The sequence below is a fragment of the Microtetraspora sp. AC03309 genome (assembly GCF_020826795.1).
Classification (GTDB): Bacteria; Actinomycetota; Actinomycetes; order Streptosporangiales; family Streptosporangiaceae; genus Microtetraspora; species Microtetraspora glauca.
On record NZ_JADDIL010000038.1, the window covers coordinates 1 to 84,784 of the forward strand.

80 protein-coding genes and 1 pseudogene are annotated in these 84,784 nt (G+C 71.5%); 57 read left to right on the top strand and 24 right to left on the bottom strand.

Annotated features, from left to right (window positions below; genetic code table 11):
* Positions 1 to 773 precede the first annotated feature (773 nt).
* Positions 774 to 1,718, top strand: a complete 945-nt coding sequence (locus IMZ11_RS22505) for an HNH endonuclease signature motif containing protein (protein WP_228644399.1) — start codon at positions 774 to 776, stop codon at positions 1,716 to 1,718.
* Positions 1,719 to 2,139: 421 nt separating this feature from the next.
* Here IMZ11_RS22505 and IMZ11_RS22510 read toward each other — a convergent pair whose 3' ends face one another.
* On the bottom strand, positions 2,140 to 2,925 hold the full coding sequence (locus IMZ11_RS22510; protein WP_228644327.1) for an IclR family transcriptional regulator: 786 nt from the start codon (positions 2,923 to 2,925) through the stop codon (positions 2,140 to 2,142).
* Between the two features lie 138 nt (positions 2,926 to 3,063).
* On the opposite strand from IMZ11_RS22510, the gene IMZ11_RS22515 reads away from it, so the two are divergent.
* The 10 genes from IMZ11_RS22515 to IMZ11_RS22565 all read left to right on the top strand — a co-directional run bounded on the left by IMZ11_RS22515 (position 3,064) and on the right by IMZ11_RS22565 (position 14,101).
* A complete protein-coding gene (locus IMZ11_RS22515) occupies positions 3,064 to 3,573 on the top strand; it encodes a flavin reductase family protein (protein ID WP_061258852.1) in 510 nt (169 codons plus the stop codon).
* Positions 3,570 to 4,841, top strand: coding sequence for an acyl-CoA dehydrogenase family protein (locus IMZ11_RS22520; RefSeq protein ID WP_228644328.1), 1,272 nt, complete (start codon positions 3,570 to 3,572; stop codon positions 4,839 to 4,841). Before IMZ11_RS22515 ends, IMZ11_RS22520 begins: the two co-directional genes overlap by 4 nt.
* Positions 4,842 to 4,873: 32 nt before the next feature.
* Positions 4,874 to 6,310, top strand: a complete 1,437-nt coding sequence (locus IMZ11_RS22525; protein ID WP_228644329.1) for an aldehyde dehydrogenase — start codon at positions 4,874 to 4,876, stop codon at positions 6,308 to 6,310.
* The gene (locus IMZ11_RS22530) at positions 6,307 to 7,443 is read left to right on the top strand and encodes an NAD(P)/FAD-dependent oxidoreductase (protein WP_228644330.1); all 1,137 of its coding nucleotides are present in this window, start codon (positions 6,307 to 6,309) and stop codon (positions 7,441 to 7,443) included. The genes IMZ11_RS22525 and IMZ11_RS22530 overlap by 4 nt, the downstream gene beginning before the upstream one ends.
* Before the next feature lie 26 nt (positions 7,444 to 7,469).
* Positions 7,470 to 8,882 carry an aldehyde dehydrogenase family protein gene (locus IMZ11_RS22535; RefSeq protein WP_228644331.1) on the top strand — a complete coding sequence of 471 codons (1,413 nt, stop codon included), beginning with the start codon at positions 7,470 to 7,472 and terminating at the stop codon, positions 8,880 to 8,882.
* Positions 8,883 to 9,160: 278 nt separating this feature from the next.
* Positions 9,161 to 10,690 (top strand): ABC transporter substrate-binding protein, encoded by a 1,530-nt coding sequence (locus IMZ11_RS22540; RefSeq protein ID WP_228644332.1) that lies wholly within the window; start codon positions 9,161 to 9,163, stop codon positions 10,688 to 10,690.
* Positions 10,687 to 11,640 carry an ABC transporter permease gene (locus tag IMZ11_RS22545; RefSeq protein ID WP_228644333.1) on the top strand — a complete coding sequence of 318 codons (954 nt, stop codon included), beginning with the start codon at positions 10,687 to 10,689 and terminating at the stop codon, positions 11,638 to 11,640. Before IMZ11_RS22540 ends, IMZ11_RS22545 begins: the two co-directional genes overlap by 4 nt.
* Positions 11,637 to 12,464, top strand: a complete 828-nt coding sequence (locus tag IMZ11_RS22550) for an ABC transporter permease (RefSeq protein ID WP_228644334.1) — start codon at positions 11,637 to 11,639, stop codon at positions 12,462 to 12,464. The genes IMZ11_RS22545 and IMZ11_RS22550 overlap by 4 nt, the downstream gene beginning before the upstream one ends.
* Position 12,465: 1 nt before the next feature.
* A complete protein-coding gene (locus IMZ11_RS22555) occupies positions 12,466 to 13,371 on the top strand; it encodes an ABC transporter ATP-binding protein (protein WP_228644335.1) in 906 nt (301 codons plus the stop codon).
* On the top strand, positions 13,364 to 14,101 hold the full coding sequence (locus IMZ11_RS22565) for an ATP-binding cassette domain-containing protein (RefSeq protein WP_255706896.1): 738 nt from the start codon (positions 13,364 to 13,366) through the stop codon (positions 14,099 to 14,101). The genes IMZ11_RS22555 and IMZ11_RS22565 overlap by 8 nt, the downstream gene beginning before the upstream one ends.
* A gap of 29 nt (positions 14,102 to 14,130) precedes the next feature.
* Here the strand turns inward: IMZ11_RS22565 and IMZ11_RS22570 are convergent, their stop codons facing one another.
* Both IMZ11_RS22570 and IMZ11_RS22575 read right to left on the bottom strand, forming a co-directional pair.
* Positions 14,131 to 15,432 (bottom strand): LLM class flavin-dependent oxidoreductase, encoded by a 1,302-nt coding sequence (locus IMZ11_RS22570; protein ID WP_228644336.1) that lies wholly within the window; start codon positions 15,430 to 15,432, stop codon positions 14,131 to 14,133.
* A 76-nt stretch (positions 15,433 to 15,508) separates the two neighbouring features.
* Positions 15,509 to 15,790 carry a Dabb family protein gene (locus IMZ11_RS22575; RefSeq protein ID WP_061258862.1) on the bottom strand — a complete coding sequence of 94 codons (282 nt, stop codon included), beginning with the start codon at positions 15,788 to 15,790 and terminating at the stop codon, positions 15,509 to 15,511.
* Between the two features lie 89 nt (positions 15,791 to 15,879).
* On the opposite strand from IMZ11_RS22575, the gene IMZ11_RS22580 reads away from it, so the two are divergent.
* The 8 genes from IMZ11_RS22580 to IMZ11_RS22615 are packed head-to-tail and all read left to right on the top strand — an operon-like array spanning position 15,880 to position 23,724.
* A complete protein-coding gene (locus IMZ11_RS22580) occupies positions 15,880 to 17,511 on the top strand; it encodes a carbon-nitrogen hydrolase family protein (RefSeq protein ID WP_228644337.1) in 1,632 nt (543 codons plus the stop codon).
* 57 nt (positions 17,512 to 17,568) lie between these two features.
* The gene (locus tag IMZ11_RS22585) at positions 17,569 to 18,387 is read left to right on the top strand and encodes an oxidoreductase (RefSeq protein WP_228644338.1); all 819 of its coding nucleotides are present in this window, start codon (positions 17,569 to 17,571) and stop codon (positions 18,385 to 18,387) included.
* A gap of 4 nt (positions 18,388 to 18,391) precedes the next feature.
* On the top strand, positions 18,392 to 19,351 hold the full coding sequence (locus IMZ11_RS22590; RefSeq protein WP_228644339.1) for an alpha/beta hydrolase: 960 nt from the start codon (positions 18,392 to 18,394) through the stop codon (positions 19,349 to 19,351).
* A gap of 10 nt (positions 19,352 to 19,361) precedes the next feature.
* On the top strand, positions 19,362 to 20,528 hold the full coding sequence (locus IMZ11_RS22595) for an aromatic ring-hydroxylating dioxygenase subunit alpha (protein WP_228644340.1): 1,167 nt from the start codon (positions 19,362 to 19,364) through the stop codon (positions 20,526 to 20,528).
* The gene (locus IMZ11_RS22600; RefSeq protein ID WP_228644341.1) at positions 20,528 to 21,253 is read left to right on the top strand and encodes a hypothetical protein; all 726 of its coding nucleotides are present in this window, start codon (positions 20,528 to 20,530) and stop codon (positions 21,251 to 21,253) included. The genes IMZ11_RS22595 and IMZ11_RS22600 overlap by 1 nt, the downstream gene beginning before the upstream one ends.
* Positions 21,250 to 22,182, top strand: coding sequence for a hypothetical protein (locus IMZ11_RS22605; RefSeq protein WP_228644342.1), 933 nt, complete (start codon positions 21,250 to 21,252; stop codon positions 22,180 to 22,182). The genes IMZ11_RS22600 and IMZ11_RS22605 overlap by 4 nt, the downstream gene beginning before the upstream one ends.
* Entirely contained in the window at positions 22,179 to 22,943 is a 765-nt protein-coding gene (locus IMZ11_RS22610; protein ID WP_228644343.1) for an SDR family oxidoreductase, read from the top strand. The genes IMZ11_RS22605 and IMZ11_RS22610 overlap by 4 nt, the downstream gene beginning before the upstream one ends.
* 37 nt (positions 22,944 to 22,980) lie before the next feature.
* Entirely contained in the window at positions 22,981 to 23,724 is a 744-nt protein-coding gene (locus IMZ11_RS22615; RefSeq protein ID WP_228644344.1) for an arylmalonate decarboxylase, read from the top strand.
* A gap of 10 nt (positions 23,725 to 23,734) precedes the next feature.
* On the opposite strand, the gene IMZ11_RS22620 is transcribed toward IMZ11_RS22615, so the two are convergent.
* The 3 genes from IMZ11_RS22620 to IMZ11_RS22630 are packed head-to-tail and all read right to left on the bottom strand — an operon-like array spanning position 23,735 to position 26,252.
* Complete coding sequence (locus IMZ11_RS22620; RefSeq protein ID WP_228644345.1) at positions 23,735 to 24,364, bottom strand: isochorismatase family protein; 630 nt, start codon at positions 24,362 to 24,364, stop codon at positions 23,735 to 23,737.
* Between the two features lie 29 nt (positions 24,365 to 24,393).
* A complete protein-coding gene (locus IMZ11_RS22625) occupies positions 24,394 to 25,590 on the bottom strand; it encodes a CaiB/BaiF CoA-transferase family protein (RefSeq protein WP_228644346.1) in 1,197 nt (398 codons plus the stop codon).
* Complete coding sequence (locus IMZ11_RS22630) at positions 25,587 to 26,252, bottom strand: GntR family transcriptional regulator (RefSeq protein ID WP_228644347.1); 666 nt, start codon at positions 26,250 to 26,252, stop codon at positions 25,587 to 25,589. Before IMZ11_RS22630 ends, IMZ11_RS22625 begins: the two co-directional genes overlap by 4 nt.
* A 75-nt stretch (positions 26,253 to 26,327) precedes the next feature.
* Between IMZ11_RS22630 and IMZ11_RS22635 the strand changes: the two genes are divergently transcribed.
* From IMZ11_RS22635 to IMZ11_RS22655, 5 genes are all read left to right on the top strand, one after another.
* Positions 26,328 to 27,212 (top strand): hydroxymethylglutaryl-CoA lyase, encoded by an 885-nt coding sequence (locus IMZ11_RS22635; protein ID WP_228644348.1) that lies wholly within the window; start codon positions 26,328 to 26,330, stop codon positions 27,210 to 27,212.
* Between the two features lie 103 nt (positions 27,213 to 27,315).
* Positions 27,316 to 28,299 (top strand): hypothetical protein, encoded by a 984-nt coding sequence (locus tag IMZ11_RS22640; protein WP_228644349.1) that lies wholly within the window; start codon positions 27,316 to 27,318, stop codon positions 28,297 to 28,299.
* Positions 28,300 to 28,351: 52 nt separating this feature from the next.
* Positions 28,352 to 28,801, top strand: a complete 450-nt coding sequence (locus tag IMZ11_RS22645; protein ID WP_228644350.1) for a protein-tyrosine phosphatase family protein — start codon at positions 28,352 to 28,354, stop codon at positions 28,799 to 28,801.
* Between the two features lie 126 nt (positions 28,802 to 28,927).
* Positions 28,928 to 29,092, top strand: a complete 165-nt coding sequence (locus IMZ11_RS22650) for a hypothetical protein (protein WP_228644351.1) — start codon at positions 28,928 to 28,930, stop codon at positions 29,090 to 29,092.
* Positions 29,089 to 29,868, top strand: coding sequence for a GNAT family N-acetyltransferase (locus tag IMZ11_RS22655; protein ID WP_228644352.1), 780 nt, complete (start codon positions 29,089 to 29,091; stop codon positions 29,866 to 29,868). Before IMZ11_RS22650 ends, IMZ11_RS22655 begins: the two co-directional genes overlap by 4 nt.
* Here IMZ11_RS22655 and IMZ11_RS22660 read toward each other — a convergent pair whose 3' ends face one another.
* A complete protein-coding gene (locus tag IMZ11_RS22660; RefSeq protein WP_228644402.1) occupies positions 29,869 to 30,099 on the bottom strand; it encodes a hypothetical protein in 231 nt (76 codons plus the stop codon).
* Here IMZ11_RS22660 and menC point away from each other — a divergent pair.
* A pseudogene (gene menC, locus IMZ11_RS45965) lies at positions 29,987 to 31,088 on the top strand (o-succinylbenzoate synthase). The gene IMZ11_RS22660 and the pseudogene menC sit on opposite strands and share 113 nt — an antisense overlap.
* Positions 31,089 to 31,215: 127 nt before the next feature.
* Here menC and IMZ11_RS22670 read toward each other — a convergent pair.
* The 4 genes from IMZ11_RS22670 to IMZ11_RS22690 form a co-directional block, all read right to left on the bottom strand.
* Entirely contained in the window at positions 31,216 to 32,829 is a 1,614-nt protein-coding gene (locus IMZ11_RS22670; protein ID WP_228644353.1) for a CdaR family transcriptional regulator, read from the bottom strand.
* Between the two features lie 257 nt (positions 32,830 to 33,086).
* Positions 33,087 to 34,412, bottom strand: a complete 1,326-nt coding sequence (locus tag IMZ11_RS22680) for a serine hydrolase (protein ID WP_228644355.1) — start codon at positions 34,410 to 34,412, stop codon at positions 33,087 to 33,089.
* Positions 34,361 to 36,253, bottom strand: a complete 1,893-nt coding sequence (locus tag IMZ11_RS22685; RefSeq protein WP_228644356.1) for a S9 family peptidase — start codon at positions 36,251 to 36,253, stop codon at positions 34,361 to 34,363. Before IMZ11_RS22685 ends, IMZ11_RS22680 begins: the two co-directional genes overlap by 52 nt.
* A gap of 135 nt (positions 36,254 to 36,388) precedes the next feature.
* The gene (locus IMZ11_RS22690; protein WP_228644357.1) at positions 36,389 to 37,474 is read right to left on the bottom strand and encodes a TetR/AcrR family transcriptional regulator; all 1,086 of its coding nucleotides are present in this window, start codon (positions 37,472 to 37,474) and stop codon (positions 36,389 to 36,391) included.
* 117 nt (positions 37,475 to 37,591) lie between these two features.
* Here IMZ11_RS22690 and clpX point away from each other — a divergent pair, with 117 nt between their 5' ends.
* Positions 37,592 to 38,866, top strand: coding sequence for an ATP-dependent Clp protease ATP-binding subunit ClpX (gene clpX / locus IMZ11_RS22695; protein ID WP_308066834.1), 1,275 nt, complete (start codon positions 37,592 to 37,594; stop codon positions 38,864 to 38,866).
* Between the two features lie 54 nt (positions 38,867 to 38,920).
* On the opposite strand, the gene IMZ11_RS22700 is transcribed toward clpX, so the two are convergent.
* Together IMZ11_RS22700 and IMZ11_RS22705 are read right to left on the bottom strand one after the other, a co-directional pair.
* On the bottom strand, positions 38,921 to 39,937 hold the full coding sequence (locus tag IMZ11_RS22700) for an iron chelate uptake ABC transporter family permease subunit (protein WP_228644359.1): 1,017 nt from the start codon (positions 39,935 to 39,937) through the stop codon (positions 38,921 to 38,923).
* On the bottom strand, positions 39,934 to 40,929 hold the full coding sequence (locus IMZ11_RS22705) for an iron chelate uptake ABC transporter family permease subunit (protein ID WP_228644360.1): 996 nt from the start codon (positions 40,927 to 40,929) through the stop codon (positions 39,934 to 39,936). Before IMZ11_RS22705 ends, IMZ11_RS22700 begins: the two co-directional genes overlap by 4 nt.
* Before the next feature lie 81 nt (positions 40,930 to 41,010).
* Here IMZ11_RS22705 and fepB point away from each other — a divergent pair, with 81 nt between their 5' ends.
* The 7 genes from fepB to IMZ11_RS22740 all read left to right on the top strand — a co-directional run bounded on the left by fepB (position 41,011) and on the right by IMZ11_RS22740 (position 47,498).
* On the top strand, positions 41,011 to 42,021 hold the full coding sequence (gene fepB, locus IMZ11_RS22710) for a Fe2+-enterobactin ABC transporter substrate-binding protein (protein ID WP_228644361.1): 1,011 nt from the start codon (positions 41,011 to 41,013) through the stop codon (positions 42,019 to 42,021).
* A complete protein-coding gene (gene fes / locus IMZ11_RS22715) occupies positions 42,021 to 43,301 on the top strand; it encodes an enterochelin esterase (RefSeq protein WP_228644362.1) in 1,281 nt (426 codons plus the stop codon). Before fepB ends, fes begins: the two co-directional genes overlap by 1 nt.
* Entirely contained in the window at positions 43,298 to 44,110 is an 813-nt protein-coding gene (locus IMZ11_RS22720) for a siderophore-interacting protein (RefSeq protein WP_228644363.1), read from the top strand. The genes fes and IMZ11_RS22720 overlap by 4 nt, the downstream gene beginning before the upstream one ends.
* A gap of 211 nt (positions 44,111 to 44,321) precedes the next feature.
* Positions 44,322 to 44,735, top strand: a complete 414-nt coding sequence (locus tag IMZ11_RS22725; protein ID WP_228644364.1) for a molybdopterin-binding protein — start codon at positions 44,322 to 44,324, stop codon at positions 44,733 to 44,735.
* Positions 44,736 to 44,754: 19 nt separating this feature from the next.
* A complete protein-coding gene (modA, locus tag IMZ11_RS22730) occupies positions 44,755 to 45,552 on the top strand; it encodes a molybdate ABC transporter substrate-binding protein (protein WP_228644365.1) in 798 nt (265 codons plus the stop codon).
* 6 nt (positions 45,553 to 45,558) lie between these two features.
* Entirely contained in the window at positions 45,559 to 46,401 is an 843-nt protein-coding gene (locus IMZ11_RS22735; RefSeq protein WP_061258892.1) for an ABC transporter permease, read from the top strand.
* On the top strand, positions 46,398 to 47,498 hold the full coding sequence (locus tag IMZ11_RS22740; RefSeq protein WP_228644366.1) for an ABC transporter ATP-binding protein: 1,101 nt from the start codon (positions 46,398 to 46,400) through the stop codon (positions 47,496 to 47,498). Before IMZ11_RS22735 ends, IMZ11_RS22740 begins: the two co-directional genes overlap by 4 nt.
* Before the next feature lie 101 nt (positions 47,499 to 47,599).
* Here IMZ11_RS22740 and IMZ11_RS22745 read toward each other — a convergent pair whose 3' ends face one another.
* From IMZ11_RS22745 to IMZ11_RS45970, 3 genes are all read right to left on the bottom strand, one after another.
* Positions 47,600 to 48,082: a molybdopterin-dependent oxidoreductase gene (locus IMZ11_RS22745; RefSeq protein ID WP_228644367.1), complete on the bottom strand. Its 483-nt coding sequence runs from the start codon at positions 48,080 to 48,082 to the stop codon at positions 47,600 to 47,602.
* 261 nt (positions 48,083 to 48,343) lie between these two features.
* Complete coding sequence (locus tag IMZ11_RS22750) at positions 48,344 to 48,916, bottom strand: hypothetical protein (RefSeq protein ID WP_228644368.1); 573 nt, start codon at positions 48,914 to 48,916, stop codon at positions 48,344 to 48,346.
* 91 nt (positions 48,917 to 49,007) lie between these two features.
* Positions 49,008 to 49,988, bottom strand: a complete 981-nt coding sequence (locus IMZ11_RS45970; protein ID WP_228644369.1) for an AraC family transcriptional regulator — start codon at positions 49,986 to 49,988, stop codon at positions 49,008 to 49,010.
* A 310-nt stretch (positions 49,989 to 50,298) separates the two neighbouring features.
* Here IMZ11_RS45970 and IMZ11_RS22760 point away from each other — a divergent pair, with 310 nt between their 5' ends.
* Positions 50,299 to 51,522, top strand: a complete 1,224-nt coding sequence (locus tag IMZ11_RS22760; RefSeq protein WP_228644370.1) for a styrene monooxygenase/indole monooxygenase family protein — start codon at positions 50,299 to 50,301, stop codon at positions 51,520 to 51,522.
* A gap of 9 nt (positions 51,523 to 51,531) precedes the next feature.
* Positions 51,532 to 52,002: a flavin reductase family protein gene (locus IMZ11_RS22765; protein ID WP_061258897.1), complete on the top strand. Its 471-nt coding sequence runs from the start codon at positions 51,532 to 51,534 to the stop codon at positions 52,000 to 52,002.
* 8 nt (positions 52,003 to 52,010) lie between these two features.
* On the opposite strand, the gene IMZ11_RS22770 is transcribed toward IMZ11_RS22765, so the two are convergent.
* The gene (locus tag IMZ11_RS22770) at positions 52,011 to 53,159 is read right to left on the bottom strand and encodes an acyl-CoA dehydrogenase family protein (RefSeq protein ID WP_228644371.1); all 1,149 of its coding nucleotides are present in this window, start codon (positions 53,157 to 53,159) and stop codon (positions 52,011 to 52,013) included.
* Positions 53,160 to 53,338: 179 nt separating this feature from the next.
* On the opposite strand from IMZ11_RS22770, the gene IMZ11_RS22775 reads away from it, so the two are divergent.
* The 7 genes from IMZ11_RS22775 to IMZ11_RS22805 all read left to right on the top strand — a co-directional run bounded on the left by IMZ11_RS22775 (position 53,339) and on the right by IMZ11_RS22805 (position 61,023).
* Positions 53,339 to 54,016, top strand: coding sequence for a TetR/AcrR family transcriptional regulator (locus IMZ11_RS22775; RefSeq protein WP_228644372.1), 678 nt, complete (start codon positions 53,339 to 53,341; stop codon positions 54,014 to 54,016).
* A complete protein-coding gene (locus tag IMZ11_RS22780; protein WP_228644373.1) occupies positions 54,006 to 55,709 on the top strand; it encodes an acyl-CoA dehydrogenase family protein in 1,704 nt (567 codons plus the stop codon). The genes IMZ11_RS22775 and IMZ11_RS22780 overlap by 11 nt, the downstream gene beginning before the upstream one ends.
* Before the next feature lie 28 nt (positions 55,710 to 55,737).
* Entirely contained in the window at positions 55,738 to 57,438 is a 1,701-nt protein-coding gene (locus IMZ11_RS22785; RefSeq protein WP_228644374.1) for an acyl-CoA dehydrogenase family protein, read from the top strand.
* Positions 57,431 to 57,910 carry a thioesterase family protein gene (locus tag IMZ11_RS22790; protein ID WP_228644375.1) on the top strand — a complete coding sequence of 160 codons (480 nt, stop codon included), beginning with the start codon at positions 57,431 to 57,433 and terminating at the stop codon, positions 57,908 to 57,910. Before IMZ11_RS22785 ends, IMZ11_RS22790 begins: the two co-directional genes overlap by 8 nt.
* Entirely contained in the window at positions 57,907 to 58,692 is a 786-nt protein-coding gene (locus IMZ11_RS22795) for a ferritin-like domain-containing protein (protein WP_228644376.1), read from the top strand. Before IMZ11_RS22790 ends, IMZ11_RS22795 begins: the two co-directional genes overlap by 4 nt.
* Complete coding sequence (locus IMZ11_RS22800) at positions 58,689 to 59,534, top strand: acyl-ACP desaturase (RefSeq protein ID WP_228644377.1); 846 nt, start codon at positions 58,689 to 58,691, stop codon at positions 59,532 to 59,534. The genes IMZ11_RS22795 and IMZ11_RS22800 overlap by 4 nt, the downstream gene beginning before the upstream one ends.
* A gap of 121 nt (positions 59,535 to 59,655) precedes the next feature.
* Positions 59,656 to 61,023 (top strand): acyltransferase, encoded by a 1,368-nt coding sequence (locus tag IMZ11_RS22805; protein ID WP_228644378.1) that lies wholly within the window; start codon positions 59,656 to 59,658, stop codon positions 61,021 to 61,023.
* Here IMZ11_RS22805 and IMZ11_RS22810 read toward each other — a convergent pair.
* Both IMZ11_RS22810 and IMZ11_RS22815 read right to left on the bottom strand, forming a co-directional pair.
* A complete protein-coding gene (locus tag IMZ11_RS22810; RefSeq protein WP_228644379.1) occupies positions 61,011 to 61,646 on the bottom strand; it encodes a protein-L-isoaspartate O-methyltransferase in 636 nt (211 codons plus the stop codon). The two genes, IMZ11_RS22805 and IMZ11_RS22810, sit on opposite strands and share 13 nt — an antisense overlap.
* Positions 61,647 to 61,648: 2 nt before the next feature.
* Entirely contained in the window at positions 61,649 to 62,761 is a 1,113-nt protein-coding gene (locus IMZ11_RS22815; RefSeq protein WP_228644380.1) for a CapA family protein, read from the bottom strand.
* Positions 62,762 to 62,952: 191 nt separating this feature from the next.
* On the opposite strand from IMZ11_RS22815, the gene IMZ11_RS22820 reads away from it, so the two are divergent.
* From IMZ11_RS22820 to IMZ11_RS22855, 8 genes are all read left to right on the top strand, one after another.
* A complete protein-coding gene (locus tag IMZ11_RS22820) occupies positions 62,953 to 63,738 on the top strand; it encodes an IclR family transcriptional regulator (RefSeq protein WP_228644381.1) in 786 nt (261 codons plus the stop codon).
* 179 nt (positions 63,739 to 63,917) lie between these two features.
* Positions 63,918 to 65,003, top strand: a complete 1,086-nt coding sequence (locus IMZ11_RS22825; protein ID WP_228644382.1) for an ABC transporter substrate-binding protein — start codon at positions 63,918 to 63,920, stop codon at positions 65,001 to 65,003.
* 26 nt (positions 65,004 to 65,029) lie between these two features.
* Positions 65,030 to 65,878 (top strand): ABC transporter ATP-binding protein, encoded by an 849-nt coding sequence (locus IMZ11_RS22830; protein WP_228644383.1) that lies wholly within the window; start codon positions 65,030 to 65,032, stop codon positions 65,876 to 65,878.
* Between the two features lie 3 nt (positions 65,879 to 65,881).
* Entirely contained in the window at positions 65,882 to 66,673 is a 792-nt protein-coding gene (locus IMZ11_RS22835) for an ABC transporter permease (protein WP_061258906.1), read from the top strand.
* Between the two features lie 6 nt (positions 66,674 to 66,679).
* The gene (locus IMZ11_RS22840; RefSeq protein WP_228644384.1) at positions 66,680 to 68,362 is read left to right on the top strand and encodes a dihydroxy-acid dehydratase; all 1,683 of its coding nucleotides are present in this window, start codon (positions 66,680 to 66,682) and stop codon (positions 68,360 to 68,362) included.
* Positions 68,363 to 68,386: 24 nt separating this feature from the next.
* Positions 68,387 to 69,676, top strand: coding sequence for an FAD-dependent oxidoreductase (locus IMZ11_RS22845; protein ID WP_228644385.1), 1,290 nt, complete (start codon positions 68,387 to 68,389; stop codon positions 69,674 to 69,676).
* 15 nt (positions 69,677 to 69,691) lie between these two features.
* A complete protein-coding gene (locus IMZ11_RS22850; RefSeq protein WP_228644386.1) occupies positions 69,692 to 70,990 on the top strand; it encodes an aconitase X catalytic domain-containing protein in 1,299 nt (432 codons plus the stop codon).
* The gene (locus IMZ11_RS22855) at positions 70,987 to 71,400 is read left to right on the top strand and encodes an aconitase X swivel domain-containing protein (RefSeq protein ID WP_228644387.1); all 414 of its coding nucleotides are present in this window, start codon (positions 70,987 to 70,989) and stop codon (positions 71,398 to 71,400) included. Before IMZ11_RS22850 ends, IMZ11_RS22855 begins: the two co-directional genes overlap by 4 nt.
* A 56-nt stretch (positions 71,401 to 71,456) precedes the next feature.
* Here IMZ11_RS22855 and IMZ11_RS22860 read toward each other — a convergent pair whose 3' ends face one another.
* Positions 71,457 to 71,819 (bottom strand): hypothetical protein, encoded by a 363-nt coding sequence (locus IMZ11_RS22860; protein ID WP_228644388.1) that lies wholly within the window; start codon positions 71,817 to 71,819, stop codon positions 71,457 to 71,459.
* 140 nt (positions 71,820 to 71,959) lie between these two features.
* Between IMZ11_RS22860 and IMZ11_RS22865 the strand changes: the two genes are divergently transcribed.
* From IMZ11_RS22865 to IMZ11_RS22875, 3 genes are all read left to right on the top strand, one after another.
* The gene (locus IMZ11_RS22865) at positions 71,960 to 73,942 is read left to right on the top strand and encodes a histidine kinase (protein ID WP_228644389.1); all 1,983 of its coding nucleotides are present in this window, start codon (positions 71,960 to 71,962) and stop codon (positions 73,940 to 73,942) included.
* Positions 73,930 to 74,571 carry a response regulator transcription factor gene (locus tag IMZ11_RS22870; protein WP_228644390.1) on the top strand — a complete coding sequence of 214 codons (642 nt, stop codon included), beginning with the start codon at positions 73,930 to 73,932 and terminating at the stop codon, positions 74,569 to 74,571. The genes IMZ11_RS22865 and IMZ11_RS22870 overlap by 13 nt, the downstream gene beginning before the upstream one ends.
* A gap of 103 nt (positions 74,572 to 74,674) precedes the next feature.
* Positions 74,675 to 75,667, top strand: coding sequence for a sporulation protein (locus IMZ11_RS22875; protein ID WP_228644391.1), 993 nt, complete (start codon positions 74,675 to 74,677; stop codon positions 75,665 to 75,667).
* Positions 75,668 to 75,699: 32 nt separating this feature from the next.
* Here IMZ11_RS22875 and IMZ11_RS22880 read toward each other — a convergent pair whose 3' ends face one another.
* Positions 75,700 to 76,497 carry an SDR family NAD(P)-dependent oxidoreductase gene (locus IMZ11_RS22880; protein WP_228644392.1) on the bottom strand — a complete coding sequence of 266 codons (798 nt, stop codon included), beginning with the start codon at positions 76,495 to 76,497 and terminating at the stop codon, positions 75,700 to 75,702.
* 275 nt (positions 76,498 to 76,772) lie between these two features.
* Here IMZ11_RS22880 and IMZ11_RS22885 point away from each other — a divergent pair, with 275 nt between their 5' ends.
* Positions 76,773 to 77,255, top strand: a complete 483-nt coding sequence (locus IMZ11_RS22885; protein WP_228644393.1) for a nuclear transport factor 2 family protein — start codon at positions 76,773 to 76,775, stop codon at positions 77,253 to 77,255.
* Here the strand turns inward: IMZ11_RS22885 and IMZ11_RS22890 are convergent.
* Positions 77,212 to 78,141 (bottom strand): IclR family transcriptional regulator, encoded by a 930-nt coding sequence (locus IMZ11_RS22890; protein WP_228644394.1) that lies wholly within the window; start codon positions 78,139 to 78,141, stop codon positions 77,212 to 77,214. The genes IMZ11_RS22885 and IMZ11_RS22890 overlap by 44 nt on opposite strands.
* A gap of 88 nt (positions 78,142 to 78,229) precedes the next feature.
* On the opposite strand from IMZ11_RS22890, the gene IMZ11_RS22895 reads away from it, so the two are divergent.
* The 3 genes from IMZ11_RS22895 to IMZ11_RS22905 are packed head-to-tail and all read left to right on the top strand — an operon-like array spanning position 78,230 to position 81,365.
* On the top strand, positions 78,230 to 79,408 hold the full coding sequence (locus IMZ11_RS22895) for a hypothetical protein (protein ID WP_228644395.1): 1,179 nt from the start codon (positions 78,230 to 78,232) through the stop codon (positions 79,406 to 79,408).
* On the top strand, positions 79,408 to 80,184 hold the full coding sequence (locus tag IMZ11_RS22900) for an SDR family oxidoreductase (RefSeq protein WP_228644396.1): 777 nt from the start codon (positions 79,408 to 79,410) through the stop codon (positions 80,182 to 80,184). The genes IMZ11_RS22895 and IMZ11_RS22900 overlap by 1 nt, the downstream gene beginning before the upstream one ends.
* A 20-nt stretch (positions 80,185 to 80,204) precedes the next feature.
* The gene (locus IMZ11_RS22905; protein WP_228644397.1) at positions 80,205 to 81,365 is read left to right on the top strand and encodes a sulfotransferase; all 1,161 of its coding nucleotides are present in this window, start codon (positions 80,205 to 80,207) and stop codon (positions 81,363 to 81,365) included.
* A 129-nt stretch (positions 81,366 to 81,494) separates the two neighbouring features.
* Here IMZ11_RS22905 and IMZ11_RS22910 read toward each other — a convergent pair whose 3' ends face one another.
* Both IMZ11_RS22910 and rraA read right to left on the bottom strand, forming a co-directional pair.
* Positions 81,495 to 83,669: a M4 family metallopeptidase gene (locus tag IMZ11_RS22910; RefSeq protein ID WP_228644398.1), complete on the bottom strand. Its 2,175-nt coding sequence runs from the start codon at positions 83,667 to 83,669 to the stop codon at positions 81,495 to 81,497.
* A gap of 548 nt (positions 83,670 to 84,217) precedes the next feature.
* Positions 84,218 to 84,688: a ribonuclease E activity regulator RraA gene (gene rraA / locus IMZ11_RS22915; RefSeq protein ID WP_228644401.1), complete on the bottom strand. Its 471-nt coding sequence runs from the start codon at positions 84,686 to 84,688 to the stop codon at positions 84,218 to 84,220.
* Positions 84,689 to 84,784: the final 96 nt, after the last annotated feature.

Genomic DNA, 84,784 nt, shown 5'->3' on the forward strand with positions numbered 1-84,784 from the left:
CCGGCCTCGACCCAGACCCCGACCCAGACCCCGGTCCTGGTCCCGGTCCCGGTCCCGGTCCTGGTCCTGCTGGTCCCGCCCCGGGTTCCGGTTCCGATGCTGGTCCCGGCTCTGGGGTCGAGTCCAACGCAGCCCCCACCTCTGGGAGAGGTAACAGCAACCTGCAGATGGGCCTGGCAGGCGCGGGCACCATGACGGGAAGCACGAAGAACGAGAACGACACCGCAGCCGCCCGTACGGTCGGGACGGTGGGGGTGGTCGGGTTCGCGGCCGGTGAGCTACGGGTCCAGGTCTCCACCCTGATGCACCTGGACGACCTGCCCGCCGAACTCGCCGGATGGGGACCCATCCACGCCCAACTCGCACGCCGACTCGCCAAGCGTCAGATCGGTGGGGAGTGGCGGTTCGCCATCTGCGACGAACAGGGACAACTCCTCCACGCCGGGATTACCCGGCGTCGCCCTGTGGGATGGCCCCGCCACCCGGCACCAGATCCTCCGCCCCGCCCGGCCGAACCAGCGTCCCCACATCCATTCCGTCCGGCCGAACCAGGCACCTCTCCTGCATCCGATCCGACCGACCCGGACGCCTTTCCCGCATCTCGCCTTGCCGACCCGACACCCGCTCCAGGGGCCGGCTCCGCGAGCGGTCCGGGTGGTGGTTCGGTTCGCCGTCGCGGGATCGTCGAACTCCAGCTCCCGCTATCCCTGTTGCGAGAGCTGCACGCCGACATCTACGCCCAGGGCGGCTGGGCCGGTGTCATCGCCGACATCATGCGCCAATACAACCAAGCCACCGGGCAGGCCTCCCCACCCAGCGCTCGAAACGGCCACGGCAGCGAAAGCGTCCACGGGGATGAGAACGGTGACGGCAACGGAAGCGTCCACGATGGTGGTGATGATGATGGCGGTGGGGGCGAGGGCGGCGGTGAGAGCGCGAGTGTCGTCACCCCGGCCGCCGAAGGCGGCGGCACCAGTGGCCTCGGCACTGCCCAGTCCGCCGACACCCAGACCCCTGATCCTGGAGCTCGCGGTGCTACGGCTCGCGGTGCTACGGCTCGCGGTGCTACGGCTCGCGGTGCTACGGCTCGCGGGGTTACAGCCCATCCTCCGCGGGACACGGCCACCGGCGGCGAGACGGCTGCCGGGGATGAGCGGCGGCGGTTCCCCACAGCCGGACTGCGGCGGCAGATCGAGATCCGCGACAGAGTCTGCTCCCATCCCGGATGCCGAGCACCTGCGACCCGGTCGGAGATGGACCACACCCGCCAATACGCCCACGGCGGCCCCACCACCGAACACAACCTCGCCGCCGCGTGCGCGCACGACCACGACCTGCGTGACAACGGCTGGCAGGTCATCCAGACCAGCCCCGGGCACCTGACCTGGATCAGCCGGACCGGCCACCGCTACCCGGCCGAACCGCCACCGATCATCGAACCCATGCCCGAACCCTTCGCCCCCAACGGCTGGACCCCCGCCAGTACCGCATGTGGGCTCGCGTCCAGCGGGTACGGCGCGGGCAGCATTGCCGCAGCCGCCCGGGAAGAGCTCCCCTTCCTGCCGACCTGGAACCATGAACCCGCCTGGTGGGAAGAACCCCGCCCCCGAACCAGATCCCGCGCCACAGGATGCGGCGCCATCCGGCCGATCGCTCGACCCCGACGAGGAGGACATTCCACCCTTCTGAGCCGGTGGAATACCGAGCGGTCCCGATGACGGTGGGGGCACCAGGGTGGAAGTACCAGCGGCCCTGTGGCGGGGTGGGTTGCGATGCGAGCGCCTCAACGGATGCCCTGGGTGCTGGACCCGAGACCGGGCCTCAGGCGCGGCGGCGACGTCACCATCCCGGCCGGATCTGGCGAGGAGGGGGGCACCCAGCACGGCGTCCGCGCGCACGAAGGAGGTCTCCGTGTGGGCGATCAGCACGCGGCTGAAGCGGCCGAACCCGATGCGGGCCGACACACCCCGAACGGCCGTGGCATGGAGCCGCATACGGAGCAGCCGCGCGCGGAGCCACCGGAACCACCAAAGCAACCGGGAACGTCGGGGGCGCGAAGGGACCACGCAGACTCACGATGAGCGGGAACGGCGTGGGCAGCATGACCGATCCGGCAGGGCTTGACCTGTCAGAAAGGACCTAATCGGAGTGGCCGAGTTGTGCGGAGATCCGGGCCGCGGAGTCGAGCAGCAGCCGGACGCAGTCGGCCATGTGCGGCTCGAACCGGGTGACCGGGCCTGAGACGCTGATCGCCGCCACCACGTGACCGTCGTGGTCGAAGACCGGGGCGGCGACGGAGGCGGCGCCCACCTGGCGCTCGCCCAGCGAGGTGGCGTATCCCCTGGCGCGCGTCTCGGCCAGTTCGGCTCTGAGCTTCTCGGGGTCGGTGATCGTGGCGTCGGTGACCCGCTCCAGGCGGTGCCTGGCCAGGTAGCCGTCGATCTCCTCGTCGGGCAGAAAGGCCAGGATCGCCTTGGACGAGCTGCCGGCGTGCAGTGCGTAGGGGATGCCGAGGGAGACCTCCATCCGCAACTCCTGCTCGGGCACGACCTGCTCGGCGTAGAGCCGGGTGTCGCCGCGACGGATCGACAGGGTGGCGGTCTCGCCGGTCTGGGCGGACAGGCGGCGCAGCTCGCCGGCGGCCAGGAGCCGCAGGTCGGTGCGCGCGAGGTAGGCGCGCCCCAGGGCGATCGCCGCGTGACCGAGTGCGTAACGCCTGCTGGCCGGATCCACGGTGATGAGCTCGCGGTTACGCAGCGCGGTGAGGATGCGATGCACCGCCGCCTTCGTCAGGCCGAGCTCAGTGGCGATCTCGGTCACCCCAAGGTCGGGACGGGGGCTACGCCCGAACAGCAGAAGGACATCCATCGCACGCTCGACCGCCGCGATGGACCTGCTCTGGCTCTCCGGCTCCTCGGAAGACATGGCAACAAGTGTATCCCGGTGCGAAACGGTTATCGGATCCTCGTCGCGACAGCGGCTCCCCAGCGCATTGACACCCAGAACCCCCCTCGTTACCGTCAGCGTTACAACGTTTCCTACAGCGGAACGGCGGTAGTCTCGGTGGACACGAACCTCCTGCGCGAGGTGCTGGCCCGATGGGCGAGTGGCGTGGTGGTGGTCGCCACCATGACCGACTCGGGCAGGCGGCACGGCATGACGGCCAGCTCGTTCAGCGCTGTCGCGCTCGACCCACCCTTGATCTCGATCTGTCTCACGACGACGAGCACCACCCAGCGGTTGATCGAGCAGAGCGACATCTTCACGGTGAGCATCCTGGGTCATGACCACGAGCCCATCGGGCGGCGGTTCGCGGGCATGGACAAGTCGGGAACCACGGATCGCTTCGGTCAGGAGCGGTGGGACACCGCCCAGACCGGCGCCCCGGTCCTCGCGGACGCGGTCGGCTGGCTGGACTGCCGGGTGGCCGCCAGGCACGAGGCCGGCGACCACACGATCATCCTCGGTACGGTGCAGGCCGCGGCCACACCGCGCTCGGCCGAGCCACTCATCTACCACGCCCGCACGTTCTGCAAGCTCCGCAACGCGATGATGCAGGGGGTAATCCAATGATCGCCGAACGACTCGTCGAGGACATGACCGACGCCGAGCGGGAGCGCGCCGCCCGGGTCGAGTCCGTGCTACCCGCGCTGCGGGCCATGGCGGAGGAGTCCGACATGCTGGCGACGTTCCCCGCCTCGCACGTCGGACTGCTGCGCGACGCCGGGCTACTCGGCCTCGTGGTGCCGGAGAGGTTCGGCGGGCTGGGCGGCACGCTGCGCGATCTGGCCGCTGCCACCTACGCCATGGGTACGGCCTGCCCCTCCACCGCGCTGGCCTTCTTCTTCCACAACACCAGCGCCTCCCGCGGGCTGCTGCCGCTGGAGGCCATCGAGGCCGGGCTGTTCACCGAGGAGGAGGCGCCGATCGTCCGCGCCTTCGCCGAGAAGGTGCTGACCCGGATGGCCGGCGGCACCTGGCTGGCCAACTTCGCGTCCGAGTCGGTGAAGAGTTCGACCGCCAACATCACGATCGCCACCACCGCTCGCCCGGTCGACGGCGGCTGGGTCCTCGACGGCGAGAAGTCGTTCGGCTGCGCGACAGGCGTCGCCGACTACTACCTGACCACGGCCAAGCTGGAGGGGCACGAAACCGCCGAGGGCCTCGCGACGTTCTTCGTTCCGCGCGACGCGGAGGGCGTGAGCGCTCGGGACACCTGGGACGGCCTCGGCATGCGGGCCAGCGCCAACAACGGCATCCGGCTGAACGGCGTGTTCATCCCCGCCGAGGAGGCGCTCACGATCCCCGGCGCGTTCACCCGCATGCTCACCATGAGCCGGGGCAGCTTCGTGGGGAACCAGCTCGCCATCTCGGCCGTCTACACCGGGGCCGCGCAGAGCGCGTACGACCACATCATCGAAACGCTCACCCGCAAGACCTTCGCCGATACCGGCAGGCCGATCGCGTCCTCCCCGCTGCACCAGCAACTCATCGGCGAGATGACCCAGCAGCTCGAGACCGCGTACCTCTGGCTGCGCTACCAGCTGCTGCTCGAGACCAGCGAGCCCCCGCTGAAGCCGAAGCAGGAGGTGTTCACGCAGTGGCGGCTCGGCAAGGGCTCGGTCACCGAGGCCTGTTTCCAGGTCGCGCTGATCGCGTTCAAGGCCGGTGGCACCTCGGGGGCGATGATGAACGGCGTCGTCGGCCGCGCGCTGCGCGACCTCGCGATGGGCCTGGTCATGACGTTCCCGGCCGAGCGGGGCAGGCTGGAGACCGCCCAGATCATCACGGAGGCCAAGGCGAACGAGCTGTTCACCACCGCGGCACGTTCCGGGGAATGATCGGCAACATCGAGTCCGAGAGTGGAGCATTCGTGATCGACATTCCTGCCCACCGCGACCTGGTGGACGGCACCTGGGCCGACTGCACTGAGGATCTGGACTTCGATCTCGAAGATCCGGCCACCGGCAAAGCCATCGGCCGGGCACTCGGGACGGCTCCCGGGCGCATCGAGGCGGCCCTCGACGCCGCCGACGGCAACGCGGCGCGATGGGCCGCCACCCCGCCGGAGCGCCGGGCCGAACTCCTCGATTCCGCCGCGGAAGCGCTGGACAAGCGGATCGCGGAGATCGTCGCGCTGGAGTCCTTCGCCACCGGGGTGCCGATCCGGCAGACCACCCCACTCGGAACGATCGTCTCCGGCTCGTTCCGCCTCGCCTCCGCCCAGCTCCGCGAGGGCTGGTTACACAGCACGCGGGACCGCGAGGACGGGAGGGCCGTGGAGGTGCACCGGCTGCCCCTCGGCCCCGCCTTATGCCTGGTGCCGTGGAACGCCCCGGCGCCGATGGCCGCGCACAAGGTCGCCAGCGCGCTCGCCGCGGGCTGCCCGGTGCTCCTCAAGGTGAGCGAGTACGCGCCCTACGGCTCCCAGTTGCTCGCCCAGGTTCTGCACGAGGTACTCCCACCGGGCGTCTTCCAGTTCCTCCAGGGCGGTCCGCGGACCGGTGGGCGGCTGGTCGAGGACCCGCGCGTCCGCGCGGTCTCCTTCACCGGCGGTCTGGCGGGTGGGAGGTCCGTCGCCGCCGCCTGCGCCGCCGGGCTCCGCCCCGTGCAGCTCGAACTCGGCGGCAACAACCCCCTGGTGGTCATGCCCGACGCCGACACCGGGACCGCCGCGCGGGCCGCGACGGACCTGCTCACCACGCTCAACGGCCAATGGTGCCGGGCGCTGGGCCGCCTGATCGTCCCCCGTGAGCGCCTCGACGAGATCGTCGAGGCCGTCGGCGAGCACCTGCGCGCCCTGCGTGTGGGGCCCCCACTGGAGGAGGCCACCGACTACGGCCCTCTGATCCACTCCGTACACCTGCGACGGGTCAACGAGGCGATCGCCGCCTCCGGCGGCCTGGCGCTACCGTGCGGGACCGTGCCCGAGGTCGGCAACTTCCTCGCGCCCACACTGCTCACCGGAACCGATCTCACCGACGAGATATTCGGCCCGGTCGCGGCCGTCGTCCCCTACGACACCGTGGACGAGGCCGTCGCGCTGGCCAACGCCACGCCGTACGGGCTGGAAGGGTACGTCGTGGGCACGGACGAGGAGCGGTCGCTCGCGGTCGCCCGGCGGGTCCGGGCGGGCGAGGTGAAGGTCAACGGCTCCAGCGTCATGAGCCTGGACCTGTTCACCCCACGCCCGGCCTGGGGTCTGTCCGGCCTGGGAGAAGAAGGCACCCGCGAAACGCTCCAGTTCTTCACCAACGCCAGAGTCGTCGGTGTCGAGGGCGGCTTCGCCCTGCATGGGAGGCGGCCATGAGGCGGGTGCTGGTGGCCGGCGCCGGGCCGGTGGGGCTGACCGCGGCGCTCGCCCTCGCGCGAGGCGGCGTGCCGGTAACCGTGCTGGAGGCCGGATCCGAGCTGGCGGCCGAGTCACGGGCGTCCACCTTCCACCCGCCCACGCTGGAGATGCTCGCCGAGCTGGAGGTGCTGGACGAGCTGCTCGCCAGAGGCCTGGTCGCCCGCACGTTCCAGTATCGCGATCGGTCCGGGGGCCCGATCGCGTCTCTGGACATGGACGTCCTCTCGGGCGACACTCCCTACCCTTTCAGGGTCCAGTGCGAACAGAGCAAGCTCACCCCGATCCTGCTGGACCACCTGCGACGGCACGGCGGCGAGGTCCTTTTCGGGAGAGAGGTCCGATCGCTGGCCGTCCACGCGGACGAGGTGACCGCCACCACCGTCGGCGACACGTTCACCGGCGACTGGCTGATCGGCGCCGACGGCGCCCACTCGGCGGTACGCCACGCGCTCGGCATCCCTTTCGAAGGCCTGACCTATCCCGAACGTTTCCTGGTCGCCTCGGCCGACGAGGACCTGGAGCCGCTGCTCCCAGGGATCGAGCTGATCAACTACGTGTTCGATCCGGCGGAATGGCTCGTGCTGCTCAGGACCCCTGACCACTGGCGGGTCCTGCTGCCCACGCCGTCCGACACGCCCGACGCGGCCGAGCTGGCCCGCCTGCCCGCGCGGCTGCGCGCCATAGCCGACCCCGGACGTGACTGGAAGATCGCCCACGCCTCCATCTACCGGGTCCACCAGCGGATCGCCGCCCGCTTCCGGCACGGCCGGGTGCTCCTGGCCGGCGACGCCGCCCATGTCAACAACCCGCTCGGCGGCCTGGGCATGAACAGCGGCATCCACGACGCGGTCGCCCTCGCCGCCGCGCTCCTGGCGGACGACGACAACGCGCTCGACGCTGCCGCGTCCAGAAGGCGTGAGGTGGCGCTCAACCATGTCCGCCCGATGAGCCATGGCACCTGGGAGAAGCTGCGCTCGGCCGACCCGGCGGCGCACCACGCGGAGCTGCGGAACCTGGCCGCCGACCCACACGCGGCCCGGACCCATCTGCTTCGCGCGTGCCTGATCTCCTCGCTGCGCGACACCGCGTGAGCACCACATCACCGGGGAGCTCCCCCATGATCGCCAGGGAGAATCCGGCTCGGTCCGGCGAGCTCGTGGGATGCGTGCCGGCCACGGAACCGGCCGCGGTGGACTCGGCGGTCCGCCGGGCGGACGACGCGTTTCGCGAGTGGTCGAAGATCCCGATCACGGAACGGATCACCGCACTGCTGGGGGCCGCCGGGGCCGTCTCCGCCCGGTCGGAGGAGTTGGCCACGCTGCTGGCCCGCGAGTCCGGCAAGCCTCTGGCCGACTGCCGCGGCGAGATCGGCTTCGCGGTCGCCTTCCTCCGCTGGGTCTGCGACCGCGCCCCGATCACCCTCGCGCCCACGGAGATCGACGACGCCGCCGGGCGGCTGGTGGTGCGGCGCAAGCCGTACGGGGTGGTGGGCTGCATCACCCCGTGGAACGCGCCGGTCATCCTCGCGCTGCTCAAGCTCGGGCCCGCGCTGGTGGCGGGCAACACGGTCGTGCTCAAACCCTCGCCGCTGGCACCGCTCGCGATCACGGAGATCGTCTCGCTGCTGCCGGCCGTACAGGTCGTCCACGGCGGCGCCGAGACCGGCCGGGCACTGGTCGGCCACCCGCTGGTTCGCAAGGTCGCCTTCACCGGCGGCGACGCGGCCGGGCGGGAGATCGCGGCGACGGCCGGGGCGATGACCACACCCTCGGTCCTGGAGCTGGGCGGCAACGACCCTGCGGTCTTCCTCCCGGACTTCGCGTTGGCCGACGCCGACTATGAGCGGCTGGTCATGGCGTCCTTCGCGACCAGCGGTCAGGTCTGCATGGCCGCCAAACGCCTGTACGTCCCGCGTGCTCGGGTCGCGGAGTTCACCGAGGCGTACGTCGCGGCGGCGGAACGGATCCTCGTCGTCGGCGATCCGCTCGATCCGCGGGTCACGATGGGACCGGTCATCTCGGCCGGTGCCGCCGCGAGGATACGCGCGCTCCTCGCGGCGTCGGCTGGCGGCACGGCGGTGCCGCTGGGACGGAACGCTCCCGGACATGATCCGCTGTCCGGATATTTCGTGACCCCGCGTCTCGTCGTGGGTCTGGACGATGACGCCCCCCTCGTGGCCGCGGAGCAGTTCGGCCCGCTCGTGCCCCTCCTGGTCTACGACGACGAGGAAGAGGTCCTGACCCGCGCCAACGCGAGCGAACTGGGTCTCGGGGCCTCCGTCTGGTCCGCCGACGAGGAGCGCGCCTTCGCGCTGGCGGACCGACTGGAGGCTGGATTCGTCTTCGTCAACACGCACAACCGCACCGGGATGTCCCTGCGCGCACCCTTCGGCGGGATCAAGCGCAGCGGCTACGGCCGCGAGTACGGCGAGGAGGGCCTGTTGGAGTACGTCCACCCTGCGGTCGTCCACGCCCCCGCCGCCTTCCGTCCCGGCGGTACAGGCATGGCCGCGGGCGCCTACCCCGGCTGACCCGCCTCCGCGCCCACCTCCGCGCCCACCTCCGCGCCCACCTCCGGGCCCCACCTCCACGCCGCGCGGAACGCTCCGGGCCCTGACAGCGCCAGTGGGTGCCCAGTGGGTGACCAGTGGGGGTGAACGCGCCGGGATCCCCCCGTACCGAACTCCTCGGCGGTCGTCCTTCAGGCGGCGATCCCAATGGGGCACCCCTCTTGACGCGCCAGAACCCCAGTCCTAGGTTTCCACTAACGGAACAGCGTATCTCTATGGGATACAGGAAAGGTGGCGTCGTGGAACTCACTCGCCGAAAGGTCCTACGAATTGGCGGGCTGGCTGTCGCCGCGATCGCCACCGGATGCGCGACCGCACCGAAGAAGGTCGCCACAGGAGCGACCGGTACGGCCGGCGCGGCCGGCGCACCGCTCGTCGTCGCCTCCTCCGCCATCACCAACTCCCTCGACCCGGCCGCCGCGCTCTCCAACGTGGGCGCCACCTTCACCGCCCAGGTCTATGACCCCCTGGTCACCTTCGGCACGGACGGGAAGCTGGCACCGGCCCTGGCCACCGCCTGGCACATGGTCGACGACCGCACGATGGAGTTCGCTCTCCGCCAGGGGGTGAAGTTCCACCGCGGTGGAGTCTTCGACGCCGCCGCGGTCAAGGCCAACATCGACCGGCTCCTCTCCGGCGACCCGACGTTCGCCTTCCGCGCCGGGCAGATGGGCACGCTGTCCGGCGCGGAGGTCGTCGACGCGAGCACCGTACGGATCACGACCAAGGAACCTGACCCCGTCCTGCTGAACCGCCTGGTCCGGTTGAGCATCACCGACCCGGCGATCTTCAAGGAGAAGCCGGGCACGGTCGCCTCCGGCACCGGCCCCTTCCGGGTGACCGCGTACGCCCCGGCCAAGAGCATCGAGCTGGAGGCGTTCCCCGAGTCCTGGCGGAAGTCCGCGAGCGTCACGACCGCCCGCATCGTCGCCATCCCCGACCCCGGCACGCTGACCACCGCGCTCCGTACCGGCGAGGTGGACGGCGCCTACGGCCTGCCGCCCGCGGTGGCGGCGCAACTGGCCGCGTCGTTCACCGTGAAGCCCGTCACCGCCGGATCCTGCGCGGTGCTGAGCATGATCGGCGATGTGGAGCCCAAGCTACGCGACAAGCGGGTACGGCTGGCGCTCAACCTGGCCGTCAACAAGGAGGAGTTCGTGAAGTCCGGGCTGTCGGGCTACGGGGAGGTGCCCAACGGGCAGCTGCTCCAGCCCGGCTTCGTCGGTCACGACCCCTCCCTGGAGGCCTTCCCCTATGACCCTGATCGCGCCAAGGCCCTGCTCAAGGAGGCCGGCGCGGAGGGCCTGACCCTGAACATCGCCACCACCGCGCTCTTCAAGCAGCAGGCCGAGATAGCCGCCGGCTACCTCGCCAAGGTCGGCATCACCTCCGAGGTGGTCATCCAAGACCTCTCGACCTTCATCAGCACATTGCTGAAGAAGAGCGAGACCCCCCTGATCTACTGGCAGACCGACTACTTCGACCTGCGCGACATCGCCGGGGTCAGCCGATTCGGCCCGCAGCCCGAGGGTGTGCAGAAGCACGTGGACGACGAGGAGTACGTCAGCCTCTTCACGAAAGCCCAGGCCGAGATGGATCCGGCCAAGCGGGAGGAGACCATCAAGGCGATGGCCAGGCGGCTCCACGACGAGGCCGGAGTCGTCTTCCTGGCCTGGCCGCAGACGGTCTACGTCCACTCGGCCACGTCCGACCTGAAGCTCAACGTCGACGGCAACGTGCTGCTGTCCGAATCCAGGAAGGCGATATGAGCGCAGGCCGTACAGCCCCGCGGGTTCTCCGCGCGGGCGCGGTATGGCTGGTCCGGCTGGTCGTGACCGTCCTGGGCGTGCTGACCCTGCTCTTCTTCCTCCTCCGTCTGTCCGGTGATCCCGCCGCGGTCCTCGTGGGACCGGGCGGGTCCCAGGAGGACATCGACCGGGTCCGCACCGAACTGGGCCTGGACCTTCCGCTGTGGACCCAGTACGGCACCTTCCTCGGCGATGTCGCCCGGCTCGACTTCGGGGTCTCCCCGCATACGGGAGAGCCCGCCATCTCGGCGGTGCTGGCCCGGCTGCCACTCACCCTGCAGATCGTCGGCGCCACGCTCGCGCTCGCGGTGCTGATCGGCGTGCCGCTCGGCATGCTCGCCGCGGCCCGGGCCCGCCATATCTCCGCCCGCGCCGTCACAGCGGCCGCCTCGATCGCCCAGGCGATGCCGAACTTCGTGCTCGGCCTGCTGCTCCTGCTGGTCTTCGCGCTCTGGCTCGGCTGGTTGCCGAGCTACGGCGCGGAGAGCCCGCTGCACGCGGTGCTCCCGACGCTGACCCTGGCCGCCTTCACCGTCGCCCGCGTCGTACGGCTGGTACGTGCCGGCTTACTGGAGGCGATCGAGCAGGACTTCATCCGCACGGTACGGGCGAAGGGGGGCGGCCGTCTGCGCGCGCTGGCGCGGCACGCGCTGCCCAACGCGTTCCCGCCGGTGCTGGCCTTCCTCGTGGTCGACAGCGCCTACCTGCTGTCCAGCACGGTGATCGTCGAACAGCTCTACGCCTACGACGGGATCGGCAAGCAACTCGTGGACGCGATCTTCCAGCGGGACTACCCGATCGTGCAGGCGACGGTGTTCGTGGTGGCGGTGCTGGTCGTCGCGGTCAGCGCGATCGGCGACGTGCTCGGCGCACTCGTCGACCCGCGGGTCAGAAGGGAGGCGGCGGGATGAGGACGTCGGTGCGGATCGCACTGGCGGGGTCGGCGCTGATCGCGCTCGCGGTGACGTTCGGCCCGCCGCTGCTCGGTCTGGATCCGCTGGAGCAGGATCTGCCGGCCAGACTGGCGCCGCCGTTCTGGATGGAGGGCGCGCTGGCCGGCCATCCGCTCGGCACCGATCAGCTCGGCCGCGATCTGCTGGCGCGTGTCCTGGCGGGCGGGCGAACCTCACTGCTGGTCGGCTTCGCCGCCAGCTCGCTGGCCTGCGTGGTGGGCATCGTGGTGGGGCTGCTCGCGGGCTACCTCGGCGGCTGGGTCGACCGGCTGGTCATGGGTCTGGGCGATCTCTGGATCGCCTTTCCCTTCCTGGTGCTGGCGATCGCGACCATCGGCGTCGTGGGTTCCTCGACCCCGATCCTGATCACGCTGCTCGTACTCGCCGGCTGGGTCACCTCCGCCAGGGTGACCCGGACGATCGTCAAGCAGGTCAGAGGCGAGGACTACGTGATGGCGGCGGTCGGCGCGGGCGCCGGTCACCTGAACGTGCTGGCCCGGCACCTGCTGCCCGCGGTGGCCGGCGCCAACCTGGTGATCTGGACCTTCAGCGTCGGCACGATGGTGCTCGTCGAAGGCGGACTGTCGTTCCTCGGTCTGGGTGTGCGCCCGCCCACCCCTTCCTGGGGCACGATCCTCAACGACGGACGCGAGTTGCTGGAGACGGCGTGGTGGATCCCGCTGTGGCCGGGACTGACGCTCACCCTGACCGTGCTCCTCGTCAACCTGCTGGGCGACGGACTCCGTGACACTCTCGACGTTCGGACGGACGACCATGCTTGAGGTGAAGGATCTGGTTGTGACCGCCGGGGGCGTGCGGATCGTCGACGGCGTCTCCTTCGAGGTACGACCGGGCGAGGTGCTCGGCATGGTCGGCGAGTCGGGGTCGGGCAAGACGATGACCATGCTCGCGGTGGCCGGGCTACTGCCCGGCCCGGCCCGGATCACCGGAGGGACGGCCGCCCTGTACGGCACCGAGCTGACCGAGGCCCGGCTCGAACGGATCAGGGGACGCCGGATCGGCTTCGTCTTCCAGGACCCGGCGACGTCGCTCAACCCGCTCATGCGGGTCGGCGCGCAGATCGCGGAGGTGCTGCGGATTCACGGCCTGGGCCGTACGGCGGCGCGGCGGCGGGCCGTGGAGTTGCTGGAGCAGGTCGGCATCGGCCCGGAGCGGGCCAGGGTGTATCCGCACGAGCTCTCGGGCGGGATGCGGCAGCGGATCGTCATCGCGATGGCCATCGCGCTCAAGCCCGCCCTGTTGATCGCGGACGAGCCCACCACGGCGCTGGACGTCACGGTCCAGGAGCAGATCATGCGGGTGCTGCGCGCCGCGCAGCGGGAGACGGGAGCGGCGACCGTGCTCGTCAGCCACGATCTCGGCCTCGTCTCCGAGGCCGCGCACCGGATCGCGGTGATGTACTCCGGCCGCCTGGTCGAGACAGGAACCGCGGACGAGGTCCTCAGCGCGCCCCGGCACCCCTACTCCGCCGCCCTCATGCGGTCACGGCCGCGGATCGGCGCGGGCCGGGGACCGCTGCCGGTGATCCCCGGACATCCGCCCGCGCCGAAGTCACGCCCACCCGGCTGTGCCTTCCACCCCCGCTGTCCTGTCGCGCTCGCCCGTTGCGCGCAGGAGATCCCCCCGCTTGCCGGCGGCGTGGCCTGCTGGGCGGTGCAGGATGGCTGAGCCGCTGCTCCGTGTCACCGACCTGCGCAAGAGCTACGGCGAGTCATGGGCGGTCGACGGCGTGACGTTCGAGGTCGATCGGGGCGAGACGCTCGCGATCGTGGGCGAGTCCGGCTGCGGGAAGTCGACGCTGGCCCGGTGTGTGGCGCGGCTGACGCAGCCCACCAGCGGCAGCGTGCGCCTGGACGGGTTGGAGCTGGCGACACTGTCACGCCGGCGGCTGCGCCCGCTGCGGCCACGTTTCCAGCTCGTCTTCCAGGACCCCTCCACCTCGCTGAACCCGCGCTGGACCGTCGAAGAGATCGTGCGGGAGCCGCTACGCCTGCAAGGCGTGCGCGGGGACGTGCCCGGTCTGCTCTCGGAAGTCGGCCTGGACCCCGGGCTCGCGGGCAGGCACCCGCACCAGCTCTCCGGCGGGCAGCGGCAACGCGTGGGCATCGCGAGGGCGCTGGCCCTCTCGCCCGACCTGCTGGTGCTCGACGAGCCGGTCACCGCGTTGGACGTCTCCGTGCAGGCCCAGATCATCAACCTGCTGCTCCGGCTGCAGGGGGAGCGCGGCCTGGGCTACCTGTTCATCTCGCACGACCTCGCGGTGGTGAGCGCCGTCGCCCACCGGATCGCGGTGATGCACGCCGGCCGACTGGTCGAGACGGGGCCGGCCGAGCAGGTGCTCGGCCGGCCCTCACACGACTACACCAGGGCCCTGGTCGCGGCGGTCCCCGGCGCCTGACCAGGCGGTATCCGACGGATACCGCCTGGTCAGGCGTGCGCCACGGCGGGACGCGCGAAGCCGAAGTTCTCGCGGAGCGTCGTGCCGTCGTAATCGGTACGGAACAGGCCCCGCCGCTGCAGCTCCGGCACGACGTGGTCGACGAAGTCCTCCAGGCCGCCGGGCAGGGTCGGGGGCATGACGTTGAAGCCGTCGGCGGCGCCCTTGGTGAACCATTCCTCGATCTCGTCGGCGATCCGCTCGGGGGTGCCCGCCACTACTCGGTGTCCCCGGTTCCCGGCCAGGCGGCTGAGCAACTGCCGTACGGTCAGGCCCTCCCGCTTGGCCATGGCCATGACGACCCCGGCCCGGCTCCGCTGGCCCTCGTTCACCCCCGGGATCTCGGGCAGCGGCTCGTCAAGTGGATGGTTGGTCAGGTCCACGCCGAGGACGTCGGAGAGCGCGCCAAGCGCCGACTCGGGGACGACGAGCGCCCCGAGCTCCTCCTGCAGCCGCGCCGCCTCGGCTTCTGTGGAGCCGATGATGGGCGACAGGCCCGGCAGGATCGCCACATCGTCGCGGTCCCGGCCGTACTTCGCGAGCCGGCCCTTGAAGTCGGCGTAGAACGCCAGGGCCGAGTAGATGACCGGTTGCGCGGTGAAGACGGCTTCGGCGTAGCGGGCGGCGAACTCCTTGCCGTCCTCCGAGGAGCCCGCCTGGACCAGCAGCGGCCGCCCCTGCGGCGGGCGGGGGATGTTCAGCGGTCCGTGGACCTTGAAGAGATCTCCCTTGTGGTCGACGGCGCGGACCTTCTCCTTGTCGACGTAGATGCCCTGGTCCTGGTCGGCGACGATGGCGTCGTCCGCCCAGCTGTCCCAGAGCTTGGTGACCACGTCCACGAACTCGGTCGCCCTGACATATCGGGCGGCGTGGGGCGGGAGGTCCCCGCCGAAGTTGCGCGCCTCCGACTCGAAGGCCGAGGTCACGATGTTCCATCCGGCGCGGCCATGGCTGATGTGGTCCAGCGAAGCGAACTTGCGCGCCACGTTGAACGGCTCGTTGTAGGTGGTGGACACGGTACCGATCAGGCCCACGTGCTCGGTGACCGCGGCCATCGCGGCCAGCGTCGTGACCGGCTCCAGGCCGCCGAGGGTGTGGTACTTGATGTCTCCCCAGAAGGAGAGGGAGTCGGCCAGGAACACCGAGTCGAGTTTGCCCCGCTCGGCGATCTGGGCCAGCTCCTGGTAGTGCCGGATGTCGGTGACCCGGGAGGGATCCGCGCCCGCGGTACGCCAGGCGGCCTCGTGGTGGCCGACGCCCATGAGGAAGGCGTTCAGATGGAGCTTTCTCATCTCATCCTCCAACCACAGTGTGTTTCCCATAAGGAAACATTGTTTTGCCTATGAAGACTAGCAACGAGGGACGGGATCACGAATCGTGATCGACGACGGCGCGAGCGGCGAGCCGCGGGCGGAGCCAGGCGGCCACCTCGAGGTGGGCCGGGTGCTCCTGGTAGCCGGTCAGCTCTTCGAGGGACTCGTGCCGCGTGATCAGGCACAGGTCGTAGGAGACCGGAGACCCGACCGTGTCGAGCCCGACGACGAGATCGCGAATCTGCTCCACCCTGCCCCTCAGTCCTTGGAGCAGTTCCGCGGCCTTCGGCGCGTCCTCCCGGTCCGTGAACCTCATCAGCACCACGTGGGTCAGCATGATTTTCCTCCTGGACATTTCCTCCGGTTCCGCGAGATCCTACGACTTGGAAACAGTGTTTCTCTAGATGTAACAGTCGAGGAGCGGGCATGGTGCGTGTCGCGGCGGCGCAACTTGAGACGGGTCAGGACGTGGCGGCCAACCTCGCCGCCTGCCTCCGCGTGATCGACTCGGCCGCGGCCCAGGGAGCCGAGGTGATCGTGCTGCCCGAGTTCTGCAACCACCTGTCCTGGTACGAGGACCGCGCGCACGCGCGACGGCTGGCCTGCCGGCACGGGGACCCGTTTCTCGCCGCCGTCTCCGAGCGGGCCGCCAGGCACCGCGCGTACGTCAAGATCGGCGTCACCCTGGCGAGGCGGGACGGACGCACCACAGGCGCCTCACTGCTCTACGGCCCCGACGGAACCCTCCTCGGCGAAGCCGACAAGCAGACCCTGATGGGCGCGGAGAACGACCACCTCGACCCCGGAACGACCGTCGGCCCGGTGATCGAGACCGAGATCGGCCGGCTCGGCATGTACGCCTGCATGGAGGGCGTGATCAGCGAGGTCACCCGCGGGCTGGTGCTGCGCGGCGCGCAGGTGCTGCTCAACAGCCTGAACTCGTTCGCCGTGGACGAGGCGAGCCTGCACATCCCCGTCCGGGCCGCCGAGAACAAGGTCTGGGTGGTCGCCGCCAACAAGGTCGGGCCGCTGGTGCCCGCGGACACGCTGCGGTCGGTCAGCGCCGGGCTCGGCGTCCCGCCGGAATGGTTGCACGGCGCGGGCGAGAGCCAGATCGTCGCTCCGGACGGCACCGTCGTGGCCCGAGCGCCACGGACCGGCGAGGCGGTGGTCGTCGCCGACATCGACGTGGCCCTCGCCGACGACAAGCTCCGCCCCGACGGCACGGACATCCTGGCCGCTCGCCGCCCGGCCCTCTACGGGCTGATCGCCGCCGAGCCCCGGGGCCGCAGGGCTCCCGCCGGAGCCGAGCGCCTGGTCGTGTCCGCGGTGCGGCCCGGCGACGAGCCGGGTACCGCCGCGGATCTCATCCGGCAGGCGGCCGAAGGCGGAGCGGAACTGGTCGTGCTCCCCGAGCTCTGCGGGGTGACGGCGGCGGACGCGGCACGAGCGGTCCGCGGGACCGCGGCGCACGTGGTGCTCACCGAGATCCGGGACGGGGCGCACGAGGGGCTGCTGGTCTCCGCCGAGGGGGTCGTGGGGCGGCAGCGGGCCCTCCACGCCTCCGCACGGCACGCCGGGCGGGTCACCTCGCTGGGCGATGGCCTGGAGATCTTCGAACTACCCTGGGGACGGCTCGCCGTCGTCGTCGGCGACGACGCGGTGTACCCCGAGACGTTCAGGCTGGCGGCGCTGGCCGACGTGGACGTCGTCGCGGTTCCGTTCACCCCGTCCGAACCCTGGGAGCTGGAGTACGGCCTGCTGGAACGGGCCGCGGAGAACCGGCTCAACGTCGTCGCCGCCGGCCATGACGGACCGGCGGGCCTGGCCGGGGCGATCCTGGCCGCACCGCGCGACTTCACCCTCTGGACCGCCTGGGAGGGTCCGTTCAGCGGCCGCATCAGCCACCCGCTCGTCACGCCGGTCAAGAACGGCGACCGCGTGGTTCGCGCCGACGTCTTCCCGGCTCAGGCCGTCAACCGGCACGTCTCACGCCTGACCGACCTCGTGGACGGCAGGCCCTGGCGGCTGGTCGACGCACTCATCACCGGCCATTGACATAGCCGCACCAAGAGTTTCACCATGGGAAACAATGTTTCGAACAGGAGTCCCGTTTTGAAAGAGACGCTCCAGAACGTGGAAGACATGGTCGACCAGTCGCCGATCGTCGACGTCACCGAGGCCTTCCAGCAGTGGCAGGAGTTGCTCGGCGAGCTGACAGCGAAGATCGAGGCCCGGTTCGAACTGAGGCGCGACCCGTCCACCGAGGCTCTCGAGTCGTACGGGTCCTACCCTGAGGGGGCGGGCGGCAGGCTCGCCGCCTTCAGCGGTCCGGAGATCGACTGGATGGTTCACTCCTGGATCGGGAACCCGAAGGCGAGCTTCGTCAACCTGCACCTGACGGTCTGGCTCGGCCCGCACATCAGAGTCCCGCACCTGGGCATCGCGCTGCTGCTCTGGCCCGAAGGGTGGTTCTACGCCGACGCCATCCCACGCGGCGACCTCATCGGCGACGGGGACTACTACGACCGCTACTACACCCCCAACGAGGCGGACTGGCTGGAGCACAGGGAGAAGCACGAGGACTTCGTCTGGTTCACCAGCCCGACCGCGTTCATCCGGGCCAGCCTCTCCCCGACGGCGTACTGCTACTCCTTCCCGGCCGTCCGGGCCAACATCGAGGTCGTACGCGACGTGCTGCACCGGCGGGTCGACCAGTGGCTGGCCTGGGTGGACGAGGCCGAGCCCGTCCCGTTCGAGGAGCGGGCCGCGCTGGCCGAGCGCGACCTCGCCGTCCGCAGGAACATCGCCGAACGCGACCCGGCGAACGTGATGGGCGTCAAGCTGTTCGGCCAGGAGACCACCGACATGCTGGTGCGCTCCCTGTGGGGCGGCGACCGGGTGCTCCCCCGGCCCTCGGGACCGGGTGAATGACCCTATGAGCCTGGTCAGGTCACTGTGGTGGGCCGCGCGGACCGGGGGACGACCTCCCTTCGACACCGCGCACCTCAAGGTCTACTATCCGGCGACGGCCCACGGTGACGACGCGGAGCGGCTGGCCGGAGTGTTCCCGCCCGCCCCGGACGGCATGCCGTACCCCGTCGTGCTGTTCCTCTCGGGCATCAACGTCGGGCAGGACGCCTACCGGCGGCTCGCCTGCCTGCTCGCGGCCGGGGGCTTCGCCGTGGTGACCTTCGACCAGGTGGCGGAACTGTTCGGCGGCCAGTACGGCCTGACGCCGGGAGTCGACGTCGACGCGGCCACACCGCGGACGTACGGCACGCGCCCCACCTGCCCGGCCATCCCCGCACTGCTGGACGCGCTGGCCCGGCTCAACGAGACGGGACCGCTCAAGGGCGCGCTGGACCTGGACCGCGTCGCGCTCGGCGGCCACTCCGCCGGCGGCACGGTCGCTCTGCAGTCCGCGCGCTTCTTCCCCCAGGTGAAGGCGGTGTTCGCCTGGGGCACGCACACGATGGCGGCCACCATGCTCGGCTGGCCGGCGGGCACCGTGTTGCCCGCGCAGGTGACCTGCCCCGTACTGCTCGGCGCCGGAGGCAACGACGGCGTCGTCGACGGCAGCGCCGACCGGTACGGCGAGGACCCCGCGACCCGGCGGGATCCGGTGACCAGGACCTTCGAGGAGGCCCTGCCCGAGTCGCCGGGGAGCGTACGGGGCGGCGACCATCTGCTGGCCGTCTACGAAGGCGCCAACCATTTCGCGATCGCCGACCCGGTGGACCCGACCGTGGCGCGCGCGTTCCTGGACGGCCCCGCCTCTCGCGATGTCCTCCCCCAGTTCGGGCATCTCGTCATGGTCTTCCTGGGGGCCCACCTGTCTCAGGACCCCGGGGCCCGAGCCGCACTCGACGGATTCGACGGACTACGTCGACGTTAGGAGCGAGATCATGCTCAAGAATTTCTGGTACGCGCTGGAGTTCGCCGACAGGGTCGGGCGCAAGCCCATCAAAGTACGTTGCCTGGGCCAGGACTTCGTGCTCTACCGCACGCGCAAGGGCGAGGTCGCCTGCCTGTCCGACCTGTGCGTCCACCGGGGCGGCGCGCTGTCCATGGGCACCGTCAAGGACGACACGGTCGTGTGTCCCTACCACGGCTGGGAGTACGAACCCGGCGGCGCGTGCGTGCGGATCCCCGCCAACCCGGAAGGACGGGGCATCCCCAAGAAGGCCCGCGTCGACTCCTACCCGACGACCACGAGATACGGCTTGGTGTGGGCGTTCCTCGGCGACCTGCCGGAGGAGGAGCGGCCGCCCATCCCGCACATCCCGGAGTACGACAATCCGGCCTTCCGCATGGTCCGGCTCGAGATGGAGGTCAACGCCAACTACGAGCGGGCCTTCGAGAACGCGGTGGACGCCGCGCACACACCGTTCGTTCACGGCACCGTGTTCGGCAATCCGGACAAGCCGGAGATCCCCGACTACACCATCCGGCAGGAGGACTGGTTCGCCGAGGCCGACGTCCAGCTCAGCCCGCCGCTGCCCAAGGGCATCTGGGGAATGCTGGCCAGGCGTAGGCCGCGGCCCGAGCACGTGACCGTGACCAACGGCTGGTACCTGCCCAACGTGATCAAGCTGCACGTCCGGCTTCCGTTCGGCGAATTGATCATGTGGGACTTCAACATCCCGCTCTCGCAGGACCGCACGCTCATCAAGATCCTGGCCTTCCGCACCTTCTTCACCAGCGCCTGGGCCGACAAGAACGCGATCAAGCGGACGACCCGGATCCTCCAGCAGGACGTGCCGATCGTGGAGTCGCAGCGCCCGGAACTCCTGCCCTTCGACCTGTCCGACGAGCTGCACATCCGCAGCGACGCGCTCCAGGTCGCCTACCGCCGCCGCCGCGCCGAGCTCATCGGGAAGGGCTGGTGGGTCGGAGACGACGACACGGTGGTCAGCGAGCACCCGCACCGCCGGGCCACCGTCATCCCCTCCCCCGGGCGCCGCGACAACCCCGAACTCGCCCGCGCGTGGGTGCACAAGGCCAGGTCGGGCGGCGTCCGCGTGCCCACGAAGGCCGACGGCGCCCGACAGAATCCGGAAGGGGTCTCGTGATGAGCCTCCCCGCCGCTCTCAGCGAGCGGACCCTGTCGACGATCAGCGAGGCCCTCGGCCTGGAGACCGCCGACGATATCCCCCTGACCAGCCCGATGTCGCCCGATCCCGTCGGCCGCCTCCTCGTCCTGCGCCGGCCCGCGGCCGCGAAGGGAGCGGAGCAGCCGGTGGACCGAGTGATCGACAAGGTGGTGGCGGTCAGCCTGGTCGTACCGATGATCGGACTGGACAGTCACATGATCTTCGCGTTCACCGCGCCTGACTCGGCGGTGCCGCACTTCACCCTCGACTCGGTGGCCTCGCCCGAGTACCACGCCATGCACCTCGACCTGATCCCGCGGGGCGAACTGGCGGTCAACCTCGCCTACCTGGACGCGTGCTACCTGGAGCTGACCCCCCTGCTGGAGGACGCCTCGAAGGCCGAGGGCGTCTCGCCCGCGGCGATCGGGCCCCGGCAGCGAGCCATGATGTCGCCGTGGATGGTCGTGTGCAGGGCGACCCCCGAAGCGTTCACCGAGCTGGGCGGCACCGTCGACGCGTACCTCCGGCACTGGCTCACCCTGGTCGCCGGGGGCGTGCCCGCACCCGAGGGCGACCTGGCCGCCCGTGACCGCGCCGGCCGGGAGAACCTCTTCTCCCCCGAGGTCGACCCGGTCTGGCACCAGGTCACCCGGCTCATCGGAGCCGAACAGTCCGAACGCGTGAGAGGAGAGCTGGTCCGATGAGCGAGCCGAGCGAGTGGCAGCGGCGCATCGCGGGTGAGTGGGTCGGGCGGCCGTCGCTGTTCGACGCGACGGGCACCTGGCAGGGCTTCGAGGACATCCGGCGATCGTCGGTCTTCGAGGACGGCGTCACGACGTACTACATGGACGGCGGCCTCACCGGTGGCGGGCCGATGGCGGGGCGTTTCAAGCTGGGCGCGCCCTTCGCCTTCGGGGTGACCGACTCCGACCTCGACCGCGTCTACACCGGCCCCGACTTCTTCGGCACCGGCCAGCCGTACGGCTCCTTCGTGGACGCCCACTACTACGGACCCGGCTGGCAGACCGATCTCAACACCTGGAACCAGGTACTGCCCGACGGCGAGACTCAGGTCTACTCGTCGGCGCTCTACCAGGGCCCGGCCATGATCGGCATCTTCAACGGCGTCTACACGCGCAACCCGGAGAAGGTCGAGGCCAGGCTCGCCCAGGAGACGCGGTGCGGGGCCGTGCCGTACATCCTGCCGACCAAGGACACCGCGGTGTACGGCGGGACGTGCGAGCTGTGGGGCGCGGACCAGAAGCCGCGCGGGAACGTGCAGATCACGATCGAGCTCGAACCGGTGAACCTGCTGACCACCCGGCACCGCGTCACCTGGAGCGGATCGCTCAGCCGCTCCTATGAGACGGTCGTGCGCCGCGACAACTTCCGCTCCCTCTACGAGGGGCCGGACGCCTGGGGCAACGCGATCGCGTACGGCAGGGCGAACTACGGCACCCTCCATTTCACCGACGTATGGAAGCTCAAGTCCAGGGAGTTCATGATCGACGCCGAGCCGGGCATGGGCGCCGGTTCCACGCTCGCCGTGGTCTACGAGTTGTTCGAGGGCGGCGGGTTGTCCGCCGTCGCGCACGGTGTGCTGGAGCGCCGCACCGGTGGAGTCGAGGCTTGACCGTCGTCGTCGTGACCGGCGGCACCCGGGGCATCGGCCTCGGCATGGCGCGGGCGCTGCTGGAGCGCGGCCACTCGGTGGCCGTCTGCGGCAGCACCGAGGAGTCGGTGGAACGCGCGGGCCCGGACCTTCGTGACGCCCTCACCATGGTCGCGGACGTGGCCGACCGGGAGCAGGTCCGGGCGCTCTGGGACGCCGCGGCCGAGCGGTACGGCCGGGTCGACGTCTGGATCAACAACGCCGGGATCTCCCACACCAGGGCCCCCCTGTGGGAGCTTCCGGACGCGACGACCCACGCGGTGGTGGACGTCAACCTGCGCGGCGTGCTGAACGGGTCGGCGGTCGCCCTGGCCGGCATGGCCGCCCAGGGCTCCGGCCACCTGTGGAACATGGAGGGCCTCGGCAGCGACGGCCGCTCGGTACCCGGGCTGGCGATCTACGGCGCGACCAAGCGCGCGGTGACCTACCTGACCCGGGCCCTGGCCAAGGAGGTGCCGCCCGGAGTGTCGGCCGGGCTGCTCAGCCCCGGGATGGTCGTCACCGATCTGCTGACCCACGACTACGACCCCGAGGCGCTGGAGAAGGCCAAGAAGATCTTCAACATCCTGGCCGACCGGGTCGAGACGGTCGCCCCCTGGCTGGCCGAGCGGGCCGTGACCGAGACACGCAACGGCGCCCACGTCCGGTGGCTGACCCCGGCGAAGACCATGGCCCGCTTCGCCACCGCGCCCTTCCGCAGGCGCGACCTCTTCACGGCCTGAGCCGTACTCCGTAGCCCCCACACCGAAGGAGATTTCAATGACCGACGCGCTCGGCTGGCGCCGGAAGTTCGGCGTGATCGCGCCCTCCACGAACACGATCGTGGAGCCGGACCTCTACCGCATGGCGGTCCCCGGCGTGACCGCGCACTTCAGCCGCATCCACATCCGCGACCAGAACATGGACGGCGACGCGGGGATGGAGCGGCTGCTCGAGCAGATCCGCGAGGAGATCGGCGCGGCCTGCGAGCGGGTGCTGACCTGCGAGCCGGACTACATGGTGATGGGCATGTCCGCCGAGACGTTCTGGGGCGGGGTCGAGGGGAACCGCCAGTTCGTCAAGCAGATCCACGACATCACCGGGCTGCGGGTCGCGACCGGCGCCGAGGCGTGCGAGCGGGCCCTGAAGCTGTACGGCGCGCGCCGCATCGGCGTCGTCACGCCGTACCAGCCGGTGGGTGACGCGAACGTGGTCCGGTTCTTCGGCGAGATCGGCTTCGAGGTGACGGCGATCAACGGCCTGCGCTGTCCGACCGCCGTGTCGATCGCCCATGTCACCGAGGACGAGCTGAGAAAGGCCCTGCTCAGCGTCGACGGGCCCGACGTCGACGCGCTCGTCCAGTGCGGGACGAACCTGTCGATGGTCGGGCTCGCCGACGAGGCCGAGCGCTGGCTCGGCAAGCCGGTCATCGCGATCAACGCCGCCACCTGGTGGATGGCCCTGCGCGACAACGGCGTCGAGGACCAGCTCCACGGCGCCGGATCCCTGCTGCGCGACCACTGAGAAACGGCGGTCAGAACCGGGCGACGACCGCCGCCTCATCCCAGACCTCGCCGTACTTGGCCTGGATGTCGAACAGGCTCGCCTCGTGCGGGCGGTCGTCGCGGTCGCCGACGGCCTGCCGTACCACGACGGGCACGAACCCGTGCTGCACGGAGTCGACGGCGGTGGCGCGGACGCAACCGCTGGTCGAGACACCGGCGATGACCAGGGTGTCGGCCCGCGACGCGGTCAGGGTGGAGGCCAGGGTGGTGCCGAAGAACGAGCTGGCGTACTGCTTGACGATCACCAGCTCGCCGTCCCGGGGCGCCACCTCGGGCATCAGCTCGCCGAGCGGACCGTCACCGACCAGATGCCGCAGCGGCGCCACCTTCCGGAAGAACAGCCCGCCGTCGACACCGCCGGGGCCGAACGCGACCCGGGTGTGGATGACCGGGACGCCCGCCGTACGCGCCGCGGACAGGACACGGGCCGCCGACTCCAGGCACGCGCGCGAGCCCATGTACAGCTCGGCTCCCGGCTCGAAGTAGGCCCGCATCAGGTCGATGAGGAGGAGTACCGGGCGGTCCCCGAAGGGCAGGGAGCGCCCGTACACCTCGGCATGGGGCCTGACCACGTCATGAGGTTCATGAGGCAGGGGCATGGGCGCTCCTTCCTGGTCGTCCGGCGACGTCAGATGACGCCGTCGCCCGACAGGCGGGCGAGGTCCGCGTCGGTGAGTCCGAGCAGGCCCCGATAGACCTCCTCGTTGTGCTGGCCCAGCGCGGGTCCCACGCTGCGCACGCTGCCGGGCGTGGCCGACAGCTTGGGCACGACGTTCTGCATCGCCAGCTCACCGAAGTCGGGGTGTGGGACGCGCACGATCGCCTCGCGGGCGGCGAAGTGCGGGTCCGCGAACATGTCCTCGGCCCGGTAGATGCGCCCGGCAGGCACGCCGCCCTCGTTGAGCCGGGCCAGCAGGTCCTCGGCGTCGATCCCGGCGGTCCAGGCGGCGATGATCTCGTCCAGTTCGGCCATGTGCTCGCCGCGCGCGCTGTGCGTCGCGTACCGGTCGTCGGCCGCGAGCTCGGGCCGGTCCATGACCTTGGCCAGCCGGGTGAAGACGCTGTCCTGGTTGGCGGCGATGAGGACGGAGTCGCCGTCCATCGTGGGATAGACGTTGCTCGGCGAGACGTTGGGCAGCACGGGCCCGGTGCGCTCGCGCTGGTAGGACGACTGCTGCCATTCGGGCAGCATCGACTCCATCATCGCCAGCACGGCCTCGTAGATCGCGGAGTCGACCACCTGCCCCTTGCCGCTGCGCGTGCGCTCATGCAGCGCGACGAGCGTGCCCACGCACGCGTGCACGGCGGCGAGCGAGTCGCCGAGCGAGATCCCGGCACGCGACGGCGGCCGGTCCGGGTCGCCGGTGACATGGCGGATGCCGCCCATCGCCTCACCGATCGAGCCGTAGCCCGCCCGCGGCGCGTAGGGGCCGGTCTGTCCGAACCCGGTGACACGCGTGATGATCAGCCGCGGGTTGATCGCGTGCAGCTCGTCCGGGCTCATGCCCCAGCGTTCCAGCGTGCCGGGCCGGAAGTTCTCCAGCAGGACGTCGGCCCGCTCCACCAGCCGCCGGACCAGGTCCTGGCCCGCGGCGGTGCGCAGGTCGCAGGTCACCGACTTCTTGTTACGCGCCACGACGGGCCACCACAGCGACTTGCCGTAGGGCTTCTCCCTGCCCCACTGGCGCATGGGGTCGCCCCTTCCGGGGTCCTCGACCTTGATGACCTCCGCGCCGAAGTCGCCGAGCAGCTGGCCGCAGAACGGGCCGGCGAGCAGCTGCCCGAGCTCGATGACGCGGACGTCGCCGAGGGGGATGTCTCTCATTCCGTCTCCTGGTGAGGGCTCGTTTCGTGGTGAAGGTTCGTTTCGTGGTGACGCGGGCCCAGCAGCGACGCCCGCGCGGAGAACAGGTGGGCGCGCATGACCGCCTCCGCCCACTCCGGGTCCCCGGCCCGTACGGCCGCCGCGATCTCGATGTGGTGGTCGACGCTGCGCCGCATGGCCTCGTCGTCGAAGGAGTTGTACGTGCGCAGCAGAACCGCCGAGTGGACCAGCGAGCTGATCGACTGAGCGAGCACCATGCTTCCGCCGAGCCGGACCAACGCCTGGTGGAAGTCGGCGTTCAGCCGGTAGACGGTGTCCAGGTCACGCCGTCCGGCGTGGTCCCTGATCGCGACGGCGACCTCGTGCAGGTGCGCCGCGTCCTCGGCGGTGGCGGTGACGGCCGCCTGTCTGGCGGCGAGCCCCTCGATCCTGGCCCGCAGCTCGAAGATCGTCTCCAGGTCCTCGCGGGGGTACTCCACGACCCGCGCTCCCTTGTTGGCCGTGATCTCGACCAGTCCCTCGGCCTGCAGGCGCCACAGGGCCTCCCTGACCGGGGTGCGGCTGACGCCGAGCGTCTCGGCGAGATCGACCTCGCCGAGCCGGGCTCCCGGGGCGTAGTGCCCGCCGAGGATCAGGCTCCGCAAATCATCCGTCACTGTCATGTGTACATTCCTCCGGTCGAACTGCCACCATGATGCGGAAAACACCGGTTTCGAGCAAGGGGTTGCATACAATCCATGGATATCGAGATCATCGAAGTCGGGCCGCGCGACGGGCTGCAGAACGAGCCGGTCATCGTGCCCACGGCCGCCAAGGTGGCCTACATCCGATCGCTGATCGCTGCCGGACTGCGGCGCGTCGAGGCCGTCAGCTTCGTCCACCCGCGCCGGGTTCCGCAGATGGCCGACGCGGAGGAGGTCATGGCCCGCGTCCCGCGTGTCCCGGGGGTCCGCTACGCGGGGCTGGTGCTGAACGAGCGCGGCCTCGACCGCGCGATGCCGGCCGGGGTGGACGAGGTCAACGTCGTGGTGGTGGCCACGGAGACCTTCTCCCAGCGCAACCAGGGCATGTCCGTGGACGACGCCGTCGCCGGGTTCGGCGTGATCGCCGCCCGCGCCCGCGAGGCGGGGCTCCGGGTGACGCTGACCGTGGCGGCCGCCTTCGGCTGCCCGTTCGAGGGCGAGGTGACTCCGGACCTGGTCGCCGGCATCGTACGGCGCTGTCCGGGAGCGCAGGAGATCGCGCTGGCCGACACCATCGGCGTTGGCGTCCCCGCCGACGTGCGGCGACTGGCCGCCGCCGTCCGCGAGGTGAGCCCGCTGCCGCTGCGCTTCCACTTCCACAACACCCGCAACACCGGATACGCGAACGCCGTGGCCGCGCTGGAGTCGGGCGCCGTCGCCCTCGACGCCAGCGCGGGCGGCATCGGCGGGTGCCCCTTCGCCCCCGCCGCCACCGGCAACATCGCCACCGAGGATCTGGCCTACCTGCTGCACCGCTCGGGGATCGCCACCGGGGTCGACCTGGTCGGCGTACTGGCCGCCGCCGAGCTCGTCGAGGCCGCGCTGGGCACCCGGGTCCCCGCCCAGCTCGGCCGTGCGGGGATCTGGCCGGACTCCTGAGCATTGCACAACCCGGCAGCCCGTTCTACTGTACGAAACACCGTTTCCATTTCCCCCGACCAGTGAAAGGTGCCACCACCCCGCCGAGTACAGGGAGAAACGTGTGAAAATCACCATCGACCGGCGGCCGCGGCATGCCGCGGCCGCGATCATCGCCGCGATCGGCCTGCTCATGACGGCCTTGGTCACGACCGCCCCGGCGGCGCGGGCCGCGACGGCGTGCGACGGCTACTCCTCCGGCGTCACCACATGCGTCGACAGCTCCACGATCATCGCCGGGACCTCCTACAACCTGAGGTGGTACCTGCCCGACGGCACCGCGACGGCTCTGATGCTGGTCCAGCACGGATTCAGCCGCGGCTGCTCGAACCTGCGCGACACCAGCAAGGCCATCGCCGAGAAGGGCGTCATGGTGTTCTGCGTGGACGCCGACATGAGCAACGGCAACCCGGCGCTGGGCGACCAGCTCGGTGACCTGCTGAGCTCCCGCGCGATCACCCCACCGAACGGGAAGGCCCTGCCGGTGAACTACATCGTCGGCGGCCACTCGGCCGGCGGCCATTTCGCGAGCGTCGTCGGCGCGCGCCTGGCCGGCAACGGCTACCCGAACCTGAAGGGCGCGATCCTGTTCGACGGCGTGGCGTCCTCGGGCTTCACCGACAACCTCCTCGCCATCTCGGCCGGCGCCACCCGCCCGGTCCTCCAGATCGCGGCTCGGCCGAGCGTCGCCAACCTGTTCAACAACTCCTTCGACGCGCTGGCGAGCCTCGGGTCGGACTTCGTCGGCATCCAGCTCGTGTGGACGAAGTACACCCTCGGGATCCCCTCCGGAGGTAGCTGCCACATCGACGCCGAGGGGGAGAACACCGACGCGATCGGCGTCCTCGGCGCCGCCTGCTCCCCCAACGCCACGCAGGTCTCCCGGCTGCGCGACTTCACCTCGACCTGGGCGCGGGACCTCGCGACCGGTTCGTACACCGCTTCCCACTACTGCGGTGACTCCGACGATCTCTCCACCTGCGGCAGCCGGGCGAACGTCGTCCTCGGCGGCAGCCTGCCGTACGCGGCGGTCATCCCCAACTCCTGACACCGGAATCCGTCAGACGCCGGCGGCGACGCCGGTGAGCCACAATCACCGCATGAGAAAACCGCTCACCGGCGCGACCCGGCTCCCCGACGGCGTCCAGATCCGCGGTCGGGGGCTGCGCAGGCCCGCTCCCGGCGGCCCGGTACCCGACTTCGCGGTCTACCTCGGCTCCGCCCGCCTCCGGCGTCGTCATCAGGCCGCTCTGCTCTGGCCGCACGAATGGATCCGCTGGCCGGACTTCCTGCTCCCCCTGGACCGGCACGCGGCCGCCCGCTCCATCACCCACCTGCATGACCGGGCACGGTCCGGCGAGGCCGTCGAGGTCGCCTGCGACGGAGGTGTCGGCCGGACCGGCACGGTCATGGCCTGTCTGGCCACCCTCACGGGTCTGTCCCCTCACGACGCCGTCACCTGGACACGCGAGCACTACCACCACCGGGCGATCGAGACTCCCTGGCAACGGCGGTGGGTGGCGTGGTTCGCCGCCCACACCGGGTCGTGATCCCCGGGGTATGCCCGCCTCTTGGCCGCACGGACGAACAACGCGATCCTCTTAGGTGAAGCGGACGAATTCCCCAGCCCTGCCTTCTCATACCGTTGCGGTAAACATCCATCGGAGGGCTGGTACGTGTCCGTAGTGAACCTCGGCCTGATGCTTGAGGACCTGGAGGAGCTCGTCGTCTGCGAGTCCTTCTCCGCCGCGTTCGTGCTCGAGGCCGCGGCCGACGGCGGCGCGCACGCGGCCCACGAGCACACGCTCGTCGCCGAACTGGTCCGGACGGTGCTCGGATGACCGGGGTGGCGGTACGCGAGCTCCACACCATCGCGGAGTTCGAGGACGTCTTCCGGTTCTTCGACGACATCTGGCACCCGGAGCCGGGCGGCGCGCCCATCACCGTGGAGCTGATGCGGGCGCTGTCGCACTCGGGGAACTACGTCACCGGGGCCTACGAGGGGGACCGCCTGTCCGGTGCTTCCGTCGGTTTCCTGGCGGCCCCGGCCGGCCGGGTGCTGCACTCCCACGTCACCGGCGCCTCGATCGGCCGCGGGATCGGGTACACGCTCAAGCTGCACCAGCGCGACTGGGCGCTCGCCCGGGGCCTGGACCGGATCACCTGGACCTACGACCCGCTGGTGCGCCGCAACGCCCACTTCAACCTGGCCAAGCTCGGCGCGCGCCCCGAGGAATACCTGCCGTCGTTCTACGGCACCATGGAGGACGCGATCAACGGCGGGGACGAGTCGGACCGGATGCTCGCCATCTGGCGCCTGACCGATCCGCACGTGCTGGCCGCCGTCCGGCGGGAGCCGTACGCGCCGCAGATCCCGCCGGACGCGGCGATCGGGCTGGCCGACAGGGACGGCCATCCGGTCCCCGGCCGGACCGACGCGCGGACGGTCCTGGTGGCGGTGCCCGGCGACATCGAGAGCCTGCGCCGTACCGACCCCGGCGCGGCCAAGGCGTGGCGGCACGCCGTACGCGAGGTGCTGGGCGGCCTCCTGCGAGACGACTACCGGGTCACCGGGTTCCACCGGAAGTCCTGTTATGTCGTGGAACATCCGGCCTGATCAGACGGCCTTCCCCCGGCCGGTCGACGGACACGCGGGGGCGAGCGGTGGAAGAGACGAGCAGGCCGCCCCACCGGCGGCCGTGTCGGAGGGAGACGCGGCGGAAAGCCGCACCATCATGAAGATCACTGGAATCGAGATGCGGCGGATCGCGATGCCGCTGGTGGCGCCGTTCCGCACCTCGTTCGGCACCGAGACGGCCCGCGACGTGCTGCTCGTACGGGTCGTCACCCCCGACGCCGAAGGTTGGGGCGAGTGCGCGGCCATGTCGGAGCCGCTCTACTCCTCCGAGTACGCCGACGGCGCCGCCGAGGCGCTGCGCCGCTTCCTCATCCCCGCCCTGCCCGCCCGCGTCGACGCCTTCGGCACGGGCCGGGCACTGGCTCCGTTCAAGGGCCACCGGATGGCCAAGGCCGCCCTGGAGACGGCGGTCCTGGACGCCCAGCTCCGCTCCTCCGGCCAGTCCTTCGCCTCCTTCCTCGGCGCCGCCGCAGAGCGGGTGCCCTGCGGGGTGTCGGTCGGCATCATGGACTCGATCCCCGAGCTGCTCGACGCCGTCGAGGGCTACCTGTCCGAGGGGTACGTCCGGATCAAGCTGAAGATCCAGCCCGGTTGGGACCTCGCACCCGTCCGCGCCGTACGCGAGCGGTTCGGCCCGGACGTGCCGCTCCAGGTCGACGCCAACGCCGCCTACACCCTGACCGACGCCCCCCCATCTGGCCAAGCTCGACGCCTTCGACCTGCTGCTCATCGAGCAGCCGCTGGCCAACGACGACATGGTGCAGCACGCCGCGCTCGCCCGCAGGATCACCACCCCGGTCTGCCTGGACGAGTCCATCGAATCGGCCGAGCACGCCGCGGCCGCCATCACCCTGGGCGCCTGCTCGATCGTCAACGTCAAGCCCGCCCGCGTCGGGGGTTACCTGGAGGCGCGCCGCATCCACGACCTGGCCCGCGCCCACGGCGTCGCCGTGTGGTGCGGCGGCATGCTGGAGACGGGGATCGGCCGGGCGGCCAACGTCGCCCTGGCCGCCCTTCCCGGCTTCACGCTGCCCGGCGACACCTCGGCCTCACGCCGCTATTTCGCCACCGACATCACACCGCCGTTCGAGCTGCGCGACGGCCACCTGGACGTCCCGACGGGCCCCGGCATCGGCGTCGACCCCGTCCAGGACATCCTGGACGAGGTCACCACCTCCACCGAGTGGATCACGAGGTAGCGCGAGGCCGCCCGTCAGCCCCGGCCGAGGCGGGGAACCGCCGCAAGCAGCGAGCGGGTGTAGCCCTCCCCGGGCGCGCCCACCACCTCCTCGGCCGGCCCCGTCTCGACGAGCCTCCCCTCGTGCATCACCGCCACGACGTCGGAGACGTACCGGACGACGGACCGAAGATCCGCATCTGGAGCATCGCGGCCAGCCGGGCTTCGGGGTCGGCCAGGTCCAGGCCGCTGATCTCGAGCAGCCGCTTCAACCGGTAGCGGAAGGTGTTGGCGTGCACGTGCACCCTGGCCGAGGCGGCGTTCACGTCCCCGAAGGCGTCCAGGTACGCCCGCAGGGTGGCGGCCAGTTCGCTGCCGTGCTCCGCGTCATGGGCGAGGAGCCGCTCGTAGGGCCCGGTGGGCGTCTGCTCCTCGGCCTGGACCAGGTCCGAGAGCTGGAGCAGCAGCGACTCGAAGTGTACGGAGGTGTAGCCGGCGACCGTGCCGGACGCCTCGCGGGCCCGCAGCACCCGCAGCGCCCGATCGGCGTCGGCCCGGGATCTGGCCACCTCGGCCAGGTTGCGCGCCATGCGCCCCACGCCGATGTTGGCCGCGTGCCGGGGACCGACGCGGGCGAGGAAGCTCTCGGCGACCCGCACGGCCCGCGCCTCCTCCTCCCCGCTCGCGTGCATCGGGAGTACGGCGTAGGCGACCGAGCCGACCAGCGCGGCCGCGGCTTTGGGGTGGATGGCGCCGACGTGCAGGGCGAGCGCGTCGCAGAACCGCTGCCGATCGCTCTCCCTGCGGGCTGCGTCGGTCTCGGATCCGCCGCTGAGCTGGGCGGCGAGCACGCAGAGACGCTCGCTCGCGACGCCGAGGCGGCCGGCGGCCTCGGCGGCGTCCCCGCCGCCCGCGAGCACGGTGGACAGCAGGTCGGTGCGAAGCCGCCGCTGGGCGTCCGTCCCGGCCCGCTGCCGCAGCAGCTGCAAGGCGACGATCTTGGCGGCGTCGCCGAGTGCCTGTCGGCGCTGCCCGCTCAGCGGTTCGCGCACGGCGGCCCAGATGGAGCCGAGGATCTCGTCTCCCGACCGTACGGCCACCGCCGCCCGGTTGAGGCTGCCGTCGTGCAGTTCGATGTAGATCGGCTCGCGGCTCTGGTAGAGCTGCCGGAAGAATCCGCGCTGCTCCAGCATCCGGCGGTACCGCTCCGGCACCTGGCGGCCGAGCACGGTCGCGACCCGGCCCGCGTCGGCCTCGTCCTGCCGCCCGGAGTACGCCAGCACCCGGGAGGACCTGTCCTCGATGGTGACCGGCGCGTCCAGCAACGCGCACACGGCGTTGGCCAGGGCGAACAGGTCGTCGTGCGGGGCCTCCCCCGGCTCTGTGAGGTCGCCCTCCGCCAGCAGGGAGCGCAGCAGCGCGGCCACCTGCGCCCACGAGGCGGCGCGGGTGAGTCCCAGGACCGCCACCCCGGTCTGGCGGACCTTCGCGCGGACGAGGTCGTCGGCGTCCACCGGCTGCTTGACGACGATCCCCGCCGCCGCGCCCGCCGCGTCGAGCAGGGCGCAGATCTGCTCCGCGCGGTCGACCCCGACGGCGAGCAGGATGCCGCCCGCGGGCAGGAGCAGCTCGTCGAGGGGGTCGTAGATGTGCACGCCGGTGACCTCGGCGTCGAGCTCGCCGGGTGCGGCGGCCACGTCCAGCACGGTGCTGCCCAGATCTTCCAGGATGCGCCGCAGGCTGGAACGTGGCCGGTCACTCATCCGCTCACGATAGTGAACGTAAATGGACATCACTCGCGAAGGTGCTCGATGGCCATGCGGGCCGCCCGGCCGATCGCCGCGTCCGCCTTGGGCAAGGTCTCCCGGAGGGCGTCACGCACGGGGTAGCGCCCGGCCGTTGTGGATGTGGGCGGCGCGGCAGACCAGGGCGGCGGTCCACAGCTTGGTGGTGGAGCCGACCTGGAAGACGCTGTCGGTCGTCGTCTCCACGCCGGTGTGTCCTCGAGCATGCTGACGCCTCAGGCGATCTTGGGGGTGGCGCGCACACCGAGGTGGACGTACGGCGAACCGTCGTCGAGCTGGTAGAAGACGGCCGAGAGCCACTGGGGCTCACCGTCCGGCCTGCCGACGAAGGTGGTGTCGTCGACCGGGACGAGGTCGAACTCCATCGGCGGCTGCAGCCCGGCGAGGGCACCGGTGGCCTCGCCGTACAGCGAGAGCTTTCCGTCGCGCGCGGTCAGCGTCATCCGGCTGCCCGCCCGCTCGTACACGCCGGCGTACCGCGCGGCTTCGGTCTCGTACGGCTCCGCCGGCGGGCCGAGTACGGGCGGCACCGCCAGGCCGAGCAGCTCGTCGAAGAGCTCGGTCGCCAGGGCGTGCTGGAAGGCGGCGGTGTGGCCGCCGTTGGCCAGCACGCACACCACCGTCTCCGTCTCGGGGATCATCCAGAGCATGGCGGCCTGGCCGATGGTGTTGCCGCCGTGCGAGACGACCCGGCGGCCCTGCCACTCGTCCAGGATCCAGCCGATGCCCCACTGCTTTCCGAGGGTGTACGGGTTGGGGATGTCCACCTGCGGCTCCCACATCGCCGCGGGGTCGGCGATCAGCTCGGTGCCCAGGTGCGCGCGGGCGAACGCGACGACGTCGGCGGGGCGGGCGCAGATCAGCCCGGCCGGGCCGCAGGAGCGCATCAGCCCCCAGGTGGGAGCGGGCGCGCCGCCCATGTGGCCCATGGCGCCGCGGAAGCGCAGGACGTCCTCGGGCAGGGTCCAGGTGTGGGTGAGGCCGAGCGGCTCGATGATCTGCTCACGCAGCGCGGCGTCCCAGACCTGACCGGTGAGGCGCTCGATGACGCGCCCGGCGACGATGAACCCGGAGTTGCAGTACGACTGGGTGGCGCCGAGGGGGTGGTTCTGCGCCAGGTCGGCGCACGCCCGGACGTACTTCTCCACGCAGTCGTCACCGCGGCCCGTGTCGAGGAACAGGTCCCCGTCGATTCCGGAGGTGTGCGTGAGCAGGTGACGGATCGTGACGGTCGTGGTCACCTCCGGATCGGCGACCCGGAACTCGGGCAGGACCTCGGCGACCGGGGTCTCGAGCGTCAGCTCGCCCCGCTCGACGAGCAGCATGATCTGCGTGGCGGTCCACACCTTGGTGACCGAGCCGATCTGGAAGAGGGAGTCGGTGGTCACCTCCACTCCGGTGGCCGTGTTGAGCACGCCGGCGGCGTACTCGTGCACCTCCCCCTCATGAAGGAAGGCCAGGTTGGCGCCGGGTACCTCGTATTCGGCGATCAGCTCGGCGAGACGGGCGTGCCATCGACCGGGATCCACTGCTCCAGCCACTCGACGATCCTTTCGTTGTAGTCCACCCGGTGGGACGGGCGGCCGTTGAGGATGAACAGATGAGAGCCGCCGGGATAGCGGACCAGCCGGACCGGCACGCCCTGTTCGCGTAGCGCGGCGAACCACTGCTCGGCCTGGCCGACCGGGCACCGGTCGTCGTCCTCCCCGTGGAGGATCAGCGTGGGCGTGGTCACCCGGGCGACGTGGGTCATCGGGGACTGCTCCGCGATGTCGCCCCGGCACTCGTACGCCTTGAGGAAGTGCCCCGCGTCGGAGGTTCCGGCCATGCTGGTCAGGTCGCTGACGCACCCTCCGGGGATGGCCGCCTTGAACCGGCCGGTCCGGGTGGGCAGCCAGCAGGAGACGTAGCCGCCGTAGCTGTAGCCCGTCACCGCGAGCCGGTCGGGGTCGGCGACGCCTTCGGCGACCAGGTCGTCGATCGGGCTCAGGAAGTCGTCGGTGTCGGCGACGCCCCAGGCTCCGACGGCGGCGGTGTAGAACGCCTCGCCGTACCCGTCGCTGCCGCGCGGGTTGACGGTCAGCACCGTCCAGCCCCGGGCGGCGAGCACCTGGTGGTAGAGGTGGACGCCGTCGAAGACCGGCGCCCAGGCGTTGTGCGGGCCGCCGTGCGCGTCCAGCAGGAGCGGTCCCGGCTCCGTGAGCGTCTCGTCCCGCAGCACGAATCCCTCGACCCGCGTCCCGTCAGGGGCGGTGAAGGTACGGCTCCGCGGGATGAACAGTTCGACATCGTGGAGCCCGTGGGAGGAGAGCCTGGTCGCCTCGGAGGCCGTCACGGCCCCGTTCGCGGGGACATCCGCGAGGTAGACCTCGCCCGCGCTGTACGGCGTCGCCGCGATGTAGGCGATCCTGCCTTTCGCCGCGCTGACGCCGGAGACCACCTGATCCCCGCCGATGATCTTCTCACCGGGTGCGCGGTAGAGATGGGTGAAGCCGCCGTCCCGCGCGCAGAAGATCAGGTCGTCGCCCGCGAGCTGGGGCGTCGCGCCGGGATATCCCGGGGCGCCCACCATGACGTTGCGGTCGATGCCGGTCTCGATCTCCACGAGGCCGTCCGCCCCGAGGTCGAACAGGCGGGCGTGGCCCACCGGGTCGCCGTCGTATCCGACGACCAGCAGCCGTTCGCCCAGCCACCAGGCGCCCGCGCAGATCACGCCGGGGCCGGTGAGCCGCTCGGGTTCGCCGCCGGAGACGTCCACCGAGTAGACCGCGCCGGCCGCGGTCAGGTCGCGGTCGGCCTCCATACTCGTGGTGAAGGCGAGCCTCCCGCCGTCCGGCGACCAGGACGGCTCGCCCGCGTGGAAGTCGCCCGCGGTGATCTGCCGGGCCTCACCCGTGTCCACGGACACCACGACGAGATGCGTGGTCAGGCCACGCAGCAGACCCGTGCCGTCGGCCTTGTACTCCAGGCTGTCGGCGACGACCGGGGCGTGCGGGTCGAGGTCGCCGTGCGGCGCGGCGTACGCGATCAGCGTCCCGTCCGGCGACCAGACCGCGGCGCCCGCCCCCAGCGGCGCGGAGGTGAGGACGCGGGGTTCACCGCCGTCCATCGGCAGCAGGTGGATCTGCGGCTTCCCGTCCACGGGGCGGAGGAAGGCGAGCGAGCGCCCGTCGGGCGACCAGCGCGGGGAGGAGTCGCGCGGGCCGCCCGTCAGGCGTCGCGGTTCGCCACCGGGAGCGGCGAGCCAGATCTCGGACCGGTTCTCGTCGGACTCACGATCGGCCCTGGTGACCGTGTAGGCCACGGTGCTCCCGTCAGGGCGGAGCCGGGGGTCCCCCGGCACCGCGAGGCGGTAGAGGTCGCTGAGGGAGAGGCGAGGCATGACCGAACACTAGGCACCCGTTCCCGGCGACTTCTTCGGCCGCCTCGACGAATCCGGCCCGTTTCGTTGTGCCGTCCTCCAACCCGGCGCGGCGGGCTACGGCGGCGGGCTACTGCGGCGGGCTACTGCGACGAGTTACGGCGACGGGGACCGGACGACGGCGGACGCGGCGGCGTGGACGGCGCCGAGGCCCTCGGCACGGGCGACGATCCGGCCGGATTCGACGCGGACGGCGACCTCCGTCCCGTCGCTGACGGCGGCCACGCCCGCCGCCGCGGCGAGGGCGCCGGACTCGTCGTACACCACCTGGAGGCGCGGCCACGCCGAACGCGGGAACGCCGGGCGCAGGCAGCCGCACAGGTCGGCGACGGCCAGTCGCGCCAGCGGCGCCAGCTCGCCCGGGTCGCCGGTGACCAGGACGGCGGTGACCCCGGCTCCGGGCGGCGCGGCCCGCACCGCCTCCTCGGCCGCGGACAGCCGGTGCAGGCCGAGCACGGCCACCACGCCGTCGCCGGTGAGCCGCGCGGGCTCGCCCCGGATCGCGTCCGTCGCGGACGGCGGGGACCAGGGCTCGTCGGCGGGGCGGGCGGCCGGGACCCAGGTCACGTGCGGGGGCGGCCACCGGTCGCCGAGATCGAGGTCGGCCAGTCGCTCGCAGGCGTCGACGATGTCGAACGGCTCGACGAAGCCGGGGGCGGCGGCGGCCATCTGGCCGGCGCCGTGCAGGGTCGTGAGCGCGATCTCGGCCACCCGGACCAGGCGGCCCGTCCCCGGCGGGGCCAGCCGTTCGAGGGCGAGCCCGAGCAGGATCGCGTCCAGTTTCATCAGCTGCGCGAACGGGCGCCGGGTGCGCTCGTCGGCGAGGACCTCGTGCAGCAGGTCCACGCCGAGCCGGGCCGGACCGTGCTCGTCGCTCGTGGCGAGCGGCAGCCGGGCGACCCAGGCGCGGGCGAAGGCGCGCAGCGCCTCCCGGGTGGTCAGGCCCGGCTCCGGATGTGACGGGCCGGGTGCGCGCTCGGCCAGGTCGGCCAGGACGGCGAAGTAGAGGGCCCGCTTGCCGGGGAAGTTGGAGTAGACCGCGCCTCGGGTGAGCTCGGCGCGCTCGGCGATGCCGTCGATCTTCGCGTCGCGGAAGCCGCGCGCGGCGAACTCGTCCCTGGCCGCGGCGAGCACCTTGGCGCGGGTGCGTTCCTGCGTCTGCGCCCTGCTGAGCCGGGCCATCGTCCTCCTCGTGGCGGCGTTTGCCGTACCTGCCGAACCACGATAGCGTGGCCATTCAAATGACATCATCATCTGAATGTTATGATCATTCGGGTACACCAGGAGAGGCGTTTCCGAGTGGCACGCACCGGTGACAACGTGCTGGCGTGCGCGTTCTGCGGGAAGAGCCAGCAGCAGGTCAGGAAGCTCATCGCGGGTCCGGGTCACATCTGCATCTGTGACGAGTGCGTCGAGCTCTGCAACGAGCTCATCGAGGAGGAGCGCGGCGAGAGCGCAGAGGACGGAGCGCGGCGCCTGCCGAAGCCCCGGGAGATCCACGAGTTCCTCGACCAGTACGTCGTCGGGCAGGAGGACGCCAAGCGGACGCTCGCGGTGGCGGTCTACAACCACTACAAGCGGGTGCGGCACCCCGGCGAACGCGGCAGGGACGACGATCTGGAGCTGGCCAAGTCCAACGTCCTGCTGATCGGCCCGACCGGCTGCGGCAAGACCTACCTCGCCCAGACGCTCGCCCGCATGCTCGACGTTCCGTTCGCCGTCGCCGACGCCACCGCGCTGACCGAGGCCGGGTACGTCGGGGAGGACGTGGAGAACATCCTGCTCAAGCTGATCCAGGCCGCCGACTACGACGTGAGCAGGGCCGAGACCGGCATCGTCTACATCGACGAGATCGACAAGGTCTCCCGCAAGAGCGAGAACCCGTCGATCACACGGGACGTCTCCGGCGAGGGCGTCCAGCAGGCGCTGCTGAAGATCCTGGAGGGCACGACCGCGAATGTGCCTCCCCAGGGCGGCCGCAAGCACCCGCACCAGGACACCATCCAGATCGACACGACCCGGGTGCTGTTCATCGTCGGCGGCGCGTTCCCCGGCCTGGAGGGGATCGTCGAGCAGCGGACCGGCCGCGTGGGCGCCGGGTTCGGCGCCGCGCTCCGCACCACGGAGGCTGCCGAGGAACACGACCTCGCCCAGGTCATGCCGCAGGACCTGGTGCGCTTCGGACTGATCCCGGAGCTCGTCGGACGACTTCCGGTGGTGTCGGCCTTCCGGCCGCTGGACCGGGCGGCGTTGACGCGGATCCTCACCGAGCCGCGCAACGCGCTGATCAAGCAGTACCGGAAGCTGGTCGGGATGGACGGCGTCGAGCTGGAGTTCACCGAGGACGCCGTCGCCGCGATCGCCGACCAGGCGATGCTGCGCCGCACCGGCGCCAGGGCGCTGCGCGCGATCCTCGAGGAGATCCTGCTCAACGTGATGTACGAGGTGCCGAGCCGGGACGACGTGGCCCGCGTCGTGGTGGACCGCGCCACCGTGCTCGACAACGTCAACCCGACCCTGGTGCCGCGCGGACGGCTCGGCTCCGGCGCCGGACGCCGCGAGAGGTCCGCCTGAGTCCGCTCCCCCGGCCCGCTCCGGGTCGAGTCCGGGGTCCGGGTCCGGCTTCGCTCAGTCCCGGCGTTCGCGGGTCAGCAGCCAGGCCAGGTAGCAGCCGCCCAGCGCGGCGGTCACCACACCCACCGGCACCTGGCCGTCGGTGAGGCGCTGGGCGACCACGTCCGACCCGAGCAGCACCAGGCCGCCCGTCAACCCCGAGGCGACCAGCCCCGGTCCCGGGGAGCGCGTCAGGCGGCGGGCGATCTGCGGCGCGGTGAGGGCGACGAACTCGATCAGCCCGACCGAGGCGGTGGCGACCGAGCACAGCGCGACCGCGGTGACCATGAGCGTCAGCCGTACCCGCTCGACCGGCACTCCGAGGCCCTTCGCCGCGTCGTCGCCGAGTTCGAGCAGCGGCAGGTTGCGCGCGGCGGCGGCGAGCACGGGCAGGACGAGCGCGAGCGCGGCGGCGATCATCCCGACGTGCTCCCAGCTCCGGCCGTTCAGGCTGCCGAACAGCCAGGCGTTGGCACGCTGCGCCTCGGTGACCTCGGCCCGCGTGATCAGGAAGGAGTTGACCGAGACCAGCATGGCGCTGACCCCGATGCCGACCAGCACCAGCCGGTAGCCCTGCACGCCCCGCCGGTACGCCAGGACGTAGACCAGCGCGGCGGTGAGCACGCCCCCGCCGACGGCCGAGCCCGCCAGCAGCAGGGGGCCGCCGCCGATGACGAGGATCTGCACGATCGCGCCCGTGGCCGCCCCCGTGGTGAAGCCGACCACGTCGGGGCTGCCGAGGGGGTTGCGCGCCAGGCTCTGGAAGACCGCGCCGCTGACGCCGAGCGCCGCACCCACCATGATCGCGGTGAGCGCGCGCGGCAGGCGGAGCTTCAGCACGACGTACTCGGTGGCGCGGTCACCCTGCCCGAACAGGGTGCGGATCACCTCGCCCGGCGCGATCCGGACGTCTCCCGTGCCGACGGCGAGGATCGCGGCCACGATGACGGCGACGGCGACGAGCGTGCCCGCGACCACCGCGCGGGGGCGCAGGCGCAGGGAGATCGGACCTGTCCGTACGGTGGTGTTCACAGCGAGGCCATCCTTACGCCGCGGACGAGGGCGATGAGCACGGGGGCTCCGAGGAACGCGGTGACCAGGCCGACCTCCAGCTCTCCCGGCCAGGCGACCAACCGGGCCACCACGTCGGCCGCGAGCAGCAGCACCGCGGCCAGCACCACCGAGTACGGCATCAGCCACCGCTGGTCGGGCCCGGTGACGGCCCTGGCCAGATGCGGCACGGCCAGGCCGACGAACATCAGCGGCCCCACGGACGCGGTCGCCGAGCCGCACAGCAGGACCACCGCGACCGCGCCGAGCACCCGGGTACGGGTCAGCCGCACCCCGAGCGCCCGCGCGACGTCGTCGCCCAGCGCCATGCTGTTGAGCGGCCTGGCCAGCGCCAGCGCCAGGACGATCCCGACGGCGAGGAAGGGCAGCAGTTCGGCCAGCACGTTCAGGTCGCGCCCCGACAGCGAGCCCACCGCCCAGAAGCGGAACTTGTCGAAGGCGTTCAGGTCCACCATGACGATGCCGGAGACCAGCGCCTGGAGCGCGGCTCCGACCGCGGTGCCGGCCAGTGCCAGCCGTACCGGTGTGGCGCCTCCCCTGCCGCGTGAGCCCAGGGCGTACACCGCGACCGCGGCGCCCAGCGCTCCGGCGAAGGCGAACCAGACGTAGGACAGCGGCGTGGTGATGCCGAGGAAGGCGATGGCGACCACCACGGCGGCGGAGGCTCCCGCGTTGACGCCGAGCAGCCCGGGGTCGCCCAGGGGGTTCCTGGTCAGCGCCTGGACCAGCGCGCCCGCCAGACCGAGCGCGGCTCCCACGCCCAGGCCGAGAAGGGTGCGGGGCAGGCGCAGCTCTCTGACCACGACGGCGTGCTCCGAGCCGCCCCCGTGCCACAGCGCCCGCCACACCTCGTCGAACGGGATCGACTGCGCCCCGACGGCCAGGCTCGCCATCACCGCGGCGCCGAGCGCCAGCAGGGAGAGGACGAGGCCGACGGCCCGTTTCTTCATCATAGGGGGGACCTTATTAGGTAAGCCTTGCCTTAATGAACTAAGGTTCGCCTTACCTAATTTTTACCTACATGAGGAGTACCCATGTCCTTCACCCGCCGGGCCGCCGCCGTACTGGCCGCTGCCATCGCCCTCGCCGGTGTCACCGCGTGCGGATCAGGAGGGGGCGAGACGCGGGACGAGGCCGCGGCGGCCCCCGCGTCCTCCGGCGCCGGGCGTTCGGTCCGGCATGACGGCGGGACCACGGAGGTGCCGGCCAAGCCCCAGCGGATCGTCTCGGTCAGCGTGACGCTGACCGGCCACCTGCTGGCCATGGAGGCGCCGCTGATCGCCAGCCAGGCCACCCCGCCCTCCCCGATCGTGGACTCCAACGGCTTCTTCTCCCAGTGGGCCGACGTCGCCGTCGAGCGCGGGGTGCAGGTGGCCTACAAGGGCTTCGAACCGGCGCTGGAGAAGATCGCCGGGCTGCGGCCCGACCTGATCGTCGGCTCGGCCTCCGGCGCCGACGACGCGTCCAAGGTGTACGACCGGCTCAGCGAGATCGCGCCCACGCTCATCTACCGCTACGACAACCTCTCCTGGCAGGACCTGACCACCAAGATCGGCACGGCCATCGGCCTGGAGGCCGGCGCCGCCAAGGTCATCCAGGGCTACGACCAGCACGTCTCCGAGGTCAAGGCCGCCATCAAGGCGCCGGAGCAGGAGATCGCGCTGCTGCGGGTCAACCCCACCGAGATCCCCGTCTTCACCCCCGTCTCGGCGCAGGGCCAGCTCCTGACCTCCCTCGGCCTGAAGGTGCGCGAACTGCCCCCCGGCCTGGAGACCACCGCCGACCAGAACGAGGGCGGCGCGCGCGCCGACATGGTGCCCGTCGCCACCGAGAACGTCACCAAGGCGTTCGGCGACGCCTCCCTCTTCTTCGTCAGCCACACCCGGAAGGACATCGACGCCGCCGCCGCCAAGCCGCTCTGGCGCGACCTGCCCGCCGTGAAGGACAAGCGCCTGTACGACCTGGGCCTGGACTCCTTCCGCCTCGACTACTACAGCGCCACCAACGTGGTGGACCGCGTGGCCGGGTTCTTCAAGGGCCAGTGATGCCTTCCCTGCCCGACCCGCGCACCGTCCCGCCGCAGGTGCCGCGCCCGTCCCCGCCGAGGACCGCCACCGGGCCGCTGGTCTCCGCCCTGGTCGAGTCCGTACGGCGGGGCGACCCCTCGGCGGCCGACGACTTCTGGCGTACGGCCGGGACGCGAGGAACGCCCCTCGTGGAGGAGGCCCCCGGCGAGCCCGGCCACCGGATCGTCACCTTCCTGTGGCGGGGCGAGGCGCCCGACGTACTGGTCATGGTCAACAAGGTGACCGACCCCAGCGTGCTGGACGCCTCCCTCATGGAGCGCGTCGAGGGCACCGACATCTGGCACAGGGGCTACGTGATGCGCTCGGACTGGCGCGCGACCTATCGCCTGGCCCCGGGCGACCCCCTCGCCCCCGAGACGGACGGGCCGGTGGCGCTGCGGATGATCTCGGCGGGCTCCCCGGCGCCCAGGGCCGCGATCCGCCGCTGGAGCCAGGGTCTGGCGAACGCCGTTCCCGACCCGCTCAACCGCCGGGCCTCCCAGGACGGCTCGGTCGTCGAACTGCCCGACGCGCCGCCCGACATCTGGTCCGCGCCCCGCGACGTCCCCAAGGGGACGCTCACCGAGCGGAGGTTCGCCAGCGCGATCCTGGGCGACGAGCGGACGGTGTGGACCTACGAACCGCCCGTCCACTCCGAAGGCGTACTGGTGTTGCTGGACGGCGAGGAGTGGGCGGAGTCGGGATGGATCGCCACCGTGCTGGACAATCTCATCGCGGCGGGGGCCGTGCCCCCGCTGCGGGCGATCATGCCCGGCAACGTGGACACGGCGACCCGTGTGCGCGAGCTGGCCTGCCATGAGCCGTTCACCCGCTTCCTCACCGAGGAACTGGTGCCTCGCGGCAGCGGGCCCGCGATCATCGGCGGGGCCAGCCTGGGCGGGCTGACCGCGGCGTACGCGGCCTACCTCGCGCCGGACAGGTTCGACAGGGTCATCTCGCTGTCGGGCTCGTTCTGGTGGCCGAACGCCGCCGCGCCGGGAGCCGAGCCCGCCTGGCTGACGCGGGAGCTGGCCCGCTGCCCGCGCCTGCCCGTGCGCTTCCACCTCGACGTGGGGTCGCAGGAATGGGCGTTGCTCGCCCCCACCCGCCACCTGCGCGATGTACTCGCGGCCAGGGGGTACGAGCATGACTATCACGAGTACAACGGCGGCCACGACGCCCTGTGCTGGCGGGTCGCCCTTCCCGAGGCCCTGCGCCGGATCACCCGAGACCATCCTGAGAGGACCGCAGAGGCATGACCCTCCCGCGCACCACGATCGTCCGTCACCCGCTGGTCTACCGGCTGCTTGAGGTGAGGCGGGTCGTGCGGATCACGCCGAGCACGGTGCGGGTCACGCTGGGCGGCGAGGCGCTGGCCGGCTTCAGGTCGTCGGCGCCCACCGACCACGTGAAGCTGTGCTTCGCCGAACCCGGAGCCGAGCTGCCGGTCGCACCGGTGATCGAGAACGACGCCTGGGTGGACGGCCCCGTCGCGCCCATCACGCGTGACTACACGATCCGCCATCACCGGCCGGACGCCCTCGAACTGGACGTGGACATGGTCGTGCACGGCGACGGCGTCGGCTCGTCCTGGGCCGCGCGGGCCGAGCCCGGCATGCGGCTGGGCGTGCTCGGCCCGCGCGGCTCCCACGTGCCGCCGCTGACCCACGACTGGTATCTGCTGGCGGCGGAGGAGACCGCGATCCCGGCGCTGGGCCGCTGGCTGGAGACGCTGCCCGCCGGGGCGAGGGTCATCGCGTTCGCCGAGGTCGCCGGGCCGGAGGAGGAGCAGGACCTCGCCACGGCGGCCGACCTGTCGCTGACCTGGCTGCACCGCGGCGACGCGGCGCCGGGGACGAGCGACCTCCTGGAGCGGGCGATCCGCGCCGTCGATCTCCCGCCTGGCGTCGGCTTCGCCTGGATCGCGGGCGAGGCGACGACGCTCAAGCCGATCCGCCGCCACCTGCGCCGTGAGCGCGGCCTGGCGAAGGAGCAGGTCGACGTCGACGGCTACTGGAAACGCGGGACGGCCGACCACGACCACCACGAGGACGACGACGCCGAGTGACCGGCCCGCGGAGAGCCCCCGAGATCGTTCGGTCGATCGCGGCGAGACGGCCGCGACTGTCATAGTCGTCTGCCACAGTGGCCGCGGCGGGGAAAGTGCTCGTCACGCGCCTCGCAGCCTCGTGGATGCCATGGCGATACGGCAAACCGATGCGCTGCTGCGGCAGGAAACGGGTATTCAGGCTTGATTATGCGAAGTAAGGTGATTGCTTGTGACGACGTTCGGGATCAGCGAGGCTGCCGCCTTGCTCGGAGTCAGCTCCGACACCGTCCGTCGATGGGTGGACGCGGGCCGGTTGACGGCCGAGCGGGACGAGCACGGCCACCGTCGGGTGGACGGCGCCGACCTCGCCGCGTTCGCCCGGGCACAGATCGAGGCGGGGAACGGCTCAGGCCACTCCTCGGCGCGTAACCGCTTCCGCGGGATCGTCACCGAGGTGATCAAGGACGCGGTGATGGCCCAGGTGGAGATCGCCGCGGGGCCGTACCGCGTGGTGTCGCTGATGAGCCGCCAGGCCGCCGACGAGCTGCGCCTGGAGGTGGGTGTGGTGGCGATCGCCGTGATCAAGTCCACCAACGTCGTCGTGGAGATCCCCGACCACGCGCGTGTGGTGACCCAGCAATGAAGCGATAAGGAGCCCCTTGGTGTTCAGGCGTCTTTCCCGGTGGGCCGTCGCGCTCCCCCTCGCCGTCGCGCTCGCGGGCGTGGCCGGCTGCGGTTCCAGCGAGCCGGGCACGCCCGCGGCGGCCGACCCCGCGTCCGGCGGCGGAGCCACGACGGTGACGGTGTTCGCGGCCGCGTCGCTGACCGGCACGTTCACCGAGCTCGGCAAGACGTTCGAGGCCGCCCATCCGGGCACGTCGGTGAGGTTCAACTTCGGCTCCAGCGCGACGCTCGCGCAGCAGATCACCCAGGGGGCGCCGGCCGACGTGTTCGCGGCCGCCAGCCCGGCCACGATGAAGACGGTGACCGACGCCTCGCTGGCGAGCGCGCCGACGACGTTCGTCCGCAACAAGTTGCAGATCGCCGTCCCGGCCGGCAACCCGGCCAAGGTGGACGCGCTCGGCGACCTGACCGATCCGAAGGTGAAGGTCGCGCTCTGCGCCGAGCAGGTGCCCTGCGGCGCCGCCGCGGTCAAGGCGCTGGACGCCGCGGGACTGAAGGTCACGCCGGTCACCCTGGAGCAGGACGTCAAGGCCACCCTCACCAAGGTCGAACTCGGCGAGGTCGACGCCGCCCTGGTCTACACGACCGACGTGATCGCCTCGGGGGGCAAGGTGAACGGCATCGCGTTCCCCGAGGCCGAGAAGGCGATCAACGACTACCCGATCGCGACCCTGTCCAAGGCTCCCGCGGGTGACCTGGCCAAGCAGTTCGTCGACCTGGTGCTGTCGCAGCAGGGCAGGGACGTGCTCATCAAGGCCGGCTTCGAAGCGCCCTGATCCGCGATGACCTCCACCACGCCGTCACCCGCCCGGGGCTTCGCGGACCGCCCCGGGCGAGGCGCGGTCACCGGCCGCCTGCCCTGGGCCCTGGTGGTGCCCGGCGTGCTCGGGCTGGCCTTCCTGGTGCTGCCGTTCGCCGGGTTGCTGATCCGGGCTCCCTGGTCGACGCTGTTCCAGCGGCTGGCCGAGCCGCAGGTGCTGGAGGCGCTGCGGCTGTCGTTGGTGACCGCGACCGTGGCCACGCTGGTGTGCCTGCTGCTGGGTGTGCCGCTCGCCTGGCTGCTGGCCAGGGTGTCCTTCCCCGGCCGGCGCCTGGTGCGGGCGCTGATCACCGTGCCGCTGGTGCTGCCCCCGGTCGTCGGGGGCGTCGCGCTGCTGCTGGTCCTGGGTCGTCGCGGCCTGGTCGGCCAGTGGCTGGACGCCACGTTCGGAATCTCACTGCCCTTCACCACCGCGGGCGTCGTGCTCGCCGAGGCGTTCGTGGCGATGCCGTTCCTCGTCATCAGCGTCGAGGGCGCGCTCCGCGCCACGGATCAGCGGTTCGAGGAGGCCGCCGCCACGCTGGGCGCCTCGCGCTGGACGGTCTTCCGCCGCGTCACCCTGCCGCTCATCGCCCCGGGCATCGTCGCCGGAGCCGTGCTGTGCTGGGCCAGGGCGCTGGGCGAGTTCGGCGCCACCATCACGTTCGCCGGCAACTTCCCCGGCAGCACCCGGACCATGCCGCTGGCGGTCTACCTCGCGCTGGAGACGGAGCCCGAGGCCGCCATCGTGCTCAGCCTCGTCCTGCTCGCCGTCTCCCTGGTCATCCTGGCCGGCCTGCGCGACAGGTGGGTGACCAGTCCATGACGCGGCCGACGTTCCCGCCCGTGCCCGCGTCCCCGCCCGAGTCCGGGCCCGAGTCCGGGCAGCGCGGCCTGCGCGCCCGCCTGGTCGTCACCCGGCCCGCCTTCGCCCTGGACATCGAGCTCGACGTCGCCGCCGGAGAGGTCGTCGCCCTGCTCGGCCCCAACGGCGCGGGCAAGACCACCGCGCTGCGCGCCCTCGCCGGGCTCACCGCCCTGTCCGCGGGCGGGCACATCACTCTCGACGGCCGGCCGCTGCACACCCTCCCCGCCGAGCGACGCCCGATCGGGATGGTCTTCCAGGACTACCTGCTCTTCCCGCACCTGTCCGCCCTCGACAACGTGGCCTTCGGCCTCCGCTGCCAGGGTGTCGCCAAGGCCGAGGCCCGGCGCGTCGCCGCCGCCCTGCTGGAGCGGGTCGGCCTCTCCGAGCACGCCGCCGCCCGGCCCCGGCAGCTCTCGGGCGGGCAGGCGCAGCGCGTCGCCCTCGCGCGGGCGCTGGCCGTACGGCCCCGCCTGCTGCTGCTGGACGAACCGCTCGCCGCGCTCGACGCGCACACCCGCCTGGAGGTCCGCTCCCAGCTGCGCCGCCACCTGGCCGGCTTCGACGGCGCCACCGTCCTGGTCACCCACGACCCGCTCGACGCCATGGTGCTGGCCGACCGCCTCGTCGTCGTCGAGAACGGCACGGTCGTCCAGCAGGGCGCCCCCGCGGCAGTGGCCCGCCGTCCGCGCACCGACTACGTCGCCCGCCTGGTCGGCCTCAACCTCTACCGCGGCCTCGCCTCCGGGCAGCAGGTCAAGGTCGACGAGCTGCTGTTCAGCTTCGCGGAACAGCTCGACGGACCCGCGTTCGTCGCCTTCTCCCCCGCCGCGGTCGCCCTCTACCGATCCCGCCCTGACGGCAGCCCGCGCAACCTGTGGCAGGCCCGCATCGAGGGCATCGAACGGCACGGCGACAACGTCCGCGTCCACCTCGACGGCCCGATCACCGCGTTCGCCGACGTCACCCCCGCCGCCGTCGCCGAGCTCGACCTCACCCCCGGCCGGCGGATCTGGGCCGCGGTCAAGGCCACTGAGACCCACGGATATCCGGCATGACCGGCGACCCACCGGACGGCCCTCACGACTGCAACGCGATCTGCCTCGGCGGCCCGTGCCACGGCCACTGACACGGCCACTGACACGGCCACTGACACGGCCTATCCCCACAGGCGGCCGGAGGCACAGATCCTCACCTCGGCGATCCGGCTGATGTGCCTGCCTCCGCACCGGTCACCCGGCACCACCAGGTGCGGGCCCTGATCGTCGAGAGCCGCTCCGTCCATGGACACCGCCAGCAGCGCCTCGGTGTCACCGAACTCGGGGTCGATCTCGCCCCAGGACAGCACCGCGTTGTGGCCGTCGCGCCCCAGCACCGAGATGAGGAACCGCAGCCGGTCCTTGCGTTCGGACGGATCGAAGAACGGCTGCGCCGCCCGGGCGACGGCGATGAGCAACGGCCCGGTGAAGCGATGCCGCCGCGGCCCGGAGGTGCGGCATTCGAAGCTCACCACCACCTCGCGCTGCGGCAACGCCCGCAGCTCGGCGACGGTGAGCACGACGGGTGTCCGTACGTCACCCGACAGGCGCATCCGCCCCTCGGGACGGGCACTCCCGGCGGGGTCGATCGACGTGGGCCGCACGGCTCCTCCTCGCCTCGTACCGCGTGTGCGCGATCGCTTGACCTCTGCCTTCCCATCGCTTGACCAGATGACACTCATATGCGACCTACATCTCTTTTATCCCTCGCAAATACCAAGGCGATCAGCATATTTTGCTCTTATCTGCCGAATCGCGACTGTACTGATGGAGAGCCGGCCGCCGCCCGTGCCCCCGCGCGGGAAGGGAGCGTCACCTGACCGACACCCGAGAGGCGTTCCCCGACGTCCACGGGAACCGGATCATCAGACCCGGGGAGCGGGCTTCTGCCCTCGACACGGTGCGCCGACGCCGATGAGCACCTCGTGCACCCCACCGCCGTCGACTCGGACCCGAATCGGAAGGCATCCGGCCTCGCGGACGATGTACCCCCCGGCGAAGGCGATCCATTCGTCGCCCGATTCACAACGGTCCACCACCACACGCGCACCTGGCGACCCCGGGCTGCCCCATACCAGCCACAACCGGCCGGTCAGGCCCTCCGGCACCGTCACCTCGACATGTCGTCCACGCCGCACGAGCAGGCCCTGCTTGGCGAACCATCCCGAACCCCCGCCGGGCAACTCCGCCTCGGCCGCCTGCAGGGCCTGCGCCCTGCTCTTGCTCGTCGGCAGGGCCACGGCATCGCCGACGACCTGCAGGTCGTCGGAGGGCGCCTGTCCCCCGCCGATCGCCTCGTCACACCGCACCGTCGCGGAGGCCGCGGGAGGGGGCGAGGATGCGGCCTCTCGCCTCGTTGACAGGTCGCCGGACGTACACGCGGCGGTCACACCGGTCAGTACGGCGGCTACGGCGGCTACGGCGATACGACTACGCACGCGTCCACTCTGCTGTACAGGTGGTCCCGAAGTCACGGCCAGGCGACGAACCACCACATCGAGCAGCCTCCGGGAGGCCCCGGCGGCTCGTTCAGCGTCCGCGGAGGGTCACCGAGGGGGCCTGGCCGTACCGGGCGCGGTAGGCCGCGGCGAACCGGCCCTGATGCAGGAACCCCCAGCGGGCGGCCACCGTGGTCACGGTGCACCGGGCCGGGTCGCCCGCCCTGAGCTCCTCGTGGACCCGGGCCAGGCGGACGTCCCTGAGGTGCGCCATCGGGGTCAGACCCAGGTGGCGGCGGAACCCCTCCTGGAGCGAACGGCTACTGACCGCCACGGCCCGCGCCACGTCGTCGGTGCTCAGCGGGTGGCCGGCGTGCTCGTCGATGAACTCCATGGCCCGGCGCACCACCTTGGGCAACGCGGGCGGCACCGGCGCGTTCAGCCGGGCCGAGTAGGTGGACGGCTGCATCGTCAGCAGCGAGGCGAGCAGCGCGTTCTCCAGGTGCGCCATGGCGAGCGGCTGCCCCGCCAACCCGTCGCCGTGCTCGGCCTCCCGGACGAGCAGGTCGGCCATCGCGCGCCACGCCCGCGCCTGTCCCGTGGTCATGTCCAGCCCCAGGTCGAAGACGAGCGGCCGGTCGAGCCGCTCGCCGAGCATCTGCTCCAGCGTGTGCTCCACGGCGGCGCGGTCGAATTTCACGATCAGCTGGGGACAGCCGGCCGCCCAGCGCATGTCCAGGTGTTCCGTCGGTGACGGAAGCGAGGCCAGGTCCGGCGTCGACACGATCTCCTGTCCCCCGCACCTGATCAGGCTGCGTCCCGCGAGGGGCACCTGCACCAGGTAGAAGGACTCCAGTTCGCCCGGCTCTATGTGGACGTCGGCCGCGTAGTCCAGGTAGCTCACCCGGATGGACCCGAGCTGGGCCGAGTTGAAACGCGCGGACAGCGGCGCCGGGCCGCCGGTCAGGTCCAGCCGGTGCGGGCAGAACACCCGTCCGACCAGGTCACGGACCTCATCCAGATCATCACTGGCGAAGACGGCCCGGTTTTCGAGCAGGATCCGTTCACGCATCGACGCTCCCGCCGCACGTCGGACTGACGCCGACATGGTGACGGATCACGGTGCACCCGTCCAGGCGGAATCGCAAATTCGTCTCGTCGTCACCGAGGGATGATGGCCCGGTGAGGTCCGGGTCCCGTCAGAGTGACGTCAGGGTGATGTTCAGGGTGATGTTCAGGGTGATGTTCAGGGTCATGTCCAAGGTGGTCTTCGGGGTGATGTCCGCGCCAGGTGGATGACATCCGCGCTCAGCGGATGGTCAGCGCGCCGTCACGGACCGTACTTTCTGAACAGGTCGACTTCAGAAAGGAAAACGCCCACCATGCGCAGAATCCTGATCGTCGGGGCCGGGCAGTCCGGCCTGCATCTCGCTCTCGGCCTCCTGCGGAACGGTTACGACGTCACGGTCGTCTCCAACCGGACGCCGGAGGACATCGCCGGTGGCCGGGTGATGTCCAGCCAGGCCATGTTCGGTACGGCTCTCGCCCACGAACGTGCCCTCGGCCTCGATTCGTGGGGCGACGCCTGCCCCCCGATCGAGGGGATCCAGTTCACGGTCCCCGGCCCGGACGGCGGCCGGGCGATCGACTGGGCGGCGCGGCTGCGCGCCCCCGCCCGCTCGGTGGACCAGCGGCTCAAGATGCCGGCCTGGCTGGCGGAGGTCGAACGACTGGGCGGCAAGATCATCATCCATGACGCGGCGCCCGCCGACCTGGAGACCTACGCCGCGCAGTACGACCTGGTCCTCGTCGCCGCGGGCAAGGGGCCGATCGCCTCGCTGTTCGAGCGGGACCCGGCGCGCTCGCCGTACGACGCCCCGCAGCGGGCGCTCGCCCTCACCTACGTCACCGGGCTCGCGCCGCGGCCCGACTACTCCGCGGTGTGCTTCAACCTGGTGCCGGGGGTGGGCGAGTACTTCGTCTTCCCCGCGCTGACCGTCACGGGCCCGTGCCAGATCATGGTGTTCGAGGGGATTCCGGGCGGGCCGATGGACTGCTGGGCCGACGTGCGCACCCCCGCGGAGCACCTGGCCAGGAGCCGGTGGATCCTGGACACCTTCCTGCCGTGGGAGGCCGAGCGCTGCGCCGGGGTGGAGCTCACCGACGAGCTCGGCGTCCTGGCGGGGAGGTTCGCCCCGACCGTCCGCAGGCCGGTCGCCGCGCTGCCCTCGGGCGCGGCGGTGCTCGGCGTGGCCGACGTGGTCGTGCTCAACGACCCCATCACCGGGCAGGGCTCCAACAACGCCGCCAAGTGCGCCGCCTCCTACCTGGAGTCGATCCTGGAGCGCGGCGAGGAGCCGTACGACGCGGCCTGGATGGAGCGGACCTTCGAGCGCTACTGGGCGGACGCCTCGCACGCCACGGCGTGGACGAACGCCCTGCTCGCGCCCCCGCCGCCGCACGTGCTCGAACTCCTGGGCGCGGCGGGCGGTCTGCCGGAGGTGGCCTCCCGCTTCGTCAACGGGTTCGACGACCCGCGGGACTTCGCCGACTGGTTCATGGACCCCGCCGGGGCCCGTGCGTACCTGGACCGATTCGGCGGGTGAGGGGCGGTCATGAGATCCCTGCGTGACGCCCTCGGGCAGTTCGCGACCGGGGTGGCGGTGGTCACGACCGCCACCCCGTGCGGGGAGCGGGCCGGGGTCACCGTCAACTCCTTCACCTCGGTCTCGCTCGACCCGCCGCTGGTCCTGTGGTGCCTGTCGCTCCGGGCGCCGAGCGAGCCGGTGTTCCGCCGGGCGGGCCGGTTCGTGGTCAACATCCTGGCGGCGGACCAGGACGAGCTGTCCCAGCGGTTCGCGACGCCGTTGCCGGACAAGTTCGCCGGCGTGGAGACCCGCCTCACCCGCTCCGGCCTGCCGGTCCTCCCCGGGACCGTGGCGTACTTCGCGTGCCGGACGCTGACGGCCCACGACGGCGGCGACCACCGCATCTTCGTGGGCGAGGTCGAGCAGTTCGAACGGCAGGGAGGCGAACCGCTGGTCTTCCACTCGGGGAGGTACCGTGCGCTGTCGGTGTGCGCGTGAGCGCGGCCTCACAGACCCAGCGACCGGCCGACGATCTCCTTCATGATCTCGGTGGTTCCTCCGTAGACGCGGGTGATCCGGGCGTCGGCGTAGGCCCGCGCGATCGGATACTCCTCCATGTAGCCGTAGCCGCCGTGGAGCTGCAGGCACGTGTCGACGACCCGTCCCTGCAGCTCGGTGCACCACCACTTCGCCTTGGCGGCGTCCTCCGCGGTGAGCTCGCCCTCCCCCAGAGCGCGTACGCAGTCGTCCACGTAGTGGCAGGCGAGGTCGATCTCGGTGGCGATCTCCGCGAGCCGGAACCTGGTGTTCTGGAAGGCGCCGATCGGCCGGCCGAAGGCGTGCCGTTCCTTGACGTACGCGAGGGTCCACTCCAGCGCCGCGCGCGCGGCCGCGACGGCGGCGACCGCGATGCTGAGCCGCTCCTGGGGAAGGTTGGCCACCAGTTCGCGGAAGCCGTTCCCCTCCTCACCGAGCAGGTTGGCGGCGGGCACGCGCACGCCGTCGAAGGACATCTCGGCGGTGTCCTGGCCGTGCAGCCCGAGTTTGTCGAGGTTGCGGCCGCGCTCGAAGCCGGTCATCCCGCGCTCCAGGACGAGCAGGCTGATGCCGTCGTGCCGCCGGGCGGGATCGGTCTTGGCGGCGGTGATGACCAGGTCGGCGTTGATCCCGTTGGTGATGAACGTCTTGGCGCCGTTGACGACGTAGTCGCCGCCGTCGCGCAGCGCGGTCGTCGTCATGCCCGCCAGGTCGGAGCCGATCCCGGGCTCGGTCATCGCGATCGCGGTGATCAGTTCGCCTGCCGCGACGCCGGGCAGCCAGCGTGCTTTCTGCTCCTCGGTGCAGTAGGCCAGGAAGTACGGCAGGCAGATGTCGTTGTGGAGCGTGAGCCCCAGCCCGGCTGAGGCGACACCGGCCCGCTGCACCTCCTCGCCGATCACCACGTTGAAGCGGAAGTCGTCCACTCCTCCCCCGCCGTACTCCTCGGGGACGGCCATGCCGAGGAAGCCGCGCGCGCCGGCCGCGAGGAACAGCTCGCGCGGCACGATGCCCGCGCGCTCCCACTCCCGATGGCGCGGGACGACCTCCTTGCCGAGGAAGCGCCGGAAGCTCTCCCTGAACGCCTCGTGCTCGCTCTCGAACAGTCTGCGCCGCATCGGCCTCGCTCCTTCCCGTCGGCGAAGGCCGCGGGGGAGGCCTGCGCCATGGTGAACACCTTCCCGGGTTCGCGCGAGGGATTCGCGCGGGGATTCGCGCGCGCCCTCGTGCCCGGAGACCGTTCGCCCGCCGAAGCCGCCTCTTGACCGAAGCTGCAAATCACGATTCACTGCTTGGCATGGCCTACCGGCGTACGGAGAAGACCGAGCGGCGACTCGCCGAAGTGCGCGAGCGAATCGTCTCGGCGGCCTGGGCGGTGGTCGCGGAGAGCGGCTTCGAGGCGGCCAGCGTGTCCGCCGTAGCCGAACGCGCCGGCCTGTCGGCCGGAGGCATCTACCGGCACTTCTCGTCGAGGGGAGACCTCCTCACCGAGGTCTTCGAGCGTGCCTCCGGCCACGAGCTCGGTGTGCTGGCCTCGGTGGCGGCCCCTGTGGCGGCCCCTGTGGCGGCCCCTGTGGCGGCCCCTGTGGCGGCCCCTGTGGCGGCATCGGACGGCGGGGTGCGGGAGCGCCTCGCGCGCGTCATCGCGACGTTCGCCCGCCGCGCGCTGGACGGGCGCCGCCTCGCCTACGCGCTGATCGCGGAGCCGGTGGACCCCTCCGTCGACGCGGCCAGGCTGGAGTACCGGCGGCGCTACCGTGACCTGTTCGCCGGCCTGGTCCGCGAGGGCGTGGCCGCCGGGGAGCTCCCCCCTCAGAACCCGGAGCTGACGGGCGCCGCGCTGGTGGGCGCGGTGGCCGAATGCCTCGTCGGCCCGCTGGCTCCGGAGCACGATCACGGCGACGACGAGTCGCTGATCGCGAATGTGACGAAGCTGGCGCTGAACGTGACTGGAGTGACCGCCGATGTCGGCTGAGCAGTTCGAGATCGACCCGTTCGTCCAGGCGGCGCCGCGGCTCGCCAACCGGTGGAAGGCGGACCGGGTGCTGCGCCACGCGGTACGGCGCGTCCTCCCGGCCGACGTCTTCGAGAAGGCGGCGGCGGACCTGGAGCACGCCGCCGAGCGCTGCGCGACCGAGCTGGCGCCCCTGGCGGCCAGGGCGGAGGCGAACCCGCCCAGGCACGTGCCCTACGACGCGTGGGGCAGGCGGGTCGACCGGATCGAGATCGACCCCGCCTGGACGGAGCTGGTGAAGCTCCTGCAGGGCCTCGGCGCGGTGGCGATCCCCTACGAGGAGACGTACGGACCCCACGGCCGGGTGGTGCAGGCCGCCCTGTACCAGATCGCGCAGGCCGTCACCGCGACGGCGCTGTGCCCGCTCGCCATGAGTGACGGGGCCGTGGCGTGCCTGCGCGACCATGACGCGGAGCTGGCTGCCAGATATGCCCCGCTGCTGACCGAACGGATCGGCGGTTGGACGTCCGGCCAGTGGATGACCGAGAAGGAGGGCGGCTCGGACCTGTCGCGCTCCGCGACCGTCGCGACGCCTCTCGGCGACGGCACCTGGTCGCTCCGCGGGACCAAGTGGTTCACCTCGGCGACCACCGCGGACGTCGCCGTCGCCCTGGCGCGCCCCGTGAACGCCGAGCCCGGCAGCCGCGGCCTGTCCCTGTTCGCGCTGGAGCTGCGCGGGCCGGACGGCGGCTGGAACGGCCTGCGCGTGCGCCGCCTGAAGGACAAGTACGGCACCCGCGGGCTCCCCACGGCGGAGCTCGACCTGGACGGCGCGGTGGCCGTACCCGTGGGCGGGATCGGCGGCGGCATCGCCAAGGTCGCGTCCGTGCTGCACGTCGCCCGCATGGCGTCGGCCCAGGCCGGACCGGGCGCGACCGGCCACCTGCTCCAGCTCGCCCGCGACTACGCCCGCCGGCGTGTGGTGCGCGGTGGCCTCCTGGAGGAGTCGCCCCTGCACTACGGCTGGCTCGCCGAGATCTCGGCCGAGTACGAGGCCATGGTGCAGATGGCTCTGCGCGCCGCGCAGCTGGTCGGCCGGCAGGAGGCCCGCGCCGACGACGCGCGGGACGACGCGCGGGACGACAGGGGGGACGACAGGGGGGACGACAGGGGGGACGACACGCGGCTGGCCCGGGTCGTCGTGCCGCTCGCCAAGATGTCGACCGCCCGCCAGGGCGTGCGGGCCTGCTCGGAGCTGCTCGAATCGTTCGGCGGCGCCGGCTACCTGGAGGACACCGGCATCCCGCAGGTCCTGCGCGACGTGCAGGTGCAGTCCATCTGGGAGGGCACGACGAACGTCCTCGCGCTCGACGTGATGCGGGCGCTGGGCGACCCCGAGGTCGCCGCCGCGTACCGGGACGACGTCGAGAAGCAGCTCACCCTCCACCCGCATCTCCGGACCGAGGCCGCCGCGCGGATCATCCGGGCCGCGGCCCGGGACCTCGCCTCGCGCGAGCCGGACCCCGCGGCGGCCCGCGAGCTGGCGCTGGGCATGGCCCGTACCTACCAGGCGGCGCTGCTGGCCGCCCAGGCGGGCTGGGCGCTCACCGCGCTCGGCGACGAACGCACCGCCATCGCGCTGGAGATCTTCACGGCGCGTCCCCTGACATTCCCCGCAGCGCACGAAAAGGCGAGGTTACTCGGATTGGAATGACATGTCGGATCTCCCACCGCCCCGATCGATGCCCGACACCGTCGGGCTGAACCCCTTCACCGCCAGCCCTGTACTCCCCCGGATCCTGCGCCGCCTGCTGGACGGCGACGCGGCGCGGTGGGCGGCCGAGCACTGCGCCGGCATCGGCGAGCTCGTCGCCGGTCCCCTCGACGAGCTCGCCGCCACCGCCGACCGGCACGGTCCGCGATTACGTCCCTACGACAAGCGCGGCGCGCGGATCGACGAGATCGAGTTCCATCCCGCCTGGGACGGTGTGGTCGACGTGGCCTACCGGCGGTTCGGCATCGCCGCCATGTCCCATCGCGAGGGTGTGCTCGGCTGGCCGGGCCGCGCCCCCGAGGTGGCCAAGCAGGCCCTGTTCTTCCTGCTCGCCCACGCCGACCGCAACGTCGTGACCGGCCTGACCATGACGGACGTCCTGGCCCGCGTCCTACGGCTGTACGCGCCCGAACTGGCGGAGAGATACCTGCCCCGGCTCACGGCGACGGACGGGACCGCGTGGCAGGCGGCGATGTTCCTCACCGAGAAGGCCGGCGGGTCCGACGTGGGCGTGAACGAGGTCGAGGCGCGCCCCGACTCCGACGGCACGTGGCGGTTGCACGGCGACAAGTGGTTCTGCTCCAACTGCCAGGCGGACCTCATCCTCACCCTGGCCCGCCCGCGCGGCGCCGGCCCCGGCACCGACGGTCTCGCCCTGTTCCTGGTCCGGCGCACCCTGGACGACGGATCGCGGAACGCGTACGTGATCAACCGGCTCAAGGACAAGCTCGGCACGCGCGGCCTCGCCTCAGGAGAGGTGACGTTCACCGGAGCGGCCGCCGAGCTGGTCGGCGGTCCGGGGGTGGGCTTCCGGCAGATGACGGAGATGCTGAACCAGACCAGGGTCGCCAACGCGGTGGTCGCCGCGGCGCTCGTCCATCGCGCGTATCTGGAGGCGCGCGAGCACGCGACGGGCCGGGCGGCGTTCGGCAGGCGGCTCTCTGATCACCCGCTGATGCGCGAGGTGCTCGCCGAGCTCACCCTCGCGGCCGAGACGTCCACCCGGCTGGCCTTCTACGCGGCCGGGCTCCTGCAGCGCTCCGACGCCGGCGACCCGGTGGCCGGGGTGCTGCTCCGCACCCTCACTCCCCTGATCAAGTACCACACGGCGCGGCAGGCGCAGTGGGCCTGCCACGAAGCGATGGAGGTGCGGGGCGGCAACGGCTACATCGAGGACTGGCCCAACGCGCGGATGGTCAGGGACGCCCACCTGCTGTCCATCTGGGAGGGCAGCGGCAACATCATGCTGCTCGACTTCGCGCGGGCGCTTCGCCGTACGGGATCGGGTCCGGCGCTGGTCGAGGCGCTGACGGAGCCGTCGGCCGCGGTCTCCGGGCCGCTCGGGGCGGCCGTACGCGAGAAGGCCGAGGCATGGGCGCGGGAGCTGGCGCTCTGGGAGGCGCTTCCGCCCGACGAGGCCCAACTGGCGCTGCGCGGGCTCGCCGAGAGGTGCCTGCACGTCCTGGCGGCGGGACTGCTCGCCGTCGACGCCGACGAGGACCTGCGAGGCGGTGACGCGCGCCTCGCCGTACTCGCCCGGCGCCACGGCAGGACGTGGGCGGCGGAGCCGGAGCCGCCGGATCTGGCGCTGCTGACCGCGTTCCCCGGGTTGGTCAGCGGAGCGGCGGTCGACGCCTCCGCGCTCGAAGCGGAGGCTCTGCATGGATGAGTACGCCGTGCCGATCGACGTGCGGTTCCACGACATCGACGGGCAGGGGCACCTCAACTCGGCGGTCTACCACTCGTACGCCGAGCACGCGCGGTGGTGCCATCTGCGCTCGCTCGGCGTGCTGCCCGAGGACCTGCGCGCGGGCGGGGTCGGGCCGGTCCTGCTGGAGTCGACCATCAGATACCACCGGGAGGTGCGAGCGGGCCAGACGATCCGGACCACCGTCGCGTACGAGTGGGCGGAACCGCACCGGCGTACCTTCGTGCTGCGCCAGGCGTTCCTGTCCGAAGACGGCACGCTCGCGGCCGAGATGGAGAGCGTGTGCGGCCTGCTCGACCTGCGCTCCCGCACGCTCATCCCCGACCCGCGCGCCTATCTCGCCGGCCTGTCGCCGGCCGCCCACGACGCGTTCGGCCCTCTCGACGCCCTCGGTGCCCTCGGCGTCGCCGCCGGAGACGGAGGTGCGGGATGACCGGCGTCCTCGACTTCGACGAGCTCTTCTACAAGCACGAGCGGGTCCGGTGGTCTCCCACCCGGGACCTTCCGCCGTTCAGCGAGATCGACCGCGGGAAGATCGACGGTGACATGGTGGACGGCCTCGTCGTGCTGGCCCGCACCGAGTTCTCCTCCATCCCCGCGATCCTCGACCTGGTCCGGATCTTCCGGCACGACGCGGATCTGACCGCCTGGTTGTCGATCTGGTTCGCCGAGGAGGTCCGCCACCATCTCCTCCTGCGGCAGTGGGCCGAGGCCGCGGGCAGGGACGCGGAGGGCATGGTCCCCGAGCTCACGCGACCGGAGCTGGGAGATCCTCCGGCGATGGCGACGCTCGCGGTCAACGTGCTCGGCGAGGTCCGGACCTGCCGCCTGTACGGGGCCATGGCCGCGGCCTGCGAGGAGCCGGTGCTCGCCGCGCTGCTCAAGAAGATCGCGGGCGACGAGGGACGGCACGCCCAGGGCTTCGCGCACTACGCGCGCAAGCTCGCCGCGGCCGATCCCGGCACCGCGGTGCCCGTGCTCCTGCGCGTCGGGCAGTTGTGGTGCGACCCCGACGGCGGCCTCGCGGACGCCAACCCGGCCGCGGAGAACTACCAGGAGGCCGAGACCGCGGAGGCGATGGCGGAGCTGCACCGCCGCTGGGTGGACCCCGAGCGCGAGGCCCGCGCCGTCTGCTCGCTCTTCGGCGACATCGCCGGCCTTCCCATCTCCACGCCCGCCGATTTCGCGATCCTGAGAAAGCAGGTCCGAGCGTGATCGACTTCGACCCCCTGGAGAAGCACCTCGCCCGGCTCCTGGAACGGCACGACCAGGCGCGCTCCCCGTGGACGTACGAGGACCTCGTCCAGCGGATGCAGGAGCGCCGGCTGGACGGGATGGCCCGCCGGCTGGGTGACGGGCCGGTGGATCTCACGTCCGTGCGCGCCGCCTGGGCCGCGGGCGCGGGCCCGCTGCACCCCGACCATGCCAGGGCCCTGGAGACCGCCTACCTGGGCGAGACCAACCTGCCGTGGTACGCCGAGAACCTCTACGGCCACCTCGGACGGGGGCATCCCCTGCTGGCCGACTTCTTCCGGCGGTGGGTGGCGGAGGAGGACCAGCACGGCCGGGCCTTCGAGATCTATCTGCTGATGGATCAGGCCGTCCCGCCGGGACCGATGCTCGACGCCAAGACGACGATGCTGCGCGCCGGACGCCCCGCGCCGGCCACGGACCCGTTCGAGATCATGGTCTACACCTCCATCCAGGAGCTGTCGACGCGGGTGTTCTACGCGCGGCTCGCCCGCGTGGTCGCCGATCCGTTGCTGGCCGACCTGCTGCGCCGCGTCCAGGCCGACGAGTCGCTCCATCTGGCCTTCTACCGGGACGCGGTCAGGCTCGCGCTGCACCAGCGGCCCGAACTGGCGACGGTCGTGCACCGCGGGCTCATGGGATTCCGCGAGCCCGTGACCGTGCTGCCCGACTACGAGCAGCGCAAGGCGCTGATCTGGGACACCGGGATCAGCAACCTGAAGGTCTTCCGCACCGAGGTCGTCGAGCCGCTGCTCAGGTACTGGGGACTGGACGATCGGGCCGCGCGGGACCGCTGGTCCGGCTGAGCGACGCCGTCTCCCCTGGAGCCGCTCCCGTCGAACTCCGGGCGGACCTGCCCTGCCGGGGCACTAGACCCTGACGATTCGGGGCAGGTCAGGTCTCTGAGGGCGGATGATGGGGGGTCGCGTGTTCGAGGCGCTCCTTCGCCGCGCGCGCGGCGCCGTTCGCGCGCTCAGGCGGTCAGCCGAGGGCACCCCGCCGCGGCGGGACCGCCTCATGGACCTGCTGCGCGCGGTGGCGATCTCGATGGTCGTGCTCGGCCACTGGCTGCTGGTCTCGGTGACGTACCGCGACCGGATCGGGGGCGAGAGCGCCCTGGAGGTGCTGCCGTGGGCGCGCCCGCTGACCTGGCTTTTCCAAGTCATGCCGATCTTCTTCCTGGTGGGCGGGTTCTCGAACGCGGCCTCCCTGGACGCGTATCGCGGCCGGGGAGGCACCGCCGTGGGCTGGCTCCTCGGCCGGACCGGCCGGCTGGTCGCCCCCACGACGACGCTCGTCGTCGCCGTGGGCGCGGCGGCCCTCCTGGCCCGGACGCTCGGCGCAGACCCGAGGACGGTGGGAATGGCGGTGTGGCTCGCCTGCGTGCCGCTGTGGTTCCTGGTCGTGTATCTCGCCGCGGTCTTCCTCACGCCTCTGATGCTCGCGCTCGACCGCCGCGCGGGCCTCGCCGTACCCGTGGCGCTGGTGGTGCTGGTCGGTCTCGGCGACGCCGCCCGGCTGCTCGGCCGGCCCGTGCTCGGCCAGGCCAACTTCCTCCTCGCCTGGCTGGCCGTCCACCAGCTCGGCATCGCCTGGCGGGAGGGACGCCTGGCCGCCCGCCCCGCGGTGGCACTGCCGATGGCGGCAGGCGGCCTCGCGGCTCTCGTGGCGCTCACCGTCGCCGGCCCCTACCCGATCAGCATGGTCGCGATCCCGGGCGAGCGGCTGCAGAACACCTCGCCGCCGACGGTCGCGCTGCTCGCCCTGGCCGTCACGCAGACGGGGCTCGCCCTTCTCCTGCACGACCGCGGCAACCGGTGGCTCGCACGGCCGCGCCCATGGCTGGTCGTGGTGGCGGTCAATTCCGCGATCATGACGATCTTCCTCTGGCACATGGCGGCGGTCGTGATCGCGGCACTCGCCCTCTATCCCACCGGTCTGCTGCCGCAACCGCCCACGGGCTCGGCGGGATGGATCCTGCTCCGCCTTCCCTGGCTCGCCGTCCTGGCCGTGATCCTCACCCTGCTCGTCGCCGTGTTCGGCCGGACCGAACGGCGCGCGAGACCGTCCCCCGGAACGGACTCCGCGCGAACCGGCCGAATCGGCGCCCTGCGCACGGCGACCACCGTCACCGGCGCGGCGGCCGTGATCGGCGGGCTCCTCGGCACCGCCCTGGCGGGCCAGGGCGCGCCGCCCGTACAGATGCTGCTGGTCTACCTCGCCGGGGCGGCCCTCCTCCGGTTCGCCCGTACCCGTCCCGGGTCAGGAGATCGGCGCCGGCGTCAGGGCGGATAGCCGTACCGGCCGTGGAGGCGGACGAACCTGGCCAGGGTCAGGACCTGGCGGCGCTCCAGCCCGGCGGGGGTGCGCTCAAACAGCACGACCTCCTCCTCCCCGCCCGTCCCGATCGGCTGCACCAGGCGGCCGCCGGCCCGGAGCTGCTCGGCGAGCGGCGCCGGAACCTCGGGGTAGGCGGCCGACACGAGGATGGCGTCGTACGGGGCCCGGCCGGGCACGCCGCAGCTGCCGTCCCCGGTGAGCAACTCGACGTTGCCGATCCCGTGGCGGGCGAGGTTGCGTCCGGCCTGCTCGGAGAAGCCGGGCCGCATCTCGATGGACACGACGTCGGCGGCCAGGCGCGCGAGCAGCGCCGTCTGGAAGCCCAGTCCCGTACCGATCTCGAGCACGTGCTCGGCACCGGAAAGGCCGAGCCCTTCGATCATCCGCGCCGACAGCGAGGGCTGCGTGGTCACCTGGCCGTGCCCGATCGGCAGGGGGACGTCGTCGTAGGCGGCCCACACCGCGTCCGCCGGGACGAAGTCCGCCCGCGGGGTCACCCGCACGGCGTCGAGCAGGCGCGCGTCGCGGACGCCCTCCGCCCGCAGGGCCCGCTCCAGTGTTTCCGGTGAACCGGCCACGATCAGGGCTCCCGTACGGCGAGCATGCCGCCGGGCTCGCGGCGGACCCGTACCCCGTAGTCGCGGCTGACGTCGTCGAGGGTCGCGCGCAGCCATTCGGCGTCGTCGGGCGTGGCGCGGCACAGCCGCATGCGCCGGGCGCACATGGGCGAGACGCGCAACTCGGCCGGCCGCGCCGAACCCGGTTCGAGCGAGACGAAGTACAGCGGCCGCAGGTCGTCGCGGAACTCCTCGTACCCGGTGATGCCCTCGTAGTCGTCCACCAGATCGCCGCAGCCGTACAGGATGAGCCTGCCGCGGTACAGCTCGACCGGGCGCGGGTGGTGCGAGGAGTGCCCGTGCACGACGTCGACGCCGCCGTCGACGAGCGCGTGCGCGAACCGGACCTGCTTTCCGGATACCCGGTACCCCCAGTTGGAGCCCCAATGGATGGAGGTGACCGCGATGTCCCCCGGCCGTTTCGCCCGCCGTACCCGATCGGCGATCTCGGCCGCGGCGGCAAGCGACGGCTCGGGCACGAAATCGACGCCGGAACGGTCCTCGGCCGCCGCCCAGTCCGGCCCGATGCCGCTGGACTCCATGCCGAACGAGAACACCAGCACCCGCCCGCCACCCCGCACCGGCACGATCACCGGACTGCGCGCCTCGTCCGCGTTCCTCCCCGCCCCCGCGTACGGGAGTCCGGCGGCGGCGAGCGAGTCGAGGGTCTCGGCGAGCCCGGAACGGCCGAAGTCCAGCACGTGGTTGTTCGCCAGCACGCACACGTCGGGCCGGGCGGCGACCAGGCAGGGGAGGTTGGCGGGGTTCATCCGGTAGTGGATGCCCTTCCCCCGGGCGAAATCGCCGCTCCGCGTGACGCTCGTCTCCAGGTTCACCACCCGGACATCGGGCGCGACCTCGTCGAGGACCTCAAGTGCGTCGCCCCACGGCCAGGAGAAGGTGGCCGGGCGCGGAATCGGCCCGTTCGCCGCATCGGCCAGCTCGACGTAGGTCCGGGCGTCGGCGACGCACGGCTCGTGCAGGACCGGATCGCCGGGGTGCGGCAGGATCTGGTCCACACCACGGCCGAGCATGACATCCCCGCAGAGGAAGAGCGTCACCAGGCCCGCGCCCATACCTCCATGCTAGGAAGCGCCCCGGGCCACCCGCCCGGCCGGTCGGTCGACCGGAGACCGGTTGTGCGCCGGCCGGGTCTCACCAGCCTTGACGTGGAGGAGTGAGGGTCGCTAGGACATCCTCCATGGCCGCCCCGCTCCCATCGGAGATCCGCTCGACCGGACCGGTGGCGGCGTGAGGAGGAACACCGGTGGCCACCGTCCAGCAACGCTCGGTCCTCGACCGTGCCCTGCGGATCCTCGAGGCGTTCCAGCACGGTCCGGACAGGATGACCCTGTCCGAGATCAGCCGCCAGACCGACATCCCGCTCACCACGACGCACCGCATCGTCGGCGAGCTCACCGAGTGGGGCGCGCTGGAGCGCGAGTCGTCGGGGAAGTACCGGGTCGGGCTGCGGTTGTGGGAGGTCGCGGCGCACGCCCCCCGCTCGGTCGGTCTGCAGCGCATCGCCATGCCGTTCATGCAGGACCTCTACGAGAGCACCCGGCGCAGCGTCCACCTGGCCGTGCGCGAGAAGGACGAGGTGGTCTTCGTCGAGCGGCTCACCAGTCCCGACAGGAAACACGACCGGCCGCGCGTGGGCGGCAGGTACGCCATGCACGCGACGGCGGTCGGGCTCGTCCTGCTGGCCTACGCGCCGGACGACCTGCAGGAGGAGGTCATCTCCGGTCCGCTGCGCGCCTTCACGGCCCGCACCTACTCGAACGAGCGTGAGCTGCGGCAGGTCCTCGCGGACATCCGGCGGACCGGATACGCGGTGAGCGACCGCCAGATCGACCCCGAGTACATGTCCGTCGCCGCCCCCATCCACGGCGCCGACAACACCGTCATCGCCGCGCTGTCGCTGATCGTGCCGCCCACCGGCTCGCACGGCGTACGCCTGGCGCATCTGGTGCGGACGACGGCCCGGGGCATCTCCCACGCCCTCGGCGCGACGGTCGCCTCCGCCGTCGCCGACCGGCCCCGGACACCCTGAAACCGGAAACGCCGAATCCTGAAACCCGGTGCCCTGACCGTTTCGACCTGACCATTTTCGCCCCATAAGTCTTCCGATATCCGGAAAGCTCGATTGTCGGCGCATGCACGGTGACGCGAGTCTCATGAGCGTCGCGGCCACCCCCCATCGGTCCGCGACGTGGAATAAGGAGACTCACGGTGCGTCCAATCACCCCCAGGCCGCCAGTTGCCACCCCGAGCCTCGATCGCCGTTCCTTCCTCCGGCGGTCCGCCTTCGCCCTCGCGGCGGCCGCCGCCGGCCCCACTCTGCTGGCGGCGTGCGGTACGGACTCCGCCCCCGGCTCGGGCTCGGGCTCGGGATCTCGCGGCGTCACGTTTCTGAGCTATCTCCCGCTCGAGACGCTGTCGCTGGCGCCGGAGCTCCTCGCCGTGGCCGGCGGGCACTTCACGAAGCACGGCCTCGACGTGAAGCTGCAGCCGGTGAAGGGTTCCCCGCAGGCGATGCAGACGCTGCTGGCCGGAGCCGGGCTGGTCACCCGCGTCGGGCAGATCGACCTCGTGACCGCCGTCGGCAAGACCAACCAGCCGATGGTCAACGTCGGCAGCCTGACGAGGGCCTCCACCGTCCGCGTCCTGTACAGCAAGAAGAACCCGCTGAACCGGCCGGAGGACTTCGCCGGCAAGACGATGGGCGTCCCGTCGGAGGGCGGCACGAGCGACAAGCTCGTGAGCCTGGTCATGAGCAACAGCGGACTCGACGCCACGAGCGTCAAGCGGCAGGTCGTCGGCCTGACGCCCGGAACCTTCAACCTCGTGCAGCAGGGCCGGATCGCCGGCTACGTGGTCAGCCTGGACACCGCCAACATCGTGGTCTCGCAGAACAGCGACGCGGCGGTCTTCGATCCCGGCGAGTACGTGAACGCGGACACGCAGGTGTACGTCTCGACGAAGGAGAACGTGCGGACCCAGGCCGCCGACCTCAGGGCGTTCCTGGCCGGAATCAACGACGCCGTCGCCGCGATGGTCGCCGACGAGTCGCTCGACGAGACCCTGAAGGTGCTGCGCGGCGCGTACTCGTTCGCGACGCTCGACGACGACGAGATCGCCAAGGCCAGCCTCCGGCAGAGCCGCGACGCCTGGACGGGCGGCAAGCCCGCCGACCCGTTCCTCGTCACCGGTGAGCAGGCCTGGTCGACGGGCTACGAGGAACTGGTCAAGGCCGGGATGGTCTCCTCCGGCCTCGATCCCCGGGTCTGGCTCGACAACAGCCTCCTGTCCGCGTAGCCGAGAGCCGTGAAAGGACCGAAGCCGTGGCGAAAGACGCCAAGACGATGACCGTGCCCGTGGCGGGCCCTCCGGCCGAACCTTCGGCCCCCTCGGCGCCGAAGCTCCAGCTGGTGGGGATCAGCAAGGAGTTCCACACCAAACGCGGCACCACGCTGGCGCTCTCCGACATCAACCTGACCATCCACGACAAGGAGTTCGTCTCGCTGATCGGCCGTTCCGGCTGCGGCAAGACGACGCTGCTCCGCACGCTCGCCGGGCTGGTGAACCCGACCGCCGGGGAGGTCCTCATCGAGGGCAGGTCGCTGTGGCAGGGGTCGCACGTCGACCCCGCCGTGGTCGACCAGCTCGGCGTGGTGTTCCAGGAGGCCAACCTCTTCCCCTGGTATTCGGTGGCCGACAACATCGCGCTTCCCCTGCGGCTGCGCGGTGTGAAGAAGGCGGAGCGCCTGGCCCGGGCCGGTGAGCTCGCCGAGCTGGTCGGGCTGAAGGGGTTCGAGAAGTCCTATCCCCGCGAGCTCTCGGGCGGCATGCGGCAACGGGTCGCGATCGCCAGGGCGCTGAGCATCGAACCCAAGCTGCTCCTCATGGACGAACCGTTCGGGGCGCTCGACGCCCTCACCCGGGAGCGGATGAACATCGAGCTCCAGCGGATCGCCGCCGCGACGGAGGCCACCGTCGTGTTCGTCACCCATGACATCACCGAGGCGGTCTTCCTCGGTGACCGGATCGTCCATCTGACCCCGCGCCCCGGACGCATCCGGCAGGTCAGGTCGGTGGAGTTCGCCCGCCCACGCGGGATCGACGTTCAGACGGAGCCGGAGTTCGGCGCCATCGTGCGCGACCTCAGGCACGCGCTCGACGAGGAGGAGTAGGCCATGACCCGCGGAAGATCGATGAGGCTGCTGCCCTGGATCACCACGCCTCTCCTGCTGATCGCCTTCTTCGTCGCCTGGGACGTGTTCGTCCGCGCCTTCGACGTCAACGAACTGGTCCTGCCCAGGCCCGGCGCCGTGTTCGAGAGCCTGGGCACGGTCGTCCGCGACCCGGTCACGTGGGACCACGCTCGTGTCACCGTCCTGGAGACCACGACCGGCTTCCTGGCCGCGCTGGTGTTCGGCGTCGTCGCGGGAGTCGTCCTCGGGAAGGTGCCGTGGATCGAGCGGAGCCTGCGCCCGATGATCGTGGCGTCGCAGGTGGTGCCCAAGGTCGCCCTCATCCCGCTGTTCGTCATCTGGTTCGGGTTCGGCATCACCTCGAAGGTCATCATGGCCGCGATGCTCGCCTTCTTCCCGATCATGCTGAACGTCCAGCTCGGCGTGCGGTCGGTCGAGTCCGGGCAGCGCGAGGTGATGCGCAGCCTGAACGCCGGTCGCTGGCAGACGTTCCTGCACCTCGAACTGAAGAGCACCATGCCGTACGTCCTGGCGGGCATGGAGGTGGGCATCGTCTTCGCGATCATCGGCACGATCGTCGGCGAGTACCTCGGCGGCAGCGAGGGACTCGGCTACCTCGTGGTGGTGACGCTCAACGCGCTCGACGCGCCGCAGCTCTTCGCGGTCATCATCCTGTTGTCGGTCATCGGACTCGCCATGTACTTCGTGGTGAACACGCTCAAGCGGGTCCTCATCCCCTGGCACGAGTCCGTCTACGGCCAGAACGGGGTGTGAGCGGCCATGGAACCGCGCAGCAACCACCCCGTCGGCAGCCCGCGCTGGGCCACCACCCGCACCCAGTGGCGCGCGCTCGGCCTCGACGACGAGGACATCAGGAAGCCCAAGATCGCGATCGTGAACTCGTCGTCCGGGCTCTCCCCCTGCTTCAGCCACCTCGATCCCATCGCGGCCGAGGTGCGGCGCTCGATCAGGGACGCGGGAGGCGTCGGTTTCGAGATCAGGACGGTCGCCCCCACGGACTTCATCATGAGCGCGGGCGCCCGGGGCGGCTACGTCCTCTCCGGTCGGGACCTGATCGCCAACGACATCGAGGCGGTCGTCGAAGGCGCGCGGCTCGACGGGATGGTCTGCCTCGCGTCCTGCGACAAGACCACCCCCGGGCAGCTGATGGCCGCCGCGCGGATCAACGTCCCGACGCTGATCGTCTCGTGCGGCTACCAGAGCTGCGGAACGCTGGACGACGGCGCGCGCGTCGACATCGAGGAGGTGTTCATCAAGTCCGGTCACCTCGCGTCAGGGCGGGTCTCGTTCGAGGGGCTCTGCGACATGAGCGCGCGGGCCATCACGGGCCCCGGCGTCTGCACGGGCATGGGCACGGCCAACACCATGCACGTCGTGGCCGAGGCGCTGGGCATGACGATCGCGGGCTCGACCCCGGTCCGCGCCAACGGCGACCGCATGTGGGCGACGGTGAAGGAGTCCGGGCGCGTCATCATGGAGGCCGTCGAGCACGCCCGGCTCCCCCGCGACATCATGACCGCCGAGGCGTTCGCCAACGCGGTGTCGGCGACCCTCGCGGTCAGCGGGTCCATCAACGCGGTCAAGCATCTGCAGGCGATCGCGCGCGAGGCGGGATCCGACGTCGACGTCTACCGGTTGTTCGAGCGGCGGGCGGAGTCCGTACGCCCTCTGTCGGCGGTCCGGCCCAACGGCGAGGACAGCATCGAGGAGTTCGAGGACGCCGGCGGGACCCTCGCCGTCCTCGCCCAGCTCGGCGAGCGGGTGCACGGATCGGCGCGTACGGTCACCGGGGAGACCATGGCGGAGCGCACCGCCTCCGCCGTGGTGCGCGACGACCGGATCATCAGGCCCGCAGACGACCCGCGCGGGCGGGAGGCGACGATCGTCGTGGTCCGCGGCTCGCTCGCACCCGACTCGGCGATCGTGAAGCTCTCCGTCTCCGAGCGGCGGACGAGGACGTTCCGCGGGCCGGCCCGGGTCTTCGAGGACGCCCTCTCCTGCGTCGCGGCCATCGAGCGGGGCGACGTCCGCGCGGGCGAGGTGCTCGTGCTGAGAGGTCTCGGGCCGGTCGGCACCCCCGGCATGGGCATGGCCTCCCAGCCCGTGTTCGCGCTCGACGGCGCCGGCATGACCGAGAGCGTCGCCGTCGTCACGGACGGGCAGCTGTCCGGGCTGGTCAACAAGGGCATCGTCGTCGGCGAGGTCAGCCCCGAGGGGGCGGTCACCGGGCCGCTGAGCATCGTCGAGGACGGCGACGAGATCGCGATCGACCTGACCCGCAGGACCGTCGACCTGCTGATCGAGCCCGACGAGACCGATCGCCGGCTGGCCGGGCGGAGCGAGCACGAGCCGCCGGCCGACGCGTCCGGATGGCTGTCGATCTACGCACGCAACGTCGAGCCGCTGCACCGGGGCGCGACGCTCCGCGGCCGCGGACGTTGAACCGACACTCCTGACAGGAGAAGCATGCCTCACCCTCTGACCGAACTGAAGATCAATACGGTGACCAAGCCCTCGGGCCGGGTCGTCGAACAGCTCGCCGCGGACGTCTGCGTCGTCGGCGCCGGGATCTCCGGTCTGTCCGCCGCCGTCGAGGCGCGCCGGCTCGGCCGCTCCGTCGCCCTCGTCGACGCACTGCCCGTCCTCGGCGGGCAGTGCGTGAACTCGCTCATCGGGCTCTTCTGCGGGATCTTCGGCAACGGGCCCGAGTACCGCCAGCTCACGCACGGCGTCTTCGACGAGATGTTCGCCGACCTGGGCAAGACCGACGACATCTACTTCAACAAGTCGCACACGATCACCGTCAGCTACGACGAGGTCGTGCTCGGCCGCTGGTTCGAGAACCTGGTCCAGCGGCTCGGCATCCAGGTCGTCCTGGGCGCGTCCGTGCACGGAGTCGACGTCGCCGACGGCCACGTCCGCGCGGTGGACTTCGCCACCCGCCACGGCGACGTACGGGTGGCGGCCGGGGGGTTCGTCGACGCGACAGGGGACGCCGCCCTGACGTGGGAGGCCGGGCTGCCGTGCCGGATCCCGGAGCGTACGGTGTGGGGGTCGCAGCAGATCCGGCTGGAGAACCTGGACGAGACCCACCGGCCGGACCCCGCCGAACTCGTGGCGCGGGTGGACGAGAAGGCGGAGCAGTACGGTCTCGTGCGCCGTGACGGGCTCGCCTTCTTCTTCCCCGGCCGCAACACCGCGGTCATGAACATGACCCACGTGGAGGCGCCGCTGGACGCCGTCCGGGCGGCGGAGGCGCAACTCGAAGGGCGCGCCCAGGCCGACCGGGTGGTCGAGTTCCTGCGTGGCGAGTTCCCCGGTGCCTTCGGCGACGCCAAGGTGCGCAGCTACGGCTTCCCCGGACGCCGCCAGACCCGGTGGATCGCGGCCGTGCACCAGCTCGGCGTCGAGGAGGTACGGCAGGGCACGTTCTTCGACGACGCCGTCGCCCGCACCGCCTGGCCGATCGAGCTGCACGACCGCGTGGAGGGCTACGTGTGGGAGACGTTCGGCCCGGACCACGTGCACTACGTGCCGCTGCGCAGCCTGGTCCCCATCGGGGCGCACAACCTCGTCGCCGCCGGCCGTTGCGTGGACGGCGACGCGGCGGCGCTGTCGAGCGTTCGCGTGATGGGCCCGTGCGCCGCCATGGGAGTCGGGGCCGCGCACGCCCTCGACCTGGCCAGGGGCGGAAGCGTCCAGGAGATCAAACCCGCCGAGCTTCGCGAGCGGGTCCACGACAACGTCGAGGGATGAGGAGGCGGGCACGTCGTGAGACTGACCGACGAGGAGAAGGCGATGCTCGACGGGGCGGAGGGCCCCGCGGTCGCCGCGGCGATGGACCTGCTGGTGCGCTACGGCGACGCGCTGGGCGCGGAACGGCTCTGCGAGACCCGGAACGTCGCGGGGACGATGACGCAACCCTCGCCCGTCAAGGCGAAGCTGGTGCGTGAGGGCGGCTGGGCGAAGTCGTTCTCGGTGATCAACCTCGACTGCGACGACGACATCGAGATCCCGCCGATGCGCGTCCCCACCTGCCAGCTCCAGCACGGGTTCGGTGACGACGCGCTCGGCGTCGTCCCCTATCCCCCGCAGATGGTCGAGTTGCAGGGCGACGCGGAGTCCTTCTTCGGAGGCCGCGGGGTGAACATCCTCGCGACCTGCACGCCGTACCAGGTGGGCAACCTTCCGGTGCGTGGCGAGCACTGCGCGTGGATGGAGTCCTCGGCCGTGGTGTACTGCAACTCGGTGCTGGGCGCCCGTACGAACTGCGAGGGGACCGCCTCGACGGGGGCCGCCGCCCTGACCGGCAGGATTCCTTACTGGGGCAACCACCTGCCCGGGAACCGCCACGGCACCCATCTGATCGAGTCCAGGGTGCCCGTCGACGGCTTCCTCGACTGGGGCATGTTCGGCTACTTCGTCGGCGACCTCGTGCAGGAGGCCAGGCCCGTCGTCGTCGGCGATCTGCGCCGCCCCGACCTGGGCGACCTGAAGCACTTCGGCGCCGCCGCGGCGTCGTCGGGCGGAGTGGAGATCTATCACCTGCCCGGCACGACCCCCGAGGCCCCGACGCCGGAGGCCGCGTTCGGCGGCGGACGCGTCCCCGAACCCGTGGTGTACGGCGAGCGTGAACGCCGGGGGGTCTACGAGACGCTGAACAACCAGGGCACGAGCACCGACGTGGACTTCGTCCTCCTCGGCTGCCCCCACGCCTCCCTCGACCAGATCGCGCGGGCGGCCCGGGCGCTCGAAGGAAGGAAGCTCAGCCCGGGGACGGAGCTGTGGATGATGACCCCGCGCGCGCTCCGCTCCGTGGCGGACCGCAGCGGCTACACACGGGTGATCGAGGAGGCCGGCGGCAGGGTCCTCACCGACTCCTGCCCCGCGATGTCCAGGTCGGCTCCCGCCGGCACCCGGGTCTTCGCGACCGACTCCGCGAAGCAGGCGCACTACCTCCCGGCCATCCTCGGCATCGAGGCGTGGTTCGGCACCCTGGAGGAGTGCGTCGACGCCGCCGTCACCGGCCGGTGGCGCGGCGACCTTCGGACCGTGGAGGCCGCGCGATGACGATAGAGCTCAGGGGTAGGGGAATCGTCCCCGGATACGCCGAGGGCGAGGCCCTCGTGTCCCACGAGACGATCTCGGGCTGGGGCGGCATCGATCCGGCCACCGGGACGATCATCGAGCGCCGCCACGAGCTGTTCGGTGTCTGCTTCACCGGCAAGGTGCTCGTGTTCCCCGGCGCCAAGGGATCGTCCGGATGGTCGGGGTTCTTCCAGAGCACCCGGCTGCTCGGGACGGCACCGCTGGCGATGGTGTTCACCACCATGACGACCAAGGCCGCACTGGGCGCGGTCGTCACCCGCGTGCCGGCCATGTCCGAGTTCGACCGCGACCCGGTGGACGTGATCAAAACCGGTGACTGGGTGGTCGTCGCCGCGGATCAGGGCCTTCTCACCGTGGCTCCGGCCTCCTGACTCCCATGTCCGGGAGTCGTCTCCGCCCGCGCGTGAGGCGTCCGCGGTGACCATGGTCAGACCTCCGTACCGGCTCGGGACCGCAGCGCGGGCGCGATCATCGCGATGGTGGCGAGGGTGACCAGGACGCCGAAGGCGGCCATGCCGATCGCCGGGGCGGGCGCGTCGTCGACGAAGAAGGCGGGAACGGCGGTGAGCCCCGCCAGCAGCCTGCTGACGATCACGGCGACCGCGCCGGCGCGGCTGCCGCGCCAGGCGAGCACCACGCCGCCCAGGGTGATCAGTCCGAGTACGGCGCCCGCGACGGCTATCGCGAACGGGGGGTGCTCGCCGTCGCCGAACGGCAGCGTGACCACGTCGCCGAGACCGAGCAGCGCGGCCACGACCAATCCGGCGACGAGCGTTCTGGAGCGGTTCATGCGGTCCTCCTGTGAGGTGGGGAAATCGTGCTGCCCGCAGTCTCGGCCGCCCGCCCGCTCCGCGAATCGGGACTGCCTCGGGACCGGTCTCCGTGCTGGCACGTATTCACTGCACGCCCGCGCGGCCCTAACGTGAGGGCGTGCTGACTCCTCGCCTGTACGCGTACGCCGTGACGGGTGCGCTGTGCGTCCTCGCGGGCGCCGGAGCGGTCTTCGCCGTCCTCGCCGGCGGCGGGGGCGCCGCCCTGGTGCTCGCGGCCGGAGTGGCGTTCGGGCTGCCGTCCGTGGGGCTCGGCGTGCTGGTCGCCACCCGCCGGCCGGACAGCGTGGTCGGCCTGCTGCTGGTGCTGGTCGGCGGGACGGCGGTGTGGCTCACCGTCGAGGAGCTGTACCACCAGGCGGTCGCCCGGCGGCCGGGCCTGCCGTTCACCGCGCTGTACTCGGCCCTGTCGCAGGGCAGCTGGATGTTCCTGTACGTCCCGGCGGGGCTGCTCATGCTGCTCTTCCCCGATGGGCGGCTGCCGGGACGGCGCTGGCGCCGGGCCGCCGCCGGGCTCCTGGTCGTACCGGTCCTGTTCACGCTCATCTCGGCGTTCGACCCCGGCCCGTACCCGGCGCCGTTCCAGGACACGCCCCACCTCCTGCGGCTTCCCGAGCCCTATTCGTCGGTGTTGCTCGTGGCGGGCCTCGCCCTGTTGCCGGTCTTCCTCGGGCTGCTGATCGCGTCCACGACGGCCATCGTGACCCGCTACCGGCGGGCGGCCGACGAGGTCGGGCGGGCACAGTTGAAGTGGTTCGCGCTCGGCGCCGGCTTCCTGCCGCTGACGTTGCTGCTGTGCTGGGCCAGCTACCTGTTCTTCGACGTGCCCGACCTGGTGATCGCCGGCCTGGCCGCGACCGCGCTGGCGATCCCGGCGGCGACCGCGATCGCCGTGCTGCGGCACGACCTCTACGACATCGACCGGGCGATCAGCACCGCCGTCACCTACGGCGTGGTGACCACGATCCTGCTGGGCTTCTACACCGCCGCCTCCTTCCTCGTCGGCCTCGGCGCCGGCCGGACCTCACCGGCCGCGGCTGCCGCGGCCACCGCCGCCTGCGCCGCCGCGCTGTCCCCGCTCCGCACCCGGCTCCAGCGATGGGTCGACCGGCGCTTCTACCCCGCGCGGCAGGCGGCGCTCAGCGCCATCGAGGAACTGCGCCACCGTACGCACACCGGTCAGGCGCGGCCGGAGCAGTTGGAGGCGTCGCTGCGCACTGCCCTGCGCGACCCGATGCTCCGTGTCGGCTATCGGCTACCCGGCACATCCGTGCTGGTCGACGCCGTGGGCGACCCGATCGACCCGGGCGCGGCGCACGTGGCCCCCGTACGCCTCGGAGGGCACGACATCGGCGCGATCGTGCGCGGGACCACCGGCAGCAGGGAGTTGCTGCGCGAACTGGCCTCGGTCAGCGCGCTGCTCGTCGAGGTGGTCCGGCTGCGGATCGAGGTCACCCGCGCGCTCGACGAGGCCGAGGCCAGCCGCACCCGGCTGCTGCACGCCGGATACGAGGAGCGGCGGCGGCTCGAACGCGACCTGCACGACGGAGCGCAGCAGCGCCTGGTCTCCCTGGGCATGGCGATCCGGCTGGCGCAACGCCACCTCTCCGACGGCGCGGTCGACGTCGACGACCTGCTGGACCGCTCCGTCGCCGAACTGGCCCTGGCCGTATCGGAGTTGCGGCAGATCGCCCACGGGCTGCGGCCGAGCAGCCTCGACGACGGGCTCGGCAACGCGCTCGCCATGCTGGCCGGCAAGGCGCCGGTGCCGGTGACGCTCGACGTCTCCGCCGACGACCTGCCGGAGGACGTCGCCATGACCGCCTACTACGTGGCGAGCGAGGCGATGACCAACGCGGTCAAGCACGCCGGTCCGGTGGCGATCGGCGTCCACGTCGACCGGCGCGGAGATCGGGTCACCGTGCAGATCAGCGACGACGGCCCCGGCGGGGCCACGATACGTCCCGGCGCCGGGCTGTCCGGGCTGTCCGACCGGGTCAAGGCCGCCGGAGGCGCGCTGCGGCTGTCCAGTCCGGCGGGCGGGGGCACTCTCGTGGAGGCGGTGCTGCCGTGCGCGTCGTGATCGGTGAGGACTCCGCCCTGTTCCGCGAGGGGCTGGCGCGCCTGCTCGAGGACGCGGGACACGACGTGGTGGCCAAGGCGCAGGACGCCCCCGGGCTGATCGCCGCCGTCGCCTCCGCGGACCCCGATCTGGCGATCATCGACATCCGGATGCCGCCTGATCTCACCGACGACGGCGCCCGCGCGGCCCGCAGGATCCGTGACACCCATCCACGGCTCGGGATCGTCCTGCTCTCTCAGCACGTCGAGACCCGGCACTCCGTCGACCTGGTGTCACAGGGGAGGTTCGGCTACCTGCTCAAGGACCGGGTCTTCGACGTGGACGACTTCCTCGACGCGCTGCGCCGCGTGGCGTCCGGCGGCTCGGCCCTCGATCCCGAGGTCGTCGCCCGGCTGATCGGCGGCCACCGTGCGGCCGATCCCCTCGCGGCGTTGACCGTACGCGAGCGCGAGGTGCTGGCGCTGATGGCGGAGGGCCGCACCAACGTCGGCATCGCCCGGCGGCTCTGGCTCACGGACCGTACGGTGGAGACGCACGTCAGCTCGATCCTGACCAAACTCGGCCTGGCCAGCTCCGTTGAGGATCATCGCCGGGTGATGGCCGTTCTCCTCTATCTCAACCGGCGTTAGAGCCTCGCGACGGGTGTGCCAGGTGCCGGCGCCGGTGGAACCACGCCCAGTCGTTGATCGTTAAGGGAGGCGCGGACAACAATCGATCTCGACAGGAGAAGCCGTGGTCTTCAAACGGATGCTGGGTGCCTTCGGCGTCGGCGCGCCCTCGGTGGACACCGTTCTTTCCACCCCGCGGATCCAGCCCGGCGGGCTGCTGACCGGTGAGGTACGGCTCAGGGGTGGCGACTTCGACGCCGACATCGAGCACATCGTCCTGGGCCTGGTGGCGCGGGTCGAGATCGAGCACGGCGAAGGTGAGCAGAGCGGCCTCGGGGAGTTCTTCCGCGTCCAGGCGTCGGGCCCCTTCACGCTCCGCGCCGGTGAGCAGCGCGTCGTCGACTTCCGCATCCCGATGCCGTGGGAGACCCCGATCAGCGAGATCGCCGGTCGGCACCTCGCCGGCATGGTGCTGGGCGTGCGCACCGAGCTGGCCATCGCCAAGTCCGTCGACAAGGGCGACCTGGACCCGGTCGCGGTGGAGCCGCTCCCCTCCCAACTGCGCGTCCTGCAGGCGTTCCAGCAGCTGGGCTTCCACTTCAAGTCCGCCGACCTGGAGGCCGGGCGCATCTACGGCGTGCACCAGGAGCTGCCCTTCTACCAGGAGATCGAGTTCTACCCGCCCGCCCACCACGCCGGGGTCGTCGGCGAGGTCGAGGTCACCTTCGTCGCCGACCCGGCGGGGCTGGAGATCGTCCTGGAGGCCGACAAGCGCGCCGGCCGTTATGGCTCCGGGGACGCCATCGGCCGTTTCCAGGTCAGCCACGACCAAGCGCTGCGCACCGACTGGGCCGGCGAGATCGACCGCTGGCTGACCGGCCTGGCCCACTATGGCGGCGGCCACGGCCACCACGGATACGCCGAGGCTGAACATCAGGGCCCTTACGGCCACAGTTACGGCCACGGTCACCACGAGTACCAGGAGCACAGAGGCGGGCCCGGTTGGGGCGCCGTCGCCGCGGCCGGAGTCGCCGGCGTCGTCGGCGGCCTCGTCGTCGGCGAGGTCATCGAGGAGATCTTCGAGGACGACGAGGAAGAGGACGGCGGCGACTGGTAGCCGCCGCGGCCGGCCCGCGGAGATCAGCCGGATCAGGGAACGATGTTGTCCACGTAGCCGCCGTCGACGCGCAACGCCCCGCCCGTGGTCGCCGAGGCGTGGTCCGAGCTGAGGTAGACCACCATGGCGGCGATCTCCTCCGGCTCGATCAGGCGCTGGATCAGCGACGCCGGCCGGTGCCGCTTCATGAACTCGGCCTGGGCCCGGTCCCAGGGCAGTTCGTCGCCGACGAGGGCGTGGACGAAGTCCTCCACGCCCTCGGTGTGCGTCGGCCCGGCGATCACCGCGTTGACCGTCACGCCCGTACCGGCCATCGCCTTGGCGAAGCCCCGCGAAACGCCGAGCAGCGCCGTCTTCGTCACGCCGTAGTGGACCATCTCCTCGGGGATCACCAGGGCGGAGTCGCTGGCCATGAACAGCGCCCGGCCCCAGCCCCGGTCACGCATTCCGGGCAGGTAGTGGCGCGTCAGCCGAATGGCCGACATGACGTTCACGTCCCAGAATCTCTGCCAGGTGTCGTCGTCGACCTCCAGCACCGGGCGCGGAGCGAAGATGCCGAGGTTGTTGACGAGGATGTCCACCGACGGCAGCCGATCGACGACCGCGGCGGCGCCCTCCGGCGTGGACACGTCGGCCGCCACACCGTCGAGCCGCGTGCCCGGCAGCCGCTCCGCACGTAGTTCGGCGACCACCGCCTCGACGCGTTCCGCGTCGCGTCCGTTGATCGTGGTGTCCGCGCCCGCCGCGGCCAGCCGCGCGGCGATCACGCGGCCGATCCCCTGGGTCGAGCCGCTGACGAAGGCCGTCCTGCCGGTGAGGTCGATCAGCATGGTTTCACCCCTACCCGGCACTGGAACGACGGCTCGCCGGGGCGGGGCGGCGAGGCCCGATCCACGGCGAAAGTTTCCCGCCCGTTTCCGGTGGTCGGCGGAGCGGTCGGCGGAGGTGTTTCGTGAGCCCCGCCCGGTGGGCCGGCTGCGCCTGCTGGACGTATGGGGCCTCTGACGGCGTCTCGATCATCGTCGCCGTTGGATCGTCGATGTCGCGGCAGCGAAAATAGAACACGTTCTTGCCAACCGGATGCCGGTCGAGCATGCTGTGACGCATGGATCTGACCACGCTCGAAGAGATCCGCCAGGCGAAGTACCGCTACCTGCGCTGCCTGGACCTCAAGCTCTGGGACGACTTCACCGACGCCTTCACCGAGGACGCCGTGGCGGAGTACGACGCCCCCGTGCTCCGCGACACCCTGCGCCTGGTCGGGCGGGACGCCATCGTCGGCTACATGCGCGCCAACCTCGGGCCGGGGATGATCACGTCGCACCTCGTCAGCCACCCCGAGATCGAGGTGGACGGCGACCACGCCACGGGCACCTGGTGCCTCGAGGACACCGTCATCGTCACGGCGCACCGCCTGCTGATCCGTGGGTCCGCCTACTACTCGGACACCTACCGGCGCTGCCCCGACGGCCGGTGGCGGATCAGCGGCACCGGCCACCGGCGGACGTACGAACTCACCGTGTCCTTCGACGACCTGCCCAGCCTCAGGCTGACGGGGAACCGCTGGGCGACGCCCACCGCGACCTGACCGGCGCCGCGCCGCCGAGCTCGGCGGTGACGGCGTCGGCGGCCGCGACGAGCTCGGCACCGCGCCGGGCGATCGCGGCCCCGGTGACGGAGGCGCCGACGTGCAGGGTCAGCACCAACTCCTGCCCGCCGTCGGCGTCGTACGTGGGTGCCGCGATCAGGTTGACCGGGTGCCTCCCCTTCGGGTTGAGGTCGGCGCCGAGGTAGACGCGCTCCCCCAGGCTCGACACCATCTCACCCACCAGGGCGCGCACCTCCCGCGGCAGCTCGTACGCGGCGACGCCGGCCATCAGCGAGTGCAGCCGCATACCGGCCGGCGTGAGGCTCTCCACGAGATACCCCGACGTACGGCACCGCTCGACGACCGCGCGCAGATGTTCGCGATCCATCCGCACCGGCAGCGTCGGCTCCTTGGCCAGCCAGCGGTCGAGCTCTGCGTCGGGACCCCACAGCACGTACATCAGGCCGACCGGCGGGGCGAACGGGTAACGCTCGCCCACCTTGACGGGCGCGGCGTCCGGCGGGGCGACCGCCTCCAGGACCATGATCTCGTCGCCGACGACGGCCGACGCGGTACATGTGGCGTGATACCGCTCGGCCAGCGGCGCCAGGTGCCGCCGCGCGACGTCACCGGCGACGAAGCTCCGCTGGGCGGCCCGGCCCGCCGCGACGAGAGCGGGGCCGAGGCCGTACGTCAGCGTCCTCGGGTCGCGCACCAGATAGCCGGCCGCGACCAGTTCGGTGACGATGCCGAGACACGTCGGCTTGCTGATGCCGAGCTCGCGGGCGAGCGCGGACAGGCCGAGGCGGCGGCCGCGGGCCGCGACGAGGTGGTCGAGGACGGCGACCACACGGTTGGTCGGCGGTGAGCGCCGGGCCATCGCCATTGACCACTCCTTAGAACGAGTTCTACTCTCACCTGGAAGACAACCTACCGCTTCGGTACATATTTGTACCGCGATCCGAGGGGGTCCGGTGGCCACCCAGTCATTCGCCCAGGCGATCGCCGAAGCCGAGCAGATCATCCGCTCGGCGCCACACGTGCGGACCGAGCAGGACCTGGCCGAGGGCCTGGACTACCTCGCCGGCAGCATCAAGGCGTCGCTGCACATGGTCTGGGCCTACGAGCGCGACTTCCCGTTCTTCGCCGCCTCCACCGGGCCGTACACCAAGCTCGGTCTGGACAATCCCGACACCCTCTACTTCCACGCCTACATCCGGGACGACGCCGAGTACGTCGTCACGGGCCGTCGCGGCACCACCGCCGACCTGAGCTTCCAGGTACTCAACGGGGACTACTCGCCGTCGCGGTCGCCCGACAGCCTCACGGCGTTCGACGACAGAGACATCGAGATCGCCGCGGACGGCTCCTACGAGCTGCGCTTCGGCCCCGCGCGACCGGACGCGGGCCCGAACCATTTCACGCTCGGACCGGGCTCGTCGATGCTGGTGGTGCGCGAGGTCTTCAGCGACTGGGGGACGGAACGGCCCGGCGAGATCCGCATCCACCGCGCCGGCACGCTCGGATCCGCTCCCCCGCCGATACCGGCGGAGAGGATGGCCAGGCGGTACGACGTGGCCGGCAAGATGCTGGTCTCGCGGCTGCGCACCTTCCTCGCCTTCCCGGAGTGGCACTACCTCACGCTGCCGGTCAACACGATGACGGAGCCGCGGCTCACCCCGGGCGGCCTCGCGACGCAGTACTCATCGGTCGGCCACTACGACCTCGACGACGACCAGGTCATGGTGATCACGGTGCCGGCCGCCGCGCGCGCGCAGGCGCCGTACCAGGGCTTCCAGCTCGGCAGCATGTGGTACATCTCGCTGGACTACATCAACCACCAGACCAGCCTCACCGCCGATCAGGCGCGCGTCGACCCGGACGGCAGGATCCGCTACGTCGTCAGCGAGCGCGATCCCGGCCTGGCCAACTGGATCGAGCGCACCGGGCACCGCCGCGGATATCTGCAGATCCGCTGGCAGCGGCTCGCGCGCGAGCTCAAGCCGGACGACGGCCCCGAAGTGGAGGTCGTCCCGTTCGACGAGTTGCCGGAGCGGTTGCCCCACTACGAGCGGCAACGGGTGAACCCACGGGAGTGGGCGGACCGGATCGCCGCACGCCAGGTCGCCGTCGCCAGAAGGATGCTGGGCTGATGTTGCTGGAGAACAAGGTCATCGTCATCTCGGGCGTCGGGCCGGGCCTCGGCCGCGGCCTGGCGCTCCGGTGCGCCGGGGCCGGCGCCGACGTGGTGCTGGCGTCGCGGACCGAGTCGCGGCTGGCCGAGGTGGCCGCGGAGGTCGCGGAGCTCGGCCGCCGCGCGCTGCGGGTACCGACCGACGTCAACGACGAGGCGTCCTGCCTGCGGCTGGTCGAGGCGGCGCTGGAGTCGTACGGCCGGGTCGACGGCCTCGTCAACAACGCCTTCGCGATCCCGCCGCTGACCGATCTGAGCACCGTCGACCTCGACGCGGTACGCGCCGGCTTCGAGACCAACGTGCTCGCCGCGCTGCGGCTGACCCGGCTCCTCACGCCCGCGCTCGCCGAGCGGGGCGGCTCCGTCGTGATGATCAACTCGGCGGTGCTGCGGCACTCACGGCGCACCTTCGGCGCGTACAAGATGGCCAAGGCCAGCCTGCTCGCGCTCGCGCAAAGCCTGGCCACCGAGCTCGGGCCGCGGGGCGTCCGGGTCAACTCCGTCGCGCCCGGCTACATCTGGGCGGACAACCTGAAGTGGTACTTCGACTTCCTCGCCAAGGAACGCGGCGTCACGGCGCAGCAGGTGTACGACGAGACCTCCGCCACGACGGATCTGCGCAAGCTGCCAGAACCCGACGAGATCGCCGACGCCGCGGTGTTCCTGCTGTCCCCGCTCGCCCGGGCGGTCACCGGGCAGTGCCTCGACGTCAACTGCGGCGAGTGGCACCACTGACCCCGGGAGGATCCGCGGCGATGACCACAGGACGCGACGATGTCGGCACGATCGAGGACCTGCACGCCTCGGCCGCGAAGATCACCGGACTGACCGACTTCGGCGAGGACGCCTACCTCGACGGCCTCGAGATGCTGCTGCGCTCCTACGCCGAGGAGGCGGCGCTCACACCGCGGGGCGCCAAGGCGCAGCGCGCGATCCTGCGCGGCGCGCTGACCGCCCGGCTGCTGTCGGAGGCGGCGTGGAAGCGGTACCCGCAGCACGCGGACGTGCGCGTCGAGCGGCCCATCTTCGTCACCGGCCTGCCCAGGACCGGCACCACCGCGCTGCACCGGCTCCTCACGGCCGACCCGGCGCATCAGGGGCTGGAGGTGTGGCTGACCGAGATGCCGCAGCCGCGCCCGCCACGCGAGACGTGGGCGGACAACCCGCTGTTCCAGGCCGTCCAGTCCGGCTACGAGCGGCACCACGTGAAGAACCCCGAGTTCATGGGCGTGCACTACATGTCGGCCGACATGGTCGAGGAGTGCTGGCAACTGCTGCGCCAGTCGATGCGGTCGATCTCCTTCGAATGCCTCGCCCACCTGCCGACGTACTCCGCCTGGCTGGAGACGCGGGACTGGACGCCGGCCTACCGGCGGCATCGGCGGAACCTGCGGCTGATCGGGCTCCACGACGCCGGGCGGCGCTGGGTGCTGAAGAACCCCAGCCACCTCTTCGCGCTCGACGCGCTGATGGCGGTCTACCCCGACGCGCTGGTCATCCAGACCCACCGTTCCCCGCGTACGGCGATGGCCTCGATGTGCAGCCTCGCCGCCCACGCGACCGAGGGCTGGTCGGAGGTGTTCACCGAAGCGGTGATCGGGCGCGACCAGCTGGATCTGTGGAGCCGCGGCCTCGAACGGTTCCGCGCCGAGCGGGCGAAGCACGACCCCGCGCGGTTCTTCGACGTCGACTACGACGACTTCGTCCGCGACCCGTTCGGCACGATCGACGCCGTCTACGCCCATTTCGGGCTGCCCCTCGACGCGGCCGCGCGTACGGCCATGGCACGGCTGCACGACGAGAGCCGCTCGGGCGCGGGCCGGCCGGCGCATCGGTACGAGCTGTCGGACTTCGGCCTGACCGGCGAGGAGATCGACGAGCGGTTCGCCGACTATCTGACGAGCATCGCGCGCTGATCCGCTGACCTGCCCCCAGTGACCTGACCCGCTGAGCCGCCGACCTGACCGCTGCCCCGCTGACCGGACAAGCCGGAGGGCCCCGGCGGCTCGCGCCGCCGGGGCCCGGTGGGACGTCATCCTCTCGTGTTACGGGGCGTCGTACCCCAGGGTGTAGGCGCCGCTGCCGCTGTAGGCGTAGACGCGGTAGCGGTAGTAGCCGGCGGTGCCGGTGTAGGAGAAGGACTCATCCGGTCCCGACGAGGTGCCGCTGGCCACGGTCGTCCAGGTGCCGAGGCTGTTCCGCTTCTGCAGGTACAGGTCGAAGTCGGCGCCGGTCGGCCCGTCCAGGCAGGCGGTGTGGGTTCCGGAGGTGGTCACCTGGAATCCGGAGGTGCTCGGGTGGTAGACGCTGGACCCCGAGGACAGGGTGCCGGAGTAGGTGTTCTGCTTGCCGCTGCACGTGCTCGCTCCACCGGTGACGGTGAGGGCGAAGGTCGCGGTGTGGGTGGCCGATCCGCCGGTTCCGGTCACCGTGACCGAGTACGCGCCCGACGCGGCGGACGTCGTCGTCGTGAGGGTCATGGTCGACGAGGCGCCCGACGTCACCGACGACGGGGAGAACGAGGCCGTGACGCCGCTCGGCAGGCCGGTCGCCGTGAAGGTGATGCCCTGCGCGGTGCCGGACGTCGTCGCCGTGGCGATCGTGGCGGTCGTCTGCTGGCCGGCCGGGACGGTGGCCGACGTCGGGCTGAGCGTCATGGAGAATTCATTGCCTCCGACGCTGCAGCTGGCGGGCTCGTCCGCGTGCGCCGGCACGTTCACCGCGTTCCACGCCGCCTTGGTCGTGTTGAACTCGGTGCAGGATCCGGGGAACAGCTGGAGCGCGGCCTCCAGGGACGCCTTGCGCGCCAGCGTGTGGGTCCAGGTGGAGGTCTTGCGGTTCAGCACGCCCATGAAGATCTGGCCGGCCTTCTGGATGCCGAGCCCGGTGACCGTGGAGCTGTCGCAGGTCGGGCTGACCGGGTTTCCGTTGGTCGGGTTCGATCCCTCGGCCAGCAGGTAGAACCAGTGGTTCTGGATGGCCGCGCCGGCGTGGACCTCCATCGGGGGAACCGAGGACGAGTAGCAGTCGGGGTTGCCGGAGATCAGGGACGGCTTGTGCATGTACCTGATCGGGCCGGAGCCGACGAGGTTGACTCCCTCGCCCACGCTGTAGTCCGGGGTGTCGAGGCCCGCGGGCTCGTTGGCGTAGTGCTCGGTCAGCGCGCCGAAGATGTCGCCGGTGGACTCGTTGAGTATGCCCTTCTCGTTGGTGCCGGTCGAACCGCCGGGGGTGTACTGGAAGATGGCGTGGCCGTACTCGTGGGCCACCACGTCGATCGGCGTGGCCTGACGCTGGTTGTCCTGGGAGTGGCCGAAGTTGGTGTAGCTGCCGTTCCAGTACGCGTTGACGTCGGCGAGGCCGACCCTGGCGGGGAAGCCGCCGCCGGTGCCGTTGATGCCGTCGCGCGAGAGCCAGTCGCGCAGCATGTCCCATTCCTTGCCGACCGCGAAGAGCGCGTCGACGCAGCCGGTCTCCAGGTCGGTGCCGGAGCCGTTGCCCCAGGCGTCGTCGCTGCCGGTGTAGGTGGAGCCGTTCTGTCCGCCGCAGCGGATGCCGGAGCGGCCGGGGTCGGCCATCGAGAACGTGGTTCCTGACGTGGTGCCGATCGTGACCGGGTTGCCGTTGTAGTAGCTGTTGCCCTGGCCGGCCACGACCTCGTCCGACTTCTCCACGACCTCGCCGGTCAGCGCGTCGACGAAGACGTGCAGCTTGCTCTCCCGGCCGTCACGCGTGCCCTCGGCGACGACCTCGTAGGCCAGCCGTCCGGCGCCCTGCGCCATCACGGTCAGCTGCGGCGCCGACGACGTGGTGACCTCGGACAGCTGGGCGCGGGCCACCTCCGTCGCCTGGTCGGCGGTGAGCTTGGGGGTGGTGCCGACGCTGAGCGCCTTCTCCTGGGCGACCGACGTGCTCAGCACGCCGCCCTTGGCGTCGGTGACCACGACGAAGTCTCCGCCGTACACCGGCAGTCCGCTGTAGGTGCGTGAGTAGGCGACGTAGTTGAGACCGCCCTGACTCGCGACGACCTTGTCGCGGTGGAACCCGTCCTTGGCCGAGGGGCGGAGGGCGGGCGGCTTGGCGTCGACCAGTCGGTCGGCGCCGCGTGCGGCCTGGGCGGGGTCGGCGGCCGGAGCCGCGCCCGCCGAGGCGGTGGGGGACAGGGCCACGAGCAGACCCGCGGCCGTGGTGACGAGCGCGAACGCGGCAGTGCGTTTCACCCGACGCTCCTTCGCTGTGTGACACATGGGGGGTGCATCACCTGTGAGGTGACTGGGACGAGCGAAGTTTGACCCGACCTTGACAAAGCTGTCAATAAGCTGGCAAATAATAGTGGAATTTGCGGAAGGAGGCCGTTGGCGCCGAAGTGTTTCCAGGTAATTACGGCCACCCGACGGCCGGTATGAATCTCCGCCCGCGAGCGTCCCAACCTGCGAACACGCCCGCCCCGCCCGCCGACGCGTACCGAAACATGCAGGTCGGCGGCGGATTCGACGGCGCGGTCAGGTCACCTCGCGGGGACGGCGCGTACGCCGCCGCCTGCTGAGCGGCGGTTCCGCCAGGCGCCTTTACGATGTAGATCAAGTGTCCCGGCGCTGCGGAAAGGAGAGCGGCAAAGCGACCTCGGCGCCGGTCGTCGGCATTTCACCGCGCCGGAAATCGACACGATGGAAATGTACGCGTTAAAACCCCGGTCAACGCGTTCCGTAACGGAAGGCCGCATTTATGGCCGGAGGGGTTACGCGGATTACGGTCGCGCGGCCGCGGGTCACTTCCTCGTCACGAGGATCCCGTCGTCGTCGCTGAACAACTCGGCCCCCGGGACGAAGACGACCCCGCCGAACGTCACCGGGACGTCGCGCTCGCCGGTCCCCTCCTTGGCACTCTTACGGGGATTGGAACCGAGGGCCTTGATCCCGACGTCGAGCAGACTCAGGGCGGCGACGTCCCGGACGGCGCCGTTGATCACGACCCCGGACCAGCCGTTGGCGACGGCGAGGCCCGCGATGACGTCGCCCATCAGGGCGGTGTGCAGCGAACCGCCACCGTCCACGACCAGGACCCGTCCGTCGCCGGGCTCCGACAAGGTGGCTTTCACCAGGAAATTGTCCTGGTGGCAGCGGACGGTGGCGATGACGCCGTGGAAGGCCCGGCACTTGCCGTACTGCCGGAACTGGAGGTCGCAGGAGTCGAGGTCCGCGCCGCGCTCGTCGTAGAGGTCCGCGGTGGCGATGGTCATCATGGAGCCTTTCGGGGAAGGTCGGGCACTCGTCTGCGGGCGGGCGCCGGTGCCGCCATGGGTGGGGCCATGGGTGGGCGATGGGTGGGCCATGGG

What these genes read in the sequence shown, in the direction of transcription:
- IMZ11_RS22505 (WP_228644399.1), top strand. Translation starts at nt 774, where the DNA reads ATGCGCCAATACAACCAAGCCACCGGGCAGGCCTCCCCACCCAGCGCT.
- IMZ11_RS22510 (WP_228644327.1), bottom strand. Translation starts at nt 2,925, where the DNA reads ATGTCTTCCGAGGAGCCGGAGAGCCAGAGCAGGTCCATCGCGGCGGTC.
- IMZ11_RS22520 (WP_228644328.1), top strand. Translation starts at nt 3,570, where the DNA reads ATGATCGCCGAACGACTCGTCGAGGACATGACCGACGCCGAGCGGGAG.
- IMZ11_RS22530 (WP_228644330.1), top strand. Translation starts at nt 6,307, where the DNA reads ATGAGGCGGGTGCTGGTGGCCGGCGCCGGGCCGGTGGGGCTGACCGCG.
- IMZ11_RS22535 (WP_228644331.1), top strand. Translation starts at nt 7,470, where the DNA reads ATGATCGCCAGGGAGAATCCGGCTCGGTCCGGCGAGCTCGTGGGATGC.
- IMZ11_RS22545 (WP_228644333.1), top strand. Translation starts at nt 10,687, where the DNA reads ATGAGCGCAGGCCGTACAGCCCCGCGGGTTCTCCGCGCGGGCGCGGTA.
- IMZ11_RS22550 (WP_228644334.1), top strand. Translation starts at nt 11,637, where the DNA reads ATGAGGACGTCGGTGCGGATCGCACTGGCGGGGTCGGCGCTGATCGCG.
- IMZ11_RS22565 (WP_255706896.1), top strand. Translation starts at nt 13,364, where the DNA reads ATGGCTGAGCCGCTGCTCCGTGTCACCGACCTGCGCAAGAGCTACGGC.
- IMZ11_RS22570 (WP_228644336.1), bottom strand. Translation starts at nt 15,432, where the DNA reads ATGAGAAAGCTCCATCTGAACGCCTTCCTCATGGGCGTCGGCCACCAC.
- IMZ11_RS22575 (WP_061258862.1), bottom strand. Translation starts at nt 15,790, where the DNA reads ATGCTGACCCACGTGGTGCTGATGAGGTTCACGGACCGGGAGGACGCG.
- IMZ11_RS22580 (WP_228644337.1), top strand. Translation starts at nt 15,880, where the DNA reads ATGGTGCGTGTCGCGGCGGCGCAACTTGAGACGGGTCAGGACGTGGCG.
- IMZ11_RS22590 (WP_228644339.1), top strand. Translation starts at nt 18,392, where the DNA reads ATGAGCCTGGTCAGGTCACTGTGGTGGGCCGCGCGGACCGGGGGACGA.
- IMZ11_RS22595 (WP_228644340.1), top strand. Translation starts at nt 19,362, where the DNA reads ATGCTCAAGAATTTCTGGTACGCGCTGGAGTTCGCCGACAGGGTCGGG.
- IMZ11_RS22600 (WP_228644341.1), top strand. Translation starts at nt 20,528, where the DNA reads ATGAGCCTCCCCGCCGCTCTCAGCGAGCGGACCCTGTCGACGATCAGC.
- IMZ11_RS22605 (WP_228644342.1), top strand. Translation starts at nt 21,250, where the DNA reads ATGAGCGAGCCGAGCGAGTGGCAGCGGCGCATCGCGGGTGAGTGGGTC.
- IMZ11_RS22615 (WP_228644344.1), top strand. Translation starts at nt 22,981, where the DNA reads ATGACCGACGCGCTCGGCTGGCGCCGGAAGTTCGGCGTGATCGCGCCC.
- IMZ11_RS22620 (WP_228644345.1), bottom strand. Translation starts at nt 24,364, where the DNA reads ATGCCCCTGCCTCATGAACCTCATGACGTGGTCAGGCCCCATGCCGAG.
- IMZ11_RS22625 (WP_228644346.1), bottom strand. Translation starts at nt 25,590, where the DNA reads ATGAGAGACATCCCCCTCGGCGACGTCCGCGTCATCGAGCTCGGGCAG.
- IMZ11_RS22630 (WP_228644347.1), bottom strand. Translation starts at nt 26,252, where the DNA reads ATGACAGTGACGGATGATTTGCGGAGCCTGATCCTCGGCGGGCACTAC.
- IMZ11_RS22635 (WP_228644348.1), top strand. Translation starts at nt 26,328, where the DNA reads ATGGATATCGAGATCATCGAAGTCGGGCCGCGCGACGGGCTGCAGAAC.
- IMZ11_RS22645 (WP_228644350.1), top strand. Translation starts at nt 28,352, where the DNA reads ATGAGAAAACCGCTCACCGGCGCGACCCGGCTCCCCGACGGCGTCCAG.
- IMZ11_RS22655 (WP_228644352.1), top strand. Translation starts at nt 29,089, where the DNA reads ATGACCGGGGTGGCGGTACGCGAGCTCCACACCATCGCGGAGTTCGAG.
- IMZ11_RS22670 (WP_228644353.1), bottom strand. Translation starts at nt 32,829, where the DNA reads ATGAGTGACCGGCCACGTTCCAGCCTGCGGCGCATCCTGGAAGATCTG.
- IMZ11_RS22685 (WP_228644356.1), bottom strand. Translation starts at nt 36,253, where the DNA reads ATGCCTCGCCTCTCCCTCAGCGACCTCTACCGCCTCGCGGTGCCGGGG.
- IMZ11_RS22690 (WP_228644357.1), bottom strand. Translation starts at nt 37,474, where the DNA reads ATGGCCCGGCTCAGCAGGGCGCAGACGCAGGAACGCACCCGCGCCAAG.
- IMZ11_RS22705 (WP_228644360.1), bottom strand. Translation starts at nt 40,929, where the DNA reads ATGATGAAGAAACGGGCCGTCGGCCTCGTCCTCTCCCTGCTGGCGCTC.
- fepB (WP_228644361.1), top strand. Translation starts at nt 41,011, where the DNA reads ATGTCCTTCACCCGCCGGGCCGCCGCCGTACTGGCCGCTGCCATCGCC.
- fes (WP_228644362.1), top strand. Translation starts at nt 42,021, where the DNA reads ATGCCTTCCCTGCCCGACCCGCGCACCGTCCCGCCGCAGGTGCCGCGC.
- IMZ11_RS22720 (WP_228644363.1), top strand. Translation starts at nt 43,298, where the DNA reads ATGACCCTCCCGCGCACCACGATCGTCCGTCACCCGCTGGTCTACCGG.
- IMZ11_RS22735 (WP_061258892.1), top strand. Translation starts at nt 45,559, where the DNA reads ATGACCTCCACCACGCCGTCACCCGCCCGGGGCTTCGCGGACCGCCCC.
- IMZ11_RS22740 (WP_228644366.1), top strand. Translation starts at nt 46,398, where the DNA reads ATGACGCGGCCGACGTTCCCGCCCGTGCCCGCGTCCCCGCCCGAGTCC.
- IMZ11_RS45970 (WP_228644369.1), bottom strand. Translation starts at nt 49,988, where the DNA reads ATGCGTGAACGGATCCTGCTCGAAAACCGGGCCGTCTTCGCCAGTGAT.
- IMZ11_RS22760 (WP_228644370.1), top strand. Translation starts at nt 50,299, where the DNA reads ATGCGCAGAATCCTGATCGTCGGGGCCGGGCAGTCCGGCCTGCATCTC.
- IMZ11_RS22765 (WP_061258897.1), top strand. Translation starts at nt 51,532, where the DNA reads ATGAGATCCCTGCGTGACGCCCTCGGGCAGTTCGCGACCGGGGTGGCG.
- IMZ11_RS22770 (WP_228644371.1), bottom strand. Translation starts at nt 53,159, where the DNA reads ATGCGGCGCAGACTGTTCGAGAGCGAGCACGAGGCGTTCAGGGAGAGC.
- IMZ11_RS22775 (WP_228644372.1), top strand. Translation starts at nt 53,339, where the DNA reads ATGGCCTACCGGCGTACGGAGAAGACCGAGCGGCGACTCGCCGAAGTG.
- IMZ11_RS22780 (WP_228644373.1), top strand. Translation starts at nt 54,006, where the DNA reads ATGTCGGCTGAGCAGTTCGAGATCGACCCGTTCGTCCAGGCGGCGCCG.
- IMZ11_RS22785 (WP_228644374.1), top strand. Translation starts at nt 55,738, where the DNA reads ATGCCCGACACCGTCGGGCTGAACCCCTTCACCGCCAGCCCTGTACTC.
- IMZ11_RS22790 (WP_228644375.1), top strand. Translation starts at nt 57,431, where the DNA reads ATGGATGAGTACGCCGTGCCGATCGACGTGCGGTTCCACGACATCGAC.
- IMZ11_RS22795 (WP_228644376.1), top strand. Translation starts at nt 57,907, where the DNA reads ATGACCGGCGTCCTCGACTTCGACGAGCTCTTCTACAAGCACGAGCGG.
- IMZ11_RS22815 (WP_228644380.1), bottom strand. Translation starts at nt 62,761, where the DNA reads ATGGGCGCGGGCCTGGTGACGCTCTTCCTCTGCGGGGATGTCATGCTC.
- IMZ11_RS22835 (WP_061258906.1), top strand. Translation starts at nt 65,882, where the DNA reads ATGACCCGCGGAAGATCGATGAGGCTGCTGCCCTGGATCACCACGCCT.
- IMZ11_RS22840 (WP_228644384.1), top strand. Translation starts at nt 66,680, where the DNA reads ATGGAACCGCGCAGCAACCACCCCGTCGGCAGCCCGCGCTGGGCCACC.
- IMZ11_RS22845 (WP_228644385.1), top strand. Translation starts at nt 68,387, where the DNA reads ATGCCTCACCCTCTGACCGAACTGAAGATCAATACGGTGACCAAGCCC.
- IMZ11_RS22855 (WP_228644387.1), top strand. Translation starts at nt 70,987, where the DNA reads ATGACGATAGAGCTCAGGGGTAGGGGAATCGTCCCCGGATACGCCGAG.
- IMZ11_RS22860 (WP_228644388.1), bottom strand. Translation starts at nt 71,819, where the DNA reads ATGAACCGCTCCAGAACGCTCGTCGCCGGATTGGTCGTGGCCGCGCTG.
- IMZ11_RS22880 (WP_228644392.1), bottom strand. Translation starts at nt 76,497, where the DNA reads ATGCTGATCGACCTCACCGGCAGGACGGCCTTCGTCAGCGGCTCGACC.
- IMZ11_RS22885 (WP_228644393.1), top strand. Translation starts at nt 76,773, where the DNA reads ATGGATCTGACCACGCTCGAAGAGATCCGCCAGGCGAAGTACCGCTAC.
- IMZ11_RS22890 (WP_228644394.1), bottom strand. Translation starts at nt 78,141, where the DNA reads ATGGCGATGGCCCGGCGCTCACCGCCGACCAACCGTGTGGTCGCCGTC.
- IMZ11_RS22900 (WP_228644396.1), top strand. Translation starts at nt 79,408, where the DNA reads ATGTTGCTGGAGAACAAGGTCATCGTCATCTCGGGCGTCGGGCCGGGC.
- IMZ11_RS22905 (WP_228644397.1), top strand. Translation starts at nt 80,205, where the DNA reads ATGACCACAGGACGCGACGATGTCGGCACGATCGAGGACCTGCACGCC.
- rraA (WP_228644401.1), bottom strand. Translation starts at nt 84,688, where the DNA reads ATGACCATCGCCACCGCGGACCTCTACGACGAGCGCGGCGCGGACCTC.